Consider the following 115,343-nt stretch of genomic DNA (forward strand, 5'->3'; position numbering starts at 1 on the left):
CCCCCCTCCTCCTGCTCGTCGCCCTCGTCGTGGGCGCGCTGGCCGGCTGGTTCGCAGGTTCCGCCCGGGCCGGCGAACGCGCAGCGCGTGAGCGTGCCGCCCTCGTCGAGCGCGCCGCCACGGCCGAGACGGCCCGCGACACCCTCTCCGCCCAGCTCGAGCAGCAGCGTTCGCTGCAGCGGGAGCTGAGCTTGCAGGCGCGCACGGAGCAGGCCATGCGCGACGAGCGGGAGCGACGGGAGCAGTCGGTGCTGCGCGCCCTCGCGCCCGTGCAGGAGTCGCTGTCCTCGATGCAGCAGAAGGTGGAGGAGCTCGAGCGCGACCGCCAGCTGCAGTACGGGTCGCTCGCCGAACAGCTCCGCCGCGCGCAGGAGTCCGACGAGGCGCTGCGCTCCACCACGGAGTCCCTCGCCGGGGCGCTGCGCTCCAACGCCACGCGCGGGGTGTGGGGCGAGACCCAGCTGCGGCGCATCGTGGAGTCGGCCGGTCTGACGCGCTACGTCGACTTCGACCTGCAGGCGTCGATCTCCTCGGATGCCGGGGCGGGCCGCCCCGACATGATCATCCGCCTTCCTGGTGGCAAGGCGCTGGCGCTGGACGCGAAGGTGCCGCTGGACGCGTACCTCGAAGCCAGCGCCATCCCCGAGACGGCGCAGGGCGAGGAGGGCGCGCGCCGCAGCGCGCTGCTGGACCGGCACGTCAAGGCGGTGCGCGCGCACGTCGATGCGCTCGCCAAGAAGGCGTACTGGGCAGGACTGGACGCCAGTCCCGAATTCGTCATCTGCTTCGTGCCCAGCGAGTCGCTGCTGTCCGCCGCGCTCGCGCAGGACCCGTCGCTGCTCGACCATGCGTTCGGCAAGCGCGTGGCCATGGCATCGCCGGTGAACCTCTGGGCGGTGCTGAAGACCGTCGCCTACACCTGGACCCAGCAGGATGTGTCCCAGGAGGCGCGAGAGCTGCTTGCCCTCGGCACGCAGCTCTACGAGCGCCTCGGGTCGCTCACCGGCCACACCGACGATTTGCGCCGCGCGATCGAGCGCACCGTCGACACCTACAACAAGCTCGTCGGGTCGCTCGAGAGCCGGGTGCTGGTCACCGCCCGCCGCTTCCCCGGCGTCGACGAGACCAAACTCGACTCGGTCGCGGCCCCCGCGGCGATCACGAGTGCACCGCGGCGCCTCACCGCGGCCGAGTTCGTCGCCGACGACGCAACGCTCACCGCCGACCTGGGTGCGGTGCGAGAGCGCGTCGCGACGGACGGCGACGCCTGACCGACTCGCCGACGGACAGCGCGGACGCGGTCAGGGGCGCAACGCGGCCGCCACAAGACAGCCCCGCTCGGGTCAGTACCCGCCAGGCACCAGCGTCATCAGGCCGATGATGCCGACGGAGACGCCGAGGAACGCGCCGATCATCCACCACGCGCTGACCTGATGGCCATCGGGCGTGCGACGGCGGAACAGGACATCGGGGCGTCGCGCCGGATCAGTCGATACGACGACCGGCTGTGTGGCCGGACGGCCGTGTGCCTGAGTGCTCATACGGGGATCCCCCTCGGGACTCGGAACGATGGTGCGCATCGTCTTCGACACCGAGACCCATTCTGCCAGAGCGGATGCTGGGAGATGGGTCACAGAGCGATCACAGGCGCGTCCGCGCCCCAAGACCCCCGATCAGAGCCACTTCGAGGTCAGGTGCTCCGAGTTGATGCGACGCAACGTGCCGGACGCGCCGCGGATGACGACCGACTCGCTGTAGACGAAGCCGCCCTCGCGGCGCACGCCCGCGACGAGCTCGCCGTTGGTGACCCCGGTCGCGACGAAGATCGTGTTCTTGCCGCGCACCAGATCATCGGCTTCGTACACCTCGCCGTCGACCTTGAGCCCGGCATCCAGGCCCTTCTGCTTCTCATCGTCGTCGCGCGGCCACAGCCGCCCCTGGATGTGACCGCCGAGGGCCTTGATGGCGCATGCGGTGACGATGCCCTCCGGACTGCCGCCGATGCCGACGCACATATCGGTGCGGGCGTTGTGGCGGGCGGCGTTGATGCCGCCGGCGACGTCGCCGTCGCTCATCAGCCGCGTCCCGGCGCCGGCCGCGCGGATCTGATCGATCAGGTCGTCATGACGGGGACGGTGAAGCACCGACACGACCATCTCGTCGACGGGCTTGCCGAGCGCCTTCGCGAGCAGCCGGATGTTCTCACCGATCGGCAGGCGGATGTCGACGACGCCGACGCCGGCGGGACCGGTGACCAGCTTGTCCATGTAGAACACGCTCGACGCGTCGAGCATGGTGCCGTGGTCGGAGACGGCCAGCACCGACAGCGCGTTGTTGCGACCGGCGGCCGTCAACGACGTGCCGTCGATGGGGTCCACGGCGACATCGCACTGCGGGCCGCGGCCGGTGCCGACGTGCTCACCGTTGAAGAGCATGGGGGCGTTGTCTTTCTCCCCTTCGCCGATGACGATCACGCCGTCGAAGTTGACGGTGGTGAGGAACGCGCGCATCGCATCGACGGCGGCGCCGTCGGCCAGTTCCTTCTGGCCTCGACCGATGAAGGGCACGGAGCGGATCGCGGCCGCCTCGGTCGCACGCACCAACTCCAGCGCCAGGTTGCGGTCGGGGTGCAAGGGGCTCATATCCGCGGTCAGACTCACCATGCAGGTCAGCCTACGTCCGGCGCCGTCCTCGCACAGGGGAAAGCGGGACCGCGGCAAGCGAAGGAATCGCAGTTCTTTCACCAGGGGTATATGCATCGGCGTGGCGAATTCGCACGGCTCTCCCCGGGACCCGGCGGAACCCCCTTCGCTAGAGTGAACGTGAACGCCCGCCGACTTTTAGGAGCTGACATGCCCGTCGCAACCCCCGACCAGTACGCCGAGATGCTGGACCGCGCGAAGTCCGGCGGCTTCGCGTACCCGGCCATCAACGCCGCCAGCTCGCAGTCGATCAACGCCGTGCTGCAGGGCCTGACCGAAGCCGGCTCCGACGGCATCATCCAGGTGACCACCGGTGGCGCCGACTACTTCGCCGGCCACACCGTCAAGGGCCGCGCCACCGGCGCGATCGCCATGGCGAAGTTCGTCACCGAGGTGGCGAAGAACTACCCCATCACGGTGGCGCTGCACACCGACCACTGCCCCAAGCCCGCGCTCGACGACTTCCTGCTGCCGCTCATCGCCGCATCCGAAGAAGAGGTCAAGGCCGGCCGCAACCCGATCTTCCAGTCGCACATGTGGGACGGCTCGGCCGTGCCGCTGGCGGAGAACATCGAGATCGCCCAGCAGCTGCTGCCGCGCATGAAGAACATCAACGCGATCCTCGAGGTCGAGATCGGCGTCGTCGGCGGCGAAGAGGACGGCGTCAAGCACGAGGGCACCAACGACGCCCTCTACACCACCACCGGTGACGTCGCCCAGGTCGTCGAGGCCCTCGGTCTCGGTGAAGCCGGCCGCTGGATCGCCGCGCTCACCTTCGGCAACGTGCACGGCGTGTACAAGCCCGGCAACGTGAAGCTCAAGCCCGAACTGCTCGGCGAGATCCAGGAGGGCATCGCCGCCCGCTTCGGCACCGGCCCGAAGCCGCTGGACCTCGTCTTCCACGGCGGCAGCGGTTCGACCCCCGAGGAGATCGCCCTCGCGGTCGCCAACGGCGTGGTGAAGATGAACATCGACACCGACACGCAGTACGCGTTCACGCGTTCGGTCGCCGGCTTCATGTTCCAGAACTACGACGGCGTCCTGAAGATCGACGGCGAGGTGGGCAACAAGAAGGCCTACGACCCGCGCGCCTGGGGCAAGGTCGCCGAGTCGGCGATGGCCGCCCGCGTCGTCGAGGCGACGCAGCAGCTCGGCTCGGCCGGTCAGTCGCTCGCAGCCTGACCCACCCGTACGCACGATGCCCCGGCCCCGATGGGTCGGGGCATCCGTGCATTGAGCGGATGCGCGGGCGACCGAGCCGTTCCGGTGTCGCTTCCGCACAGTCTCGCGTCGCAACACCCGCCATTAGTGACACCGGAGCAGCGCGGGGCGGCGCGGCGCGGGCGCGGAACAGCGCGGGGCGGCGGCGCGCCGGAGCAGCGCGGGCGCGGCGCGGCGCGGGCGCGGCGCGCGGGCGGGCTCAGCCGGTGAGGGTGCGCTGCACGGTCTCCCACGCGGCGGAGTCGCTCATGATCGGCACGAGCATGAGCGCGCCCGAGACGAGGTTGCACACGATGCCGCCGACCAGCGGAATCCACCAGGTCACCCGGCGCGCACGCAGCCCCCGCCACGACAGCCACGCCGTCAGCAGCCAGCCGATCGCCAGCACCGCCGCCCCGGCGATGCCCCAGCCCCGCGCGGAGGCCGGGTCGGACAGCTGGGCGTCGACGCCGAGGGTCTGGAAGAGCGTCTGCGCGAACGCGCCCACGTCGATCATCTGCGGCGCCGACACGAGCACCGTCAGCAGACCGTAGGCGAGCAGCACGAGGGTGATGATCCGGTCGGCGGTGCGCGACGGACGCGCGGCCGAGGTCGTCGCCGGGGCGACGGGACCCCCGTACTGCGGCGGCGCCACGACCTCGGGGGCGACACCTGCCGACAGCGCGTCGGTCGCATGGGGCTGCGCGATGCGCGCCCGCTGCTCCTCGGGCGTCGCGTACTCGCCGTACTGCGGCCTGGGTCGCGGGTCGAGGTCGCTCATGGGCGGTTCCGTCCGCCCAGCGCACGGTCGTCGCGCTTGCCGGAGGAATCCTGGCGCAGTTCCTTGGGCAGCGAGAAGATGAGGTCCTCCTCGGCCGTGCGCACTTCCTCGACGTCGCGGTATCCGGCGCCGGCGAGGTCGTCCAGCACTTCCTGCACGAGCACCTCCGGCACCGAGGCGCCGCTGGTGACCCCCACCGTCTCGACGCCGTCGAGCCACTCCTGCTGCACCTCGTGGGCGTAGTCCACGCGGTAGGCCGCCTTGGCGCCGTACTCGAGGGCGACTTCGACCAGGCGCACGCTGTTGGACGAGTTCGCCGAGCCCACGACGATCACGAGGTCGGCGTTGGCGGCGACCTTCTTGATCGCCACCTGGCGGTTCTGGGTGGCATAGCAGATGTCGTCCGACGGCGGATCCTGCAGCTCGGGGAACCGCTCGCGCAGCCGCCGCACCGTCTCCATCGTCTCGTCGACCGAGAGCGTGGTCTGCGAGAGCCACACGACCTTCGACGGGTCGCGCACCTCCACCAGGTCCGCGTCGGCGGGCGAGTTGACGACCGTCACGTGGTCGGGTGCCTCACCGGCGGTTCCCTCGACCTCTTCGTGACCGTCGTGACCGATCAGCAGGATCTCGAAGTCGTCGCGGGCGAAGCGCACCGCCTCGCGATGCACCTTGGTCACGAGCGGGCAGGTCGCATCGATCGCCTGCAGACCGCGATCGGATGCCGCCGACACCACGGCAGGAGACACACCGTGCGCGCTGAAGACCACGTGAGACCCCGGCGGCACCTCGTCGACCTCTTCGACGAAGATCGCGCCCTGCGCTTCGAGTTCGGTCACGACGTGGATGTTGTGCACGATCTGCTTGCGCACGTACACGGGCGCGCCGAAGCGCTGCAGCGCCTTCTCCACAGCGATGACGGCACGGTCCACTCCGGCGCAGTAGCCGCGCGGGGAGGCCAGCAGGACCCGCTTGTGTCCGGTCACCGGCCTATCCTGGAGAAGGCCACGCCGCCCCGGGATGCGGGGCATGGGCAGTCGAACGGCTGAGGTGCTCACCCCTTGATTCTAGGAGCCGGCGCCTGAGCATCGGCCGGTCACCGCGAGGGAAGAGGCATATGACCACGTTCGAACCCGCGCCGGGGCAGACGCCGCCGGCCGATGCCGTGCATCCCGGGTCGTCGACACCCGAGGCTCCGACGTCGGTTTCGCGCCTGAACGAGACCATCCGCGACTTCGTGCAGAAGTGGGGCGCGGTGTGGGTCGAGGGCGAGATCACGTCCTGGAACGTGCGCGGCGGCAACGTGTTCGGCCGGTTGAAGGACCTCTCCTCCGATGCGTCGCTGTCGTTCCGGCTGTGGTCCACCACGCGCCAGCGCATCCCCGTCGATCTGAAGTCCGGCGACCATGTCGTCGCGTGCGTCAAGAGCGAGTTCTACGTCAAGACCGGCGACTTCAGCTTCATCGTCTCCGGCATGAAGCACGTCGGCCTCGGCGAACAGCTCGCCCAGCTCGAACGCCTGCGCGTCAAGCTGCGTGCGGAGGGACTGTTCGACGCGTCCCGCAAGCGACCGCTGCCGTTCCTGCCGCACCGCATCGGCCTCATCACCGGTGAGCGCAGCGACGCCGAGAAGGACGTGCACCGCAACGCCGAGCTGCGCTGGCCGGCGGTCAGCTTCCGCACCGTGCACGTCGCCGTGCAAGGCGAACGGTGCGTCCCCGAGACCATCGCCGCGCTGCAGAGCCTCGACGCCGACCCCGATGTCGACGTCATCGTCATCGCCCGCGGTGGCGGCGACCCGCAGACGCTCCTCGGCTTCAGCGACGAGAAGCTGCTGCGGGCCGTGGCCGCGGCATCCACCCCCGTCGTCAGCGCCATCGGGCACGAGAACGACCATCCGCTGCTGGACGACGTGGCCGACCTCCGCGCCTCCACCCCCACCGACGCCGCCAAGCGCATCGTCCCCGACGTGGCCGAGCAGCGCGCCCTCGTGCGCCAGCTGCGCTCGCGCGCCGGCTCCCGCCTCACCCAGCGGGTCGGACACGACATCGCCCAGCTGCAGCAGCTGCGTTCGCGCCCCGTGCTGCGCGACCCCGAGACCATGCTCACCAGCCGGGCTCAGGAGGTCTGGTTCCACGCCTCCCGCGGCCGGGACATCGTCGACCGGCGGGTGGATGCCGCGATGCGCACGACCGCCGAGTTGCGCGCGTCGCTGCGCGCCCTCTCCCCCGCAGCGACCCTGTCCCGCGGCTACGCCATCGCGCACCTCACCGACGGCGTCATCGTGCGTGACGCGGCCCAGGCACCCGCCGGCGCCGGCGTGACCGTAACGGTCGGCCGCGGCTCGTTCGCAGCCGAGTCGCAGGGCGAGATCGCGGAGTCCGCCGCGGCAGGGCTGCCGGATGGGGCGAACTAAGATGGAGGGCATGACTGCCAGCGACGACGCCACCCCCGACGTCGCCGCCCTCTCGTTCGAGCAGGCCCGCGATGAGCTCGTGCGCGTCGTGGCGGAACTCGAGCAGGGTGCGCCGACCCTCGAGCAATCGCTGGCCCTCTGGGTGCGCGGCGAGGCGCTCGCGGCCCACTGCGAGCAGTGGCTGCTCGGCGCCAAGCGACGTCTGGACGCCGCCCGTGCCGACGCCCAGTCGCCCGAGGCATCGTGATGGCATCCTCCCCCCGCATCGTCGCCGAGCTCGGGCGCCCGGAGACCCCCGAGGAGACGGCGGCCCGCAAGGCCGAGTCCTCGCGCATCCACCGCAACAGCCGCACGATCCGCAACGGCATCGCCGCGCTCCTGGTGACACTGGCCGTCGTGCTGGTCATCGTCTTCGCTGTGCCCCGCGGCGCCATGCCGCCCGCCGAGCCCATCGACGTCGCAGCCGAGGCCGCCGAGGTGCAGGCATCGCTGGAACGCACCGTCATCGTGCCCGATGCACCCGACGACTGGACGATCAACCGCGCCACGGTCGAAGGCGACGGGGCCACCCGCGCCTGGACGGTCGTCTACGCGCCGGACCGCGGCTTCATCAACGTCGCCCAGGGCTTCGACGCCGACGCCGCATGGCCCTCGCGCCTGCTGTCGGGCCGATCCGCCACCGGCACCACCACGATCGACGGCCTCGAGTGGACCGTGTACGAGATCTCCGAACCGTCGTCGACCGCGAACATCTCGTACGCGCTGAGCACCCCCGCCGGTGCCGACACGGTCATGATCTACGGCCGCACCGATGCCGACACCGCCGCCGAGGTCGCCGCGAGCGTCGCGGACGACGTCCGCGCCCTACGCGAGGAGACCCCGTGACCGAGACGAGGCAGCGCCCCACCCCGCAGCAGGCCTGGGACGAGATGCAGCTGGGTAATGCCCGCTTCGTGGCGGGCGAGCCGCGGCATCCGCGCCAGAACGTCGAGCGCCGTCACGAGACCGCCGGCTCGCAGTTCCCCCGCGCCGCGCTGTTCGGCTGCTCCGACTCGCGTCTGGCCGCCGAGATCATCTTCGACGAGGGCCTGGGCGACCTGTTCGTCATCCGCAACGCCGGCCAGGTCATCTCCGAGTCCGTCGTCGGAAGCCTCGAGTACGCCGTCGCGGTGCTCGAAGTGCCGCTGATCGTCGTGCTCGGGCATGACGCCTGCGGCGCGGTGCGCGCCGCGATCGACTCCACCTCGATGGATGCCCCCACCCTCCCCGTGCACGTGTGGCGCCAGATCGCGCCGATCGTGCCGGCCGTGCGTAGGGTGCTGCGCGACGGCAAGGAGGCCGGCGTGACGCCCGAGACCGTCGACGCCGACCACGTCGGCCGGGAGCACCTGCGCGAGACCATCGCCGCGCTCCTGCAGTCGTCGGAGCTCATCAGCGAGGCCATCGCCGAAGGACGCGTCGCGATCGTCGGCGCCAACTACCGCCTGTCCGAAGGCACGGCCGTCCCCGATGTGATCGTGGGCGCGGTCGTCGCCGACGCCTGAAAACCAGAACTTCGAGCAAAAGGAAACGAGGACGTGACCGCCATGGCTGAGACCGAATACCGGATCGAACACGACACGATGGGCGAGGTGCGGGTGCCCAAGCACGCGCTGTACGCCGCCCAGACACAGCGTGCCGTGGAGAACTTCCCGATCTCGGGCAGCGGACTGGAGTCCACGCAGATCGCCGCGCTCGCGCGCATCAAGAAGGCGGCGGCGCTGGCCAACAAGGAGCTCGGCACCCTCGACGGCGCGATCGCCGACGCGATCGCGGCGGCCGCCGACGACGTCATCACCGGCCAGTATGACGAGCACTTCCCGGTGGACACGTACCAGACCGGCAGCGGCACGTCGTCGAACATGAACATGAACGAGGTGCTCGCGAACCTCGCGACCACCAAGCTCGGTGCCACCGTGCACCCCAACGACCACGTCAACGCGTCGCAGTCGTCCAACGACGTCTTCCCCACCTCCGTCCACATCGCCGTCACGCAGGCGCTCATCGACGACCTCATCCCGGCGCTTGACCACCTCGCGGTCGCGCTCGAGGCGAAGGCCGAGCTGTGGAAGGACGCCGTGAAGTCCGGGCGCACCCACCTGATGGATGCCACGCCCGTGACCCTCGGCCAGGAGTTCGGCGGCTACGCGCGCCAGATCCGCCTCGGCATCGACCGGGTGCAGGCCGTGCTCGCCCGCGTCGGGGAGGTGCCGCTGGGCGGCACCGCCGTCGGCACCGGCATCAACACCCCGCTCGGGTTCCCGCAGAAGGTCATCGCGCTGCTGGCATCCGAGACGGAGCTGCCGATCACCGAAGCCAAGGACCACTTCGAAGCGCAGGCCAACCGCGACGCGCTGGTCGAGGCCTCCGGAGCGTTGCGCACCATCGCGGTGTCGCTGACGAAGATCAACAACGACCTGCGCTGGATGGGCTCCGGCCCGAACACCGGTCTCGGGGAGCTCCACATCCCCGACCTGCAGCCGGGTTCGTCGATCATGCCGGGCAAGGTCAACCCCGTCGTCCCCGAGGCCACCCTCATGGTGTGCGCCCGGGTGATCGGCAACGACGCCACCGTCGCGTGGGCAGGAGCCTCGGGCTCGTTCGAGCTCAACGTGGCCATCCCGGTGATGGGGACGGCCCTGCTGGAATCGATCCGCCTGCTCTCCAACGCGATGCGTGTGCTCGCCGACAAGACCATCGACGGGCTCCAGGCCAACCTCGAGCGGGCGGCCGCCTTCGCGGGCATGTCGCCCTCGATCGTCACGCCGCTGAACAAGCTCATCGGCTACGAAGCGGCGGCGAAAATCGCCAAGCACGCCGTGGCCCGTGGCATCACGGTGCGCGAAGCCGTCATCGAACTCGGGTACGTCGAACGCGGCGAGCTCACCGAGGCGCAGCTCGACGAGAAACTCGACCTGCTCTCGATGACCCGCCCGGGTTGATAATCGGAGAGTGAACCGCACGCCACGGCACAGCCGCGCGCAGCGCCGCATCCTGGGGATCGTCCTCGGGGTGGCCGGGGCCGGCTTCACGATGGCCGGCGCCGCCACCGTGCTCGTCTTCACCATCGGCGGCGAGGTCCAGCCCGCGCGGCTGGTCCTCGCGATCGGCGCATTCGCGACGACGGCGCTCGTCGGCCTCGCCGCGGTGGGAGTCGCCTACTGGCTGGCCGTGCAGCCCGCGGCCGACACACCGGCCGTCGAGGGCGACGCGGCCGAGCAGTGGGAGGCGTCGTTCGACGCGCAGCGGCGCCTGCTCGACGATGTGCGCCACGAGCTGAAGACCCCGATCACGATCGTGCGCGGTCACCTGGAGACGATGAACCCCGACGATCCCGCCGATGTCGCCGCCGTCCGCGACATCGGCATCGCGGAGCTGGACCGCATGACCAGGCTCGTGAACGACATCGACCTGCTCGCCGCCGTCGACGGGGATTCGTACTCGTTCTCCATCATCGACATCGCCGCGCTCACCCAGCGCGTCGGCGAGCTGGTGTCGGTCATCCCCGGGCACACGTGGACCGTGGAGCACCGTGCCGTCGGTCGCATCCGCGGTGACCGTGACCGCCTGCTGCAGGCCTGGCTGCAGCTGGCCGACAACGCGGCCAAATACACCCCCGACGGCTCGTCGGTCGAGATCGGCAGCGCCCTGCACGCCGATGGCGCGCAGCTGTGGGTGCGGGACCACGGTCCCGGCATCCCGCCGGCGTCACGGCACCGCATCTTCCGCCGCTTCGACCGCGCCGCCGGCAAACGCAGTGTCGGCGGGTCGGGCCTCGGGCTCGCGATCGTGGACACGATCGCCCGCGCGCACGGCGGTCACTGTACTGTTGCGGACACACCCGGGGGCGGGGCGACCTTCACGATCGCCGTGCCACTGGGTACGGGAGCCGCCGCACCCGCGCCGGTGCGGGCCGGCGATGTCGTGTTGCAGAGAGAGGCAAGCGCATGACGCGCATTCTGGTCGTCGACGACGAGCCTCACATCGCCGCGCTGGTCGGCCGTGCACTGACGGCCGAGGGGCACGAGGTGGTGGTCGCCGAGACCGGACCCGATGCGCTGACCCGCGCCGTCGAGCCGGACATCGACCTGGTCGTGCTCGACGTGGGCCTTCCCGGCATGGACGGCATCGAGGTGCTGCGCCGCCTTCGCGCACACGGGTCGACCGTGCCCGTCATCATCCTCACCGCCCGCTCGGGCACCCGCGACACCGTCGACGGGTTGGATGCCGGTGCGAACGACTACGTCTCGAAGCCGTTCGTCGTGGCCGAACTCCTCGCCCGCGTGCGTTCGCGACTGCGCGAGAGCGCCGCCGCCACCGGCGTGATCACCCGCGGCGACGTCACGCTCGACGTGCTCGCGCGTCGCGCGACGATCAACGATCGCGAGGTGGACCTGTCGGCGCGGGAGTTCGCCCTCGCCGAGCAGTTCCTGCGCAACGCCGGTGAAGTGCTCAGCCGCGAGACCCTGCTCAGCCGCGTCTGGGGGCTCGACTTCGATCCCGGATCCAACGTCGTCGACGTGTACGTGCGCTATCTGCGTTCGAAGTTCGGACCCGAGCGCATCAGCACCGTGCGCGGTGCCGGCTACCGCTGGGAATGAGCGGCCGCGCGGCCCTCGCCACGGTCTCCAATGCCGAGAACCCCCGGGCCTGTGGCGCCGGGGGTTCTCGTGGGGCGAAGCTGGGGGTCTTCGCGCTTCCGCTTCTGCGGTACCCCTATGGTCACGCATGTGGGCGGCAGATGGGAGCCCTAAGCCATGAGATTGTTCTCATTCTGCTCAGTCCCCGTCAGCTGAGTTCACCGGCCTCCAGCAGGTCCGTCACGAGCGCCGCGATGGCCGAGCGCTCCGAGCGGGTCAGCGTGACGTGCCCGAACAGGTCATGCCCCTTGAGCGTCTCGATCACCGAGGCCACGCCGTCGTGTCGACCGACCCGCAGGTTGTCGCGCTGACCGACGTCGTGGGTGAGGACGACGCGGGAGTTTTGCCCCACCCGGCTCAGCACCGTCAGCAGCACGTTCCGCTCCAGCGACTGCGCCTCGTCCACGATGACGAACGCGTCGTGCAGCGAACGTCCGCGGATGTGGGTGAGCGGGAGCACCTCGAGGATGCCGCGGGCGATGACCTCTTCGACGACGTTGGCCGAGACGATCGACCCGAGGGTGTCGAACACCGCCTGCCCCCAGGGGCCCATCTTCTCCTGCTGGTCGCCCGGCAGGTAGCCGAGCTCCTGCCCGCCCACGGCGAACAGCGGCCGGAAGACGATGATGCGCTTCTGCTGCTGCCGCTCCAGCACCGCTTCGAGGCCGGCGCACAGCGCGAGCGCGGATTTGCCGGTTCCGGCACGTCCGCCGAGGGAGACGATCCCCACGTCGGGGTCCAGCAGCAGATCGATCGCGATGCGCTGCTCGGCGGAGCGGCCGTGCAGACCGAACACCTCGCGGTCGCCGCGCACCAGCCGGTAGCCGCCGTCGCCGGTCACCCGCCCGAGCGCGGAACCGCGTTCGGAGTGGATGATGAGCCCGGTGTTCACCGGCAACCCGGTGACGGCGTCGCTGCTGGCCACCTCGGTCTCGTACAGGTCACTCAGGTCGTCGCCGGAGACATCGAGGGCGGCGATGCCCGTCCACCCCGAGTCCACGGCCTGCTCGGCGAGATATTCCTCCGCCGGAATGCCCAGCGACGCGGCCTTGACGCGCATCGGCAGGTCCTTGGACACGACGGTGACTTCCTGCCCTTCCTGCGCGATGTGCATCGCGACGGCGAGGATGCGGGTGTCGTTGTCGCCCAGGCGCATGCCGGCGGGCAGCACGGTGGGGTCGGTGTTGGTCAGCTCCACGCGCAGCGTCCCGCCGGTGCCGACCGGCACCGGGAAGTCGAGGCGGCCGTGCTCGACCCGCAGCTCATCGAGGTGGCGCAGCGCCTGCCTCGCGAAGTAGCCGATCTCCGGGTCGTGGCGTTTGCCCTCGAGCTCGGTGATGACGACGACCGGGATGACGACGGAATGCTCGGCGAAGCGGAAGAACGCCCGCGGATCACTCAACAGCACCGACGTGTCGAGCACGTAGGTACGAAGATCCTGGTCGTCCGAGATGCCGGCGTGTGTGCTCCGGCCCTGCTGCATGTGTGGTGCTCGTGTGGTCACAACCCACTCCCGACCCGGGTGCGTTCCCGGCAGTCACGAGTCGACCAGGGGCCACGAGTCGCAGTCCTTCAGGCCGACCCGACGGGCGCCTTGCCCGTTGGCAACAACGTACGTCCCGTCGGTCACACCGCGGTTACCGACACGCCCGGGGTACGTGACGCTCAGATGACGTTCCGGTCAGATCCGTCGGGAGCCGGCGAACTCGGCCAGCGCGTCGGTGAGCATCCGCAGCGACTCCGCGCCGTTGCCGGCGTGGGCGCCGATGCGCACGAGCCCCGAGCGCAGCGATGCCGCCACCCCGTGATTGGCCATCGCCGCGGCCAGCGGCGCGGTGTCCTCGGGTTCGGGTGAGAGCGAGACGATGCCGGCGTGGTGCTGCGGGTCACGCGGGGTGACCACCGGGAGGCCGTACTGCTCGGCGACCGCCACGATGTCGCTCGCGCGGCCGCGGACGATCTCCGCGATGCGCGCCACCCCGGCGTCGCGGACGTCGCGCACCCCGGTCGCCAGCCGCGCCGCAGCGAGGTGGTCGGGCGCGGTCACCGCGAACGCCTGCGCACCCTCCACCGGCGGGGCCACCGGGAACGAGCCGAGCACGCCGCCGGCGGCGGCGAAGCCGGACAGTACCGGGGAGATGCGCTCCACGGCACGGTCGGAGAAGGACGCGAAGCCCGTGCCGCGCCCGGCGCGCAGCCACTTGTAGCCGTTGGCGCAGACCACGTCTGCGGCACTGTAATCGGCATCCACGACGCCGAAACCCTGCATGGCGTCGACGATCAGCAGGCGGTCGCCGATGACATCGCGCAGCGCGCTCAGGTCGGCGAGGAACCCGGTGCGGTAGTCGACGAGGCTGACGGCCACGGCGGTGATGTCGTCGGTGAGCGCGTCGCGCACTGCCTCCGGTGTCACGAACCCGTCGGTGGGGTCGAACCAGTACGGTTCGGCGCCACCGAGCGCGCTCGCCCGCTGGGCGGTCACGGTGAGGCTCGGGAACTCCCGCGACGAGATGAGGATGCCACCGGAGAGTCCATAGATCGCCTGCTGCAGCCCGTGCGAGGTCGACGGCTGCAGGGTGACGTGCTCGTCGGTGGTGCCCAGCAGCTCGGCCAGGAGCGCGCGGGCCTCGTCGGCGCGCGCGAACACGAGGTCTATGCCGCTCGTGCGTCCTGCACCCAGCAGTTCGGCATCGGCCTGTGCCTCGGCACGCACCGATGGGGAAAGCGGCCCGAACGCGGCCCAGTCGAGATACCCCGGCTCCGCGTCGAACGAATCAAGATACGACTCCAGCCCGGTCACATCCCCATTGTCTCACGGCGCGCCGAACGGTTGCATGCCCGCTCAGCTGCCGAAGCGCCGATCCCGGGTCGCGTAGTCGCGGATGGCGCGCAGGAAGTCGACCTCGCGCAGGTCCGGGCCGAGGGCCTCGACGAAGTAGAACTCGCTGTGGGCCGACTGCCACAGCAGGAAGTCGCTCAGCCGCTGCTCCCCCGACGTGCGGATGACGAGGTCGGGGTCGGGCTGTCCCCCGGTGTACAGGTGCTCGCCGATCTGCTCGGGGGTGAGACTGGCCGCGAGCTCCTCGAGCGACCCGCCGTTCTCGTCATGCTGGGCGATGATGCTCCGCACGGCATCCACGATCTCGCTGCGCCCGCCGTAGCCGACCGCCAGATTCACATGCAGTCCGGTGTTGTCGCGGGTGCGCTCGTCGACGTCGGCCAGCACGCGGGCCAGCTCCGGCGGCAGCAGATCGGTGCGCCCGACCGGACGCACCCGCCAGCCGGGCTCGTGGGAGAGCTCCTCCGCCAGCTCGGCGATGATCTCGATGAGATCGGCCAGCTCCTGGGAATCGCGTTTGCGCAGATTGTCGGTGGACAGCAGGTAGAGCGAGACCACGGGAATGCCGAGGTCGTCGCACCATCGCAGGAACTCGTGCATCTTCGCCGCCCCCGCGCGATGACCCTGCGCGGCGCTGGCGTAGCCCAGCTGACGCGCCCATCGGCGATTGCCGTCGATCATCATCGCGACGTGGTGCGGCACGGTGGCCCCGGCGAGCTGACGGCGCAGGCGGGAGATGTACAACCGGTAGAGGGGGCCGCGCCCCTCGTTCGCCCCGCGCATGCTCACCCCCTAACGCTATCGCTCCGACGCCGAGGCACGTGCGAAACCGCAACGGCATACGTCGGCGGTTAGGCTGGACACGTGTCCCGACGCATCAGATCAGAGGGCGCTCACATGCCCGAACTGCCGCTCATCGACGCCGGCGCCGTCAGTGCGCACGCCGATCTCAAACCCACGTGGCGCGGCTGGATCCATGCCGCGACGTTCCCCGTGGCGATCGTCGCGGGGATCGTGCTGATCAGCCTCGCGCAGGGCGAGCCCGCCAAGTGGGCATCGGCGGTCTTCATGGTCACGTCGCTGCTGCTCTTCGGCAACTCCGCGCTGTACCACCGCTTCAACTGGCAGCCGCGCACGCTCGCGGTGCTCAAGCGCATCGACCACGCCAACATCCTGCTGCTGATCGCCGGCACGTACACCCCCATCGCGGTGCTGGCCCTGCCCACCCCGAAGACCGTGCTCCTGCTGTCGCTGGTCTGGGGCGGCGCGATCCTCGGCATCCTGTTCCGGGTCTTCTGGATCGACGCACCGCGCTGGCTCTACGTCGCGCTGTACCTCGTGCTCGGCTGGGCCGCGGTGATGTACCTCGGCGACCTGCTGCAGGCCAACGTCGCCATGATGGTGCTCGTGGTCATCGGCGGCCTGCTGTACACCGGCGGCGCCGTGGTCTACGCGATGAAGAGGCCGAACCCATGGCCGGGGCACTTCGGGTTCCACGAGATCTTCCACGTGTGCACCGTGCTGGCGTTCCTCTGCCACTGGACGGCGTGCCTGCTCATCGCACTGCACCCCGCCTACCACGCGGGCTGATCAGGAGCGGGGCGCTCCGGTGTCGTCCGAGCCGTCGGTCTTCTCCGCGCTCTCCTGCGCGAGCTGCTGGGCGTCGAGGTCCTCGCGCACCTCGTCGCGGTAGCGGCCACGGCGCACCCGGCGGAGCATGTCCCACACGAGCATGATGACGGCGAGGGCGATGAACGCGATGGCGGCGAAACCCCAGGGGCCGGGAGTGACCAGTTCGGGGTCGACGGTGGACTGGGGAGTCGGCACCGACGCCGCGATCACAGCGAGGATGTCGATCGCAGCATGCATGGGAGAAACCTCGTTCCGCGCCGGAGCGCCTAACCTTGAAGCAAGCCTAATCTCACGGAGACACACATGACGACGCATCAGGCGCTGCTGGACGAGCGGTACGGTCGGCGCACCTCGCGCCGCGCGACGCGCGCCTGGTGGATCGTCGTGGGCGTCGTCGCCGTGGCCGCCACGGTGGCACTGGGCTGGTCGACGGTCGCCACGAGCATGGCCTCGGTCGATGCGGATGCCACCGGGTACGCCGTCGTCGACGATCGCACCGTCACGGTCACCTTCCAGGTCGTCGCTCCGGCCGACGGCACCGTCGCCTGCGCCCTGGAGGCGCAGGACGAGGAACACGGAGTGGTGGGCTGGCGCGTCGTGGAGCACGAGGTCGAAGGCGGCAAGGCCGTCGCCTTCACCGAGACCGTGCCCACGCTCGCGGAGGCGACGACGGGTTTGCTTCACTCCTGCTGGGTCGCGTAGCATTTCCACCACGTATCACGCCCCGGCTGTCGCCGGGGCGTTTGGCTTAGGCCCGTGCACCACCACCCGCCCTTGAAGGAGACCGCTGTGTCCACCGACGCCCCCGAGACCTTCCTCACGCAGGATGCCTACGACCGCCTCGTCGCCGAGCTCGAGCACCTGTCGACCACGGGCCGCGAGGAGATCGCCAAGCGCATCGAGGCCGCCCGCGAAGAGGGCGACCTCAAGGAGAACGGCGGCTACCACGCGGCCAAGGACGAGCAGGGCAAGCAGGAGGCGCGCATCCGCACGCTCCAGCACCTCCTCAAGAACGCCAAGGTCGGCGTCGCCCCCGAATCCACCGGTGTCGTCGAGCCCGGCACCGTCGTCACGGCGATCGTCGCCGGCGGCGAAGAGGTGTTCCTCCTCGGCAACCGCGAGATCGCGGCCAACTCCGAGTTGGACGTCTACAGCGAGGCCTCGCCGCTCGGCACCGCCATCCTCGGCCTCAAGGAGGGCGACTCGACGTCGTACACCGCCCCGAACGGGCGTGCGATCCCCGTCGAGATCGTCAAGGTCGAGACCTACACCGGCCAGTGACCGTGGCCTGCCCGGCTCAGTCGGGCAGGATCGTCGCGGTGTAGCCGGCATCCTCCAGCGTCTTGATGACGAGGGCGCGGTGCTCCGTGCCGCGCGTCTCGACGCTCAGCTGCAGGATCACCTCACTGATCTGCAGTCCCTGGCCGTGCCGGGTGTGCAGCACCTCGATGACGTTCGCCCCCGCGATGGACAGCAGCTCCGACACCCGCGCGAGCTGACCGGGACGGTCGGGCAGCGGGATCTGCAGCGTCATGTAGCGACCGGATGCCGCGAGGCCGTGCGAGACGACCCGCTGCAGCAGCAGCGGGTCGATGTTGCCGCCGGAGAGCACCACCACGGTCGTGCCCGACGCCTGCACCTTGCCGGCGAGGATCGCCGCGACCCCGGCGGCGCCCGCCGGTTCGACGACCTGCTTGGCCCGCTCGAGCAGCAGCAGCAGCGCGCGGGCGATGTCGTCGTCGGTCACCGTGACCACATCGTCGACGAGTTCGCGGATGATCTCGAACGGCACATCTCCGGGACGAGCGACCGCGATGCCGTCGGCGATCGTGGGGGTCGTCGCGACGGCGAGGGGGTGCCCCGCCTGCAGCGACGACGGGTAGGCGGCGGAATTGGCCGCCTGCACGCCGATGACGCGCACGGTGCGGCCCTCCGCGGCCGCGCGGGCCTTGACGGCGGCGGCGACGCCGGCGGCCAGTCCCCCGCCGCCGATGCCGAGGATCACGGTGTCGAGGTCGGGCACGTCGTCCCAGAGCTCCAGACCGAGCGTCCCCTGCCCGACGATGACGTCTGCGTGGTCGAACGGGTGGATGAGCACCGCGCCGGTGCGCTCGGCGAACTCCGCCGCCAGGCGCAGCGGGGTCTCGACCGTGTCGCCTTCGAGGATGACGTCCGCGCCGTAGCCGCGGGTCGCCATGAGCTTGGGCACGGGCACGCCCAGCGGCATGAAGATGGTGGCGGCGATGCCGAGCTTCTGCGCCGCCAGGGCGACGCCCTGCGCGTGGTTGCCGGCGGAGGCGGCCACGACGCCCCGGGCGCGCTCCTCGGGCGTCAGCCGGGACAGCCGGTAGGTCGCGCCGCGGATCTTGAACGAGCCGGTGCGCTGCAGGTTCTCGAGCTTGAGCTGCACGGGCACCCCCAGCAGTTCGCTGAGGTGGTCCGACTCTTCCAGCGGGGTGCGCACGATCACGCCGCGCAGCGCCTCGGCGGCATCCTCGATCTCCGCCAGGGTGGGGGTGGTCACGCGGGGTTCCTCCAGTCGCGGGGCACGGTGCTCCAGATGAGATCGTCGGGGCGCGGTGGTGCGCCGGTCTCCCAGCCTCGTCGGGACAGGTAGATCCAGACGACGTTGACGAACGCTGCCAGCGGCACCGCGAAGAGGGCGCCGGGGATGCCGCCGACCATCGCGCCGCCGGCGACGACGAGCACGACGGCGAGCGGATGCACCTTCACGGCCGAGCCCATGAGCAGCGGCTGCAGCACGTGGCCTTCCAGCTGCTGCACGCCCAGCACCACCACGAGCATCCAGAACGCGATCCACGGCCCGTTGTAGACCAGTGCCAGGAACACCGCGACGGCGCCGGTGAGCACCGCGCCGACGAACGGCACGAAGGCGCCGAGGAACACCAGCACGGCCACCGGGATCGCCAGCGGCACGCCGAGCAGGAACGCGCCCAGGCCGATGCCGATGGCATCGATCGTCGCGACGAGGAGCTGGGTGCGCGCGTAGTTGATGACGGTGACCCAGCCGGCGCGGCCGGCGCCGTCGACGGCGGGTCGCGCGCGCTGCGGGAAGAGCCGCACGGTCCAGCGCCAGATGCCACCGCCGTCGGCGAGGATGCACAGCAGGATGAAAATGGTCAGGAGCGTCCCGGTGGCGACGTGACCCACCGTGCTGCCGATCGCGAGGGCTCCCGACCACAGCAGCTCGGCCTGCTGCTCCAGCAGCTGGACTCCCTGCTCGAGCAGGTTGTCGATCTGCTCGGCGGTCAGGTGCAGCGGGCCGGCGATGAGGTACTCGCGCAGCTGGTCGATCGCTTCGACGGTGCGACCCTGCACCGACGACAACTGGCGGGAGACCTGCCAGACGGCGAGCCACAGCAGGCCCGTGACGACGGCGAGCGTGCCGACGACCGAGATGACGATCGCGAGCCACCGGGGCAGGCGGCGGCGCAGCATGAAGCTGAACACCGGCCAGATGAGCGCGGTGACGAGGATCGCCACGAGCAGCGGGATCACCAGCAGCTTCAGCTGGATGACGAGCCAGATGGCCACGCCGATGGCGGCAGCGATCACGAGGAACCGCCACGCGTACGCCGTCGCGACCCGCAGCCCGTGGGGCAGGCCCGCGGCGATGTCGCTGGTCGTGTTCTTGCGCCGCACGGCGTCGAAGAAGACGTTGCGCGGCTTTTCCTCGGAGCCGGTCACCTCGTCATTCTAGGGTCGCCGGCTCGGCGCCCGATGCGCGCCTGCCGGCGTCGGAAGGCGTCGCTAGGCTTTCGGCCGTGTCCCCCACCCTCGCCCCGAAGCGCTCCGCCACCCTGAGCGGGGCGGAGGCGCGGCGCATCGCCCTCGCTGCGCAGGGCTTCGCCCGGCCGCGCCCGGCGGTGGCCGGGACGCGGCAGCTCAACCTCGCGCTCGCGCGCATGGCGACACTGCAGATCGATTCGGTGAACGTCTTCGCGCGTTCGCACTACCTGCCGCTGTTCTCCCGGTTGGGCGCGTACGACACCGCCCTCCTCGACCGGCTCCTGTTCGCCCGCCGCGCCCCGTACACCGAGTACTGGGCGCACGTGGCGTCGTTCATCCCGACCGGCGACTGGGGGCTGTTCGCCTTCCGGCACGACGATCTGCGCGCCCGCTACGGCCAGCGCGCCGAGCGGTGGTTCCACGAGCACCGGGGCGTGGTCGAGGACGTGCGGGCGCAACTGGCCGCGCGCGGGCCGCTCCGCCCCGCCCAGATCGACCATGAGTCCAAGACGGGGCAGCGCGGACCCTGGTGGGACTGGGACGTCGTCAAGCGGTCGCTGGAGTACCTGTGGCTCTTCGGCGAAGTGGCCGTCGCCGGCCGGCGCGGTTTCGAGCGCACGTACGCCCTCGCCGAGGATGTGATCCCGGATGCCGCCAGGGTTCCCGTCCCCCGGGCGGCTGCCATCCGCGAGCTCGTGGGGCGCGCGGCGGCCGCGTACGGCGTCGCCACGGCATCCGACCTCGCCGACTACTGGCGCATCGCCGACCGTGCCGCTGTGCTGCGGGCCGTGAACGACCTCGTCGATGCGGGCACGCTGGAGCCGGTCACCGTGGCCGGCTGGGAGACGGCCGGGCGGCCGGCCGTCGCCTGGCGGCATCGCGACGCGGCGCTCCCCCGCCGGGTCGACGCGACGGCCCTGCTCACCCCGTTCGACCCTGTGGTGTGGTTCCGCGATCGTGCCGAGCGGCTGTTCGGCTTCGAGTACCGCATCGAGATCTACACCCCCGCCCACAAGCGCCGCTACGGGTATTACTCGCTGCCCTTGCTGGTGGGTGACGACGTCGTGGGCCGGGTGGATCTCAAGTCCGACCGCCCCCGATCCACGCTGCTGGTGCAGTCGGCGTGGTGGGAGCACGGGCGCCCCGCCCACGCGGCCGAGCACCTGTCGCAGGAACTGCTGCTGGCCGCCCGCTGGCAGGGTCTGGAGCGCGTGTCGGTGGGCCGGTGGGGCGACGCAGTCGACGACATCGCCGACGCGCTCAGCGGCGCCGTACGTCACGAGCGGGCGGCCGCCGAACCCGCACCCCCGACCACCGGCGATACGGTGGAGGGGTGAAGCGCGGCCCCCTCATCGCCCTCGCCGCGACCGGAGCGGCCGTCGTGATCGCCGCGGGTGTCACGGTCTGGGCCCTCACCCGTCCCGAATCGGCAGACGCCGTCGCCGAGCGCTACCTGCAGGCGCTGGAGACCGGCGACGCCGATGCGGTCGCCGAGCTCATGGCCGAACCCGACGAGGCGGTGCTCGCGGCCTTCGCCGGCGCCGACGCCTACCTCGCCGACCCGGTCGTGACCGATGCCGTCGCGGGCGAAGCGGGAACCGAGTTCCACGCCGAGGTCGCCCTCGACGGCGCCCCCGCGACGGTGCGGTTCACCCTGACCGACGCATCGGGCACCTGGATGCTGAGCGACCATCTCGCCACGGTCGACGTCGCGACCACGCTCGGCGACGCCGTGAGCGTCGGCGACGCGGTGCTGCCGCTCGGGGAGGAGGGCGTCGTGTCGCTGCTTCCGGCGGTGTATTCGCTGCAGGCGGCTCCCACCGATTTCCTCGACGGCGCCACCACTGTCGCCGCCACCAATGCGCAGCCGCTCTCGGCGGCCATCGACGCCACCCTCTCCCCCGATGCCGCCGCGCGCGCACAGCCGCAACTCGACGCCTACGCCGACGCCTGCGTGGCACCGGCCGAGACCCTCCCCGACCGCTGCGGACTGCAGGTGCCGTGGCCGGCCGATCTCACGGCGCTCGACACGCTCCAGACCCGCATCGACGCCTACCCGGTGCTGGCGATCGACGCCGCCTCCCTCACCTTCACCGCGACGGGCGGTGCCGTGGTGGTCACCGCCGCGGGCACCAATCGCGAGGGCACCGCAGACGCCGTGACCTACCGCACCGACGACTGGACGCTGCGCGGTGTGGTGTCCTTCGCCGGGGACGAGCTGGTGCTGACGGTCTTCTGAGCCCGGTCACGCCAGTGCCTGCACCTCCAGCCCGAGCCACGCCGCGAGGTCACCGATCTCGCGCTGCACCGCCTCCCGAGCGGTGTCGTCGAACCCGTCCTCCTCGTGCACCGCGTGCACACGGAGCACTCCCGCCTTGCGGTCCGCTTTCGCGTCGAGCTTCCCGATGAACCGGTCGCCGTGGAGGATCGGGAGGGCGAAGTAGCCCCAGCGACGCTGGGATGCCGGCTTGTACATCTCCAGCACGTACTCGTACCCGAACAGCTCCTGCAGGCGCGCCCGGTCGGCGACGACGCGATCGTGCGGCGAGACCAGCACGGTGCGTCCGGCGAAGGTGGCCTCGAGCGCCGCGGCATCCACCCGCCACTTCTCCCTCCCTCCCGCCACCCGCGCCGGCACGCCCACGTCTTCGCCCACCGTCTTCGGCTGCGCGATGCCGAGGGCCGCGAGCCGGCGCTCGCTGCGTTCTCGGCGGGCTGCCGCCTCGGGCACGTCGGGGAGGTCTGCGGGGTAGACGCGCTCGGCCACATCGAACAGTCGCCCCTTCGCGTCGCGCCCCCACACCGCGGCCTCCCCCGTGCCCACCAGGATCTCGAGCATCTGCTGCGCGTTGCGGCTGTGCGTCCAGCCGCTCGATCGCCACGAGACCTGCGCCGTGTCGGGCACCTCGGCCGCGTGAAGCGGCCCTTCCGCCCGCAGCCGCGCGAGCACGTCACGGCGGAAGTCGTCGTTGGCGTGCAGCCACTGCCGCGTTCCCTCGTCGCGCGGCCGGCGCGCCATGTCGTGGCGGTACAGCGGCAGGTCCGACATGAGCCGGTAGAACCCGTCCAGCTCGAACAGGTCCCGCTCCACCTCCACCGCCTGGCGCAGATCGGCGGGCTGGTAGGGCCACCCGAGCCGGCTCCAGAGGATGTGGTCGGCGCTGGGCATGATCGCGGCCGTCGGCTCGATGTTCACCGCACCGAGCGCGTAGACCGTCTCGACGATGCCGGCGGGACGCGCCGCCGTGAGCAGCTGGGCGCGCACCGCGAGCCGGCGCGCCTCGCGCGGCGACAGCTCGAGCGTCGCGGTCACGCTAGAACTCGCCGCCGATCGTGTGCAGCCGCTCGATGCGCGCAGCGATCGGCGGGTGGGTGTCGAACAGCCGCGCGATCCCGCCCGGGCGCAGCGGGTCGGCGAACCACAGGTGGGCCATGGCGGTGTTGACCTTGCGCAGCGGCTGCGCGTTCGCGTCGAGCTTGGCCAGTGCCGATGCCAGCGCGTCGGGGTCCCGAGTCGTGAGGGCGCTCGTGGCATCCGCGAGATACTCCCGCTGACGCGAGATGGATGCCTGGACGACCCCGGCCAGCAGCGGCGCGACGATCGCGGCCACCACCCCGAACAGCATGAACACGAGCTGCGACTGGCCGTTGCCGCCGCGGCGCCCGCCGCCGAAGAAGGCGACCCGCAGCGCGATGTCGGCGAGCATGCCGACCGCGACGACGAGACCGAAGACGATGAGGGAGACACGGATGTCGTAGTTGCGGATGTGGGCGAGTTCGTGCCCGAGCACGCCTTCCAGTTCGCGGTCGGTCATGAGCTCGAACAGCCCCGTCGTGACCGTGATCGCCGCCTCCTCGGGCTTGCGCCCGGTGGCGAAGGCGTTGGGCGCCGGATCATCGACGACGTACAGGCGCGGCATCGGGGTGCCCGTCGCGATGCACAGGTTCTCGACGATGCGGTGGTAGCGCGGCGCGTCGGCCTGGGTCACCGCCACCGCGCCGGACAGCGCCAGCGCCTCACGGTCGGCGAAGAAGTACTGCACCGCCGCGTAGCCGCCCGCGAAGACGAGCACGAATGCCGTGATCCACCAGTTGTTGCCGGCGAGCCAGCCCGCAGCGAGACCGAGGAGACCGAGCACCAGCACGAACCCGATCAGGATCAACCAGGTGTTGCGCTTGTTGCGCGCGATCGCGGAGTACACCGAGGGCTCCGATCAGCCGGGGATCGCCCCGGCTCGGATCAAAACTGCACGCGGGGCGGTTCGGAGATGGCGGCGCCGTCGACGACCTCGAAGAACTCGCGCTCGTGGAATCCGAGGTTGCGGGCGAAGAGGTTGTTCGGGAAGACGCGGATCTTCGTGTTCAGCTCGCGCACGCCGCCGTTGTAGAACCGGCGCGACGCCTGGATCTTGTCCTCGGTGTCGACGATGGACTGCTGCAGCTGCAGGAAGTTCTGGCTCGCCTGCAGCTGAGGGTAGGCCTCGGCGACGGCGAACAGCGACTTCAGCGCCTGCTGCATGTGGCCCTCGGCGACGCCCGCGTCGGCGGGACCGCCCGCGGCGAGGGTCTCGGCTCGAGCGCGCGTGACGTTCTCGAACACGGCCTTCTCGTGCGCCGCATACCCCTTCACCGCTTCGATGAGGTTGGGCAACAGGTCGGCGCGGCGTTTGAGCTGCACCGTGATGTCGCTCCACGCCTCGTCGACGCGCACATTCAGCGCGACGAGGGAGTTATAGGTCGCCCACAGGTAGACGCCGACAGCGACCACCAGTGCGACGACGATCAGTACCGGGATCAGCCATTCCCACATGTGTCCGTAACCCCCTCCGAGTTTCACCCATCCTATGTCGCACGCACGCCGTCTATGCGCCGCGACGGGCACTCCCAGTCGTTACCCATCGAGAACCCGGTCCAGGTACGGGTTGCGGAACATCCGCGACGGGTCGAGGCGGTCGCGCAGCGCCCGGAAGTCGTCGAACCGCGGGTAGCGCTCCCGCAGCTGCGCGGCATCCAGGGTGTGCATCTTGCCCCAGTGCGGTCGTCCGCCGTGGCGGAGCATGATCTCCTCGACCGCCGCGAAGTACTCCGTCGGGTCCTCGCGCCAGTAGCGGTGCACGGCGATGTAGCCGGTCGCCCGACCCGTCGCGGTCGACAGCCACAGGTCGTCGGCGGCCGCGACGCGCACCTCCACGGGGAAGGAGATGCGCCAGCCCCGCTCGGCGACGAGGGCGCGCAGCTCGTCGAACGCGGCGGCGAGGTGCTCCACCGGGACGGCGTACTCCATCTCGCGGAACCGCACTCCCCGATGCTGGGTGAACACCGCGGCGCTCAGGTCGCTGTACTCGCGGTCGCCGGTGAGGCGCGTGGCGAGCCGGTTGATGCCCGGCACGACCGAAGGCGCGATGGCGCCGGCGGCGCACGTCGCACGGAACAGGCCGTTGGCCAGCAGCGTTTCATCCACCCACTTCCCCACCGCGAGGAGGCGCTGGCGCGGTGCGCTCTCGGGCAGGCGCGTGTCGGTCTTGGTGAGGGCGACGTCGGTGTGCGGGAACCAGTAGAACTCGAAGTGATCGGCGGCGGCGGCACGGTCGCCGAGGCCGGCGACGACGGCATCCACCGGCTCCGGATGTTCCACGGCGTGCAGGACGAACTGCGGCACGCACTGCAGGGTCACCTCCACCAGCACGCCGAGAGCGCCGAGAGCGAGGGCGACGGCGGGCAGCAGTTCGGTGTTCTGCGTCTCGTCGACCGTGAGCAGCTCCCCGTCGGCGGTCACGAGCGTCGCGGCCACCACCTGCGTCGCGATCCCCCCGAAGCGCGCCCCCGTGCCGTGCGTGCCGGTCGAGACGGCACCCGAGATCGACTGCCGGTCGATGTCGCCGAGGTTCTCCATCGCGAGGCCGTAGGGGGCGAGCAATGCCGGGATGCGGTGCAGCTTCGTACCCGCCAGCAGCGTCGCGCGCCCACGCTCCCGGTCCACCGACACGAGGCCGGTGAGATCGGTGAGATCCAGCAGCACGCCCGGAGCCACGGCGATGCCGGAGAAGCTGTGTCCCGACCCGACCGCCTTCACCTGCAGCCCGCGCGCGGCGGCGGACTGCACGCTGCGGCGCACGGCCGCGACGGTCGACGGGTACTCGATCCGCTGCGGGCGCACTCGTTCGCTGCGCCCCCAGTTCTGCCACCGCCCGCCGGGACGGGTCACAGGAAGCTCCGCCCCTCGCCGCGGTAGGTCGGGATCTCCCCCACGACCGCACCGTGTTCGACGAGGTGGTACCGATCGACGCGCTCCGCCAGCTCGCCGCTCTTGGCATGGCGGAACCAGACGCGGTCGCCCACCTTCAGCGCGCGCGCCGCCGCGCCGCGCAGCGGCGTCTGCACCTCCCCCGCACCCTCGCGGGCGAACGTCGTCAGCCCCGCGGGCCACACCGGCACGGGCTGCCGGGAGGGCAGCGGCGGACCGGAGGCGATCCAGCCGCCGCCGAGCACCGTGACGATGTCGGGCTCGGGCTTGCGCACGACCTCGAGCGCGAACGCCGCAGCCGGTGCCGGCGAGAACGCGCGGTAGCCGTCGAAGAGGTGCCCGGCGAGCAGTCCGCTGCCGGCGGTGAGCTCGGTGACCGAAGGATCGGCGGCGGTGTATTCGAGGGACCCGGTGCCGCCGCTGTTGACGAATTCGAGAGGGGTGATCTCCCGCACCGCCGCGACGATCCCGGCACGGCGCTCCCGCAACTCCCGACCCGAGCGCTGCTGCATCCACCGGATGACGCCGTCTCCGCGGCCGGTGTCGTCGGGCTGTCCGGCGATCTGGGCCTCGTACATCATGAGGCCCACGAGGCGGTAGCCGGCGCGCACCGACACCGCCCTGGCGAGCCGGACGGCGTCGGTCGGGTTGTGCAGCGGCGAGCGGCGCACGCCGATGTGGCCGAGGCCGGGCGCGCGCCAGGACGCATCCACGTCGATCGCGACCCTCAGCGCGGGGCGCCCGGCGGGCGGCGCCACGGTGTCGATGAGGTCCAGCTGCGCGAGGTCATCGATCATGAGCGTCACACGGGTCGCCGCCTGCTCGTCGCGGACGAGCGCGGCCAGGGCGGCACGGTCGACGGTCGGGTAGCCCAGGACGACGTCGTCGTGGGACTCGGCGAGCCAGAGGGCTTCGGGGAGCGTGAAGGCGAGGATGCCGTGGTACCCCGGGACGGCGAGGGTCGCGTCGAGCACCTCGCGCACCCGGATGGACTTGCTCGCCACCCGGATCGGAACCCCGCCCGCGCGGACGACGAGGTCCAGCGCGTTGTAGCGGAGCGCGGACAGGTCGATCGCGGCGATCGGGCCCGACAGGTGCGCGACGGCATCCGTCATCGCCTCCCAGTGGGTCGCCGCGGGCGGGGATGCGGTGTCGGCGTCGGCGCCGAGAAGATCGAGCACAGCGCCAGCCTAGGACAGCACCGCGCGGCATCCGCCGCCGGGGGACGGATGCCACGGCCACAACGCACGAAGACCCGCGTGTTCACGCGGGTCTTCGTGCTGGGGGCGGTACCCCCGGTGGGACTCGAACCCACACTGAAGCGATTTTAAGTCGCCTGCCTCTGCCGTTGGGCTACGGGGGCGCAGCGCATCACCGCCGCGCTGCTCACCCTAGCGCCGCTGTCAGTTCGCGGGCGCGCTGGTCGACGCCGGAGCCTTGCCGACCTTCTCCGCCTCGACCGTCTTCGGGTCGATGGCGGGCTCGGCGGGGGCGGCCGCGGGCTGCGCGGGACGCGGACGGGCGGCGAACTCCTCGAACACGTAGCGGGGGTTCTGCACGGCCTGCAGCGAGACGTTGTCGCGGCTGAGCCAGAAGTTGTGCCACCAGTCGCCGATGACGCGCCACTTGCGCTCCCACGACGGCATGGCCATGCCGTGGTAGCCGCGGTGCGCGAGCCACGCGATGAAGCCCTTGAGGGCGAAGTTGCCCGACTGGAACACCCCGTCGTAGAGGCCGAGACCGGCGACGGCGCCGAGGTTGTGGTGGATGTACTCGCTGGGCAGTTCGCCGCGCAGCACCGCAGTGAGGTTCTTCGCGAGCAGCTTGGCCTGACGCACGGCGTGCTGCGCGTTGGGCACGCAGTAGCCGCCGACGCCCTTGCCGGTGAGGTCGGGGACGGCGGAGATGTCGCCGGCAGCCCAGGCGCCTTCGACGATCTCCTCGTCGGTGCCGACGCGCAGGTCGGGGCGGGTGCGGATGCGACCGCGCTCCTCGACCGGCAGGTCGCTGCCGCGGACGACGGTGGGGTTGGCCATGACGCCGGCGGTCCACACGATCAGGTCGGTGGGGATGACCTCGCCCGTGGAGAGCTCGACGTTGCCGTCGACGGCGCCCTTGACCTGTGTGTCGAGGTGCACGTTGGCGCCCCGCTTGGCGAGGTCCTTCAGCACCCACTCGCTCGTCTTCAGCGACACCTCGGGCATGATTCGCCCCATCGCCTCGATGAGGTGGAAGTGGGTCTCTTCGAAGGTGAGCTGCGGGTAGTCCTTCAGCAGGGACGACGCCAGGGCGCGCATCTCCGCGAACACCTCGATGCCGGCGAAGCCGCCACCGACGACGACGACGGTGAGCAGGCGCTCGCGCTCCGGCCCGGGGGGCAGGTTGGCGGCGCGGTCGAAGTTGGTGAGGATGCGGTCGCGGATCGCGACGGCCTCTTCGATCGTCTTCAGCCCGATCGCGTTCTCGGCGATGCCGGGGATCGGGAAGGTGCGGGAGACCGCTCCGGCGGTGACGACGATCTGGTCGTACTCCTCCTGCCACGGCGCGCCGACGGCGGGCGTGATGGTGGCGACCTTGTTGGCGTGGTCGATGCCGGTGACCTTCGCCGTGACGACGCGGGTCTTCTTCAGGTGGCGGCGCAGGCCGACGATCACGTGGCGCGCTTCGATCTCACCCGCAGCGACCTCCGGCAGGAACGGCTGGTAGGTCATGTAGGGCAGCGGGTCGACGATCGTGACCTCCGCTTCGCCCTTGCGAAGGTGCTTTTCGAGCTTCCACGCGGTGTAGAAGCCTGCATAGCCACCGCCGACGATGAGAATCCTGGGCACGGTGCTGGTCACGGGGAAAGAACTCCTAGATATAGCGGCTCGGCTGGCGGAGTGCGCGAGCCGATCGGATGCGCCGGGCAGCAGCGGTGACACCGAGCGCTACCAGTATACCGGCCACGGTGACCACCGTCAGCGGAAGCGTGCCGTACAACAGCGTGCTCTCCGACGGCAGCAGCGGCGACGTCGCGCGAGAGGCCGCTTCGGGTGCCGGCAGGGGCGGCACCTCGACGGGGGCGACCGAGGGTTCCGGCTGGGGCGCGGCATCCGCCCGCCGGAACACCCGGATCCACTCGCGGAGATCGCCCATGGGGTTCTGCGCGACGGCGGCGACCGGCGCCGACACGGCTGCGGCGGCGTCGATGAGGCCGGAGCCGTACAGCAGCGGGTTCACTCCCCCGCCGGGCGCCGGCTTGGCGGTCTTCACGATGCGGTTGATGACGTTGGCCGCGTCGAGGTCGGGGTGGGCGGCGCGCACGAGGGCAGCGACGCCGGCGACGATGGGCGCGGCGCCACTCGTGCCGTTCCACAGCACGACCTGTCCGTCGGGAGAGACGCCCAGCAGGTCCTCGCTCGGGGCGGACACGCCGATCGTGATGCCCTGCGTCGAGGCTTCGACGCTCGCCGCCCCCGAGCGGTCGACCCCGCCGACGGTGAGCACGCCGGGGATCGTGGCCGGCGCGCCGACGCGGTCCGTGCCGCTGCCGCGGTTGCCCGCCGCCACGACGACCACGACGTCGTGCTCGAGGGCGTAGAGGAAGGCCTCGTCCCAGCGCTCCGGCCAGTCGAGGGTGTTCGTGGTGAAGGAGAGGTTGATGACATCGGCGCCGTGGTCCACGGCCCAGCGCATCGCATCGGCGACCTGATCGACGAAGGGGGATGCCGCAGCCGCACCGAAGGCCAGCGACAGCGAGAGCACTTCGGCGGCGGGGGCGACGCCGATGACACCGGTGTCGGGGCCGGTCCCCCGTCCGGCGGCGAGCGAGGCGACGAGGCTGCCGTGGGCGGAATCGACCGCGCCGACCGGCGTGCGGCCGTCGGGCGAGCCGAGACCCGAGAAGTCGGCGCCGTCGACGACACCGCTCAGTTCTGCAGGCCCTCGGGCGACGCCGGTGTCGATCACCGCGATGCGGGTGCCCTCACCGCGGGTCGTCTGCCAGGCGTCACGGATGCCGTAGTCGTCGAGCCAGTACTGCGCCGCTCGCACCGGGTCGACCTCCGCCGCGGGCACGGGCGAGGGCACGGGTGCGGCGCCCACCATCCCGGTGATGGCCAGCACGATCCCGGCTGCGGCGAGCCGGCGCTTCATATCGTGCGACCGCCGGGGTGGGCGCACGTGCACCGCTCGGGCGACCACGACGAGAGTTCGAGCGCACGGTCGCCGATCGGATTGACACCGGGACCGGCCGCGAGGGCGTGGCCAGCGAGGGCATGCAGGCACTTCACGCGCGTCGGCATCCCCCCTGCGGAGATCCCCTCGATCTCGGGGACGTCCCCGTAGGGCGCACGGTCGGCGAGGTAGGCCTCGTGGGCGCGCGCGTACGCGGCGGCGAGCTCCTCGTCGGCTTCGAGCTCGTCGGAGAGCTCGCGCATCACCTGCTCGGCCTCGAGCGTGGACATCGCGGCGGTCGCGCCGGGGTGGGTGAGGTAGTAGAACGTGGGGAACGGCGTGCCGTCGGGCAGACGCGGCGAGGTGGCCACGACCGTCGGGTTGCCGCAGACGCAGCGGGCGGCGATCCCCAGCACGCCGCGGGCGGGGCGGCCGAGTTGCTCGCGGAGTACCTCGAGGTCGGCGTCGTCGGCAGGGTCGAACGGCGGGGTGCTCACCGCACCAGGCTACCGTGACGCTGCTGGGCGGATGCCGATCACGGCGCGGGGGCCTCGTCGGGCGCGTCGGGCGCGTCGGGAACGCCGATCTGGTAGGTGACGGTCTCCGCGACGCCGGCGGCGGTCACCGACCGCACCAGGCGGCTCATCCAGTCGCTCTCGGTCTCTTCGACGTCGGCGCTGACGGGAGCGCGTTCCTGCGGCACCTCGACGGCGGGAAGGTCGTCCACGACGAGGTAGACCACCTCGCCGACATGCTTGTAGTACAGCCGTTCCCGCGCCTGCGTCGTGATGTAGGCGGGGTCGCTCCACTGCTGCCGTGCGGCCTCGAGGTCGGCGACCTCTTCCTCGCCGAGCTGCACCGACCGCTCCAGCGCCGCGATCTGCTGCCGCTGGTCGAGGTACGTGCCCATCGTCGGGACCAGCACGAAGGCGGCGAGCACCACCAGGCCCAGCATGATCATCATGAAGCCCGACAGGCGGATGCCGCCGAGCCACTGCCGCACGTCGACGCGGCGCGCACGAGAAGAGGGAGCCGTCGATGCTGCCACGGCTCCCCCTCTCATTCGGTCTTCAGTCAGCGCTTATCCCTTGAACCGGGGGAAGGCGGCGCGGCCGATGAAGGTCGCGGCGTCGCCGAGTTCCTCCTCGATGCGCAGAAGCTGATTGTATTTCGCCACGCGCTCGCTGCGGGCGGGCGCGCCGCTCTTGATCTGACCCGAGTTCACCGCGACGACGAGGTCGGCGATGGTGGTGTCCTCGGTCTCGCCGGAGCGGTGGGAGAACATCGTGGTGTACCCGGCGCGGTGCGCCATGTCGACGGCATCCAGCGTCTCGGACAGCGTGCCGATCTGGTTGACCTTCACCAGCAGCGAGTTGGCGACACCGCGGGCGATGCCGTCGGCCAGACGCGTGGGGTTGGTGACGAACAGGTCGTCGCCGACCAGCTGCGTCTTCGTGCCCAGCTTCTCGGTGAGGTGCTTCCAGGCATCCCAGTCGTCCTCGGCGAGGGCGTCCTCGATCGTCACGATCGGGAACGAGTCCACCAGGTCGATGTAGTAGTCCGTCAGCGCCTCGGCCGACCAGTCCTTGTTCTCGAAGCGGTAGACGCCGTTGTTGAAGAACTCGGTGGCGGCGACGTCGAGACCGAGCGCGATGTCGGTGCCCGGGGTGAAGCCGGCCTTCTCGATGGCCTTGACGAGGAAGTCCAGACCCTCGCGGTTGCTGGGCAGGTCGGGGGCGAAGCCACCCTCGTCGCCGAGGCCGGTCGCGTAGCCGGCGGCCTTGAGCTCGCTGTGCAGCACGTGGTACGTCTCCGCACCCCAGCGCAGCGCCTCGGCGAAGCTCGACGCGCCGATGGGCGCGAGGAAGAACTCCTGGCAGTCGATGCCGTTGTCGGCGTGCGAGCCGCCGTTGATGACGTTGAACAGCGGGACGGGCAGCACGTGCGCGTTCGGGCCGCCCAGGTAGCGGAACAGCGGCAGGTCGGCGCTGTCGGCGGCCGCCTTGGCCACCGCCAGGCTGACGCCCAGGATCGCGTTCGCGCCGGAGCGCGACTTGTTCTCCGTGCCGTCGACCTCGATGAGGATCTCGTCGACGATGCGCTGTTCGCTCGCCTCGATACCCTCCACGGCCGGGCCGAGTTCGTCGATGACGGCGGCGACGGCCTTGAGCACGCCCTTGCCGCCGTACCGGCTCTTGTCGCCGTCGCGCAGCTCGGTCGCTTCGAACGCGCCGGTGGATGCGCCGGACGGAACGGCCGCCCGCTGGACGATGCCGTCGTCGAGCAGAACCTCGACCTCGACGGTCGGGTTGCCGCGCGAATCCAGGATTTCTCGTGCGCCTACAGCCTCGATAAGTGCCACGGATGACTCCTTGCTTTTAGAGGGTGGATCTCGGGAGCTTCATCGGTCCGCTGGGTCCACTCTAGTGACGCCACTATCGCCGCCACAGGCCCCGCGCCGTGCAATAGCCGCTCAGACCACGATGGCGATCGCGACGCCGTCCCAGCCCTTGGCATCCAGGGTCTGGATCGCGGTGGCGTCGAACCGGGGGTCCTGGCCGAGCATCTCGAGTCCCCGCTGGGTGCCGATCACCTGCGGGTCGGTCGTGTCGGCATCCGCGACACGACCGCCTCGCCCGACGTTGTCGACCACGACCACGGTGCCGGGGCGACCCAGCCGCGCGGCCCAGTCGAGGTAGATCGTGTTCGACTCCTTGTCGGCGTCGATGAAGACGAGGTCGAACGGCTCCTGCCCCTCGAGGGTGGGGAGCACATCAGCGGCTCGCCCGAGGAGGATCTCGACCTTGCCGCCCACACCGGCACGGTCGAGGTTGGCCCGCGCGACGGCGGCGTTGCCGGGCTCGGCCTCGATCGTGACGACGTCGCCGTCGTCCGGGATGCCGCGCGCCAGCCAGATGGTGGAGTACGCCCCCAGGGTGCCGATCTCCAGCACGCGGCGCGCGCCGCTCATCCGTGCCAGCAGGTTGAGCAGCTTGCCGTTGACGGGGGCGACCTCGATCGGGGGCAGGCCGGCGGAGTTCTGGTCGGCGACGGCGGCTTCGAGTGCAGGGTCGTGCCCGACGAGCGTGTCGGTGAGGTAGGCGTCGACGCGTTGCCAGGATCCTTCGGTGGGTTCGATCACTCCCCCAGCATCCCGGCGGCATCGGGTCGCGTCAACGCTCGCGCGGTAGCGGCGCGGGCAGCTCGCCACCCGCCCACAATCGCCACAACTTCGGAGATCGTCGGTTTTTCGGATGCCCGTGGCCGAATGCCTCCGAAGAAGTGGCGATTTCCGAAGAACCGGCGAAGTCGTATCCCGGCTGCGAATACTCACTCGCGGGCACGAATACTCACTCGCGGGCACGAATACTCACTCGCGGGCACGGGGGGAGGGGATTGTGGATCGGCTACAGCGGATTTCCGGCAGGGGTGGCTGATGACGCCACACTGTGATCCATGCGCATCACACCCCGACGCCTGTCCATCGGCATGAGCCTGTGGGCGCCGAACCTGTTCAGCGGCATCCGCGTGCGCCGCTTCGCGCCGGACTGGACCAGTGCCACGGTCGAGTTGCACGTGAACGTGTTCACCCGCAACTACGTGAAGACGGCCTTCGGCGGGTCGCTTTCGGCGATGACCGACCCGTACTTCTTCATGCTGGTCATGCACCAGCTCGGTCGCGATCACGTCGTCTGGGACACCCGGGGCGAGATCGAGTTCCTCAAGCCCGGGCGCGGTGTGCTGACGGCGCACTTCGAGGTCCCGAAGGAGAAGGCGCAAGAGCTGCGCGAGCGCGCCCGGGGCGGGGCGAAGGTACTCGAGTGGTTCGAGACCGAGATCAGGGATGCCTCGGGCGATGTCGTCGCACGCGTGCGCCGCGAGGTCTACGTGCGCGAGAAGCGGCGGGTGACCGCGTCAGCTGGCGCCTGACCGATCACGGCGACTCCGGCGGGATGCCCCGGTCGCGCACGAGGTAGAGCCAGGGGAAGGCCCGGCATCCGATCTCCCAGCCGTCGCGCTCCTCGGCCGCGAGCGAGGAACGCCAGAAGAGGCGGCGGTGCTCCCACTGCGTGTCGGTGCGACGCATGCGGTGCGAGAGCATGCCCACCTCGACGGTGCGCCAGCCCATCCGCCCGGCGGCGTCGAGCTCGGCCATCTCATCGAACGCGGTGACGGGACCGAGCCACCGTTCCGTGTCGGAGGCGGGTGCTGCCGCACTGGCCTCGACCACGGCGCCGAAACGCTGCTGCGCAGCCTGGCGCGACATCCCCAGCTCAGCGCCGATCGCCGCCCAGCTCGCTCCCCCGGCGCGGGCCGCGGCGACCGACCGCTGCAGGATCGCCCGGGCCTCGCCCTCCGCCCGCGCGGCGGCGCCGATGAGGGCGAGGTGCTCCGGCACCCCGATGGCGGACGTGTCGTCGACCTGCGCGGCCGCGAGCACCGCCCGGCCGACGGCGTCGGCCAGCTCGCTCACGCCCGGTCGTCCCGGCTGGGCAGCCAGGCCGCCTGCGGCACGGCGCGGCCGATGCCATCGCCCAAGCCCCAGAAGTATGCGCCCACGGCGATCATGCCGATGCCGCCGCCCTGCGCCGCCCCACCCCAGAATCCGCGCCACTCCAGCGCGATGGCGACGAGCAGCAGCACCGCCCCCGCGAGCATGCCTGCGATGGCGACCCATTTGACCCGTGCGATGGCGGCGGACGCTCGATTGCTGATCTGCTTCATGGCGTCGAGGTATCCTTGACACTGTGCGTGTGTCAACCGTTTCTTGACACGGCCCGCGTATCCCGGATCAGCCGAGCGACTTGACCTCGACCTCGCCCGGGGCGGCACCGGCCGACACGGTCGCGAAGGCGGTGTAGCCGTCGTTCGCCGCGCGCTCGAGCAGTCCCTTGAGGTTTTTGGTCCGCTGCTCCAGGCGCACCCGCGTGCCGGATGCCACGAAGGCCGCCTTGTGCGCGAGCAGCTCGGCAACGGGCACATCGCGGTCATGCACGAGCACGACGCTCGCCGCGTCCGCGGCGACGGATGCCGACACCAGGTCGACGATGCGCTCGAACCCGATGGAGAAGCCGACGGCGGGCACGTCCTGGCCGAGGAAACGGCCGATCATGCCGTCATAACGGCCACCGCCACCGAGCGAATACGTGACGCTCGGGTGGGCGAGCTCGAAGATCGTGCCGGTGTAGTACCCCATCCCCCGCACCAGGAACGGGTCGAACACGAGCGGGATGTCCGCCGCGTCGCCGCGGGCGGCGGCGACCGTCTCGCCCAGCGCCACCAGGTGCGCCACGACCTCGTCGGCGATGCCCTCCGGCAGCGCCTTGCGGATCTGACGCTCACCGTACGGGTTGTACTCGCGGGTCTGCGGGCGGCGCAGGAACTGCTCGAACGCATCGACGGCGTCGGGCGTCGCGCCGCGCTCGCGCAGCTCGGCGGCCACCCCGTCGGGACCGATCTTGTCGAGCTTGTCGATCGTGATGAGCACACCGGGCCGCTCGTCGGCGGCGAAGCCGAAGACGTCGAGCATCCCATCCAGGGCGCGCCGGTCGTTGATGCGGATCGAGCCGCCCTCGAGCCCGAGCGCGTCGAGGGTGTCCAGGCTCGCGACGATGAGCTCCGCTTCGGCGCGCGGGGTCGCGTCGCCGATGATGTCGATGTCGCACTGCATGAACTGGCGGTAGCGCCCCTTCTGCGGGCGCTCCGCGCGCCACACCGGCGCGATCTGGATGGAGCGGAACACGCTCGGCAGCTGTGCGCGGTGGGTCGCGTAGAACCGGGCCAGCGGCACCGTGAGGTCGTAGCGCAGCCCCAGGTCGGCGAGCGCGGCGACGTCGAGGGTCGGCTCGTCGGCCGCGGCGCGGACGGCGTCGGCATCCAGCCCGCGCTTGAGGATGTTGAAGGCGAGCTTCTCGTTGTCGCCGCCGATGCCGGCGTGCAGACGCGAGTACTCCTCCATCACCGGGGTCTCGATCTCGTCGAACCCGTGCGCACGGTAGCGCTCACGGATCACGGCGAGCACGCGCTCGCGACGGGTCTTGTCTGCGGGGAGGAAGTCGCGCATGCCGCGCGGCGGATTGACGGATGCCACGAATCGATTCTCTCAGGTCGCCGGCGGGTGCTCGGTCTCGCGGATCTCGACCTCCAGCATCCGCAGGCGTTCCCGCAGGGCGCGCTCGGCGTCCCACCCCTGAGCGCGGGCGGTGGCGACCAGCGCCAGCAGCGCGTCACCGAGTGCGGCTTCATCCGCCGGCGCCACGGCCGCGGCCGGGGCTGAGGGCGCAGCGACCCCCACGGTGGCGGCCTTGCCGAGCAGCTTCTGCGCGAGGGCGAGGGAGGGCATGTGGTGCGACACCCCGTCGAGCACGCTCGTGCGCGCGTGCTTCTCGGCCGCCTTGGCGGCGTTCCAGTGCACGAGCACCTCTTCGGGCGTGGTCGCGACGGCACCCGCGAACACATGCGGATGCCGGCGCACCATCTTGTCGGTGAGATCCCGCGCCACGTCGTCGATGTCGAACGGGTCCTCGACGTCGCGGGAGGCGATCTCGGCGTGGAACAGCACCTGCCACAGCAGATCGCCGAGCTCTTCGCGCAGGTCCGCGCGGGATCCGGCCTCCACGGCATCCACCAGCTCCGCCGCTTCCTCCACGAGGTAGGGCACGAGCGCGCGGTGGTCGATCTGCTGCGTCCACACGCACCGGTCGCGCACCGCGCGCATGGTGTCGGCCGCCGCGCGCAGGGCGTCGTCGCGGTCGGCGTCGGCGGATCCGGTGTCGAAGGAGGTCACCGCACCATTGTGCCGGTCAGTTCAGCTGACCGCCGGTGGAGGTCGGCGGATGCGGCACCTGCTCGCGCTCAGCGGCCGAGGTGGCCAGCCGCCGGTAGTGGCGGGCACGCTGAGACACCAGCACCGCGGCGACGATGAGTGAGACGCCCGATCCGGCGAGGACACCCAGCGTCGCCTCGTCACGCGCGAAGGGCGCCCCGGCGAACGCCAGCTCGGCCAGCAGCAGCGACACCGTGAAGCCGATGCCGCCGAGGGCCCCGGCCGTGAGCAGATCGGCGAGCGACAGGTGCGGCGTGGCGCCCCGGTTGCCGATGCGCAGCGACACCCACCCGAACACCGTGATGCCGATGACCTTGCCCACCGGCAGGGCGACGGCGACACCCCAGAACGCCGGCGACAGCTCGGCGGGCGACACCTGCGGGATCACCACGAGGGCCGCGGAGAACGCGAACAGGGGCAGCACGATGCCGTTGACCCACGGTTCGAGGGCATGCCGGGCGCGCAGCGCCGGGCGCTGTGCCATCGCCAGTCCCAGCGCCACTCCGGCGAGCGTCGCGTGCACACCGGAGAGGTACACCAGCACCCAGGTGGCGATGCCGAGCACGACGAGCACGACCGCGATCGGCACGCGGGCCCGCGTGTCCAGCATGCGACTGAGCACCCCGAACACGACGACGGCGAGCGCGGCGAGCGCCAGCAGGCCGATGTTGACGTCGCTCGTGAACAGGACGGCGATGAAGACGATGCCCACGATGTCGTCGAGGATCGCCAGCGCCAAGAGGAAGATCCGGATGCCGGAGGGCAGCCCCTTGCCGAACACCGCCAGCACACCCAAGGCGAACGCGATGTCGGTGGCCGTCGGAATCGGCCACCCGGCGGTGGTGTCGGTGCCCGCGGCGAAGAGCAGGAAGATGACGATGGGGACGATCACGCCGCCCGCGGCGGCGATCGCCGGCTGCAGCGCCTTGCGGGCGGACTTCAGCTCGCCGCTGGTCAGCTCGAACTGCAGTTCGACCGCGACGGTGAAGAAGAACAGTGCCAGCAGGCCGTCCTGCACCCAGTGCCCGACCGACAGCTCGAACACACCCGGGATCCCGACGTGGGCATCCTTGATCGCGAGCACGTCCCCGCCGAGCGGGGTGTTGGCGATGAGGAGCGCGGCGAGCGCCGCGACAAGCAGGACGACGGCGGGAAAACGCGCCGAGCGGAACAGGGACATCGGACCTCCAGGGTACGGGCGACGAATCTCCGCCCCCGGCATCCGAGCGCGAGCCGACCAGACTTCCCGGCACACCTTCGTCCCATCGTAGCGAGCGGACACGCGGCGCAGCGGCACCCTCTCATCGCGTTAGCGTTGACGGCATGCGTGAAGTCACCCCCACCGAGGCCATCGATCTCGTCGGCCGTTTCGAAGCCGGCCAGGAGCTCCCCGAACAGATGCGTGCCGACGTGCGTCTGCTGGGTGGGCTGCTGGGCGACGTGCTGCGCGAGAGCGGCACGCCCGGCCTGTACGACGACGTCGAGCGGCTCCGTACCGCGACCATCCAGGCCTACACCGACGAGACGGATGCCGCGTACGAGCGTGCCGCGGCGATCGCCGACGGGTTCCCCCTCGCCCGCGCCGAGGAGGTCGCCCGCGCCTTCACGTGCTACTTCCACCTCGTGAACCTGGCCGAGGAGCACCAGCGGGTGCGCATCCTCCGCGAACGCGACGCGAGCCCCGGGCGTGAGTCCGACGTCGACTCCGTCGCGAGCGCGTTCGGCCGGCTGGCCGAGGAGGTCGGCGACGACACGGCGCTGCGCCGTCTGCAGGCGCTGCGGTTCCACCCGGTGTTCACCGCGCACCCGACCGAGGCGCGCCGCCGCGCGGTGTCCACCGGCATCCGCCGCCTCGCCGAACTGCTCGCCGAGCACGACACGACGCTGCCCGAAGGCACCGACCGTCGCCGGGTGGAGCGCCGGATGCTGGAGGAGATCGACACACTGTGGCGCACCGCTCCGCTGCGGCCCGAGAAGCCCTCTCCCACCGACGAGGTGCGCGCGGTCATGGCCGTGTTCGACGACACCCTGTTCACCGCCGTGCCGCAGGTGTACCGCCGCGTCGACGACGCGCTGCAGGGGCCGCTCGCGGGCGGTCGTCCGCCCGTGGTGGCGCCCTTCGTGCGACTGGGCACCTGGGTCGGCGGCGATCGTGACGGCAACCCGTTCGTGACGGCCTCGGTCACCCGCAAGGCCGCCGCGATCGCCAGCGAGCACGTGCTGCTGGGGCTCGAGCGCGCCGCCAACCGCATCGGCCGCGCACTCACACTGGATGCCGAGACCACGCCTCCCAGCGACGAGCTGATCTCGCTGTGGCACCGCCTGCGCGCCGCCGACGAGGATGCCGCCGAGGAGATCGCCAAGCGCTCCCCCGACGAGCCGCACCGCCGCGTGCTGCTGCTGATCGCCCGGCGCATCGCCGCGACCGGCGCCCGCAACGCCGACCTCGCCTACTCCGACCCCGAGCAGCTGCTTGCAGAGCTGCGGGTGCTGCAGGACTCGCTCGTGCAGGGCCACGCCGCGCGGCAGGCCTACGGCGCGCTGCAGCAGCTCATCTGGCAGGTCGAGACGTACGGCTTCCACCTCGCCGAACTCGAGGTGCGTCAGCACTCCGACGTGCACAAGCGCGTGCTGGCCGAGCTGGAGCGGGGCGAGCGCAGCGACATCGGCGACGAGGTGCTCGACACCATCCGCGCGGTCGCGTTCGTGCAGGAGCGGTTCGGCCCCCGAGCCGCGGGCCGCTACATCGTGTCGTTCACCCGCACCGCCGACGACCTCGCCGCCGTGCACCGCCTCGCCCGTCACGCCGTCGGCCCCGGCGGCACCCCGCCGGTGCTCGACGTCGTGCCGCTGTTCGAGACGTTCGCCGACCTTCAGGCCGCCCCCGGCATCCTCGCCGAGATCGTCGAGCACCCCGAGTTCCGCTCCCGCCTCGAGGCCACCGGCCGTCGGCTGGAGGTCATGCTCGGCTACTCCGACTCCTCGAAGGACGTCGGGCCGGTGGCGGCGAACCTCGCCCTCTACGAGGCGCAGGCCAAGATCGCCGCGTGGGCGCAGGACAACGACATCCAGCTGACCCTGTTCCACGGTCGTGGCGGCGCGCTCGGGCGCGGCGGCGGACCGGCGAACTCCGCCATCCTCGCCCAGCCGCCGCACTCCGTCGACGGCCGGTTCAAGCTCACCGAGCAGGGCGAGGTCATCTTCGCCCGCTACGGCGATCCCGCCATCGCGATGCGCCACATCGACCAGGTGGCCGCCGCCGTGCTGCTGGCATCCGCCCCCTCGATCGAGCAGCGCAACAGCGCCGCCGCGGCGGAGTACGCCGAGGTCGCCGCGACGATGGATGCCGCCTCGCGCGAGCGCTTCTTCTCCCTCGTGAAAGCCGACGGCTTCGCCGCCTGGTTCGCCACGGTCACCCCGATGGAGGAGGTCGGCCTGCTCGCCCTCGGGTCCCGGCCCGCCCGCCGCGGCCTGTCGGTGGAGTCGCTGGAGGACCTCCGCGCCATCCCGTGGGTCTTCGCGTGGACGCAGGCGCGCATCAACCTGGCCGGCTGGTTCGGACTGGGTTCGGCGCTCGAGGCCGTCGGCGACGAACAGCTGCTGCGCGGCGCCTACGAGCGCTGGCCGCTGCTGCGCACCCTCGTGGACAACGTCGCGATGAGTCTCGCCAAGGCCGACCCGCGCATCGCCCGCGAGTACCTGGAACTCGGCGACCGCCCGGACCTCGCCGCGCTCGTGCTGGAGGAGATGACGCTCACCCGCGAGTGGGTGCAACGCCTGACCGGCGGCGGGCTGCTCGGCAACAAGCCGGTGCTGCAGCGTGCGGTGAAGATGCGCAGCCCCTACGTCGACGCCCTGTCGCTGCTGCAGTTGCGGGCCCTGCGGGCGCTGCGCGACAACGGGATGACCGAGACGGATGCCGCCGACACCCGGCACCTGCTGCTGCTGTCGGTGTCGGGAGTGGCCGCCGGCCTGCAGAACACCGGGTGAGGCGGGTCACTCCAGGCGGCGGTCGTCCTCGTGGCGGGCCAGCGAGCGGGCGTAGCGCTCGGTGAGCTGCGCCATGAGGTCGGGCGTCTCCCTGTCGAGCCCGAACACGTAGCCCGGGAAGTCGAGTTCCTGCTGCGTCGCCCAGATCTCCTCGTGCCGCTCGGCGGGGAGGATGAGGACGGGATCGCCCACCGCGACCCAGCCGATCGGCACGACCGAGCGCTCCGGCAGCACGGTGCGCAGGTGCACGACGGCGTTGATGCGCACTTCGCTCTGCGCACCGATCCGGGCGCCGTTGAACACGCGCGTGCCGGTCGCCAGGAACACCTCGTCGCCGATCGTGGCGCCCGAGATGCTCGCCATCGGGCCGACGAGGGTGTGGTCGCCGATGTGCACCGCGTGCGTCGCGGTCGCGCGGACGAGCGCGTTCTCCATCACGATGACGTGCTCTCCGAGGATCAGCGGCCCGCCCTCGGAGGTGAGCACCGCCCCGTGGAGGATCTGGCAGTCCGCGCCGATCCGCACGTCCCCGCTGATGACCGCGGTGGGTGCGATCACGGCGTCGGGATGGATGCGGGGCTGGGCCCCGAGATGCTCGAATCGCACGGTCGCCTCCCGTCGGCGTCGCCCGGTGCGCGCCCATCGCCAGCGTAGGGGGCGGGCGTCATACGCGTCGAGCGGACAGGAACCGCGGATAGGGTGGAGCGGGTCGTCCCGAAACGGCCAGCCTCCCCTCGTTCGCCAGAAAGTTCCTCCGTGCTCGAAACCCTCGCCGCCCTTCCTGCCTCCGTCCGCGACGTGTTCGACACCGTCGTCACGCGCAATCCCCACGAACCTGAATTCCAGCAGGCCGTGCACGAGGTGCTCCACTCCATCGCTCCCGTGCTCGACAAGCACCCCCAGTTCGTCGACGGCGGCATCCTGGAGCGCATCGTCGAACCCGAGCGACAGATCATGTTCCGCGTGCCGTGGGTCGACGACGCCGGTCGCCTGCAGGTCAACCGCGGCTTCCGCGTGCAGTTCTCCTCCGTGCTCGGCCCCTACAAGGGCGGGCTGCGGTTCCACCCGTCGGTGAACCTCTCGATCATCAAGTTCCTCGGCTTCGAGCAGGTGTTCAAGAACGCCCTCACCGGTCAGGGCATCGGCGGCGCCAAGGGCGGCAGCGACTTCGACCCGCACGGCCGGTCGGATGCCGAGATCATGCGGTTCTGCCAGTCGTTCATGAGCGAGCTGTACCGCCACCTCGGCGAGCACACCGACGTCCCCGCCGGGGACATCGGCGTGGGCGCGCGCGAGATCGGCTACCTGTTCGGCCAGTACCGCAAGATCACCAACCGCCACGAGTCGGGCATGTTCACCGGCAAGGGCGTGCAGTGGGGCGGCGCCGAGGTGCGCACCGAGGCGACCGGCTACGGCGCGGTGTTCTTCGCGCAGGAGATGCTGGGCGTGAAGGGAGACTCGCTCGAAGGCAAGCGCGTCGCCGTCTCCGGCTCCGGCAACGTCGCCATCTACGCGATCGACAAGGCCTACCAGCTGGGCGCGACGCCCGTCACCGCGTCCGACTCGTCGGGCTACATCGTCGACGACGCCGGCATCGACCTCGGCCTTCTCCGCCAGGTGAAGGAGATCGACCGCGAGCGCATCCACGCCTACACCGCCGGGCGCCCGAACGCCCGGTTCGTCGCCGGACGGCGGCCGTGGGAGGTTCCCGTCGACATCGCGATCCCCTCGGCGACGCAGAACGAGCTCGACGAGGCCGACGCCCACGCCCTCATCGGCGGCGGCGTGCGTGCCGTCGCGGAAGGCGCCAACATGCCCTCCACACCGGGCGCCGTGGCCGCGTTCCAGAACGCCGGTGTGCTCTTCGGGCCTGGCAAGGCGGCCAACGCCGGTGGCGTCGCGACGTCGGCGCTGGAGATGAGCCAGAACGCCTCCCGCCAGCGCTGGAGCTTCGCCGACAGCGAGCGCAAGCTCCACGCGATCATGAAGGGCGTGCACGACTCCGCGTTCGAGGCCGCGAAGCGGTACGGACACGAGGGCGACTACGTCGTCGGCGCGAACTCGGCCGGCTTCGAGCGCGTGGCCCACGCGATGCTCGCGCAGGGCGTGATCTAACCCTCACCACCGCGGGCGCCGTCGCGCGCGGCGCCCGTCGCGCGCGGCACCCGTCGCGCGCGGCACCCGTCGCGTTGCTTCGGTCGTCGCATACGCCCCTGGATCCTGCCCGAACGGGGGCATTCGCGACGACCCAACATCGCGACCCCGCGCTCGGTCGGCGCAAGCGTCCCGCAAACGCGCATCGGCGGGGCGGAATGCGACGACCGAACCGGGGGATGTCGCCCGCGCGGCATCCGTCGCGCGCGGCACCCGTCGCGTTGCTTCGGTCGTCGCATACGGCCCTGGATCCTGCCCGAACGGGGGCATTCGCGACGACCCAGCATCGCGACCCCGCGCTCGGTCGGCGCAAGCGTCCCCGAAGACGAGCATCGGCGGGGCGGAATGCGACGACCGAACCGGGGGATGCCGCCCGCGCGGCATCCGTCGCGCGCGGCACCCGTCGCTTTGCTTCGGTCGTCGCATACGCCCCTGGCCCCTGCCCGAACGGGGGCATTCGCGACGACCCAGCATCGCGACCCCGCGCTCGGTCGGCGCAACCGTCCCGCTAACGCGCATCGGCGGGGCGGAATGCGACGACCGAACAGAAGGATGCCGCGGATGCCGCGGGCAGCGGCATCCGTCAGTCGACGTGTGTGATCTCGCAGTCCGCGCCCGGCGCGAGGATCCCCTCGTGCCCGTCGTCGAACGCGACCGTCAGCAGCGGCGACGCGTCGCTGCCGGTCACCTCCGTGACGACGCCGAGGCGCTCGGGAGCGCCGACCGTTCGACCGTGGATGCGGATGCGGTCCCCCACTGCGGCTTTCATCGTCGGCCACCTCCTGCCGCCACGGTACGACGCGACGGCGGCGAGCGCGAGGGGGTGCCCGCTCAGGCCGACTGCGGCTCGCGGTCCGCCGGCGCCGGCAGCGGGAAGAACTGGTTCAGCAGCTCCCCCACCCACGCGACGAGGTCGGCGTCGGCGAGCGGCTCGCCGCCCGCGGTGGGCATGGGGACGACCATGGCATCCCCGCCCGCCAGCAGCTTGCCCTTGGGGTACAGCCGCTGCAGCCGCACGCGCAGCGAATCGGGCAGGTGCGCCGGGGCGACCCGCAGGTTCGGGCCCATCGCCACGACGTCGGTGAGTCCCGATTGCGCGGCGCGGCGCCGCAGCCGGGCCACCGCGAACAGTCCCTCGGTCTCGGGCGGCAGCTCGCCGTAGCGGTCGGTGAGCTCTTCGATCACGAGGTCGATCGCGTCGTCCTTGGCCGTGGCGGATGCCGCGGCAGAGAGCTTCTGGTAGGCCTCCAGGCGCAGACGCTCGCTGTCGATGTAGGACTCCGGGATGCGCGCCTGCACGGGCAGCTCGAGTCGCAGCTCGGCCGTGGTCTCCACGTCGTCGCCGCGGAAGGCCGACACCGCCTCGCCGATCATGCGCAGGTACAGGTCGAACCCGACCCCGGCGATGTGGCCGGCCTGCTCGGCGCCGAGCAGGTTGCCCGCGCCGCGCAGCTCGAGGTCCTTCAGCGCCACCTGCATGCCCGAGCCGAGGTCGTTGTTCACCGCGATCGTCTCGAGCCGGTCGGCGGCGGTCTCGCTCAGCGGCTTCATGTCGTCGTAGAGGAAGTAGGCGTACGCCCGCTCGCGCCCGCGCCCCACGCGACCGCGCAGCTGATGCAGCTGGCTGAGGCCGTACTTGTCGGCGCGGTCGATGATGATCGTGTTGGCGTTGGAGATGTCCAGGCCCGTCTCGATGATCGTGGTGCACACGAGCACGTCGGCCCGCCGCTCCCAGAAGTCGTCGACGACCTGCTCCAGGGCGTGCTCGCCCATCTGACCGTGGGCGACCGCGACGCGCGCCTCGGGCACGATCTCCGCCAGGTGCGCGGCGACCCGCTGGATCGACGACACCCGGTTGTGCACGTAGAAGACCTGGCCCTCGCGCAGCAGCTCGCGGCGGATCGCGGCGGCGATCTGCTTGTCACTGCGCGCGCCCACGTAGGTGAGGATCGGGTGCCGGTCCTCCGGCGGGGTCTGCAGAGTCGACATCTCGCGGATGCCGGTGACCGCCATCTCGAGTGTGCGCGGAATGGGCGTCGCGCTCATCGCGAGCAGATCGACGTTGGTCTTGAGCTTCTTCAGCTTGTCCTTGTGCTCGACACCGAACCGCTGCTCCTCGTCGATGATCAGCAGGCCCAGGTCCTTGAAGATGACGCCCTCGGTGAGGATGCGGTGCGTGCCGATCACCATGTCGACGGTGCCGTCCAGGAGACCGGCGACGACGTCGCGCGCCTCCTTGTCGGTCTGGAAGCGCGACAGCGCCTTCACCTTCACCGGGAAGCCGGCGAAGCGCTCGGTGAACGTCTCGATGTGCTGCTTGACCAGCAGGGTCGTCGGCACCAGCATCGCGACCTGCTTGCCATCCTGAATGGCCTTGAACGCCGCGCGCACCGCGACCTCGGTCTTGCCGAACCCGACGTCTCCCGACAGCAGCCGGTCCATCGGGATCGGCTTCTCCATGTCGGCTTTGATCTCGTCGATCGTCTGCAGCTGGTCGGGGGTCTCCGCGAACGGGAACGCCTCCTCGAGCTCCCGCTGCCACGGGGTGTCGGGACCGAACGCGTGGCCCTTTGCAGCCATGCGAGCGGAGTACAGCTTCACGAGGTCGATCGCGATGTCGCGCACGGCCTTGCGGGCCTTGCTCTTGGCCTGCGACCAGTCGCTGCCGCCCATCTTCGACAGCGCGGGCGCCTCGCCGCCGACGTACTTCGACAACAGGTCGAGCTGATCGGTGGGGACGAACAGTTTGTCGCCGGGGAACCCGCGCTTGGACGGGGCGTACTCCAGCACGAGGTACTCGCGCTGGGTCTTCACCGCGTTGCGCCCGCCGCTGGAGACCTCACGCTGCACCAGTTCGACGAACTTGCCGATGCCGTGGGTGGCGTGCACGACGTAGTCGCCGGCCTTCAGCTGCAGCGGGTCGACGACGTTGCGCCGACGGGAGGCGAGCTTCTTCACGACCCGGCCGTCGCTGCCGATCGTACGACCGTAGAACTCCGACTCGGTGAGGACCGCGAGCTTCGCGTCGGGGATCTCGAAGCCGCTCTCCAGCCGCGAGACGACCGTGAGCGCCAGCCCGGGCTCCGGGATGGCGTGCACGTCCGCCACCTCCCGGGCGGCCATGCCGCGCTCGGCGAGCACATCGCGGGCGCGCTCGACGAGCCCGACCCCGGAGGCGGCCACGACGACCCGCCAGCCATCGGCGAGAAGCTCCCCGATGTGGGCCGTCGCGCCGTCGACGTTGCCGTGGAAGGAGGGCACCGACCGGGCCGCGACCCGAACGACCGCGGCCTGCTCCAGCGCCACGTCGATGTCGACGAGGCCTTCGGCCGCGGCATCCGCTGCCCCGGAGTCGAAGGCGCTGAGCTCCCACCACACCCCACGACGCTCACGCGTGACGTCCTGCAACTGGCGAAGGGTCAGGAAGTCGCCCGCGCCGAGGTCGACCGGGCTGTCGGCGCCGGCGGTGGCGGCACTCCATGCGGCTTCGAGGAACTCGCGGTTGGTGTCGCCGAGGGTCATCGCGCGGGTGACCGCGCGCTCCGGGTCGACCAGGGCGGCGGCGGTGCCCTCCGGCAGATAGTCCACGAGCGTGACGATGTCGTCGACGAGGGCGGGAAGCAGCGACTCCATCCCCTCGGCGGGGATGCCCTCGGCCATCTTCTCCAGCATGCCGGCAAGGCCCGGGAACTGACCGGTGAGCCCGCGCGCACGCTCGCGCACGGCATCCGTCAGCAGCAGTTCGCGGCCGGGGATGAGGGTGACCTCCCGCACCTCGCCGGGGAGCGAGCGCTGGTCGGCGACCGAGAACGCGCGGATCTCGTCGACTTCGTCGCCGAAGAACTCCACGCGGTACGGGTGGTAGGCCACCGGCGGGAAGACGTCGAGGATGCCACCGCGCACCGCGAACTCGCCGCGGCGGGAGACCATGTCGACGCGATGGTAGGCCAGCTCCACGAGACGCCGCGAGACGGCGTCGAGGTCGTGGCCGCGGCCGCCCTTGACCAGGTGCACCGGCTCGACGTCGGCGAGGCCCCCGGCGATGGGCTGCACGGCGCTGCGGACGGAGGCGGTGACGATGAGCGGCACGGTGCCGTCCCACGCGGCGACGGCGCGCAGCACCGCGAGACGCTGGCCGACGGTTTCGGTGCTGGGGCTCAGCCGCTCGTGGGGCAGGGTCTCCCACGCCGGGAAGTGGTGCACCAGGGCGCCGGGCAGCAGCTCGCCGAGCGCCGTCCCGAGGGATTCGGCGCGACGTCCGGTGGGGGCGATCGCCAGCAGCGCGGCGGGTTTGCCCGCCTCGCGACGGCGTTCGACCAGCGCCGCGAGCAGGGGGGCGCCGAGCCCTTCCACGATCGAGAAGTCGGTGTCGACCGATGCCGATTCCACCGCCTCCCGGAAGGAGTCTGCCTGCATCAGGGCGCGCACGATCCCGGGAACTGTCACCCTTGAAGTCTACGTGCGGGCACCGACACGGCGGCTCCCTAGGATGGGGCGGTGAGCGACCAGCAGCCCCCCGCCCCCGCGCCGTTCCCCACCTACCCGCAGACGCGCCCCGCCGCACCCCCGCCGTACGCGGTGCCCGGCGGGATGTTCGCCGCCCCGTACCAGGGCCCCGTGCCGCCGCCGATGTCGAGCGGGCCGATGCCGGCACGCTCCGCCGTGCTCGGGATCGTCGCCCTCGCCCTGGCGCTGACGGCCACCGTCCTGGCACCGATCATCGCCGCCGTCGCGGCCCTGCAGATCGGTGAGGTGACGGGGGCGGCGGTCGCGGCCGGCGCATCGGCCGGTGGCATCCCCTGGGCGAGCCTCGCGCCGGTGCGCGGCGCCGTACTGGTGGGCGAGGTGACCTTCTGGGTCGGGACCGTGCTCGGAGTGTGGGCGCTGGCGCAGGCGATCGTCGCGATCGTGCAACGCCGCGGCCGGGGTGCCGGCATCGCCGCCGCCATCATCGCCGCGCTCGGGCCCGCCGTCTTCGCCGTAGCGGTGCTGACGTCCCTGGCCATCGCCGCCGCCTGACCCCGAGTACTCACTCGCGGGCACGAATGCTCACTCGCGGGCAGGCAGCGCGGGTCAGGCGCGGGGGGCGTGGTGGCGCTGCTGCGCGGCGACGAGACCCTCGTCGATGAGCTGCTCGACGGCGTCGGCGGCATCGCCCACGAGGATCGGCAGCGTCTTGCGCTCGGTGGGCCCGAAGGGGTCGAGCACCCAGTCGGCGGCATCCTGACGCCCGGGCGGCCGGCCGATGCCGACCCGCACACGGGGGAAGTCCGCCGTGCCGAGCGCCTTGGCGACGTCGCGGACGCCGTTGTGACCGCCGTGGCCTCCGCCGACCTTCAACTTGATCGTGTCGAACGGGATGTCGAGCTCATCGTGCACGACGACCACCCGCTCGGCCGGCACGCCGTAGAACGACGCGAGCGCGGCGACGGGCCCGCCCGAGACGTTCATGAAGCTGTTGGGCTTGGCCAGGATGAGCTTGTCCGCCCCCGGACGCAGCCACGTCTCGGCCGCGCGGGCGTTCGCCTTGTGCGAGCGGAACGTCTCCGACCGGCGCGCGGCGAGCTCGTCCACGACGAGCTGACCGATGTTGTGCCGCGTCATCTCGTAGCGCGGACCCGGGTTGCCGAGCCCGACCACCAACCAGGTCTGTGCCATGTCTTCCATCCTGCCTGAGCGCTGCGGACATGCGACGAGGGGGCGCGGAATCCGCGCCCCCTCGTCGTGTGGAGAGTCTTACTCGGCCTGCGCCTCGGACTGCTCCTCGGCGACGGCCTCGTCGGCAGCCTCGATCTCCTCGCTGGCGGCGAGGGTGGACGCGGGCACCGAGATGGCGACGATCAGCGTCTCGGGGTCGGCGACCAGCGTGGCGCCCTTGGGCAGCTTCAGGTCACCGGCGGTGATGTGGGTGCCCTCTTCGAGGCCCTCGACATCGACCTCGATGTGCTGCGGGATGTGCGTGGCCTCGACCTGCAGCAGGATGCTGACGGCGTCGAGGTTCGCGATCGTGCCGGCGAAGGGCTCGCCGTGCAGGGTGACGGGCACGTCGACCTCGATCTTCTCGCCCTTCTTCACCACGAGCAGGTCGATGTGCTCGATGATCTGGTGCACGGGGTCCTTCTGGACGTCCTTGACCAGCGTCAGCTGCTGCGTGCCGTCGACGTCGAGCTCGAGCACGGTGTTGGCGCGACGGATCAGCAGCGCCATCTGGTGGCCGGGCAGCGCCACGTGCACGGGCTCGGTGCCGTGGCCGTAGATGACGGCGGGGATCTGGCCGGACGCGCGCAGGCGACGGGCGAAGCCCTTGCCGAAGTTCTCGCGCTTGGTGGCAACGACCTTGGTGTCGGTCTCAGTCGACATGGTTTTCTCCTTGCGGGCTGGTTCAGCCCAGATCTGGGTCTGTGGTTCGACTCGAACGCATGCGCGTGAGGAAAGCCGCAAGGCCTGCATCACCGCGTCGATCACGGAGGCACACGCGCGTTGCGCGGCATCCCTCGCCGAAGTTCGGTGTCGAGTCTACCAGCGGCGCCGGTACGATGATCACTCACCCCCACGCCGACGGAGGACCACATGGAATACGGCTTCATCTCGCACGCTCTGCTGTGGCTCGTCGGGCTGATGGCGCTCGGCACGACCGTCGCCGCCGTCGGCGCGCTGTTCTCGATGGGGCGCCAGGCCTACCGCAAGGGCTGACGCAGACTCTCCGCCACCGCGGCCACGAGCGCTCCGACCGCGGCTGCGACGTCCGCGACGAGGCCCGCCTCGTCGTCTTCGAGCGGCTCGAGGGTCGCCAGCTGCGACACCAGCAGCGCGGGCGGCATGAAGTGATCGGTGCGCGCTCCAGCCCGCGCGGCCAGCAGCTCGGGCGTGCCGGTCAGGTGCACGAACACCACACCGGGCGCCGCCTCACGGATGCGGTCGCGGTACGCGCGCCGCAACGCGCTGCACGCCACCACGAGACCACTGTCACGCTCGTCGCGCAACCGTGCGCCGACGGCATCCAGCCATGGCCACCTGTCGTCATCGGTCAGCGGGATGCCGGCGGCCATCTTCGCCCGGTTGGCGTCGGAGTGCAGGTCGTCGGCGTCGACGAACGGCACGCCGAGGGTGAGCGCGAGGGCGGTGCCGACGGTGGACTTGCCCGCCGCCGACACACCCATCACGCACACCAGGGGCGCTCTTGTCATCACCAGTCGTGCACCGTTCCGTCGGAGAGTCGGTTGTACGGCAGGTACGCCTGCTCGTACGGGTACTTGCCAGCCTCGTCCACATCGAGCGAAACACCCAATCCGGGCTCGTCGCCGGGGTGCAGGTAGCCGTCGCTCCAGGTGAAGCTCTGCTGGAAGACCGAGTCCGTCTTGGCGGAGTGCTGCATGTACTCCTGGATGCCGAAGTTGTGGATCGACAGCCCCAGGTGCATCGCCGCCGCCATGCCGACCGGCGAGATGTCGGTCGGACCGTGCATGCCCGACTTGATCTGGTACATCGCTGCGTAGTCGAGGGTCTTCTTCAGGGCCGAGATGCCGCCCATGTGGGTGACCGCGCCGCGCACGTAGTCGATGAGCTGGTCGCGGATCAGGTCCTTGAAGTCCCACGCGGTGTTGAAGATCTCACCGATCGCCAGCGGCGTCGTGGTGTGCTGGCGGACCAGCCGCAGGGCCTCCTGGTTCTCGGCCGGCGTGCAGTCCTCGAGCCAGAACAGGTCGTAGGGCTCGAGGCTCTTGCCGAGCTTGGCCGCCTGGATGGGCGTCATGCGGTGATGTCCGTCGTGCAGCAGCGGAAGGTCGGGTCCGAACTCGTTGCGCACCGCTTCGAAGACGCCAGGGAGGTGCGTGAGGTAGGCGCGGGTGTCCCAGTCCTCCTCGGTGGGCTTGGCACCGCGTCGGGCCGGCTCGTGGTCGTAGCGCATCTCGGCGTCGGCCATGCCTTCGGCCTGCGAGGCGATGCCGTAGATGGCCTTCAGCCCGGGCACGCCGGTCTGCACGCGGATCGAGCGGTAGCCCTGCTCCAGGTGTGCGCGGATCGAGTCGAACAGTTCGCTGTTGGTCTTGCCCGACGCGTGCCCGTAGGCCATGAGGCCTGCGCGGCTGGCACCGCCCAGCAGCTGGTACACCGGCATTCCGGCCGCCTTGCCCTTGATGTCCCACAGCGCCATGTCGACGGAGGCGATCGCCGCCATGGTCACCGGTCCCCGCCGCCAGTAGGCGCTCCGGTACAGGAACTGCCACGTGTCCTCGATGCGGCTCGCGTCGCTTCCGATGAGGAGCGGGACCACGTGCTCCTTCAGATAGGCCACGACCGCCAGTTCGCGGCCGTTGAGTGTCGCGTCACCGATGCCGACGAGGCCGTCGTCGGTCGTGAGCCGCAGGGTGACGAAGTTGCGACCGGGGCTGGTGACGATGACTTCGGCTTTGTCGATCCGCATGGGGTTCCTCCGTTGGTGTGCGCCGTCGGCGAGTCGGTTTCAGTAGAGCACGCGCCCGATCGGTGAGGCAATCGGTTGCCATTTGTTGGCGCTCGAGCGGTGCGGCGGGGCCGCAGGGCGGTCAGCGCGTCGAGAACTCCGCAGCAGCGCGGCTCACCGCGAGCACCACGGCGGGGTCCGCGACGAGCTGCGGATCGATGAGCTCGAGCAGCGCGATCACACTCCGCTCGCCCCCCTGTCCCGCCGCCTGCGGCAGCGCCGAGCCGATGCGATCCGCCGGCAGTCGGCCGGCCAGGGCGAGGGCCACCCAGGCCCCCAGCGCCCGCGTGCCGGCATCCGCATCACGGCCGGCGGCGCGTTCGGCGAGGATGATCGGCGCGATGCGCACCCGGAGTTTGGTGGTGCCGTCCTGCCCGATCTGCGCGAGGAGGTGCTGGATGCGGCCGTTGTCGAACCTCTCCAGCAGAGCCGCGCGGTAGGCGTCGAGTGCGAGGTGCTCCCCCGGCAGGTGATGCACCGCCTCCGACCACAGCTGCTCGACCCACGACCGCACCGTGGGATCGGCGATCGCCGCGGCGACCGTCTCGTGACCGCGCGCGGCACCGGCGTAGGCCAGCAGCGAGTGCGCACCGTTGAGCAGCCACAGCTTGCGCCGCTCGAACGGTTCGATGTCGTCGACCAGGCGCGCCCCGGCACGCTCCCATGCGGGCCTGCCGGCGGGGAACTCCCCGCTGAGCACCCAGTCGTGGAAAGGCTCGGTGACCACCGCCGCGCGATCGACCCACCCGGTCAGCGCCCGCACCGCGTCGAGGTCCGCATCCGTCGTCTTCGGCGTGATGCGGTCGATCGACGATGTGACGAATGAGACGTGGTCGTGGAGGTACGCCAGCGTCTCGTCGGTTCCGGCCAGCTCGGCGAGCGCGACCACCCCGCTGCGGGCGACCTCGCCGTTGGCGGGCAGATTGTCGCAGGAGACCACGGCGATCGGGCCCGACCCGGCACGACGGCGCGCTTCCAAAGCGGCGAGAAGTCTGGCTGGAGCCGTGCGCGGCGGTGCCGACAGATCGAGGCGGGATGCCGGGAGGTTCGCCCGCAGCCACGCGAGGTCGGCAGCGACGGACGTCTGGGAGACGTCAGGCCGACGCTGCGCATCCAGCGCGTAACCGGCCTCGGTGATGGTGAGCGTCACGATCGCCGTCGTCGGGGCGGCGACCGTCTCCACAAGCCGGTCGACCCGCGCGCCGTCGACCGCGTCGACGATCGAGTCGACGAGGATCACGGCATCGCCGTCGACGGAGCGTTCGATGAGTGAGAACAGCCCGTCCTGCGCAGACAGCTCCTCCGCCGCCCGGGGGCTGCGACCTGTGAAGGCGCGGATCCCCCACTCGTTGCGATCATCCGACGCGTCGGTGTACCAGGCTTGGTGGGCGCGATGGAAGGCACCCAGCCCCAGGTGCGCCATGCGCACCGGCGCGGGATCGAACGAACGGCCTGTGCGCGCGGCTGCGGCCGCGCGCACGAGCAGGCCGCGGTCGCCGGCGGCGACGCTCACAGCTTGAACGCCTTGCGCGGCACGCTGTCGACGAGGTCCACCGCGATCTGCTCCGCGCGCGCACGCGGGAGGCGACCCTCGCGGACGAGCCTCGCCAGGAACGCCGAGTCCAGCCGGCGCGCCATGTCGTGGCGGGCCGGAATGGACAGGAATGCCCGGGTGTCGTCGATGAACCCGGACCCGCGGTAGAAGCCCGCCGTCTCGGTGACGGCCGCGCGGAAGCGCAGCACGGCATCCGGGGCGTCGAGGAACCACCACGGCGCGCCGATGAAGATGCTCGGGTAGAAGCCCGCGAGAGGGGCGATCTCTCGTGAGTAAACCGTCTCGTCGACCGTGAACAGCACGATCTGCAACCCGGATGCCAGGCCGTGGCGTTCCAGCAGCGGACGCAGGTTCTCGGTGTAGGTGGTCGTCAGGGGGATGTCGTGCCCGGTGTCGGCGCCCAGCCGCCCGAATGTCGCGCTGGAGTGGTTGCGGTACACGCCGGGGTGGATCGTCATCACGAGCCCGTCTCGCGCGCTCATCCCTGCCATGCGCAGCAGCATGTTGCCGCGGAAGGCCCGTGCGCCCGCGGCATCCAGGTCGCCGGAGACGGCGCGGGCGTACAGTGCCGCGGCCTCTCCATCGGTGAGGTCCACCGTGTACGGCTCGCGCACCCCGTGGTCGGCCGATACCGCCCCGTGGGCGATGAAATGCGCACGACGCGCCTCGAGCGCCTCGAGATACCCGGCGAAGTCGTCGGCCGCGGCTGCCTGCGTGGCCGTCAGCTTCTCGACGCGCGCCACGAAGTCGGGCGCTTCGGGGTCGAGGTAGGGGTCGGGGCGGAAGGTCGGGAGCACCCGGCCGCGGAACGACGGGTCGGCGGCCAATGCGGCATGGCCGGCGAGGTCGTCGAGCGGGTCATCGGTCGTCGCGAGCACCTCGATGCCGAATCGATCGAACAGCGCGCGGGGGCGGTAGCCCGGGCGCCCGAGCCGTGCGGCGATCGAGTCGTAGATGAGGTCGGCCGTCTCTGCCGACGGCTCCAGGTCTATGTCGAACAGGGTGACGAAGGCGTGTGTGAGCCAGTAGCCCGACGCCGTGCCGGCGAACAGGTGCCAGTGCTCACAGAACAGGCGCCACACCGTGCGCGGGTCCGCAGCCGCTGCGCGTCCCGCTCCGAGCGCGGCGAGATCGACGCCCGCGGCGTGGAGCAGCCGCGTGACGTAGTGATCGCGGGTGATGAACAGCTCCGCCGGGTCGGGGAAAGCCTCGTCACCGAGCAGCAGCGCGGGGTCGACGTGCCCGTGCGGGGAGATGATCGGCAATGCCGCGACCGACTCGTAGAGGTCCCGCGCGAGGGAGCGCGTGGCCGGATCTGCGGGGAGGAGCCGGTCGGGGTCGAGTTGGAGCGTCGTTGGCATCGTTCCATGATGGAAGCGGCCCCGAGGGGCGTCAACCGGTTGCCATATGTGGCCGTGGAAGCGATCCCGCGCGGTACCGGAGGCCTGCTCAGTGCGCGTCGAGGTCGACGCCCACGCCGGCGAATCCCGCCGCGCGCACGGCACGAACCACCTCGCCGCGCAGGGGGTCGCACGCGATCGCCGCGACATCACTTGCCGGCGCCGTGAGCCACGCCACCCCGGCGCGGTGGTGCACACGCACGTCGGACAGGCCGAGCCGGCCGAGTTCCGCCTCGGCCATCTCGGCCTCGATGACCATCTCGTCTGGTTCCATGAACGACCCACCCCCGCTTGTCAGTCAGTGACCACACTGCCGCCTCGCCCCGGCGAACCCCACCGGTTGCCGAATATTGCCTATCCTGGCCGAGCGCTTCCCCCGCCCGGCGATGGCATCCGATTGCCGCGTCACTCGTCCGTCGCCTACCATCGCGACATGACCGAGCGCCCGAAATCCGCGAAATTCGGCGAAGCCCGGCCGACCATCTACGACGTCGCCGCAGCGTGCGGCGTCGCCCCCTCCACGGTGTCCCGCGCCTTCTCGCGCCCGGGGCGCGTCAACGCCGAGACGGCGGAGCGCATCCGCCAGGCCGCCGCCGAGATGGGCTACCGCACCAATCCGCTCGCGCGGGCGCTGCCGACGGGGCGCACGTCACTGCTCGCGATCATCGTCGCCGATGTCACGAATCCCTTCTTCTTCGAGATCCTGCGCGGCGCGGAGGAGGTCGCGACCGAGGCCGGATACACCCTCCTGGTCGCCGACGTGCAGGAGTCAGTGGACGCCGAGCGCCAGGCGCTGGACCGGACGATCCCGATGGTCGAAGGCGTCGTCCTGGCCACCTCGCGCATGTCGGACTCCTCCATCCGCGTCGCGGCGAAACAGCGCCCCACCGTGGTCCTCAACCGCTCCATGAGCGACATCGCGAGCGTGGCCACCGACAATTCGCGCGGAACCCGGCGTGCGGTGGAGCACCTCGCCGAACTCGGACACACCACGATCACCTACCTCGCCGGACCCGACGCGTCCTGGGCGAACGGCGTGCGATGGCAGGCCCTGCGCGAAGCCGCGCACGAGCTCGGCCTGCGCGTGAGACGACTGGGACCGTTCGCCCCGACGCAGGCCGGAGGCCTGTCGGCGGCCGGAGCACTGGCCAACGCCCCCAGCACCGCGGTGTTGGCGTACAACGACCTCATGGCGATCGGGCTGATGCGGGGGCTCGTCACCCTCGGCATCCGCGTTCCGGAGGACGTGTCCGTCGTCGGCTTCGACAACATCTTCGGCGCCGATTTCTGCACCCCTCAGCTGACGACCGTCGCCGCTCCCCTGCGTCAGCTCGGTGCCGTCGCGGTGCAGACGCTGCTCAACGAGCTGCGCGGCCCGGCAGAGCGCTCCCCTGCCCGACGGGGCCCGTTGAAGACGGCGCTCCTGCCCGCCCGTCTCGTCATCCGCTCGTCCACCGGGACCGCGAACCCGCTCAACCACTGGGCCAACGGCGGGCAGCCCGCGCGCACCGCAGAACTCGACGCCGCCGGATGACGCACCCGCACCCCACACCGACTCGGCCGTGAGCGCCTCCGCGACAACCGATGGCAACGGGTTGCCATCCGACGGGCCGAATTGCGTGAATGTAGAGCGGGACCCGAAGTCACAGCACTGCGGATCCGCAGAGGACCCTCGCACCGCGGAAGACAGCACCGGAGCAGAAGGCCGTCCGTACGTCGCCCGTCGACCTCGGCCGCCCCCGCGTCGGGGCCCGTCACCGACTTGTACCCACTCGAAGGAGAGAGAAATGCGAAAGACATCCCGACTCGCATTCGTCATGACCACCGCGCTCGCCGCCGTCACCCTCGCCGCGTGCAGCGGCGGCACGGCAGGAGGGGCGGATGCCGGCAGCGATGGCGGCGACGTCGCCCCCACGACGATGAAGCTCGCGCTCAACCAGACGCAGACCCACCCCTCGTTCATCGCGCTCGAGGCGTTCGGTGAGCGCCTCACCGAAGCCACCGACGGCCGGTGGAACATCGAAGTCTTCCCCGACTCACAGCTGGGCGACCAGGCCGAGTACCTGCAGTCCGTGGGCGACGGCGTCATCGACCTCGCCATCGTCTCGGCCCCCCAGCTCGAGAACCTCAACGACGATTTCGTGATCTTCAGCCTTCCGACCGTGTTCGACTCGATCGAGCACCAGATGTCGGTGCTGAGCGACCCGGCTGTGGTCGGCGATGTGTACGCCTCGCTCGAGGACTCCAACAGCATCACCGTCGTCGGCGGCCTCACCCAGGGCGCGCGCAGCGTCTACACCAAGGACGGCATCGCCCAGACCCCCGAGGACCTTGCCGGCGGCAAGATCCGGGTGCAGGAGAGCCCGGTGTTCATCGGGATGATCAACGCCCTCGGCGCCTCCCCCACGCCCATGGCGTACAGCGAGGTCTACACCGCGCTGCAGAGCGGCGTCATCGACGGTGCGGAGAACAACGAGATCTCCTACTCGACCCAGAAGCACTACGAGGTCGCGCCGTTCTACTCCTACACGCGCCACCTGATCGGCGCCGATTTCCTCATCAGCAACACCGACACCCTCGCCAGCATGTCGGAGGAGGACCGTGCCGCGTTCGACGAGGCCTGGACGGCCACGTGGGAGCACCACACCGAGCTGTGGATGGCGGACACCGAGAAGGCGATCGCCGACGCGACCGCCGGTGGCGCGACGTTCGAAGAGGTCGACAGCGACTCCTTCCTCGACGCCCTCACCCCGCTGCTGAAGGAGTTCATCACCACCGACTCCCAGCAGACGCTCTTCGACGCCATCAAGGCCACCGCGGAGTAATCCCCCACGAGGCGAGGATGCCGGCCGGTGATCCCCGGCATCCTCGCCTCTCCCCGCCGCACGCGTGCGGCACCCATGGCAACGCGCTCGGCGCGCCAGCGAAGGACGAACGTGAACACGATCCCCCCGGATCCCGGCGCGAACCCGCCGGGAGACCAACTGCCCGGCGACGCCGGGCGCCCCGGCCCCACCGGCCCCGTCCGCTGGACCGGACTCGTGACGGTGCTGGGTCGCATCCGACTCTTGCTGGAGCGGACTCTCGCCGCGGTGTGCATCGTCACCTTCGTCGCCCTCGTGGCGATCGTGAGCTGGCAGGTCTTCACCCGCCAGGTGCTGGGCAACTCCGCCCCCTGGACTCAGGAGGCGGCGAACTACACCTTCGTCATCCTGGCGGTCTTCGCCGGCGCCTACGTCTTCTCGGAGCGCGGGCACATCGCCGTGGCGATGCTGGTCGAGAAGCTGCCGCTGGGCGGGCAGAAGATCATGGGCCTCGTCACCGAACTGATCGTCATCTTCTTCATCGTCTTCGTCTTCATCATCGGCGGCTCGCGTGTGGCCGAGAACGCGTGGGGTCAGGACCTCTCCACGCTGCCGTTCACCGTCGGCCAGCTCTACCTGGTGCTGCCGATCGCCGGCGTCATGATCGTCTTCTTCTCCCTGGTCCACATCATCGGGATCCTCGCCGGCGCTGAGAAGCCCGTCCCCGAATTCGACGAGAACGCAGAGGCGATCTAGGCCATGGACACCATCACCATCATCGCCGTCGTCGTCTTGATCGGTGGCATCGCGGTCGGCATCGCGATGGGCCTTCCCGTCGCCGTCGCCATGGGGCTCCCGTCCGTGCTGGCCATCATGATCCTCCTCACCTGGGATGGCGCCGCCCTCACCGGGGCACAGCGCATCTTCGCCGCCAGCAACTCGTTCGCCCTGCTGGCGATACCGTTCTTCGTCCTCGCCGGCGGCTTGATGAACACCGGCGGCATCGCCTCGCGGCTCATCGATCTCGCCCTCGTGATCGCCGGCCGGCTGCCGGCCTCGCTCGCGCAGACCACGGTCGTGGCCAACGCCATGTTCGGCGCGGTCTCGGGCGCATCGGTGGCTTCGGCCGCCGCCGTCGGCACCGTGCTCTCGCCCCGCATGCGCAAGGAGGGCTACGACCCGGCCTTCTCGGCAGCCGTCAACGCGGCCGCCTCCCCCGCAGGCATGCTGATCCCGCCGAGCAACACGTTCATCGTCTACTCGCTGGTGTCGGGCACCTCGATCGCCGCGCTGTTCATGGCCGGCGTCGGACCGGGCCTGCTGTGGGCGATCATCTGCATCATCGTTGTGGCCCTGTACGCCCGCAAGCGCCCGGAGCTCCGCTCCGTCGCGGTGCGGCCGACCTTCCCGCAGGCGCTCCTGGTCTTCCTCAAGGCCCTGCCGGCGCTCCTCATGATCGTCGTCGTGATCGGCGGCATCCTGGTCGGCGTCTTCACCGCCACCGAGTCGGCCGTCATCGCCGTGCTCTACTCCTTCGTGCTGGGCCTCATCCAGCGGACGCTGCCGATGAAGGCCCTCCCGGGCATCATCCTCGAAGCGTCGAAGGTCACCGGCATCGTGATGCTGCTGATCGGCGTCTCCGGCATCCTCGGCTACGTCCTGGCATTCGCGCGGATCCCCCAGATGGTCACCGAAGGGCTGCTCGGCTTCACCGACAACGTCGTGATCATCCTGATCATCATCATGATCATCCTGCTGCTGGCCGGGACCGTCATGGACCCGACCCCGGCCATCCTGATCTTCACGCCGATCTTCCTGCCGGTCGTGACCGCGCTCGGGGTCGATCCGATCCACTTCGGCGCGATGATGGTCTTCAACATGTGCCTCGGCAACATCTCCCCGCCGATCGGCAACAACCTGTTCGTCGCTGCCCGCGTGGGCGGCGTGCGGCTGGAGCCGGTCATCGGGCGCATCTGGCCCTTCTTCTGGGCGCTGTGCGCGGGCCTGTTCGTTGTGACGTTCGTTCCGGCGCTTTCGGTCTGGCTGCCCACTATTCTGGGTCTCATGCCCTGATCCGCCCGCCGGCGGTCGCGCAGCGGGCGAAGCACGCCCGGTCAGTGCACACATCCACCTCGTAGCAAGGAGAAGGCGTGTCTTCGAACGCCCCCGCCGGTTCGGCGAACGACATCTCGACCGACAAGGACCAGGGTCCGGCCTCGGCCGACGTGCACGAAGGCGCGCCCAGCGCCGAGGACGTCGCCCGCCCGGCGGCCACCCCCACCGGCCCCGATGCCGATCGCGAGCCGGTCGCCAACATCGGCGTCGTCGGACTCGCCGTCATGGGATCGAACCTCGCCCGCAACCTCGCTTCCCGCGAGGGCAACACCGTCGCGGTGTTCAACCGCTCGCGCTCCAAGACCGACGAGCTCGTGGCCACCCATCCCGAGGCCGGCTTCGTGCCCGCGTTCTCGTACGACGAGTTCGCCGCCTCGCTGCAGCGCCCGCGCACGGCGATCATCATGGTCAAGGCCGGCGCGCCCACGGATGCCGTCATCGACTCCTTGACGGCCGTGTTCGAGCCCGGCGACATCATCGTCGACGGCGGCAATGCCCTGTTCACCGACACGATCCGTCGCGAGAAGGCGGTGCGCGAGACCGGCATCAACTTCGTCGGCGCCGGCATCTCCGGCGGCGAGGAGGGTGCGCTGACCGGCCCGTCGATCATGCCCGGCGGCTCCGACGAGTCGTGGGTGACCCTCGGCCCGATCCTCCGCTCCATCGCCGCGGTCGCCGAGGGCGAGCCGTGCGTCACGCACGTCGGCCACGACGGCGCCGGTCACTTCGTGAAGATGGTGCACAACGGCATCGAGTACGCCGACATGCAGCTGATCGCGGAGGCCTACGACCTCATCCGCCGCGGCACCGGCAAGACCCCGGCCGAGATCGCCGACGTGTTCGCCGAATGGAACCGCGGCGAGCTGGAGTCGTACCTGATCGAGATCACCGCCGAGGTGCTGCGCCAGGTGGATGCCACGACCGGCCGCCCGCTCGTGGACGTCATCCTGGACCAGGCCGGCGCCAAGGGCACCGGCGCCTGGACCGTGCAGACGGCGCTGAACCTCGGCACCCCGGTGTCAGGCATCGCGGAGGCCGTGTTCGCGCGGTCGCTGTCGAGCCACCCCGAGCAGCGCGACGTGTCGCACGACCTGCCGGGCGCCACCGAAGAGCTCAGTGTCGAGGACACCGACGCGTTCATCGAGGACGTGCGCCTGGCGCTCTACGCCTCGAAGATCGTCGCCTACAGCCAGGGCTTCGACGAGATCCGCGCCGGCGCCGCCGAGTACGACTGGGCGATCGACCTGGGCGCGATCGCGAAGATCTGGCGCGGCGGGTGCATCATCCGCGCCCAGTTCCTCAACCGCATCTCCGACGCCTACGTCGCGACCCCGGACCTGCCGGTGCTGCTGACGGCGCCCTACTTCGTCGACGCGCTCGGCCGCGCACAGGACGCGTGGCGCCGCATCGTCGCGACGGCAGCGACCTCGGGCATCCCCGCGCCGGCGTTCTCGTCGTCGCTGGCGTACTACGACGGGCTGCGCGCCGAGCGCCTCCCCGCCGCACTCATCCAGGGCCAGCGCGACTTCTTCGGCGCACACACCTACAAGCGCATCGACAAGCCGGGCACCTTCCACACGCTGTGGTCGGGCGACCGCACCGAGATCGAGGCCGAGGACACCCACTGACACACGCACGGCTGCCGATCCGGGGCCGCCGCGGGCGCTGGGCGCTTGCGGCGGCCTCGGTCGTCTACCTGGCGTGGGTCGCCTCGCTCACCCTCGGGCCGCAGCCCGAGGGAGCCGGCGGTGGCCTGCGCGACCTCGCGTCGTGGTTCGACGGTTGGGCGCCGACCGCGTGGCTGACCTATCCCGTGCTGGAGTTCGTCGCCAATGTGGTGCTGTTCGCACCGCTCGGGGTGCTGTGGGTGCTGTGGGCGGGCATTCGCCGGTGGTGGTTCGCCGCCGGCTCAGGGCTGCTGTTCAGCGCCGCGATCGAACTCACGCAGGCGCTCGCGCTGCCCGAGCGCTACCCGGACGTGCGCGATCTGGTCGCCAACACCCTCGGCGCGGCTGTGGGTGCGGCGGTCGTCGCCGCGATCGCCGCCGCGTCGCACCGCGCGGGTGGCCCGCGCCGCGCCGCGAGCCACTGAGGCACCGTCGCAGGCGCGCCACAGACGGGCGCGGGAAGGTCGGGGCGCGGCGGGCGCGGCGATTCCAGGCGTCAGGCGGGCAGGACGTTGTGGTTGCGGCGGAAGAGATTGCCCGGGTCCCACTGCCGCTTCACCTCTCTGAGGCGCGCGAGCGTGGCGGGCGGGTACATCCGGGTGACGTAACGGTCGTCGGCGGCGATCGTGAAGTTCCCGTACACCGCGATGCCGATCGCCTCGATCGCCTCCCAGTCCCGGGCCAGCCGCGCCCGTTCGGCGTCGTCGACCACGCCGGGGATGTCGAACCCGCCGGCCATGGCGAACCAGGTGGCGTCGCGGGCGGCCCAGGCCGTGGCATCCTCCGGCACATCGCCGTACGCCCCGCCGAGCGATCGCAGCAGGAGCACCGACGCGTCGCTGGACGCGCGGAACGCCGTGAGACGTTCGATCGCCTCGTCGGTGAGGGCGGGCAGCAGCGCGTTGCCGCCGACGAACCCCGGCATCGGCATGTCGGGGTCGGCGGGCGGGGTCTCGAGCAGGATGTCGGGGTAGGCCGCAGGGCCGAGCACCCGCTCGGTGACGCCCTCGATCGCGGCGACCGGCGCGAGCAGTCGTCGGAGCTCCCCGGGATCGTCGCCGAGCCACACCGCCTCCAGGCTCGCCCCGGCCGGGGCGCTCGGGTCCATCGACGGCACGTCGCTGTAGGTGACCGTCAGTTCCCGTGGGGCGTGCGCGAGCACCTCGCGCAACGCCCGCAGCACAGCGGTGCGGTCGGCATCGATGCCGTAGCCGGCGCGCACGAGGGCCGGGAGCGCGTGGGCACGGAAGTCGAAGCGCGTGATCACCCCGAAGTTGCCGCCGCCGCCGCGCAGCGCCCAGAGCAGGTCGGGGTGGGAGTCGTCGGTCGCCTCGACGACGTCGCCGGCGGCGGTGACGACCTGCACTCCGATGAGCTGGTCGGCGGCGAGCCCCCACGCCCGCACCATCCAGCCGATGCCGCCCCCGAGGGTGAGACCGCCCACACCCACCGACGCGGTGTCGCCCGAGCTGATCCCCACGCCGCGTGCGGCGAGTGCGCGGGCCACCTCGCCCCAGACCGCTCCCCCGCCGATCCGCACGACGGCACCGTCGGCGGCGGGCTCGACGGTCACCTCGGTCACTCCCCCCAGATCGATCACGACACCGCCCGGCGGTGCGCTCCACACGCTGTGCCCGCCGCCGCGGACGACGACCGGAACATCGTGTGCGGCAGCCCAGACCACCGCGGCCCGGACGTCGGCCACGGTGCCCGGACGCACGACCACATCGGGCGCGCCGACGCCGGAGTGGTAGCGCCGCGCGTCCTCCCACGCGGCGTCGTCGGGAGCGGTCACCGGTCCCGTGTGCGCTCCCCGCAGCAGGTCGATCTGCTCGCTCGTCACCGTCATGCCGACACGATAGGACCGGCCTCCGACACGCGCACCCCCTCCCTCCGACGGTGCGCCCGGGCAGCCGCCCCAGGCGGACGTCCGGCCGATGGCATCCGGCTCACAGCCTGCGCATAGACGGCTCCATAGGAATCTCATACCGCGAGGGTCACAATGGGGGTCATGACCGAGAGCACGACCCACCCCGCACTCCGCCGCCCCGACGGCTCTGCCGTCCGGGTGCTCGTCGTGGACGACGAGCAGATGCTCACCGACCTGCTGTCGATGGCCCTGCGCATGGAGGGCTGGGAGGTGCGCACCGCGGCATCCGGATACGACGCCCTGCAGGTCGCGCGCGAGTTCGAACCCGACGCGCTGGTCCTGGACATCATGATGCCCGACCTCGATGGCATGGCCGTGCTGCAGCGCCTGCGTCACGCCGGCAACGATGTGCCGGTGCTGTTCCTGACCGCCAAGGATGCCGTCGGCGACCGCGTCGCGGGGCTCACCGCGGGCGGCGACGACTATGTGACGAAGCCCTTCAGCCTGGAAGAGGTCGTCGCGCGGCTGCGCGGCCTGATGCGCCGCGCCGGCACCGCCGCGATCGCCGGCAACGAGCCCATCCTGCGGGTGGGTGACCTCACCCTCAACGAGGACTCGCACGAGGTCGACCGCGGCGGCCGGGCGATCGAGCTGACGGCGACGGAGTTCGAGCTGCTGCGCTATCTCATGCGCAACCAGCGACGGGTCGTGTCGAAGGCGCAGATCCTCGACCGTGTCTGGAACTACGACTTCGGGGGTCGCTCGAGCGTCGTGGAGCTGTACATCTCGTACCTGCGCAAGAAGATCGACCAGGGTCACGAACCCCTCATCCACACCGTCCGCGGCGTCGGCTACATGATCAAAGCCCCGCAGTGAGCGCCGTCGACGACTCCACCGAGCCGACGCCGCGCCGCCGGCGGTGGAGTCTGCAGACCCGGCTGATCGTCGCCGTCGTGTCGATGGTGTCGCTCATCCTCATCGCGGTGGGCCTCGCGACGGGGACCATCCTCGGCACGATCCTGCGGGAGAACCTCGACGCGCAGGTGCAGGCGGCGACCGCCGAGATCCGCACGAACCCCGACCAGACCGCGGCCGACGTGCTGGAGGCGAGCCGGCAGGGCGCGGGGACGCTGCTGGTGATGCGGACGGTCGGCGAGACGACCGGCGCGTACATCGACGACGACCACGGGGTGGTTTCGCTCGGCACCGATGAGCTGGTCAAGATCGTCAACGCGATCGACTACCAGGGGTTCAGCACCATCATGGTGCCAGGGATGGGCGAGTACCGCGTGTTCGTGCGCGCCGAGCCCTCGGGCGTGTTCGCCGTGCTGGGGCTTCCCACCACCGAGGTCTCCGCCACGATCGCACGCATCCTGACGACTGTGACCCTCGTCACGGCGGGCGGTCTGCTGCTGCTGGCGGCCGCGATCGCCGTGATCATCCGCTCGTCGCTGCGGCCGCTGCGCGCCGTCGCCGACACCGCCACCCGGGTGGCATCCCTCCCCATGGCCCACGGCGACGTGTCGATCGGTGAACGCGTGCCCGAGTCGGAGGCCGACCCCGACACCGAGATCGGGCGCGTGGGCGCGGCACTGAACACGCTGCTGGATCACGTCGGCGAATCGCTCACCGCGCGGCAGCGCAACGAGGAGCGCATGCGGGCGTTCGTCGCCGACGCGAGTCACGAGCTGCGCACGCCCCTGGCATCCATCCGCGGCTACTCCGAGCTGTCGCTGCGGGCACTGCGGGTGGCCCCGACCGCGCCGGAGACGGCGGACAACACCGAGCAGGCGCTGGAGCGGATCCAGGCCCAGTCGCTGCGGATGACCTCGCTCGTGGAGGACCTGCTGCTGCTGGCGCGACTGGATGAGGGCCAGGAGCTGGTGTACGGCTCGGTGGACCTGTCGCAGCTGGCCATCGAGGCCGTGGGCGACGCCCGCGTCGCGGGGCCGGAGCACCTGTGGCGCCTGGACGTGGGCGAGGAACCCGTCGTGATCGCCGGGGACGCCGCACGGCTGCACCAGGTGGCGGCGAATCTGCTGGCCAACGCCCGCATCCACACCCCCGCCGGCACCACCGTGACCACCACGGTGGCGCGAGAGGACGGCAGCGCGGTGCTGCGCGTGCACGACGACGGGCCGGGCGTGGACCCCGGCATCGTCGACGAGCTGTTCGAGCGGTTCTCCCGCGCCGACCGCTCCCGTACCCGTCAGACCGGCGGCACGGGGCTCGGGCTGTCGATCGCGGATGCCATCGTCAAGGCGCACCACGGCGAGCTGACCGTAGACAGCCGCCCCGGCGACACGACGTTCGAGATGCGCCTGCCCATCGCCACCGAGGAGACCGAGAGCCCCGAGGCATCCTGAGGCCGGCGCGCGCTTCGCTTCGCGGCGCCGGCCCGCGCCGACTGGGTTCGGTCGTCGCGATTGTGCCGCTGCCGCGACGTCCGCGTGCGCCCGTTCGGGCTCCGGTCGCCGGCGTTCGGTCGTTGCGAATGCCCCGTTGCCGCGCTGGAAGCGGACGGATGCGACGACCCGACCTCCGCGCGCGGCGCGGGTGCCCGCTCGGTCGTCACAAACGCCCCCGAACGGCGTCGACACGGGACGGATGCGACGACCCAACCCCGCGCGCCGCGCGGCCGGGCCCGGCTCGGCCGCCCCGCCCAGTGGTCGCGAAAGCCCCGCATCTGCGCCCGCAACACCCGGATGCGACGACCCAACCTCCCGGCACGGCACCTGAACCCGCTCCGTCGTCACGAAAGCCCCGGAACCCCTCCCGCAAGGGACGGATGCGACGACCCAACTTCCGGGCAGGACACCTGGCCCCGCTCGGTCGTCACGAACGTCCCGGGAGGGGCGCCGCAGGGGGCGGATGCGACGACCCAGCTTCTGGGCACGGCACCTGGCCCCGCTCGGTCGTCAACGTCCCGGGAGCGGCGCCGCAGGGGGCGGATGCGACGACGCAACCCCGTGCGATAGGGGGGCGAACGGGGCCCGTTGGGTCGTCACGAACGTCCCGAAAACCACCCCGCCAGGGGCGGATGCGACGACCCAACTTCCGGGCAGGACGCCTGGCCCCGCTCGGTCGTCACGAACGTCCCAGCAACCACACCGCAAGGGGCGGATGCGACGACGCAACCCCGTGCGATACGGCACGGGGCGGACGGGCCCGTTGGGTCGTCACGAACGTCCCGAGAATGACGACTACAGGGACGGATGCGACGGCCCAACCCCGCTCGGCGCGGCGCGGCGGCGCGGGCGCGGCCACGGCGCGCCCCGCGGCCCGGCGACGCCCGCCGGCGGCCACGGCGCCGCAGCGCGCTCAGTACCCCGAGAACGCGTCCGTCGTGATCGAGCGCGCCTTCTCGAGCGCGGGCGCGAGTTCGGCGATCAGCCGCGGCGGCCCCGAGATGTAGGCGTGGCGGGCGGCGATGTCGGGGACGACGCGCAGCAGCCCGTCGGCGTCGAGCCGCACGCCCCGCGCCCACTGCCAGTGCGGCGGCAGGTCGGCGGGCTGGTCGCGCGTGAAGACGATGACCGGCACCCCCGCAGCTGTGAGCTCGTCACGGAATGCCAGCTCCGACGCCTCGGACGCGACGTAGACGAGCACGATGTCGCGCTCCTGGCCCGTCAGCCGCAGTTGCGTGAGCTGCGACACGAAGGGCGTCACGCCGATGCCGGCGGCGACCATGAGCACGGGGCTCGTCTCGCGGCGCGGCAGGACGAAGTCTCCCCACACACCGGTGACCGCGAGCGGGTCACCGGGCTGCACCGCAGCAAGGGCCTTCTTGTAGCTGGACTGGGAGCCGGTGCCCTCGCGGAAGGCGATGCGCAGCGCCGGCAGTTCGGCGGGGGCCGACACGATGCTGAACTCGCGCCGCGTACCGCGGGCGTCGGGGTGGTGGTGCGGCACTTCGAGCTCCAGGAACTGTCCCGGCACGAACGACAGCCGCCGCTTGGTGCGGAAGCTCAGCTGCCGCACGGTGGGGGTCAGCTCGGCGCGGTCGGTGAGGGTGAGGCTCACCGATGCGCGCCACGCGAAGAAGAACGCCACGAGGTTGCCCACCAGCAGTGCGCGCTCCTGGCCGAGGGTCATGATGCCGATGTCGATGGGCCAGCCGGCGAGCACGCCCACGACGGCGGCGACGGTGAGCTGCTGCCAGCGACGCGGGGGCATCGTGAGCGGCTCGGACAGCATGAAGGCACCGAGGAAGAGGAATGGCGACTGGGTGACGACCTGCCACAGCAATTCGCCCCCGACGATGGGGAGCCCGGCCTGCTGGTACTGCGCCGATGTCCGCACGAACGCGACCGCGACGGCGATGAGCCAGAACACCGCGATGATGCGCACCTTCTCGGTGCGCAGCAGGACGAGGCCGCCCAGCAGCAGCACCGGGAGCGCGAGGGCGGGTGAGCCCACCCACCACGCCGACGTGCCGATGCCGGTGAGCGTGACGACGGTCGCACCCACCGCGGCCGGGTTGAAGATGTGCCGGCCGCGCCAGGCGAGGAGGTACTTCGACAGCGACGCCACCGCGCCTCCCGCGGCGATGCCCGCCAGCGGCAGCAGCTCGACCGAGGGGCGCAGCACGAACAGCAGGATGTGCGCCGTGATGAGCGAGGATTCCACCCGCCACGGCAGCTTCAGCAGGCGCTGCGCCGCGGCATCCACCAGGCTGCAGGCGGCGGCCAGCACGACGAGGGTCGCGACCAGTTCCAGCGGGGTGGGACCGACCAGCCCGAACAGGGACAGCACGAAGGCGGTGACCGCGAGCCCGGCGAGGGCCAGCAGCACCAGGCGGTACATCGACATGCGCCCGAGCACGGCGAACACGCGGCTCCACAGCGCGGTGAGCGACATCAGACGGCCTGCCGCGGCTGGACGGCACCATCGGGCACCGTGACGACGACGGGATCGCCGGGGCGGAAGACGCCGCCCACCGTGAGGACGGACATGACGCCCGCGAGCCGCACGAAGCGGCCCTCGCCATCGCGGTGCACGAGCTCTTTCATGAGGCCTTTCCGGTAGCCGTCGATCTGTCTGCAGGGGTTGCCGAGCCCCGCGCCGAGCCGGATGCTCTCGCGCACCGGCTGGGTGAAACCGCGCGCATCGTCGCGCGCGACCGCGACGACGTGGGCGCGCGGTTCGGTCATGGCATCCACGCTAGCGCGACCCGGTGAACACCTCGGCCGGGCAGCCGGGCGACCAGTCGACGGTGCCGTCGGTGCCCATGCGCACCCACGCCACCTGCCACGCGGCGGCGAGCTGCTCGCCGCCGCGGAAGAACAGCGCCGTCGCGATCGCGTCGGCGCGCATCGCGGTCGAAGCGACCGCCCACGTGGCCGCGATCGTGCGCACGGGCTCACCGGTGCGCGCGTCGAGCACGTGATGCAGCCTCTCGCCCCACGCACGGCGGTTGACCGCCGAGGCGCACAGCGCGGCATCCGTCACCTCCCACACCCCGACGGCGCGGGAGGGATCGTAGGGATGCTCCAGGCCGATGCGCTGCGCCGGGCCCCGCACCGCGAGGTCGCCGCCGGCGTCGACGACCAGGTCGCCACCCGCCCACGGCTCGAGCGCCGCGCACACGAGGTCGACGAGGCGGCCCTTGCCCAGCGCCCCCACGTCGATGGTGGCGGGACCCGCCAGGCGCAGGACGCCCTCGTCCCAGGTCAGGCGCGACCGCCAGTCACCCGGCGCTGCGAGGGCGCCGCGGTCGACGAGCGTGTACGTCGCGTCGTAGCCGCGGTGCGCGAGCGCGTCGCCGACGAGCGGGTCGACCGCTCCCCCGGTGGCATCGGTGAGCGCCGCGTACGCCGTCAGCATGTCGGCGGCGTCGGCCGGAGCGGGCACGCTGCCGCCGTCGCGCGCGAGGCGGGCGATCAGCGAGTCGTCGCGAAAGCGCGACCACTCCCGGTCGAAGCGGTCGATGACGGCGGATGCCGCGGCGCGCGCTGCGGGATCGAGGGGCTCGGCCGTCTCGATCTCCCAGCGCGTGCCGATCGCCTCGAAGCGCCACACCGCGCGCCCCCGGCCCGTCACTGCGCCGCGTCGGCCTTGATCTGCTCGATCGCGTCGTTGAACCCGCCGCTGGTGAGTGAGGAGCCCGCCACGCGGCTCACCGAGATCTCGTCGATGTCTTTGCCGACGACGACATCGGAGATGCCGCCGATGAACTCGCCCTGGTAGCGCTCCGACTCCGGGCGGGTCGGGTCACCCACGACCTCCACGGCGGTGATGACGTCGTCGGAGAGTTCGACGGTCACCTGGATCTGCTCGACGGACTCGGGGGTGGCGTAGGAGCCGGATGCCTCGTAGGTGCCGTCGGCGTAGGTGGCTTCGCCGCTGGACGACCCGCTGCCGGTGTCACCGCCGGTGCCGGACCCGGTGTCGGCGGTCGTGTCCGTCTCCCCCGACGCGCAGCCGGCGAGCAGCACGATGCCGGCGACGCCGGCGAAAGCGGCGGTGCGGCGGACGGAGCGGGGGACGTCGGTGATGCGTGCCATGGGGGGCCTCCTCTTGCCGGGGATGGTCCCCTTCACGCTACCCATGCAGCGCCGCAGAACCCTCCGAAATCCCTATGCATGTGCATGCACGGAGCGTCGGCGCAGGGCTTTGAGCGCTTCGACGGCGAGGAAGATCGCGATCGACAGCACGACCGGCAGCACCCACGAGCCGACCGAGAGGGGACGAGAGCCGAACAGGTCGTTCATGAACGGGGCGTAGGTGTACACCAGCTGCAGCGCGATGAGGGCGGCAGCCGACCACCAGATGATGCGGTTGCCGCGGAAGACGTCGAGCGTCAGGCTCGAGCGGGTCATGAAGCGGCAGTTGAACAGGTAGGCCAGCTGCCCGAGCGCGAGCATCGCGACCGCCTCGGTGCGGGCGTAGTCGATGTCGACGCCGGTCGCGGCGACGCTGTAGAAGAGTCCGATGGTGGCGCCGCCGATGAGCAGCGACACGACGGCGACGAAGCCCAGCTCGCTGCCGCTGACGAGCGACCCGCCGGGCTTGCGGGGAGGCCGGGTCATGATGCCGCGCTCGGCGGGCTCGTAGGCCAGCGCGAGGGACAGCGTGATGGCGGTGACCATGTTGATCCACAGCACCTGGACGGGGGTCAGCGGCAGCGCGAGACCGAACACGATCGCCACCAGGATCACGAGCGACTGCGCGCCGTTGGTGGGAAGGAGGAACACGACCGACTTGCGCAGGTTGTCGTAGATGCGCCGGCCTTCGCGGATGGCGCTGCGGATCGTGGCGAAGTTGTCGTCGGCCAAGACGATCTCGGCCGCTTCCTTCGTGGCCTCGGTCCCCTTGATGCCCATGGCGATGCCGACGTCGGCGCGTGTGAGGGCGGGCGCGTCGTTGACGCCGTCGCCGGTCATGGCGACCACTTCGCCGTGGGACTGCAGCGCCCGCACGATGCGGATCTTGTGCTCGGGGCTGGTGCGCGCGTACACGTCGACGTCCTGCACGACGCGCGCGAGCTGGTCCTGACTCATCGCCTCGAGCTCGGTGCCGGTGAGCACCCGCACCTCGTCGCCCGCGGCCAGGCCCATCTCGCGGCTGATCGCGAGGGCGGTGCCGGCGTGGTCGCCGGTGATCATCTTCACGCGGATGCCGGCGGTGTGGCAGTCGGCGATGGCTTCGATCGCCTCGGGGCGCGGCGGGTCGAGGATGCCCCACAGGCCCAGGAACTCGAGTTCGTGGAGATCGTCGATCTGCAGCTCGCCGTCGGCGGGGGCGGGCTTGCGGGCGGCGGCAAGCACGCGCAGCCCCTGCGCGCTGAGGTCGTCGATGGCGCCCTCCCAGAACGGGATGTCCAGGGCCACCGGTCCCGCGTCGCCCCGCTGTGTGCGCGAGCGCTCCAGCAGCCGGTCGGGCGCGCCCTTGACGAGGATGGCCCGCGAGCCGTCGGATGCCTCGTTGAGGGTGGCCATGAACTTGTTCGCCGAGTCGAAGGGCACCACCCCGACGCGGCGCGCGCCATCGGAGGAGACACCGCCCTTCATCGCCACGACCTTCAGCGCGCCCTCGGTGGGCTCGCCGACGAGCGTCCATCTGCCGGGCCCGTCGCCCTGGCCCACCGAGGGGTCGGGCACGATGTGCGCGTCGTTGCAGAGGGTCGCCACCGCCAGCAGCGGCGCGAGGTCGCGGCGCTGCTCCGGCGATGGATCCGCGTCGGGCTGCGCGGCCGGGCTGATCCGGCCCGCCGGGTCGTACCCGAGCCCGGTGGTGACATAGGCGCCATGGGCGGTGACGAGGCGGCGCACCGTCATCTCGTTCTTGGTGAGCGTGCCCGTCTTGTCGCTGCACACGGTGGTGACCGCCCCCAGCGTCTCGACGGAGGCGAGCTTGCGGGTGATGGCGTTGCGCTTCGCCATCTGCTGCACGCCGATGGCGAGGGTGATCGTCACGAGCGCCGGCAGGCCCTCCGGGATCGCCGCGACCGCGAAGCCGATCGTCGCCGAGATGAGGTCGCCGAACGGCATGTCGTGCAGGAACCGGCCGATGAGCAGCATGACCGCGGCCATGCCGAGGATCACGATCGTCAGCACCCGGCCGAACGAGTCGAGCTGCTTGGTCAGCGGGGTCGTGATCGACCCCGCCTCGCCCACGAGCGCCTGGATCGTGCCGATCTCGGTCTGCCCGCCCGTGGCGGTGACGATGCCCCGCCCCTGCCCGGCCGACACGATCGTGCCGGAGAACGCCATCGAGCGGCGGTCGCCGACACCGGCATCCGCCGACACCGGCTCGATGTCCTTCGACGACGGCACCGATTCGCCGGTGAGCGCCGCCTCGTCGATGCGCAGCTGGAACGACTGGAACAGACGCAGGTCGGCCGGTACCTTGTCGCCGGGCATGAGCCGCACGACGTCGCCCGGGACGAGCTCGGCGGCGGGGACCGTGGCCCACGCCCCGTCGCGGCGCACGCTGGCGTCGCTGGAGAGCATGCCACGGATGCCGGCCAGCGCCTTCTCCGCGCGTCCTTCCTGCACGAAGCCGATGATCGCGTTGATGATCGCGACCGCCATGATCACCCAGAAATCCAGCCAGTCGGCCATGATCGCCTTGATGACCGCGGCGCCCAGCAGGATGTAGATGAGCGTGTCGTTGAAGTGCGCGAGGAACCTCAGGATCGCCGGCTGGCGCGGCGGCTCCGGCAGCTCGTTGCGCCCCACGATCTCGAGTCGCTCGGCCGCCTCGGCGGAACTGAGCCCGCTGCGTTGCGAGCCCAGTTCACGCTCGACCTCCGCGACATCCAGGGCGAACGGCCGGGTGACCGTCGGGGGGACCTGCGTGTCGCGCGGGGTCATGATTCTCCTATGCGGCTCCGTCGAACATGCTCGTGACCGACCCGTCCTCGAAGACCTCCTGGATCCCGCGTGCCAGCAGCGGCGCGATGGGGAGGACCGTGAGACTCGGGAACCTCTTGTGCTCCGGCACCGGGACGGTGTCGGTGACGACGACTTCGTCGATCGCCTCGCTCTGCAGGCGCTCGCTGGCCGGGTCGCTGAAGATCGCGTGGGTGGCGGCGACGATCACGCGCTGCGCACCGTTCTTCTTCAGCGCTTCGGCGGCCTTCACGATCGTCCCGCCGGTGTCGATCATGTCGTCCACCAGCAGGCACACCCGGCCCGAGACGTCACCGACGATCTCGTTGACGGTGACCTGGTTGGCCACGTTCGGGTCACGGCGCTTGTGGATGATCGCCAGCGGGGCGCCCAGGCTGTCGGACCAGGTGTCGGCCACGCGCACGCGGCCGGTGTCGGGCGAGACGACGGTGAGGGCGGCGCGGTCGGCCTCCGACAGCGTGTTGCGGAAGTACTCCAGCAGCACCGGCTTGGCGAAGAGGTGGTCCACGGGCCCGTCGAAGAACCCCTGGATCTGCGCGGCGTGCAGGTCGACGCTCATGACGCGGTCGGCGCCGGCGGTCTTGAGCAGGTCGGCCACGAGGCGGGCCGAGATCGGCTCGCGACCGCGACCCTTCTTGTCCTGACGCGAGTACGGGAAGTAGGGCGCCACGACGGTGATGCGCTTGGCGGACGCGCGCTTGGCGGCATCCAGCATGATGAGCAGCTCCATGAGCCACTCGTTCACGGGCGGGCCGAACGACTGGATGAGGAACACGTCGCAACCGCGGATGGAGACCTCGAACCGCGTGAGGATCTCCCCCGATGCGAACGTGCGGTACTCGGTCGGCACGAGTTCGGTGCCGATCTGCTCGACGACCTCTCGTGCCAGTGCGAGGTGTGACCGACCCGAGGCGACGACCAGCCGCTTCTTCGTCTTCGCGACGACGCCGGGAGCGATGTCCCGGCTTCTGTCGAGGTCTACCGTCTTGTTCTTACGCGCCATCGTCCGCTTCCTGTGCGGACCGAGCCCGGGCCGCGAGATCGGCGGCCCTGGTTCCCGGTCGGTTCGTCTCGACCCACCCCTCGACGTTGCGCTGGGGGGCGACGCTCAAAGCCAGTGCGCCGGCGGGGACATCCTTGCGGATGACGGCGCCTGCACCTGTTTTCGCGCCATCTCCGATCCTAACCGGCGCGACGAAGACGTTGTGCGACCCGGTGTGCACTTCATCACCGATCTCGGTGCGATGTTTGGCGATGTCGTCATAATTCGCCGTGATCGCCCCGGCTCCGAGGTTCACTCCGGTGCCGATCGTGGTGTCGCCGATGTACGACAGGTGCGGCACCTTGCTGCCGGCGCCGATCGTGGAGTTCTTCGTCTCGACGAACGTGCCGATCTTGCCGGCGTCGCCGAGGTAGGTGCCCGGGCGCAGGTAGGCGAAGGGGCCGACCGTGGCCTTCGCGCCGATGACGGCGAGGGTCGCGTCGGTGCGGGTGACCGTGGCATCCTCCCCCACCTCGCAGTCGACCAGGCTCGTGTCGGGTCCGATGACGGCCCCGGATGCCACGGTCGTCGCGCGCAGCACGTGGGAGCCGGGCAGCACCGTGACGTCGGGGGCGAGCGTGGCGGTGACATCGATCCAGGTGGAGGCGGGGTCGAGGATCGTGACGCCCTCGAGCTGCCAGCGCCGCACGACGCGGGCGTTGAGGGTGCGGGCCGCCTCGGACAGCTGCACACGGTCGTTGACGCCGAGCGCGGAGGCGGCGTCGGGTGCGGTGACGGCGGCGACGGTCGCGCCGTCGGCGCGCAGCAGCCCGATGACGTCGGTGAGGTACTTCTCGCCCTGCGCGTTGGTGGTGCCCACGCGCGGCAGCTGGGCGCGCAGCGCGTCGGCACGGAAGACGTAGACGCCGGCATTGATCTCGGTGACGGCGGCCTCGGCCTCGTCGGCATCCTTCTGCTCGACGATGCGGGCCACGGCTCCGGTGGAGTCGCGGATGACGCGGCCGTAGCCGGTGGCGTCGTCGAGCACCGCGGTCAGCAGCGTCGCGGCGGCGTGCGAGGCGCGGTGCACCTCGACGAGGCGGGCGAGGGTCGCGGCCTCCAGCAGCGGCACGTCGGCGGAGAGCACGAGCACATCGCCGGTGAAGCCGTCCAGGCGCCCCATGGCCACCTCCACGGCGCGGCCGGTGCCGGGGATGTCGTCCTGGTCGACGATGTGCACCTCCGGCGCCACCCCTGCGACGGCGTCGGCGACGAGGTCGCGCTCGTGCCGCACGACGACGAGGACCTGCTCGGGACCGAGGTCGCGGGCGATGTCGAGGACGTGGCCCACCAGCGGCCGCCCGCCGATGCGGTGCAGCACCTTGGGGAGCGCGGATTTCATGCGCGTGCCCTGGCCGGCAGCGAGGACGATGACCGCGAGTGCGTTGTGTGTCATGCTCCGCCGCCAGGACTCGAACCTGGACCTAACAGCTCCAAAGGCTGTCGTGCTGCCATTACACCACGGCGGACCGGCGGCCCCTCGGGCAGCCTCGTCAAGTCTGCCAGAGGGGCGCTCGCGCGGTGACCGCATAATGGGGGCATGGTTCAGGGGACGGATGAGGTCGACCGCATCGTCGGCGCGTGGCAGAAGCAGCGACCCGATCTGGACTTCTCCCCGCTCGAGGTGCTCTCGCGCGTGGACCGTCTGTCGCGTCACCTCGACCGTGCCCGCCGCGACGCGTTCCGCCGCAGTGACCTGGAGCCGTGGGAGTGGGACGTGCTCTCGGCGCTGCGCCGCGCGGGCGACCCCTTCCAGCTCAGCCCCAAGCAGCTGCTGCAGCAGACGCTCGTCTCCAGCGGCACGATGACCAACCGCATCGACCGTCTCGTCGCGCGTCGGCTCGTGCGCCGCGAGGGTGACCCCGCCGATGGCCGGAGCGTGCTGGTGACCCTCGCCGGCGACGGCAAGACGCGGGTGGATGCCGCGATCACGCGTCTCGTGGATGCCGAGGCGACCCTGCTGTCGGGACTGTCGAAATCGGACCGCGACCGGCTGGCGGCGCTGCTGCGCAAGCTCAGCCTCGGCTTCGACGTCTGACAGCGACGCCACTCGACGTCTCAGGGCAGCACGAGCTCGCCGTCGACGCGACGCGGGATGCGCAGCGGGTTGGCCTCCTTGAGGGCGTCGGGCAGCAGGGCGTCGGGGAGGTTCTGGTACGCGACCGGGCGCAGGAACCGCGAGATCGCGGCCATCCCGACCGACGTCGTGCCGACCGCCGTGGTGGCGGGGTACGGTCCGCCGTGCTGCTGCGCCCACGTGACCGAGACGCCGGTGGGCCACTGGTTCCACAGCACCCGGCCCGCCTTCTCGGCCAGCACCGGCACGAGGGCCGCCGCGATCTCGTCGTCGGGCTCGGCGAAGACGGTCGCGGTGAGCTGACCCTCCAGCCGGCGCGCGATGTCCACGAGGTCGGCTTCGTCCTCGTAGGCGACGACGAGGGCGGCCGGGCCGAACATCTCGGCCATGAGCGTGTCCATCTCGGCGGCGAGGCGCTCGGCGGTCGTGGCGAACACGACCGGGGCGGATTCGTCCTCCGACACCGTGCCGGCGATCGTGCGGACGCCGTCGACGGCCGCGGTGCGGGCCACTGCCGCCCGGTAGCCCTGCTCGATGCCGTCGTTGAGCAGCGGGGTGGCGGCGGGCAACTGCTGGCCGCCGAGGGCCGCGAGCAGCTCGGAACCGGCGGGCACCAGGATCACGCCGGGCTTCGTGCACAGCTGGCCGGCGCTGCCGGTGACCGATGCGAGATAGTCGGCGGCGAGTGCGGCGGGGTCGCGGTCGGCGGCGCGCCGCGTGACGAAGGCCGGGTTGGTGCTGCCGAGCTCGCCGAAGAACGGGATCGGCTCGGGGCGGGCCTGGGCGATGTCGAACAGCGCCCGCCCGCCCGTGACCGATCCGGTGAACGCGGCCGCCTTCACGGCGGGTGCCTGCAGCGCGCGCACGCCGGCATCCGTGCCGTAGATGATCGCGAAGACGCCGTCGGGCGCCCCGGCTCCGCGCAGGGCGCCCTCGACGACGGCGGCGGTGGCCGCCGACAGCTCGGGGTGGCCGTGGTGGGCCTTCAGCACGACGGCGTTGCCGGCCGCCAGGGCGCTGGCGGTATCGCCGCCGGCGACCGAGAAGGCGAACGGGAAGTTGCTGGCGGCGAAGACGAGGACGGGGCCGATGGGCTCCAACACGCGCCGCAGGTCGGGGCGCGGGGCTCCCATGGGCCACTGCGGGTCGGCGTGGTCGATGCGGGCATCGAACCACGCGCCGTCCTCGAGCATCTCGCCGAACATGCGCAGTTGAAAGGTGGTGCGCCGGAGCTCCCCGCGCAGGCGCGCCTCGGCCAGGTGCGTCTCACGCTGGGCGATCGGCACGAGGTCGTCGGCGGCGGCATCCAGGCCGTCGGCGACGGCGCCCAGCGCAGCGACGCGCGCGGCGACGCTCGCGCGCTTCCACTCGGCGCCCGCGGCTGCGGCAGCGCGCACGATGTCGTCCACGGCGGCCGGTGAGGTGGGTGCGATGGTCACGGTGCTCCTTGCTGTCGAGGGCGTTCCCCCGACCCTGCCATATCCCACCCCCCGAGTGAGAAATCCTTTTCTGGATGAGACGCCACGCAGTGCGGCGCGTCTCATCCGAGAAGTGGTTTCCGAGCGGTGTGGGCGCAGCCGCGCAGCAGCGCCCAGGTGGGGCACCTACGCTGGAGGGAACATGGCGCATCTTCTCGGGGCCGAAGCCCTGCATCTCGAATACCCCACCCGTGTCGTCTTCGACGGCGTCTCGATCGGCGTCGACGAAGGCGACCGCATCGGCATCGTCGGCCGCAACGGCGACGGCAAGTCCAGCCTCATGGCGATGCTCGCCGGCCGCGTCACGCCCGACTCCGGGCGCGTGACGGTGCGCGGCGGCGTCACCGTGGGGGTGCTCGATCAGGCCGACACCCTCCCCGACGACATCACCGTCGGCGAGGCGATCGTCGGCGATCAGGCGGAGCACGAGTGGGCGGGCGATGCCCGCACGCGCGATGTCGTGGCCGGGCTTGCGGCCGATCTGCCGTGGGATGCCACCCTCGGCACCCTCTCCGGAGGCCAGCGGCGCCGCGTCGCCATCGCGCGCCTGCTCACCGGCGACTGGGACGTGCTCATGCTCGACGAGCCGACCAACCACCTCGACGTCGAGGGCATCGCGTGGCTGGCCGAGCACCTCAAGCGCCGCTGGTCGGCGAATTCCGGTGCCCTGCTCGTCGTCACCCACGACCGCTGGTTCCTCGACGAGGTGTGCACGCGCACCTGGGAGGTGCACGACCGCCTGGTCGAGCCCTTCGAGGGCGGCTACGCCGCCTACGTGCTGCAGCGCGTCGAGCGCGACCGTCAGTCCGCGGTGATCGAGCAGCGTCGGCAGAACCTCGCCCGCAAGGAACTCGCGTGGCTGCGCCGTGGCGCCCCCGCCCGCACCTCCAAGCCGAAGTTCCGCATCGACGCCGCCAACGAGCTCATCGCCGACGTGCCCGAGATCCGCGACCCCGTGACCCTGCAGTCCCTCGCCGTCGCGCGGCTCGGCAAGGACGTCGTCGACCTCCTCGACGTCTCGGTGTCCTACCCCGCCACCGACGGCCGCGGCGTGCGCGATGTGCTGCGCACCGTCGAGTGGCGCATCGCACCCGGCGAGCGCACCGGCATCCTGGGCGTCAACGGCGCCGGCAAGTCGACGCTGCTCGGGCTCATCGCCGGCACCGTCGAGCCCACCGCGGGGCGGGTCAAGCGCGGCAAGACCGTCAAGGTCGCCACCCTCACCCAGCGGATGGACGAGCTGGACCCGCACCTGAACGACCCGGTGCGCGTCGTCATCTCGGGTCTGCGCACCAGTTACACCCTCGGCACCGGTTCCAAGGCGCAGGATCTCACCCCCGGCCAGCTGCTGGAGCGCATGGGGTTCTCCAGCGCCCAGCTCTCCACCCCCGTCAAGGACCTCTCGGGCGGGCAGAAGCGGCGCCTGCAGCTGCTGCTGATCCTGCTGGAGCAGCCGAACGTGCTGATCCTCGACGAGCCCACCAACGATCTCGACACCGACATGCTCGCCGCAATCGAGGACCTGCTGGACTCGTGGGCGGGCACCCTCCTCGTCGTCTCGCACGACCGCTACTTCCTCGAGCGCGTCACCGACCAGCAGTACGCGATCCTCGACGGACATCTCAGGCACCTCCCCGGCGGCATCGACGAATACCTGCGTCTGCGCCAAGCCCAGCAGCGTGCCGCCGCCGCGGGCCCCGGTGCCGCGGCCGCTGCGACCCCGGCGCCCGCCTCGACCCTGTCCGGCGCGGAGCGCCGCACCGCAGAGAAGGAACTGTCGGCGCTGGACCGCAAGATCGAGAAGCTGCAGAAGGGCCTCGACGAACTCGATGTGAAGATCGCCGATTCCGCCGGCTCGACCGCCTACGACGACGTCGCCGACCTCTACCAGCGTCGCGACGCCCAGGCCGCCGAAATCGCAGCCCTCGAGGAACGCTGGCTGGAGCTGGGCGAAGAGCTCGGCTGACCCGCCGCTCGACAAAGCCGGGCACGCTGGTGCACGGTGGCCTCAGGCGGCCGGGGCTCCCCCGCGCACGCGAGAGTGCACCCTGACCGAGGAGACGCCGTGACGGCCCAGCCCTTCCCTCCGCCCGCTGCGGCATCCGCCGCCGAGACGACCACGCCGACCGTGCGGGCATCGGGACTGTCCAAACGCTTCGGCGAGCGCGACGTCGTCTCGGACCTGTCCTTCAGCGTGGCCCCCGGCCACGCCTTCGGACTGCTGGGGCCCAACGGCTCGGGCAAGACCACCACCGTGCGCCTGCTCACCGGGCTCCTCACCCCCGACCGGGGCGAGGTCACGCTGTTCGGCGAGCCGGTCACGCGCACCGGCGCGGACGAGCTGCGCCGGCGCATCGGCGTGCAGACCGACACGAACCTGTACGAGACGCTGAGCGCGCGGGAGAACCTGCGTACGTGGGGCGCCCTGTACGGCATCCCCCGGCCCGAGCTCGACGACCGCATCGACGCGGTGCTCACGGTGCTGGGCCTCCAGGAGCGGGCGGGCTCGCTCGTGGGCGAATTCAGCAAGGGCATGCGCCAGAAGCTCTCGGTCGGCCGTGCCGTCATGCACGAACCCGACCTGCTCTTCCTCGACGAGCCCACCGCAGGTCTGGACCCCGAGGCGGCGGCCGACCTCATCGACTACCTCAAGCGCATGATCCGCTCGCTCCACACGACCGTCATCATCTGCACGCATCAGCTGCACGGCCTCGAATCCCTGTGCGACGACATCGGCATCATCCGCCACGGGCGTCTGCTCACCGCCGGTCCCGTCGCCGACCTGCTGGCCCGCCGGTGGCCGGAGCGCCGGCAGCAGCTCACCGTCGGGGGCGACACCGCCCGCGCGCGGGAGGTCGTGGCATCCGCCACCGGGCGCCCACCCACCGTCGACGACGCGGGGCGGCTCGGCTTCGCCGCGGGTGAGGAGGGCGTCGCCGCGGTCGTGGCGGCCCTCGTGCGAGCGGGGATCCCGGTGCACGCGGTCGTCCCCGAGACGCCGACGATCGAGCAGCTCTACTTCGCCACGCTCGAGGAAGGAACGGGCGCATGATCGATCGACGCCGGGTCTGGGCGGTGGTCCGCAAGGACTGGCTGGAGATCTCACGCGACAAGCAGGTGATCGCGCCTCTCGTCGTCGTCCCGCTGATGTTCGCCGCGTTCATCCCCGCCGTCGTGCTGCTGCTCGGCCGCACCGGCATCCCCGCCTCCAGCATCAGCGGGTTGCAGAGCTTCCTCGACAACCTCCCCGGCGGCATCGTGCCCGGTGGCTTCTCACCGGAGCAGACCGTCGTCTACGCGGTCGTGGTGTACTTCATGGCGCCGTTCTTCCTGCTCATCCCGCTCATGGCCGCCAGCATCACCGCCAGTTCCAGCCTCGTCGGTGAGAAGGAGCGACGCACGATCGAGGGCCTGCTGTACTCGCCGCTGAGCAACCGCGAACTGGTGCTCGCGAAGGTGCTCGGCTCGGTGATCCCGGCGGTCGCGATCACCTGGATCGCGTTCGTCGTGTACGCCCTCATCGTCAACACGCTCGGCGGGCCACTGCTGGGCGGGATCTTCTTCCCCACCTGGACCTGGGTGGTCGTCGTCGTGGCGCTCGCCCCGCTCGTGGGCTTTCTCGCCACGAGCCTCATCGTCGCGGTCTCGGCCCGCTCCACCACGATGCAGGGCGCGCAGGGGACGGCGATGTTCGTCGTCTTCCCGGTGCTCGCGATCATCATCGGGCAGTCCACGGGACTCATGCTCTTCGACGCGACGGTCGCCCTCGCCACCGCCGCCGTGCTGCTGGTCGTCGACGTGGTGGCCTTCGTGCTCATCGTCGCCCGCTTCGACCGCGAGCGCATCATCACCCGCCTGTAGCGACGACGATGCCGCCGGGGTCGCGCTCCCCGGCGGCATCGTCGTGTGGATCAGCGGGTCAGAGCAGACCGTTCTCCTCGAGCCACGCCGACGCGATGTCGGCCGGGGACATCTCGTCCTCGGTGCTCTGCACGTTCAGTGCCACGAGGCCCTCGGGCGTCAGCGCGGCACTGATCGGGTCGAGCACCTCGGCCAGCTCGCCGGCGAGGTCGGCGCTCACGACCGGCACGACGTTGGATGCCAGGAACAGCCCTTCCGGGTCGTCGAGCACGACGAGGTCCTCGGTCTGGATGCGCGGGTCGGCGGTGAACACGTTCGCGATGTTCACCTCACCGGCCACGAGTGACTCGACCGTCGTGTCGCCTGTCGCCTCGAAGGCCACGTCGACGCCGTACACGTCGGCGAGGCCGGTGGGCCCGTAGGGGCGCTCGGCGAGCTCGGGCGGGCCACCCAGGGTGAGCGGCACGGTGAGGCCCGCGAGATCGGCGATGGTGGTCACGCCGTTGTCCTCGGCGAACGCCGCGGTGACGGTGTAGGAGTCCTGGTCGGTCGCGGTGGACTGCTCGAGCACCGTGATGCCCTCCGGCAGCGCGTCCACGAGCGCCGCGTAGACGTCGTCGGCGGTGCGCGCCTCGGTGTCGGGCTCGAAGTACTGCAGCAGGTTGCCGGTGTACTCCGGGAACACCGTGATGGCGCCGCTCTCGATCTCGGGCATGTACGCGTCGCGCTGGCCGATGTTGAACGAGCGCTCCACGGTGTAGCCGGCGTTCTCCAGCGCCTGCGCGTAGATCTCGGCGATGATCTCGTTCGAGTAGTACGCCTGCGAGCCGACGACGATGGTCTCGGTGTCCGCCCCGGCATCGCCGGTGTCGGTGGAGAGCGGGTCGGACGAAGCGCAGCCGGCGAGCACCGCGGTCGCGAGGGCGAGGGCTGCGGCGCCGCCGAGCAGGCGGCGCGGAATGCGTGCGATAGGCATGGTGATTTCTCCTCGGTACGTCAGGACGGGACGGGGGTGCGGTCGGTGGGGCGGGGTGCGGCGGTGGTCGCGCGGCGGGTGTCGCGGGCGGCGCGTCCTGCGCGCAGGCCCCGGGGCACCGCGGCGCGCTGCAGCAGGGCGAACGCCAGGTCCAGCAGCAGGGCCAGTGCGATGATCAGCAGCGCGCCGCCGAGCACCATGTCGTAGCGGCGCAGCGGGATGCCGGCGATGATGTACTGCCCGAGACCGCCGAGGGCGACATACGCGGCGATCGTCACGGTCGCCACCACCTGCAGGGTCGCCGAGCGCAGCCCCGCCACCAGCAGCGGCATGCCCAGCGGCACCTCGATGCGCCACAGCACCTGCCACTCGGTCATGCCCATGGCACGGCCGGAGTCGAGCACCGCGCGGTCGATGGCCTCGACGCCGGCGTAGGCGCCGGCGAGGATCGAGGGGATGGCCAGCAGCACGAAGGTGACGACCCCCGCTTCGGGGCGGTTGAGCACGCCGAGCAGCAGCACCAGCAGGATCAGCAGCCCGAAGGAGGGCACGGCCCGCGCGGCGCCGGAGATGACCACCGCGATCTCACGCCCCCGGCCGGTGTGGCCGATGAGCCAGCCCAGCGGCACCGCGATGAGCGCGGCGATGACGACCGAGACGGCGGTGTAGGCCAGGTGCACCCCCACGGCGGTGCCGATGGATGCCGCTCCCGACCACTGCTCGGGGGCGAAGATCCAGGCCAGCGCCTCGAGGAAGAGGTTCACACCGTCACCTCCGCGGTCGTGGCGGCCCTGCGCACCCGCGACGTCCCGCGGGAAGTCGCCCGGCTCCACGGCAGCAGCAGGCAGCCGCCGAGCACCAGCAGCAGGTCGATCACGACGGCGATGAGCATGACGGCGACGATGCCGGCGAGCACTTCGGGCACGATGCGCCGCTGCAGCCCGTTGGTGAACAGGTAGCCGAGGTTGGTGACGCCGATGAGCACGCCGACGGTGGCGAGGGACACCGTGCTCACGGCGGCGACCCGCAGTCCCGCCAGGATGACCGGCCCCGCCAGCGGCAGGTCCACGCCCCAGAACCGGCGCACCGGGCCGTAGCCCATCGCGATCGCGGCGAGGCGGGCGTCGGGGTCGACGGCGTCGAAGCCGTCGGCGACCGAGCGGGTGAGCAGCGCGATGGCGTACAGCGTCAGCGCGACGAGCAGGTTGATCTCGCTGAGGAAGCTCACCCCCAGGATGCCGGGCAGCAGCGCCAGCAGCGCGAGTGAGGGGATCGTGTACAGCAGCCCGCTGATGGTCAGCAGCGGCCCGCGCACCAGGCGATACCGCCACGCGACCCATCCCAGCGGCACGGCGCACACGAGCCCCAGCACCACCGGGATCACGCTCTGGCGGATGTGCTCGAGCGAGAGTTCGGCGATGAGGCCGAGGTTGGCCAGGACCCAGCTCACGGTGCGCGTCGCTCCCGTGCGCCGACGAAGGCCGCGACGAACTGCGAGGCCGGGCTCTCGCGGATCTCGTCGGGCGTGCCCTGCTGCGCGATGCGGGCGCCGCGCTCCAGGATGATCACCTGGTCGCCGAGGAAGAACGCCTCGTCGATGTCGTGGGTGACGAAGACGATCGTCTTGCCGATCTCGCGCTGCAGACGGGTGAGCTCGTCCTGCAGCTCGGCGCGCACGATCGGGTCGACGGCACCGAACGGCTCGTCCATGAGCAGGATGTTCGGGTCGGCCGCAAGCGCCCGGGCGACGCCCACGCGCTGCTGCTGTCCGCCGGAGAGCTGACTCGGGTAGCGGTCGGCCATCGCGGCATCCAGTCCCACCGTCGCCATGAGTTCGAGGGCGCGCTCGCGGGCAGGCCCCCGCGCGACGCCGTTCAGGCGCGGCACCGTGGCGATGTTCGCAGCCACGGTGAGGTGCGGCAGCAGCCCCGAGTTCTGCATGACGTACCCGATGCTGCGCCGCAGCGCCACGGCCGGGCGGGTCGCGATGTCGACGCCGTCGATCGTGATGGCGCCGGAGGTGGGCTCGACCATGCGGTTGATCATGCGCAGCAGTGTGGTCTTGCCGCATCCGGAGGAGCCGACGAACACCGTCGTGCGGTGCGGCGGGATCTGCAGCGAGAAGTCCTCGACCGCACGCGTGCCGTCGGGGAACGACTTCGAGACACCGCGGAATTCGATCACGCTCAGTCGCCGACCTGCACGTCCTGCCAGAACGCGACGTAGCCGGAGAAGTCCCGGCCCACTCGGTCGATCGCGCTGGGCAGGGGGTCGGGATAGGCGAACGCGTTGTCGGCGTGCCCGTCGACCGTGTAGTACTGGCACCGGCCCTTCCACGGGCAGGTGTAGGGCGTCGGGCTCTCGGTGAGCAGATCCCACGCGACGCTGTCGGGCGGGAAGTACCAGTTGCCCTCGATGCTGATGAGGTCCCCCTCGTCGGCCTCGGCGATCACGGTGTCACCCAGTCGTGCTCTCATCGCGGATCCTTCCGTCGCGTGAGCGTCAAGGGTAACCGCCCCCTCCGACACGCGCACCGTGTTGCGCAAGGGATCGCGCTGGACTATCGCCGTCAGTACCAGACGCTCAGTCGCGGCGGGACGTGCCAGCCGAACGTGCGCGCGGCGGCGTCGGCGTCGGTCGCCTGCACCAGGCCCGCCTGTGCGAGCGTGGCGAGCAAGACACCGCCGAGGTACGCCGCAGACAGCTCGCGCACATCCAGCGCGACCTCGACCGCCCCGGTCGGCCGGTCGTCGTCGGCGAGCCGCGTCACCGACGCGGTGCCGTCGGCGGCAGCGTCCAGCAGGAACCGGCCGCCGGCGATGCCGAGCAGGTCGGTCACATCGAGCACGAAGCGCCCGGGAGCGCCGTAGGAGCGGGCCTCGAGCGCCGCGGGCACGTCGAGGATGCGCAGGTACTGATGGTCGCGGAGTGTGATGGTCGCCGCCCGCTGGTCGTCGATCATCCACCACAGCGGCTCGTCGACCGACTGCTCGGACGCCTTCACGGTGCCGACGAGGTCGAGTTCGAGCAGGAACCGCCAGAGCCCCGCGTACGCGTCGTCGGTCGCGGTGAGCAGATACCCGACGGTGACGGTCGCCTTGGTGAAGTCGTCGTCGTTGCCCTCGACGGTGTAGACGGCCAGGCCCGTGACCTGTCCCCCGGCATCGGCGTACTGCACCGCGCGCAGCTTGTCGGTGTCCTTCGCGTCGCGGCGGGTGCCGGCGATGTTGTCCCAATGCCCCGCGGGCACCTCGATCTCGCCCGGTGCGCCGCGCCGGGCGCGGTCGTGCAACTCGGGCGCGAGTTCGCGCAGTCGCGCCCGCGGGATGAAGTCCACCCGCCCGTCGGGCTGCGGACCGACCCAGCGGGCACGCTTGGTCTCGATCGTCCACGACGCGGAGGCGGCGGCAGGCGCGAAGCCGTAGCGCCCGTACAGCGTCGACTCGCTGACGGTGAGCATGGCCATCGGCAGCCCCGCGCCGGCGGCGGCGCGCAGCTCCCCCTCCAGCATCGCCCGCGCGATGCCGCGGCGCCGGTGGGTGGGGGCGACGGTCACCGAGGTGATTGCGCACGACGGGATGGCGCGGCCCCCGGGGGCGCTGACCTCGGCGATCCACGAGGCGATGGTCGCCACCGGGGTGTCGGCCATGGGCGCCGCGGCGTCGTACACGCCGGTCAACCGGCGGTAGGCGGTCAGTTCACGGTTGACGGCGATGTGCTCGTCGTTGCGCTCACCGTCTTGAAAGCCGCGGGCGACGGCCTGCAGCCAGCCGGCGAACGCCGGTGGGTCGTCGTGGGAGACCGTGCGGTACTCCAGCCCCCGCGTGGTCAGCGCCTGCCGCGAGGCGGCGTCGACGGGGGCGGCCTTCCAGGCCTCGTTCGTCACGGAGTCGGTCATCGCCCCATTGTGCCCTCAACCGACGACACGCGCCCCCGGCACCGGTCCGTGGACCGTCAGCGCATCGAACCCGGCGGCGGCGAGGGTGACCCGCAGATCCAGCGCGGCGGTGGCATCGGCGGCGAGGAAGGCCACCGTGGGACCCGAGCCCGACACGAGACCCGCCAGCGCACCGTTGTCGCAGCCGAGGTCGCGCAGCGCCGCCAATTCGGGGCGCAGCGAGAAGGCGGCATCCTGCAGATCGTTGCGCAGGGCCGCGGCGACCGCGGTCGCGTCGCCGGTACGGAGGGCCTGCAGGACGGCGGGGTCGGCGTCGGGAACGCCGCGCGCCGGGGCGATGTCGGGAGCGCTGCGTTCGCGGAGGCGGTCGAGTTCGCGATACACGTCGGGGGTCGACAGCCCCACCGAGGTCGTCGCGATCACCCAGTCCAGCCGTCCGCGCGCGAGCGCGGGGCTGAGCTGGTCGCCGCGCCCGGTGCCGACGGCGGTGCCGCCCATGAGCGCGAACGGCACGTCGGCGCCCAGGCGCGTGGCCAGCTGCTGCAGGCGTGCGGGGGTCACCCCGCCGTCCCAGAGCGCGTCGCACGCGACCAGCGCCGCCGCGGCATCCGCCGAGCCGCCGCCCATGCCGCCGGCCACCGGGACCGCCTTGTGGATCTCGAGGTGCACCCCACCGGGGTAGCCGATCTCCTGGGCGAGCAGCCGCGCGGCGCGGATGGCGAGGTTGCGGTCGTCGACGGGCACGCCCGAGACGTCCACGACGCCGTCGACGGAGATGGTGAACCCGTCGGCGTGCGTGGCGTAGACGTCTTCGTACGCGGACACGGCCTGGTAGACCGATGCCACGTCGTGATAGCCGTCCTCCTGCACGTCGCCGACCTCGAAGAAGACGTTGATCTTCCCCGGTGCGCGCACGTGCACCCGGTCGGGCGAGGCGGCCAGCGTCACGAGGTCGTCGACTCCCAGAGTCCGACCTCGATGCCGTCGGACAGGGCGTCGATGCGCTCCAGCTCCTCGGTGTCGAAGGCGGGTCCGCTGACGGCGGCGAGGTTCTCGTCGAGCTGCTCCGGCCGGGACGCGCCGACGAGCGCCGAGGCCACCACGCCGTCGCGCAGCACCCACTGCAGCGCCATCTGGGCGAGGGTCTGGCCGCGTTCCTTCGCGATCGCGTCGAGGCCCAGGAGGCGCCCGCGGGCCTTCTCCGACACGGTGTCGCGCGGCAGCGACCAGCGGTCGAGGGAGCGCTCGGCCTTGCGGTCGCCGAGGTACTTGTCGGTGAGCACGCCCTGCCCGAGCGGCGAGAACGCGATCGCGCCCAAGCCCTCCTGCGTGAGCGCACCGGTGAGGCCGTCTTCGATCCAGCGGTTGACGATGGAGTACGAAGGCTGGTGGATCACCAGCGGCGTGCCGAGGCTGCGCGCGATGGCGGTGGCTTCGATGGTGCGCGCGGCGCTGTAGGAGGAGATGCCGACGTACAGGGCCTTGCCCTGGCGCACGAGCGTGTCCAGCGCCCCGATGGTCTCCTCCAGCGGCACCGACGGGTCGTCGCGGTGGGAGTAGAAGATGTCGACGTAGTCGATGCTCATCCGCTGCAGCGACTGCTCGGCGCTGGCGAGCACGTACTTGCGGGACCCGCCCTCACCGTAGGGACCGCGCCACATGTCGTAGCCGGCCTTGGACGAGATGATCAGCTCGCCCCGGTAGCGGCCGAAGTCCTCGCGCATCATGCGGCCGAAGTTGGTCTCGGCGGCGCCGTAGGGCGGCCCGTAGTTGTTCGCGAGATCGAAGTGCGTGATGCCGATGTCGAACGCGTGACGCAGCACCTCGCGCTGGCGGTCGAACGGCACATTGTCACCGAAGTTCCACCACAGGCCCAGCGAAATGGGCGGCAGGCGCAGGCCCGATGTGCCCACTTGGCGGTAGTCGACGGAGCCGTAGCGTTCATCGGCGGCGGTGTACGGCCGGTGGAGGTCGGCGACGGTGGGCTTGGAGCGCGGGGAATCTGTCACCCACCCACGCTACTGCGAGAGGGGGGCTGCGCGCGCGATGCGCAGGAACTCCTCGACCTGCAGCTCCTCGCCGCGAGCGGTGGGGGCGACCCCCGCCGCCTCGAGCACGGCGGACGCTTCGGCGGCCGTGCCGCCCAGCACACCCGCCAGCGCCTGGCGCAGCATCTTGCGGCGCTGTCCGAACGCGGCATCCACGATCTCGAAGGTGCGCCGGCGCTCCTCCTCGGTGCCGCGGGGCTCCGGATCGCGGCGGAAGCCGACCAGCACGCTGTCGACGTTGGGGACGGGCCAGAAGACCTGGCGCGACACGGTGCCCGCCAGCCGCCACGGGCCGTACCAGGCGGCCTTGACGCTCGGCCCGCCGTACGCCTTCGTGCGGGGGGATGCCGCCAGGCGCTCCCCCACTTCGGCCTGCACCATCACGACGCCCCGCTCGAGGTGGTCGAAGGTCTCGAGGAAGTGCAGCAGCACGGGCACGCTGACGTTGTACGGCAGGTTCGCCACGAGCACCTGGGGATCGCCGGGAAGCTCGGTCACGCGCAGCGCGTCCGCGTCGAGGACCGTCAGCGCGCCGTCGGGCACGCCGTGGGCGGCGGCGGTGGCGGGCAGGCGCGCGGCGAGGCGGTGGTCGATCTCGACGGCGGTGACCGTCGCGCCGGTCTCCAGGATCGCCAGGGTGAGCGACCCGAGGCCGGGACCCACTTCGACGACGCGGTCGCCCGGCTGGACGCCGGCGACCTGCACGATCTTGCGGACCGTGTTGGCGTCGACCACGAAGTTCTGACCCAGCTTCTTCGTGGGGGTGACGTCGAGTTCGGCTGCGAGCGCGCGGATCTCTGCCGCGCCGAGGAGGGTCACCGGCATACCTCAACAGTACCGAGTCGGCATCCAGCCACTCGTCACACAGCGTTCACACGAAGGGAACACGCCTGTCGTGCCGGGCGCGCATCATGGACAACACGTTGCGGTCCCTGGGGGGATACGCCGCAACGCCAGGGGAAGGATCCATGCGCGCCGACGGCGCTGCGGATGGGTGCACCGCCAGTCCATCGGGGGGAACCGAATGGCACGCATCGCATCACCACGTCCACGCAGCACCACCGCAGAGCGGCTGGAGCCGAGAACCGGCGGAGAGCCGACACCGGTCATGATCCTGCTCGTCGTCGTCGCGACGATCGGGGTGCTGGCCTACGCGGCGTTCCTGCTGGCGCCGGACAGCCGCGGGGACCTGCTGCCCTACCTCATGGTCATCGTCGCGGAGTCCATCCTGGTGCTGCATGCGCTGCTGTCGATGTGGACGATCCTCTCCAGCGGGCGCAACCCCCGTGACTATGCGGCGCACGACGCCGCCGCGCGCCTGCTGCCACGCCTGGCGCGCGGCGACGACACCGTGCACCTGCGCGGAGCGCCCGTGCAGATCGATGTGTTCGTCACGGTCTACGGCGAGGATCCGGCGACGGTCCGCCGCACCGTCGCGGCGGCGGTCGCGCTGCAGGGCGCGCATCGCACCTGGGTGCTGGACGACGGAAAGTCCGACGACATCAGGGCGATGGCGGCGGAGGTCGGCGCGTGGTACGTGCGCCGGCTGAGCTCCCACGGCGCGAAGGCGGGCAACATCAACCACGCGCTGACCCTGGCCAAGGGACAGTTCTTCGCCATCTTCGACGCGGACTTCGTCCCCTCGCCCCGGTTCCTGCTGGAGACCATGCCCATCTTCGTGCACGACGACGTCGCGTTCGTGCAGACGCCGCAGGTCTACGGCAATCTCGACACCGTCGTCGCCCGCGGGGCGGCGTACATGCAGACGGTGTTCTACCGATTCATCCAACCCGGCCGCAACCGCTTCAACGCGGCCTTCTGCGTCGGCACGAACGTCGTGTTCCGCCGCCGCGCGATCGACGAGATCGGCGGCATCTACACGGATTCGAAGTCGGAGGACGTCTGGACCGCGCTGCTGCTGCACGAACGCGGGTGGCGCTCGGTGTTCCTGCCCGACGCGCTCGCCGTCGGTGAGGCGCCCGAGACGATCGAGGCGTACAGCCAGCAGCAGCTGCGCTGGGCGACGGGCGGATTCGAGATCCTGCTGCACCACAACCCGCTGAGCCCGCGGCGCACCCTCACCACCGACCAGCGCATCCAGTACCTCGTGACGGCGAGCTTCTACCTCGCCGGCATCTGTCCACTGCTGCTGCTGCTGGTGCCGCCGTTGGAGATCTACTTCGACCTGCGGCCGATGACGCTCGAGACCACCGTGCTCACGTGGGCGCTGTACTACGCGGGCTTCTACGTCATGCAGATCCTGCTCGCCTGGTTCGCCGTCGGGTCGTTCCGGTGGGAGACGCTCACCCTCGCCACGGTGTCGTTCCCGATCTACGCGAAAGCGCTGTGGAACGCCCTCACCGGAAAGGACGTCGGCTGGCACGTCACCGGCTCCGCCACGCGGCGGTCGCCCTTCAACTTCATCATCCCGCAGACGCTCTTCTTCCTCTTCCTGGCGCTGACGACGGTCGTTGCGATCTGGCGCGACGCCGACAACGGCGTGTTCACCCTGGCCACCGCGTGGAACGCCACCAACACCGTGATCCTCGGCGCGTTCGTCGTGACCGCGCTGCGCGAAGCGCATGTCCTCGCGCATCCGAAGGCCCGCGTCGTGCCGGCGGGGGTCCCGACGCTCGCCGCGCCCGTCACCGTCGTCGCACGGCCGCCGGCGGTCGCGGAGCCGGTCGCCGCACCGGTCGCCACCGCGCCGGAACTCGTCCCCGCCGGAGGTGCGCGATGACCTGGACCAATCGGCTGAAGCTCGCCGGCGGCATCCTGCTGGTGCTGGTCGTGGTGGCCGCGTGCACCGTCGTGTTCAACCAGCGCCAGCACCGGGTGCTGTCCACGAGCGCGATGATCGTCGCGCAGAATTACCCCGTCGGCACCGACTACGGCGGCATCGTCACCCGGCAGTACATCGACGTCGGCGACGAAGTGGCGGTCGGCCAACCGCTCTTCGAGGTGCGCAGCCTGCAGCTGCAACGAGACATCGCCTCGGGCCAGGTCTCCGACGCGGAGGTCGCGGCGAGCGTCGCGGCGGACGGCACCTCCACGATCGTCGCCACCGTCGACGGCACCGTCCGCGACGTGGCCGTGCCGCAGGGGGGATTCGCCCAGGCCGGGAGCGTGCTGGCGACGGTCGATCAGGACGCGTCGCTGTTCGTCGAGGCGGAGTTCCTGCTCTCGCCGCGCGATTATGCCCGCATCGCCGAGGGCAGCGACGTGGAACTGCTGCTGCCCAACCAGTCGGTGCTGCGCGGCGACGTCGACGGGATCGACGTCGAGACCGCCGAGGGCCAGGCGATGTCCACCCTGCGGATCACGAGCGGCGACCTGTCGCGGCGCGCCGCCACCGGTCTGTTCCAGGCGGGCACCCCGGTGCAGGTCACCCTGCAGCTTCGTGACGACGGGCCGCTCGCCGGCGTCGGCGATGCGCTGCGGGATCTCGTGCAGAAGGTGGGCCTGTGAACGCCCGGCGCCTCGTCACGGGGCTGCTGGTGGGTGCGGCGCTCGTGGTGACCGGCTGCACGGCCGGTCCGGTCGACGATGCCGTGCCCGGTCAGTGGGCGCCGCAGGCGGTGTCGGCGGCCACGGTCTCGGGCCTGCCGGTGGAGCGCGTCGCAGAGGTGGGTGCGCCGCGGATCGCGGACGGCGTCATCCCGCCGACCAACCGCTGGTACTCGGGGCTCGTCTTCGGCGCGGAGCCGCAGCCGGTCTACCCGTTCCCGCTCGCGTTCGCGGCGGCATCCGACGCCTTCACGCTGGACCTGCCGGCGGTCTCGGCGACGGCGCAGACCATTGCGGCCTCGTTCGCCGGCGGCCTGCAGGTCGGGTTGACCGCGGACCGCTTCGGGGCCGTGCGGGCGGATGCCGTCTCGGTCACGCTGCGCTGGTGGGACGGCGGCGACGCCGTCGGCGACGTGACGATCGCGGAGGGCTCCCCCGTGGTCGGCTTCACGGCGGCGCGGGAGTCCGCCCTGGTTCCCGGCGCTGCGCTCGAGCCCGCGGGCGACGGGGTGTGGACGGCGACCGCCGACGACACGACGTTCGGTGTCGTGGCCCCCGGGTCCCGGTGGTCCGAGGGCACCCTGACGGTTCCGGCCGACGGGCACGCGCAGTGGTTCGCGCTGCCGGACGATGCCGACATCGCCGACTGGGCGGCCGCACTGGATGCCCCGATCAGCGGGGTGGAGATCGACTCCGGCCAGGACGCGGAGGCCTCGTCGACCCGGCTGACGTACACCGGCACCGCGGCGACCGTCCTCGTGCCGTTCCCCGGCCACGAGACGGATGCCGCGTGCGGGCTGGGCACCTTCCGCACCGCTTACGGCGACGCGGTCGCGTGCGCGGGCACCGAGCTGGAATGGTCGGTGCCCGTCCAGCCCGCCCGGGCGTCGTTCGATCTCGACGGCGCCGACGACGCGGTCCGCAGCGACATCGCGGCGCAGATCGCGGCGGATCTGGATGCCACGCCGCCGCTTCCCACCGACACCTACTACGGCGGCAAGGCGCTCGCCCGCCTGGGCGCGCTCCTCACCCTCGCCGGCGAACTGGGAGAGGCCGACCTCGCCGCCCGCGTCGCCGAGCGCCTGTGGACGGAACTGTCGCCGTGGGCGGAGCCCGGCGGCTGCGCCGAGCGCGACACCCGCTGCTTCGTCTACGACGATGCGCTGCGCCTGGTGGTGGGCAAGGCCCCCTCGTTCGGGTCGGAGGAGGGCAACGACCACCACTTCCACTACGGCTACTTCCTCAGCGCTGCGGCGGCGCTCGTCGCCGCAGCGCCCGAGCGTGCCGAGCCCCTGCGGGAGGTGATGGACGCGCTGGCCGCGGACATCGCCGGCGGTGCGGCCGCGGACGCCCTCCCGCAGCTGCGCGTGTTCGACCCGTACCGCGGCCACTCCTGGGCATCGGGCCTGTCGCCTTTCGCCGACGGCAACAACCAGGAATCGAGCTCCGAGGCGGTCGCCGCCTGGAACGGCCTGGCGCTGTGGGCCGAGGCACGCGGCGACGACGCGCTGACGTCGACGGCGACCTGGCTGCTGTCGGCCGAGGTCGCCGCCGCCCGCGCGCTCTGGCTGGAACCGGACCCGCAGACCCTCGCCGAAGGCTTCGCCCACCCGATCGTGTCGCTCACCTGGGGCGGCAAACGTGATTATGCGACGTGGTTCTCGCCGGAGCCGTCCGCGTTCCTCGGCATCCAGCTGCTGCCGTTGAGTCCGGTGGCGCTGGACTACCTCGGCGCGAACCCTGCGCGCGTGGCGGCGAACGTCGCCGATGCCGGGCCCACCGCGTTCACCGGGCCCCTTGGGGAGTACGTGCGGATGTACTCGGCGCTGGCCGGCGAGGCCGAGCGCGCGGCCGCGGCGGCCGCGCTGGCGACACTGCCGGCGGTCGACGACGGCAACTCGAAGGCCGTCATGCTCGCGTGGCTGACCGCCGCCGCGGGGGCATCGTCGTCGGCGTCGGCGGGTCAGTCGGCGAAGGATCCGTAGACGGCGAGGGTGTTGGCGGCCAGCTGCGCACACAGCGCGTCGAGGTCGGTGCCGAGCTCCTCCGCCAGGAAGCGCACGGTCGCCGGGATCAGATACGGCGCGTTCGGTCGGCCACGGTAGGGCACGGGGGTGAGGAAGGGCGCGTCGGTCTCGACGAGGATGCGCTCGTGGGGGGTCACCGCGAGCGCGTCGCGCAGGTTCTGCGCGTTCTTGAAGGTCACGTTGCCGGCGAACGAGAGGTAGTAGCCGGCGTCGGCGGCGATGCGCGCCATGTCGGCATCGCCCGAGAAGCAGTGGAAGACCGTACGGTCGGGCGCCCCGACGCGGCGGAGGGTCGCCAGCACCTCGTCGTGCGCGTCACGGTCGTGGATCTGCATCGCGATGCCGTGGCGCTTGGCGAGCGCGATGTGCGCCTCGAAGCTCTCGTACTGGGCGGGCAGGCCTTCGGGTCCGGTGCGGAAGAAGTCCAGCCCCGTCTCCCCGATCGCCCGCACCCGCGGCTGGGCGGCGAGCTCGTCGATCGCGGCGATGGCCTCGGCGAGCATGCCCCGCTCGGCATATGCCGGTGCTTCGTTGGGATGGATCGCCACGGCGGCGAGCACCTGGGAGTGTGATTGCGCCGCCCACGCCGACCAGCGGCTCGAGTCGATGTCACCACCGGCCTGCACGACCCCGACGACTCCGACGGCCGTCGCACGGGCCAGCTGCTCGTCGAGGCTCAGCCCCACCTCGCCGTCCTCGATCTCGAGGTGGGCGTGGTTGTCGTACACCGGCACCGCGAGCGGCTCGGGGGCGGGCGGGTAACTCACGTCCCGCGCGCCCTTCTCCCGCTGCCGGACGTACTGGCTCGGATCGGTCATGCGCTCTGTTCGACGCGGGGGAAAAGCGGCGCGAGCCCGCTGACCGACGCCCCGGCGGGCAGCTGCCCCCAGGTGCCGGCGTCGCGAATGGGCTGGTCCTGCAGCGCGCCGAGGGTCGCGGCGGCACCGAGGGCGTCCCACAGGATGCCGGTGGCGTGCGGCATGACCGGCGACAGCAGCACCGCGAGGGCGCGCAGGCCCTCGGCGGCGGTGTACAGCACCGTGCCGAGCCGCTCGCGCTGCGCGTCGTCCTTGGCGAGCGCCCACGGCTCGTTCTCGGTGATGTACAGGTTCAGCGCGTCGACGATCGTCCAGATGGCGGTGATCGCCTCATCCGGGCGGAACCGCTCCATGGCGGCATCCGCGGCGGCGGCGGCATCGGCCACCGTCTGCTGCACGCGCAGGTCGGCGTCGGTGTACGCACCTGCGGGCGGCACGACGGCTTCGAAGTAGCGCTCGACCATCGCGATCGTGCGGGAGGCGAGGTTGCCGAACCCGTTGGCCAGCTCCGCCTGGTAGCGGGCGGAGAGGTCCTCCCACGAGAACGAGCCGTCCTGGCCGAAGGCGATGGCGGAGAGGAAGTAGAACCTGTACGCGTCGGAGCCGAACACGTCCGTGATCTCCGACGGCGCGATGCCGGTGAGCTTGGACTTCGACATCTTCTCGCCGCCGACCAGCAGCCAGCCGTGCGCGAAGACGCCGCGGGGAACCTCGACGCCGGCGGCCATGAGCATCGCGGGCCAGATGACGGCGTGGAAGCGCAGGATGTCCTTGCCGACGACGTGGTAGGCCGGCCAGCGACGCTCGAACTGCTCGGGGTCACTCCCGTAGCCGACGGCGGTGGCGTAGTTCAGCAGCGCGTCGACCCACACGTAGATGACGTGCGACTCGTCCCACGGCACACCGATGCCCCAGTCGAACGTCGACCGCGAGATGGAGAGGTCCTTCAGGCCGTTCTTGACGAACGAGATGACCTCGTTGCGGGCGGAATCCGGGCGCACGAAGTCGGGGACATCCTTGTAGAGCTCGAGCAGCTTGTCCTGGAACTCGCTGAGCTTGAAGAAGTAGTTCTTCTCCTGCAGCAGCTCGAGCGGCTTGGAGTGGATGGCGCAGACCTTGAGGCCTTCGAAGGCACCGGTGCCGTCGACGATCTCGGATTCGGGCTTGAACTCCTCGCAGCCCACGCAGTACAGCGCCTCGTACTCCCCGGCGTAGATGTAGCCGCGGTCGTAGAGTGTCTGGAAGAAGGCCTGCACGTTGCGCTCGTGGCGCTCCTGCGTCGTGCGGATGAAGTCGTCGTTGGCGACGTCGAGGGTCTCCAGCAGCGGGAACCACGACTCGGTGACGAGCTTGTCCACCCACTGCTGCGGCGTGACGCCGTTGGCCGCAGCGGCGCGCAGCATCTTCTGGCCGTGCTCGTCGGTGCCCGTGAGCATCCACGTGTCATCGCCCGCCTGGCGGTGCCAGCGCGCGAGGGTGTCCACCGCCACGGTGGTGTAGCCGTGGCCGATGTGGGGCACGTCGCTGGGATAGTAGATCGGCGTCGTGATGTAGAAAGAGCGGCCTGAAGTCACCCGTCGATTCTAGGTGGGGCGGGCTGCGCGCTCGCTCCGGGTTACGGCAGCGGCATGTGTTCCACCACCGGGAACACCGGATAGAGCCCCGCTTCGGGGTCGCTCGCCTCGGGCGGGAGGCTCTGATGGCCGCGGCGTCCGCGCGCCGGCGCGCGCCCCGGACCCTTGCGCGGCACCGGTCGGCCGTCGAATCCGGGCCCGGCCAGCGGATCCCTCTTGGCCCGCAGATCGCTGTCCCAGCCGATGCCGCCGGACATCTTCCGCCGCAGCCGTCGGACGGCCGCCTCCAGCGAGCCGAGGCCGTCGCGCGTCAGGTAGTACCAGCGCCACTGGAAGTCGCCGCGCACCTCGACGAACCCGGCGTCACGCAGGATCCGGAGGTGCTTGGAGATCGCCGTGCGGCTGATGCGGAACTCGCCACCGACGACGGCGGCGAGTTGCCCCGCGGTGTGCTCGCCGTCGGCCAGCACCTCGACGAGGCGCCGGCGCACCGGTTCGGCCATGGCCTCGAACGGGTCGATCGTGCGCGCGTAGCGATCCATGGCCGCACGCTACGCGCCCCCTCCGACACGCCCGCCGTACCCGCCTCCCCTCGCCCCGCCCCGCCCCGCCACGCCCGCCTCGCCCCGCCCCGCGCCACCCGCGCCGCCCCGCACGTTGCCCGCGCGGAGCCCTCCGGGACCGCAGACACTTTCTTTTTCGCATGTGAGTTCCCGCTCACGCACTCCCCCGCCCCGACAGCGGCGGCTGCGGCGAGCACGACGCGACCTCCGGCCGCCCGTCGCGCTCTCCCCACCCGCCCCCCTCGAACACGCATGTGACTTCCCGCTCACACAGCTCCAGGCTCAGTGACAGGTGTGTGAACGGGAACTCACGTGCGGATCCGAGGTGTCTCCGGACCGCGGGCGGTGCGCCGGCCGGGACGGTGTTCGACGCAGCGGGTGCGCCGAGAGGGCCTTCGGCGGACTGATGCCCCGCGTGTGTGCGCAGGAACTCACATGCGGGATCGAGAGAACGCGTGCGGAGTGGCCTCGGCTCCGGCGGCAGCGGCGGGTGTGCGCAGGAACTCACATGCGGAATCGAGAGAACGTGTGCGAAATGGCCGCGGCTCCGGTGGGAGCGGGGGGCGGGCAGGGGGCCCGGCGCGCACGGCCGGAACCGCCGCCGGTCGGGGCGGGACTCAGGCGCTGTCGCGCACGATGAGGGTCGTCGGCAGCACGACGTCCTCACGGGGGACGCCGTTGATGACGTCGATCAGGATCTCCACCATCGCACTGCTGATCTGGCTCCACGGCTGGCGCATCGTCGTCAGCGGCGGGTCGTGCGTCTCGGCCAGACCCGAGTCGTCGAAGCCGGCGACGGCGAGATCCTCGGGCACGCGCCGGCCGGCACGGCGGGCGGCGGCGATCGCCCCGACAGCCATGACATCGGATGCCGCGAACACGGCGTCGATATCGGGCGCGCGCTCCAGCAGCCGCGTCATTGCTGCCGCACCCGCCTCGCTCGAGTACACGTCCTGCTCGACGAGGTCGGGGTCGAACCGGTCGCCCATCTCCTCACGGAAGCCGACCAATCGGTAACGGCCACCCGACGTGTCGTCGGGGCCGGTGATGACGCCGATCTTCCGGTAGCCGCGATCGATGAGGTGACGGGTCATGACGCGGGCCGACTCCGTCTCGTCCACCGAGACGGTCGGGACGTACGCGCGGTGCCCCAGCGGCACACCGGTGCACACGGTCGGCACGCCCGCCTCGATGAGCGAGGCCAGCAGCGGGTCGGATTCGTGCGAGGAGATCAGCAGCACACCGTCGACGTGGCCGGCGCGCACATAGTGCTCGACGTTCGCCCGCTCCGCAGCGGTGTCCGCCACCAGCAGCACGAGGGTCATCGACCGCTGCGCGAGCGCCTCGGTCGCCCCGCGCAGCAGCAGCGCGAACGTCGGGTCGGCGAACAGCAGCTGCTGCGGCTCGGTCAGGAGGAAGGCAAGCGAGTTCGAGCGGCCGGTGGCCAGGCTCCGCGCGGCGTGGTTGGCCGTGTAGCCGGTGCGCGCGATGGCCTCCTCGACCGCTTCGCGCGCGTCGGGCGACACCCAGTGACCACCGTTGATGACGCGCGACACGGTGCCCCGTGACACGCCTGCGGCCGCCGCGACGTCACGGATCGTCGGGCGGCGGCGACCATCGTTGAGATCCCCCACGTCGAGTGACTTTACCCCCACCGAGCCCGTCCCGTGACCGGTCACAGTTCGATAACACGAGATGCGGGACCCGTGAGGACCACGTAGGCTGTCTGCATCACCTGGGACCGGTCACAGCAGACGAGCGGTCCCCCGAATCCGAGGATGAGTTCGATGACCTCGACCCCCCGCTGGCCCGACGTAGACGGCATCGCCTACGGCGGTGACTACACCCCCGAGCAGTGGTCGCGTGAGACCTGGCGCGAAGACGTCGCCCTCATGCGCGAGGCCGGGGTGAATCTCGTCAGCATCGGCATCTTCGCGTGGGCGCTGCTGGAGACGGCCGAGGGCGAGTTCGACTTCACCTGGCTCGACGAGGTCGTCGAGTTGCTGCACGAGAACGGCATCCGGGTGGACATGGGCACCCCGACCGCCTCTCCCCCTGCCTGGTTCTTCGCCGCGCACCCCGACGCCCGCGTGATCACCCGCGACGGCGTCACCCTCGGCTTCGGTGCACGCGGCATGGCGTCGCACTCCGCACCTGCCTACCGCGAGGCAGCCGTGCGCATCGCCACCGAGCTCGCCCAGCGCTACGGCAACCACCCCGCCGTCGTGCTCTGGCACGTGCACAACGAGTACGGCGTCCCCGTCGGCGAGGACTACTCGCCCCACGCCGTGCGCGAATGGCGCCTGTGGCTGCAGGAGCGCTACGGCTCCCTCGACGCGCTCAACGCCGCGTGGGGCACCGCCTTCTGGGGTCAGCACTACACCGACTGGGAGCACGTCGGCGCCCCCGCCGCCGCCCCCTCGACGGTCAACCCCGCCCAGCGCCTGGACTACGCCCGGTTCACCGACCACCAGCTGCGCGCGTGCTTCATCGCCGAACGCGACGCGATCCGCGCGCACAGCGATCGGCCCATCACCACCAACTTCATGGCGAACCAGCACAACGGCTGCGACCTGTGGGCGTGGGCACGCGAGGTCGACATCGTCTCGGACGACCACTACCTGTGGGCGGCCGACGAAGAGGGCGAGATCGGTCTGGCCATCGCCGCCGACCTCACCCGCTCGGTCGGCGGCGGTGCGCCGTGGATCCTCATGGAGCACTCCACCTCCGCCGTCAACTGGCAGCCGCGCAACATCGCCAAGCGCCCCGGTGAGATGGCGCGCAACTCGCTCTCGCATCTCGGCCGCGGCGCCGACGGCATCCTCTTCTTCCAGTGGCGCGCCTCGCGCTCGGGCGCCGAGAAGTTCCACTCCGCGATGCTCCCCCACGCCGGCACCGACTCCCGCGTGTGGCGCGAGGTCGTCGACCTCGGCGCCAGGCTCGACCGCCTCGAGGAGGTGCGCGGCTCCCGAGTGCACGCCGACGTCGCCATCCTCTGGGACTTCGAGTCGTTCTGGGCGCAGGATCTGGAATGGCGCCCGTCGGAGGACGTCGGCCACGACGAGCGCATCCGCGCCTACTACGAGCGACTGTGGCGCGACGGCATCACCGTCGACTTCGCCCTGCCCGGCCAGGACCTCTCCGGCTACAAGCTCGTGATCGCCCCGGCCCAGTACATGCTGAGCCTCGCCGACGCCGACAACCTCAACCGCTACGTCGAAGGCGGCGGCACGCTCCTGGTGTCGTTCTTCTCGGCCGTCGTCGATGAGCACGACGCGGTGCACGCCGGCGGCTTCGGCGCACCGCTCGAGCCCGCCCTGGGTGTGCGCGTCGAGGAGCACCTGCCGCTGCGGGAAGGCGCCACCGGCGACATCGACTGGAACGGACAGACCCTCCGCGCCGACGTCTGGCAGGAGGACCTGGTGCTCGCCGGTGCCGAGGTGCGGGCGACGTACCTCGGCGGCCCGGCAGCCGGCGAGCCGGCGATCACCCGCAACCACCACGGCGCGGGTGTGGGCTGGTACGTGAGCACCCGTCCGGATGCCGCGGGGCTGGCCGCGATCATGACCGCGGTCTACGCCGACGCGGGCGTCGCCCCCGCCGACGTGCCCGCCGGCGTCGAGATCGTCCGCCGCCGACGCGACGACGCGGAGTTCGTCGTCGCCATCAACCACACGACCGAGGCGGTACAGCTTCCGGTCGAGGGGATCAACCTGCTGACGCGGACCGAGATCACGGGCATGCTGAGTCTTGCCGGTGGCGACGTCGCCGTCATCCGCTCGCCGCGCACTGCTGCACGGGAGCAGGTCTGACAGATGTATCCGTTGCGGCCTCCCGGCCCAACATCCACCACCGGTCGTAAGGGCGCGACCTCAGACGAGGCCCGCAGGATCGACCACCCCACGGAAGGAAAATCCATGCGCAAGATGGGAATCGGCATCGTCGCGATCGCGTCGACTGCCGTCCTGCTCGCCGGTTGCGCCGGCGGCAGCACCGAGGAAGCGGACAGCACCGAGGGTTCGGGCGCCGTCCTGACCGTCTGGACGGACGAGAACCGCGAGCCCGCGATCGAGGCCGCTGCGGCCGCGTTCGAGGAGGAGACCGGCGCGAAGATCGAGCTGGTGCAGAAGAACTTCGAGGACATCCGCGCCGACTTCATCTCGCAGGTCCCGACCGGTGAAGGCCCCGACATCACGATCGGCGCGCACGACTGGCTGGGCGCCCTCGTGGCCGCCGGCGTCGTGGACACCGTGGACCTCGGCGAGAAGGCCGACTCGTTCGAGCAGGTCGCGGTCGACGCCATGACCTACGACGGTCAGCTCTACGCGCTGCCGTACTCGCTCGAGACGATCGCACTCGTCCAGAACACCGACCTGGTCGGCGAAGAGGCACCCGCGACGTGGGACGACATGATCGCCGCCGCACAGGGCGCGGGCGCTGAGCGTCCGATCGTCATCAACACCGCCGGGCAGACCGGTGACGCCTACACGATGTACGGCTTCCAGACGTCGTTCGGCGCTCCGGTCTTCCAGCAGGACGACACCGGCTCGTACACGACCGAGGTCGGCATGGGCGGCGCGCCCGGCGAGGCGTTCGCCACGTGGCTCGGCGCCAACGGCACCAACGGCACCGGCTACATCTCCACCACGATCGACTACGACACCAACAACGAGCTGTTCGCGTCCGGTCAGGCCGCCTACACCGTGCAGGGCCCGTGGGCGATCGAGGCACTGACCGCCGACGGCGTGAACGTCGCGGTGAACCCGATCCCGTCGGCCGGCGGCGAGACCGCGGCTCCCTTCGTGGGCGTGCAGGGCTTCTACCTGAGCTCGCAGAGCGAGAACGCGCTGCTGGCCCAGGAGTTCCTCGTGAACTACCTCGCCACCCCCGAGGCGCAGAAGGCGCTCTACGAAGCCGACCCGCGCATCCCCGCGTGGAGCGAGCTGGCTGAAGAGGTCTCCAGCGACCCGATCATCGGCGGCTTCGTCGCCTCGTCGCAGAACGGTGTGCCCATGCCCTCCATCCCCGAGATGGGTGCGGTCTGGGACCTGTGGAACGCCGCGCAGGTGCAGATCATCGGTGGCGCCGACCCCGTGTCGACGTGGAACCAGATGGTCACCGACGTCGAAGCAGCCATCGGCTGACACCCCCGCGGGGCGGGAGGTCACCCTCCCGCCCCGCACCCTCTCGCACACGCGAGTCCCTGATGCAGGAGGAGCCCATGTCGGTCCCGAAGGAAGACGTCGCCGCGAAGGCGCCGCAGACCCTCAGCCCGAAGTCCGAGTCACATGCCCGCAACTGGCGCGGCATCGGCTGGGGATTCGTCGTCAAACTGCTGCTGATGGCAGTCGTCAACGCCTTCGGCATCATGGCGGCCATCAGCGCCGTGCGCGCCGAGTCGTGGCTGATCCTGTCGGTGTCGATCCTGCTGCTGGTGATCGCCAACGTGGTGTACTTCACCAAGAAGGCGCTGCCGCTGAAGTACCTGCTGCCGGGGCTCATCTTCCTGCTGCTGTTCCAGGTGTTCATCTTCGTGTACACCGCCTACATCGCCTTCACCAACTACGGCAGCGGCCACATCGGCACGCAGGAGCAGGCGGTCAACGCCGCGCTGATCCAGGGTGAGCGTCGCGTCGACGACTCCCCCACCTACCCGCTCACGATCGTCGAACGCGGCGGCGAGTACGGCTTCGCCATCGTCGACGACGGCGAGGTCTTCGTCGGTGACGCCGACGAGCCGCTCGTCGAGTCCGAGGACGCCGTCATCGGCCAGGCGGGGGCTGCCACCGAGGTGCCGGGCTGGAACGTCGTGCCCCGCGCGGACCTCCTCACCGACCCGACCCTCCAGCAGACGGTGCAGAGCCTGCGCGTCCCGGTCTCCGACGACCCGAACGACGGCTCCATCCGCACCCGCGAGGGGACGACGGGCGCCGTCTATGAATCGACGCTGGTGTGGGACGAGAGCGCCCAGACCATCACCGACACCACCAACGGCACCGTGTACACCGCGAACGATCTCGGCAGCTTCGTCGCCGAGGACGGCACCGCCCTCACCACCGGCTGGTACGTCAACGTCGGCTTCGACAACTTCGTCCGGCTGTTCACCGAGCCGCGCCTCGTGCAGCCCCTGCTCATGGTCGCCGGCTGGACCTTCGCCTTCGCGATCCTCTCGGTCGCGCTGAGCTTCGGTGTCGGCCTGCTGTTCGCCCTCATCTTCAACGACCCACGGGTGCGCGCTCGCAAGTGGCTGCGGACGCTGTTCATCCTCCCGTACGCCTTCCCCGCCTTCATGTCGGCGCTGCTGTTCCGCGGCATGTTCAACGCCGAGTTCGGCGTGATCAACGACCTGTTCTTCTTCGGCGCCGAGATCAACTGGCTCGGCGACCCGTGGCTCGCCCGCATCGCGGTGCTGTGGGTGAACCTGTGGCTCAGCTACCCGTACTGGTTCCTGGTGTGCACCGGTGCCCTGCAGGCGCTGCCGGCGGACACGCTGGAGGCGGCATCCCTGGACGGCGCGGGACGGTTCCGCCAGTTCCGCTCGATCATCCTGCCGCTGCTGCTGGTGTCGACCGCGCCGCTGCTGATCTCGTCCTTCGCGTTCAGCTTCAACAACTTCACGATCATCTACATGTTCAACAACGGCGGTCCCGCCATACCCGGGGCGCCGTACGCGCTCGGTGCGACCGACATCCTCATCTCGGCGATCTACGACATCGCCGGCATCTCGGGCGGCGTCGCCGACTACGGCCTGGCCAGCGCCCTGTCGATCATCATCTTCATCATCGTCGGTGCGATCTCCGCCGTCGCCTTCCGACAGACCCGCAAGCTCGAGGAGTACCAGTGATGTCCACCACGACCGAGCAGGCTGTTCCCTCCACCACCCGCGTCGCCGGTGAGCGTCGCCCGGGTCACCGTCGGCGCTGGTTCGTCGAGGTCGGGTGGAAGTACCTCGTCGCCCTCGCGATCATCTTCTACGCGTGCTTCCCGCTGGTGTACGTGCTGTCGGCGTCGCTCAACCCGCGGGGCACCCTCTCGGCGGCCAACGCGCTGTTCAGCGCCTTCGACCTGTCGAACTACCTGGCACTGGCCGACACCAAATACTGGGCGTGGGCGGGCAACACCCTGATCGTCGCCGGCGTCTCGTCCGTCGGTGCCGTGCTCATGGGCGCGGCGGCGGCGTACGCGTTCTCCCGCTTCCGCTTCTCCGGCCGCCGGGTGGGCCTGACGACCCTCCTCATCGTGCAGATGTTCCCGCAGGCGCTCGCGTTCGTCGCGATCTTCCTCATGCTGCTGACGCTCGGCGAGGTCATCCCCGCGCTGGGACTGAACTCCAAGATCGCGCTCATCTGCGTCTACCTCGGCGGCGCCCTGGGAACGAACACGTTCCTCATGTACGGGTTCTTCAACACGATCCCCATGGAGATCGACGAGTCGGCGAAGATCGACGGCGCCACCCACGCTCAGATCTTCTGGCGCCTCATCATCCCGCTGGTGACCCCGATCCTCGCGGTCGTGGCGCTGCTGGCCTTCATCTCGGCCTTCGCGGACTTCATCATCGCCAAGATCGTGCTGGTCTCCGAGGATCAGTGGACCCTCGCCGTCGGCATGTACCAGTGGGTCTCGAACCAGCTGTCGTCGAACTGGGGATTGTTCGCCGCCGGCGCCGTGCTCGCCTCGATCCCGGTGCTGGTGCTGTTCCTGTCGCTGCAGCGCTACATCGTCGGCGGTCTCACCGCCGGCGCCGTCAAGGGGTGACGCCGCCGCTCCGGCGCGCCTGGAGCGCCGCAGCGTAGAGGTCGCGCGAAGCGAGACCGGATGCCGCGGCCACCTGGCCCGCGGCATCCTTCAGCCGCACGCCGTCCGCCACGAGCTCCAGCACGCGCGACAGCGCGTCCTCGGGGTCGGCGGCACGCGCCGGCGCCCCGCCCACCACGACGACGATCTCCCCGCGCACGCCGCCCGCCGCCCATGTGGCGAGGGCGGCGAGCTCGTCGCGGACGACCTCTTCGTGCAGCTTCGTCAGCTCGCGGCACACCGCAGCGGGACGGTCCGCCCCGAAGGCCTCGGCCATCGCGGCGAGGGTGGTCGCCAGCCGGGACGGCGCCTCGAAGAACACCATCGTGCGCGGCTCGGCAGCCAGCGCACCGAAGAACGACCGCCGCTCCCCCGCCTTCCGCGGCGCGAAGCCCTCGAACGTGAAGCGGTCGGTGGGGAGCCCCGACACCGCCAGCGCGGTCAGCACGGCGCTGGGACCGGGGATCGCGGTGACCGTCACGCCCAGTGCGACCGCGGCCGACACGAGGCCGAACCCGGGGTCGCTGACGGTGGGCATGCCGGCGTCGCTGAGCACCAGCAGGTCCTGCTCGCGGGCGAGCTCGGCCAGTTCCCCGGCTCGCGCCTTCTCGTTGTGGTCGTGCAGCGCGATCAGGCGAGGCCGGTTGGCGACGCCGAGCGCGGCGAGCAGGCGCTGGGTCGTGCGGGTGTCCTCCGCAGCGATCACCGTGGCCGTTTCGAGCGCTTCGACCAGGCGCCGCGAAGCGTCACCCAGATTGCCGATCGGGGTCGCCGCGAGGATGATCATCGAGCCAGCATAAGGTGGTGTGCGTGACCGCCGAGCCACTGCTTCCCACGGTGCCGACGTGGTACGACCGGGTGTCGACCCGCATCGCCGGCGACGATCGGCTGCGGCGCCGGCTCGGGTGGATCGTGCCGCTGGTGATCACGTTCGTCGCCGGCATCCTGCGCCTGTGGAACCTCGGCCACCCCCACGAGATCGTCTTCGACGAGACGTACTACGTCAAGGACGGCTGGAGCCAGTGGAACCTCGGCTACCCCGCCACCTGGCCGGAGGATGCCGACGCCGCCTTCGCCGCGGGAGACACCGACGCGTTCACGGGCGTGGGCAGCTACGTGATCCATCCGCCGCTGGGGAAGTGGATCATCGGCGCCGGGATGGCGCTGCTGGGACCCGACTCGTCGGTCGGCTGGCGCATCGGGGTGGCCCTGGCGGGCACCGCCGCCGTGCTCGTCCTCTACTTCGTGGCGCGCGCGCTCACCGACTCGCTCGTGTTCGCCGCGATCGCCTCGGGCCTCATGGCCGTCGATGGTCTCGCGATCTCGATGAGCCGGGTGGCGCTGCTGGACACGCCCCTGATGCTCTTCGTGCTGCTGGCGTTCTGGTTCGCGCTGCTCGACCGCCGGGGGCACCTGGACCGCCTGGCGGCCGTGGTCGCCGACCGCGGCGACCACGGCCCGCTCACGTGGGGTCCGGTGCTGTGGAATCGGCCCTGGCTGGTCGCTGCGGGCACCGCCGCCGGCGCCGCAGCGGCGGTGAAGTGGTCGGGTGCGTGGGTGCTGGCCGCGATCGGCATCTACGCCGTCGTGACCGACGCGCTGGCGCGGCGGCGCCTGGGCGTCTGGCAATGGCCGATGGATGCCGTCCGCCAGGGGGCCGCGGCGTTCCTGCTCCTGGTGCCCGCGGGCGCGGCGGTGTACCTCGCGTCGTGGACGGGCTGGCTCGTCACCGACGGCGGCTACGGTCGCCACGCCGTGGACGCCACGCCGGCGACCGGGGTGTGGGCGTGGGTCCCGCTGCCGCTGCAGAACCTGTGGCGCTACCACGAGGGCATGTACGCCTCGGCCGCCGGGATGGAATCCGCCCACGGCTATGCCAGCCCCGCCTGGCAGTGGCCGCTGCTGCTGCGGCCGACGTCGATGTTCGCCGAACGCACCGCCGACGGCGAGGCCGGATGCGCCGCAGCGAACGGCTGCATGGCGGTGGTCTACAGCATGCCGAACCCCCTGGTGTGGTGGGCGGGCGTGGCCGCGGTGCTCTTCCTCGTGTACCGCTTCATCGTGGCCCGCTCGTGGCAGGCGGCGTTCATCCTCACGGCCATCGCGGCGACGTACGCACCGTGGCTGTTCTACCCCGAGCGCACGATCTTCCAGTTCTACACGATCGTCATACTGCCGTTCCTGCTGCTGGCCCTCGCCCTCGCGCTGCAGGCCATCGCCGCGCCACACGAGCCCGATCCGACCCGGAGACTCGCCGCCCGGCGCGTGGTCGCGGTGTTCCTCGTCGCCGCCGTGCTGATGTCGGCGTTCTGGTACCCGAGCGTGACGGCGATGAGCGTGCCCTACGACTTCTGGCGCCTGCACAACTGGATGCCGGGGTGGATCTGACGGGTCCGGTCCGTGCCCCCGTAGGGTGGGTTGCGTGTTCACCTACAACGTCCCGTCCGAGACGGATGCGGCGGGCTTCGCGATGGTCGCCGACCGCTTCCTGCTCGTGCTCGCCGGTGAGGTCGGTGACCGGTTCGCCCTGGAGCTGTGGACGATCCTCTCCGGCGGCGACGCGGCCCTCGAGGATGTCCTGGCGGCGCTGGCCGGTCGCGGCATCGAGCACCTCCCCGACTTCGCACTGGTCGAACTGGTCGACGCACGCACGAGCTCGGTGAGCGTCGCCGTGCGGGGCGCGGCCACCGCGCGGGTGCACGGTCCGGAGACGAGCACCCTCGACGGCGCCGGCGTGGGCACGTGGGTGGAGGGCTCAGCGCAGCATGTGTCGAGCATCGCCCTGACCCTCAGCGGTGCGGCCGGCGGGGCGCTGCTCCCGCTCGGCCGGGGCGTCGTGCGCGCCGACCGGCTGCAGTGGGGGTCCCCTCCCGCCGACTCCCGTCCCGAGCGCACGCCGGCGGCACCGGAAGCCGACGTGCCCGCGTGGGCAGCCGGCCTCGACGACGACCCCCTGACGACGACGGCGATGGACCGCGCCGCGCTGGCCGAGATGGTCGCCGGCATCGCCGATGACCGCACGCAGCTCGGCACGGTGCGACGCCGCGGACCTCAGCAGCCCACGCGCCGATTCGTGCTGACCCTCGACAGCGGGCGGGTGCTGGAGCTGGATCTCCCCGTCGTGCTCGGACGGGCGCCGCAGCCCGCCGCGCATCCGGGGGCACGACTGGCCGCACTGGTGTCCCCGCGACGCGAGGTGTCGGGCACCCACGTGGAACTGCGCCTCGACGGCGACCAGCTGCTGGTGCGCGACCTCGAATCCACCAACGGCACGGTGGTGCGACACGCCGACGGCTCGGCCATGCTGCTGCGCGGTGGGGCGACGGCCCGGCTGACCGAGGGGGCGACCCTGGATATCGGGGACGGAAATGTAGCACGATTCCACGCCGTACAGTGAGGCCGGATCGTGATTTCCGAGGCTTCCGAGGCTGTGTTAGAAACTTCTAAGGCTGCTGGTATCCGGGGGGACCAGCGTCGATGCCCCCTCCCCCATCGACTTCCACGTAGGTGAGGTGAGCGGATGGCCAACAGGCTCCCCTCTGCCCCGCCCGTGCTCGCCGGTTTCACCTATGTGAGGCCGCTCGGAACCGGTGGTTTCGCCGACGTCTTCCTGTTCGAGCAGAACCTGCCCCGTCGCCCCGTCGCGGTGAAGGTGCTCCTCGAGGACATCGTCGATGAGGGCCTCTTGCGCATGTTCAACGCGGAAGCCGACGTGATGGCCCGGTTGAGCTCGCATCCGTCGATCCTCACCATCTACGAGGCGAGCATCTCCGCCGACGGCAGGCCGTACCTCGTCATGGAGTACTGCCCCACCTCGCTGACCAACCGCTACCGGCGCGAGGTGATGCCGGTGGCCGAAGTGCTGCAGGTGGCGGTCAAGATCGCCTCGGCACTGGAGACCGCGCACCGCTCCGGGCTGCTGCACCGCGACATCAAGCCCTCCAACATCCTCGTCACCGCCTTCGGCTCGCCCGTGCTCAGCGACTTCGGCATCGCCGCAGCCGTGAACGGGCGCGCCGGCACCGATGAGGTCTTCGCGATGAGCGTGCCGTGGAGCGCGCCGGAGATCGTCGACGAACGGGTGTCCGGCTCGATCCCCGCGGAGATCTGGGGCCTCGGGGCGACGGTGTACTCCCTGCTGGCAGGGCGCAGCCCGTTCGAACGCGCCGGCAGCGGGCAGAACTCGCGCGACCAGCTGAAGGCGCGCATCCGCAAGGCCGCCTACACGCCGATCGGCCGCCCCGACGTCCCCGCCCGTCTCGAGTCCGCCCTCGCGCGATCGATGAGCAAGGATCCGGACGCGCGGTACGCCACGGCCGCCGAGTTCGCCCACGAGCTGCAGCTCGTGCAGCACGATCTGGGCCTGCCCCACACGGCGCTGGACGTCGCGGTGGACGAGTGGGCGATGGCGGGCACCGCGATCGACTTCCAGGACGACCGCGCCCGCGGGCCGGTGCGGCCGAGCGTCGAGCGCGTGTCGCGCCGACCTCCCCGGGCGACGCCGCAGCGTCGCGCCCGCGATGAGGGCACGGTGCTGGCCGGTTCCCGTCCGCGACGGCGCACCGGAATCTCCGCGCGCATCGTCTTGCTCTCCTCCGCCGCCGCCGTGCTCGTCGCGGGCGGCGCGGTGACCACCGTCCTGCTGCTGACCGGCGGGCGCTGACATGTCCACTCCCACACCTCGCCGCGCGCGTCGAGGCAACTGGCTCGGCGCGGCGGCCGTGAGTGCCGTCGTCGCCGTCGTCGCCACGCTCGCCGTGGTGTGGCCCGGCTACGACGCCCAGCAGACGCCGCTGGACGACGCCACGGTGTGGGCGATGCAGAACGGGGCGGGCAACGGCTACGCGCGGGTGAACCTGGAACTGGCGGAGCTGGACACCGTCAAGCAGGTCGAGAACGGCAGCGCCCTCGCCCAGACCGACAGCCGGCTCTTCGTCTTCAGCGACGGCGGCACGCAGTTCGCCGACGTCGACATGGCCACCCCGCCCGACCTCACCGCCGATGACGACGACGCGTTCGCGGCGACGCCCGCCGGCACCGCCGAGGTCGTGGCCGCCGGCGACTTCCTCGCCTACCGCACCGAAGCCGGCGCCGTGTACGGCGCGACCCTCTCCAACGCGGGCCGCACCGCGAGCGTCGACCCCTACGCGGAGGTCAGCGTCGAGGAGGGGCAGGAGCGCCCCCGCTTCGTCGCGACGGCGGTCACGGTCGACGCCGACGGCATCCTCTATGCGTACTCCGCCGCCGAGGGACGCGTCCTGCGCGCCGAGGCCGCGACGGGGCGCATCCTCGGCGAGGACGCGACCGCCCGCGCTCCCGCCGACGCGCAGCTCACCGCCGTCGGCGGCACATGGGCGCTGCTGGACGAGTCGACCGGTGGCCTGCAGGTGCGAGACCGCGCCGAGGAGGCGGCCACCGGCACCGGCGCCGGCGCGGTGCTGCAGCAGGCCGCCACCGGCGGCACCGGTGTCTACATCGCCGATGCGCAGGGCCTGGTGCAGGTCTCGCTCGACACGCTGACCGCGGCGCGCGTGCACAGCGACACCGGGCTGGGCACGGCCGTCGCACCGGCGGTGCTCGGGGACACGGTGTTCGCCGCGTGGCTGCCCGAAGGCAGTGCCGGCGGCACGCTGTGGTCCAGCGCCTCGGGAGAAGCCGTCGACCTGGACTACGCCGGCACGGACATCGGCGAAGGCCTGGATCCGGTCTTCGTGGGCAACGGCTCACGCCTCGCCCTCAACGAGCGCCGCTCCGGGTGGGTGTGGACCGTTCCCGACGGGCAGCTGGTCCCCTCCTCGCAGGCGTGGGACCTCGAGGAGCCGACCGAGGTCGAGCAGCAGAACGAGGTGGAAGCGGAGCGCGTGCTGGATCCGAAGCCGCCTGTCGCGGTCGACGACGCGTTCGGCGTGCGCGCCGGGTCGGTCGCGGTGCTCCCGGTGCTGCTGAACGACCACGACCCCAACGAAGACGTCCTGAGCATCGACCCCGCCTCGCTGGAGGGTCTGGATCCCGCCTTCGGCACGGTCTCGCTCGCGGGCGCGCAGCAGCAGCTGGTGCTGCAGGTGGCCGACGACGCGAGCGGTTCGGCGACCCTGCGTTACCGCGCGACCGACGGCACCACGACCGGCGGGCTGCTGTCGGATGCCGCCACCGTCACCATCACCGCCGTCCCCGACACGCAGAACACCGCTCCGGTGTGGTGCGGGGTCGACGGATGCCTGGCCACCTGGCCGTCCCCGACCGTCGCACCCGGTGGCACCGTGAGCGTGGACGTGCTCGACGGGTGGGTCGATCCGGAGGGAGACCCGATCTACCTCGCCGGCGCGGTCAACGACCCGGCCACGGGAGGTGCCGTCACGGCAGCCCCGAACGGCACCGTCACCTACCAGCATCCGGATCCGAACGCCGCCGAGGCCGTCACCGTGACGCTCGGGATCACCGTCTCCGACGCGCGCGGCGCCACGGCCGAACGCCCGCTGAGCATCGCCGTCACCCCCACTCCCGACCTCGTGGCGGAGTCGTTCGCCATCGTCGGCGTGGTCGGCGAACCGGTCGCGGTGGACATCGCCCCGTACGTCACCGGGTCGACCGGGGTCCTCACCCTCAGCAAGGCCGTCGTCCTGGACGAGGCACGCTCCACCGTGACCGCCAACGCGACGGGGCTGAACATGGTGTTCAGCGCGAACGAACCCGGGTCCTACCTCGTGCAGTACACCGTGCGCGATGACCGCGGCGAAGTGAGCGGCACCGTGCGGGTGACGATGACGTCCCCCGACGCGGCGACGATCTCGACGCCGCCGCTGACGGCCTTCGTGCGGCCCAACGAGGATGCCACGGTCGACGTCTTCCCCGCCGTCACCAACCCGGCAGGTCTCGTGCTGCTGGTCAGCGACATCCGCCCGCAGAGCGACGCGCTCGCCTCGCTCAGCGTCGATCTGGTCGGCCAGAGCATGCTGCGCGTCAGCGGCTCGACCGACGACGGGCAGCCCGGCCGGCTCGGAGTGGTGCGCTACACCGTGTCGGACGGCACGGGCTCGGCCCGCACCAGCGCGCAGGGCGAACTGACGGTCATCCTGCTCCCGTCCCCCAGCGCCGACCCGCCGATCGCCGTCGACGACGCCGTCACGGTGCGCGCCGGGGCGCAGATCGACATCCCCGTGCTCGCCAACGACAGCGCCCCCGCCGGCGCGCTGATCGCGGTGGACCCCTCCCGCGTCGTCAACGAGAGCGGTGCGGGGCTCGCGTTCGCCTCGAGCCGGGTGCTGCGCTACCTCGCGCCCCGTGAACCGGGCGTCTACGGCCTCGGGTACACCATCTTCCGTCTCGGTTTCCCCGACGTCGTCGACTCCGCCCGGGTGGTGGTCACCGTCGTCGGCGACGACACCAACCAGGCGCCGGTCCCGCGCACCCTGGAGGGTCGCGTGCTCAGCGGTGCGACGGTGCGCATCCCGTTCTCCTCGTTCGAGGTCGATCCCGACGGCGATGCCGTCCTGCTGGACAGCATCACCACGCAGCCCGAGCAGGGCTCGGCGACGATCTCCGCCGAGGGCGACGCGATCGTCTACACCAGCCCCGCGGCCTTCAGCGGCCAGGTGCGCTTCGGCTACCAGGTGCGCGATGCGCAGGGGGCCACCGGTGTCGCCGAAGTGCGCGTCGGCGTGCTCGACACCCAGTCCGACCCGAGCCCGGTCACCTACAGCGACTACATCCAGATCCAGGCGGGCGAGACCGCCGAGGCCGTCGTGCGCCCGGGCGACAACGACGTGGACCCCGGCGGCGGTGAACTGGAGTTGGTGTCGGTGGAGCCCAACGCCCCGCGCGACTCGGACGAGTTCGCCGCGCTGCAGTCCCGGCTCGGCCCCATCGACGACGACCAGGTCACCGTGCGCGCCGGCAGCGAGCTGGGGACGTACTCGTACACGTACACGGTGCGCAACGACGCCGGCGACACCGCGATGGGCCTCATCGTGGTGAAGGTGGTGCGGGCACCGGTGCCCGATTACCCGATCGTGCGCGACACCGCCCTGACGATCGAGACGCGCGAGGCGTTCCCCCGCGGCGTGGACGTGCTCAGCGGCAAGGTCTCGTGGAACGCCGGCGACGTCTCGGGTCTGAAACTGTCGCTGTGGGGGTCGCACCCCGGCATCGAGGTCGACGGCTGGGAGATCTCCGGGGCGATCCCCGACGAGACGCTGCTCATCCCGTTCGAGGTCTCCGGCACCGCGTTCGACGGCACCGAGGTGAGCTCCTACGGGTTCCTCCGCGTCCCGGGCGACCGCGATGTGCGGCTGAGCCTGCGCAGCTCGATGTCGTCGCTGGACGTGCGCGAGAAGGAGCAGGTCGAACTGGACCTGGCCCAGGCCGTCGCCGTGCCCGCCGGCCAGCAGCTCGTCGTGGGCAGCGCCGTGCGCGCCGGCGGCGCCCGCGCAGAGGCATCCTGCACCCTCACCTCCGGCACCACGATCCGCTACTCCGCCGGCACCGGCGCCCCCTGGACCGACACCTGCGTCGTGCCGGTGAAGCTCGAGATCCAGGACGAGTACACCTTCCTCACGGTGCGCATCGATGTGGAGGCGGAGATCCCGCAGCCGGTGCTGCGCAGCGCCTCGATCGGGGTGAGCCCGGGAGCCACCGTCGAGTACGACCTGCGCGACATGGTCGGCTGGACGGGCAAAGAGGACTGGGATGCGGTGCAGTACGCCGCGGCCTACCGGGGCGACCAGTTCGTCGTGACGCAGGAGGGCTCGCGCGTCTCGATCGCTGCGAACGACACCGCGCGCCCCGGTCGCGAGGAATCCGTCACCGTGACCCTGCCGAGCCACCGCGATACGCCGGCGGCCAGCCTCATCCTCACCGTGGGCCCGGCGCCCTCGACGCTGCCCAAGGGCGGCAGCGCCGTGCAGCGCTGCTCGCAGACCGGCGGCGCCACCTCGTGCACGATCCCCGTCATCGGCGCGGCGGGCGAGGTCAACCCGCTGCCGCGGACGCCGCTGACGCTCGTCTCGGCGACGGGCCCGGGCAACTGCGCCGGAGTGAGCTTCACCCGCGCCGGCGACACCGCGGTGCGCGCCACGTGGGCGGCCGATGCCGCCGGCGCGGCTGACTGCACGGGTTCGTTCGTCGTGCAGGACGCGCAGGGACGTCAGTCCAGCGGCGACCGCAACGGCCAGGTGATCCTCGATCTGCAGGGCCTGCCCGCCAATCCCGCACGGCTGAACTGGACCGGCTTCACCGCGACGAGCGTGACCCTGCGCGTCATCTCGGATGCCGCGTCCTACCCCGCCGTCGAGGGCTACCGCATCACGACCGGCGGCCGCGTGGTCGCGACGTGCTCGGCGTCGGGCGAGTGCCCCGCGATCGAGGCGCCCACGGGCGAGCACATCGCCTACGAGGCGCGCGCGTTCAACGCCGTCGGCGAATCCCGCGGCGCAGTGGGCACCACGGCCTGGGCGTACCGCTCCCCCGCCGCTCCCACCGGCGCCACGTTCACGCCGACCCCCAACGGCACCGACGGCGGTGTCGCCACGATCACGGTGACCGGCATCGACGGGTCGGCCGGCTCCGTCCGCCTCACCGGCGGCACGGGGGGCGAGGTCACCGCCCCGGTGCTCGGCGGCACCGCGACGTTCCGCGACTACGTCATCGGCTCCAACGCCCCCACCACACTCACCGCGACACCTCTCACCCGCTTCGAGCTGCCGTCGATCCCCGGTGGTTCGCAGACCGGCGGCTCGTACTCGTTCCAGGCGTACGGCATCGGCTCACCGGGGCTGGACCTGACGGTCGTCGGGTCCACCGACGGCGAGCGCACCGTGACCGCGTCCGCGCGACTCACCGCCAACGGTGTCGGCAGCGACATCCTCGTGGGGTTCACCACGGGCGGCCGCTGCACTCCCACGCAGGGGGTCGGCGCCGGTGGCGGCACGGCGACGCAGGTCTTCGAGCGCCAGGACCTGTGGCGTCCCGTCACCGTGACCGCCTGCGCCGTCACCGTGCGCGACGGGGTGCGATTCGGTGGCACCGAGGCGACCGGGGTGGCCACGCCGATCTCCGGCATCTCGGCGCCGACAGGGCGCACGCAGTACTCGATCGCCGCGGCGCCCACCGTCAGCGGGAGCACCTACACGTGGGACCGGTTCACGAGCGTTCCCGACCTCACGGTCGACCGGGCGTTCGAACTCCGCTATCGCGCAGGCTCCACCGACACCACGGACTTCCGCGCGCTGTTCACGCTGGGGAGCAACCCAGGGCCCATCCAGGCATTCGCCTGCATCGGACTCTTCGGCTGCAGCGCGCCCGGCGTCGACATCACGCCCACGGGCGCCGCGTACACGGCGCGGGCGAGCTTCCCCACGACGTGCCTCAGCGGCGAGCCCGCGCCGGGCGCGACGGTCGAAGCGTCGGGCACGGGAGACTACGTCGTGACCGTGACGACGACGACGGATGCCGCCGACGTCGACACCCACACGTACGCCCTGACGTGGCGCGGCGCGCTCACCGGGCTGGACGGCGCCACCCACACACTCACCTGTGATCCGCCTCCCGCGCCGCCGGCGCCCGCCCCGGTGCCGCCTCCGCCGCCGCCGGGCGAGACCACCCCCTGACCGGCGCCCGACGCTCCCCACCCCCTCGAGAGGACCCCATGACCATCACCGCCGAGCAGACCGCCTGGTTCCAGGAGACGTTCGCCCAGCTCGTCGACAACGTCGAGCAGGTCGTGCTGGGCAAGCGTCACGTGATCGAGCTGGCGTTCACCGCGATGATCTCCGAAGGGCATCTCCTGCTGGAGGACTTCCCCGGCACCGGCAAGACCTCGCTCGCCCGCGCCATGGGGCAGAGCGTGCAGGGCACGAGCACGCGCATCCAGTTCACCCCCGACCTGCTCCCCGGCGACGTCACCGGCATCACCGTCTACGACCAGCGGCGGGGGGAGTTCGAGTTCCACCAGGGCCCGGTCTTCGCCAACATCCTGCTCGCGGACGAGATCAACCGCGCGTCCCCCAAGACGCAGTCGGCGCTGCTGGAGGTCATGGAAGAGGGACACGTCACCGTCGACGGCGTCACCCGCCCCGTCGGCGTGC

The 115,343-nt window shown here is 71.2% G+C and carries 102 protein-coding genes and 2 tRNA genes (2 of these 104 cut by a window edge); 43 read left to right on the plus strand and 61 right to left on the minus strand.

The window, feature by feature from the left end; all coding sequences use genetic code 11:
- Positions 1 to 1,271 carry the 3' portion of a DNA recombination protein RmuC gene (gene rmuC / locus ACFVR6_RS05945; protein ID WP_386959780.1) on the plus strand. Its footprint begins 13 nt before the window's first position, so only the last 1,271 of its 1,284 coding nucleotides appear in the window; its start codon lies beyond the left edge, outside the window; the stop codon is at positions 1,269 to 1,271.
- A gap of 72 nt (positions 1,272 to 1,343) precedes the next feature.
- On the opposite strand, the gene ACFVR6_RS05950 is transcribed toward rmuC, so the two are convergent.
- Together ACFVR6_RS05950 and glpX are read right to left on the minus strand one after the other, a co-directional pair.
- Positions 1,344 to 1,541 (minus strand): UDP-N-acetylmuramyl pentapeptide phosphotransferase, encoded by a 198-nt coding sequence (locus tag ACFVR6_RS05950; RefSeq protein ID WP_386959783.1) that lies wholly within the window; start codon positions 1,539 to 1,541, stop codon positions 1,344 to 1,346.
- Positions 1,542 to 1,673: 132 nt separating this feature from the next.
- On the minus strand, positions 1,674 to 2,663 hold the full coding sequence (gene glpX / locus ACFVR6_RS05955; RefSeq protein ID WP_386959786.1) for a class II fructose-bisphosphatase: 990 nt from the start codon (positions 2,661 to 2,663) through the stop codon (positions 1,674 to 1,676).
- Between the two features lie 189 nt (positions 2,664 to 2,852).
- Between glpX and fbaA the strand changes: the two genes are divergently transcribed.
- The gene (gene fbaA / locus ACFVR6_RS05960) at positions 2,853 to 3,884 is read left to right on the plus strand and encodes a class II fructose-bisphosphate aldolase (protein WP_386959788.1); all 1,032 of its coding nucleotides are present in this window, start codon (positions 2,853 to 2,855) and stop codon (positions 3,882 to 3,884) included.
- Positions 3,885 to 4,122: 238 nt separating this feature from the next.
- On the opposite strand, the gene ACFVR6_RS05965 is transcribed toward fbaA, so the two are convergent.
- Both ACFVR6_RS05965 and ACFVR6_RS05970 read right to left on the minus strand, forming a co-directional pair.
- A complete protein-coding gene (locus ACFVR6_RS05965; protein ID WP_386959791.1) occupies positions 4,123 to 4,683 on the minus strand; it encodes a DUF6264 family protein in 561 nt (186 codons plus the stop codon).
- The gene (locus tag ACFVR6_RS05970; RefSeq protein WP_386960284.1) at positions 4,680 to 5,714 is read right to left on the minus strand and encodes a 4-hydroxy-3-methylbut-2-enyl diphosphate reductase; all 1,035 of its coding nucleotides are present in this window, start codon (positions 5,712 to 5,714) and stop codon (positions 4,680 to 4,682) included. Before ACFVR6_RS05970 ends, ACFVR6_RS05965 begins: the two co-directional genes overlap by 4 nt.
- Positions 5,715 to 5,800: 86 nt before the next feature.
- Between ACFVR6_RS05970 and xseA the strand changes: the two genes are divergently transcribed.
- The 7 genes from xseA to ACFVR6_RS06005 are packed head-to-tail and all read left to right on the plus strand — an operon-like array spanning position 5,801 to position 11,739.
- Positions 5,801 to 7,099: an exodeoxyribonuclease VII large subunit gene (xseA, locus tag ACFVR6_RS05975; protein WP_386959794.1), complete on the plus strand. Its 1,299-nt coding sequence runs from the start codon at positions 5,801 to 5,803 to the stop codon at positions 7,097 to 7,099.
- A gap of 10 nt (positions 7,100 to 7,109) precedes the next feature.
- Positions 7,110 to 7,346: an exodeoxyribonuclease VII small subunit gene (locus ACFVR6_RS05980; RefSeq protein WP_386959797.1), complete on the plus strand. Its 237-nt coding sequence runs from the start codon at positions 7,110 to 7,112 to the stop codon at positions 7,344 to 7,346.
- The gene (locus ACFVR6_RS05985) at positions 7,346 to 7,984 is read left to right on the plus strand and encodes a DUF4245 family protein (protein WP_386959800.1); all 639 of its coding nucleotides are present in this window, start codon (positions 7,346 to 7,348) and stop codon (positions 7,982 to 7,984) included. Before ACFVR6_RS05980 ends, ACFVR6_RS05985 begins: the two co-directional genes overlap by 1 nt.
- Before the next feature lie 44 nt (positions 7,985 to 8,028).
- Positions 8,029 to 8,643 carry a carbonic anhydrase gene (locus ACFVR6_RS05990; protein WP_386960287.1) on the plus strand — a complete coding sequence of 205 codons (615 nt, stop codon included), beginning with the start codon at positions 8,029 to 8,031 and terminating at the stop codon, positions 8,641 to 8,643.
- 42 nt (positions 8,644 to 8,685) lie between these two features.
- On the plus strand, positions 8,686 to 10,080 hold the full coding sequence (locus ACFVR6_RS05995) for a class II fumarate hydratase (RefSeq protein ID WP_386959803.1): 1,395 nt from the start codon (positions 8,686 to 8,688) through the stop codon (positions 10,078 to 10,080).
- Between the two features lie 10 nt (positions 10,081 to 10,090).
- Positions 10,091 to 11,089: a sensor histidine kinase gene (locus tag ACFVR6_RS06000; RefSeq protein WP_386959806.1), complete on the plus strand. Its 999-nt coding sequence runs from the start codon at positions 10,091 to 10,093 to the stop codon at positions 11,087 to 11,089.
- On the plus strand, positions 11,086 to 11,739 hold the full coding sequence (locus ACFVR6_RS06005) for a response regulator transcription factor (protein WP_386959808.1): 654 nt from the start codon (positions 11,086 to 11,088) through the stop codon (positions 11,737 to 11,739). Before ACFVR6_RS06000 ends, ACFVR6_RS06005 begins: the two co-directional genes overlap by 4 nt.
- 187 nt (positions 11,740 to 11,926) lie before the next feature.
- On the opposite strand, the gene ACFVR6_RS06010 is transcribed toward ACFVR6_RS06005, so the two are convergent.
- From ACFVR6_RS06010 to ACFVR6_RS06020, 3 genes are all read right to left on the minus strand, one after another.
- On the minus strand, positions 11,927 to 13,261 hold the full coding sequence (locus ACFVR6_RS06010; protein ID WP_386959811.1) for a PhoH family protein: 1,335 nt from the start codon (positions 13,259 to 13,261) through the stop codon (positions 11,927 to 11,929).
- Positions 13,262 to 13,459: 198 nt separating this feature from the next.
- On the minus strand, positions 13,460 to 14,578 hold the full coding sequence (locus ACFVR6_RS06015) for an aminotransferase class V-fold PLP-dependent enzyme (RefSeq protein WP_386959814.1): 1,119 nt from the start codon (positions 14,576 to 14,578) through the stop codon (positions 13,460 to 13,462).
- Between the two features lie 42 nt (positions 14,579 to 14,620).
- Positions 14,621 to 15,400 carry an isoprenyl transferase gene (locus ACFVR6_RS06020; RefSeq protein ID WP_386960290.1) on the minus strand — a complete coding sequence of 260 codons (780 nt, stop codon included), beginning with the start codon at positions 15,398 to 15,400 and terminating at the stop codon, positions 14,621 to 14,623.
- A gap of 114 nt (positions 15,401 to 15,514) precedes the next feature.
- Between ACFVR6_RS06020 and ACFVR6_RS06025 the strand changes: the two genes are divergently transcribed.
- A complete protein-coding gene (locus ACFVR6_RS06025) occupies positions 15,515 to 16,207 on the plus strand; it encodes a PAQR family membrane homeostasis protein TrhA (protein WP_386959817.1) in 693 nt (230 codons plus the stop codon).
- Here the strand turns inward: ACFVR6_RS06025 and ACFVR6_RS06030 are convergent, their stop codons facing one another.
- Positions 16,208 to 16,486 carry a hypothetical protein gene (locus ACFVR6_RS06030; protein WP_386959819.1) on the minus strand — a complete coding sequence of 93 codons (279 nt, stop codon included), beginning with the start codon at positions 16,484 to 16,486 and terminating at the stop codon, positions 16,208 to 16,210.
- Positions 16,487 to 16,552: 66 nt separating this feature from the next.
- Between ACFVR6_RS06030 and ACFVR6_RS06035 the strand changes: the two genes are divergently transcribed.
- Both ACFVR6_RS06035 and greA read left to right on the plus strand, forming a co-directional pair.
- The gene (locus ACFVR6_RS06035; protein ID WP_386959822.1) at positions 16,553 to 16,951 is read left to right on the plus strand and encodes a DUF4307 domain-containing protein; all 399 of its coding nucleotides are present in this window, start codon (positions 16,553 to 16,555) and stop codon (positions 16,949 to 16,951) included.
- Between the two features lie 87 nt (positions 16,952 to 17,038).
- Complete coding sequence (gene greA, locus ACFVR6_RS06040; RefSeq protein ID WP_386959825.1) at positions 17,039 to 17,530, plus strand: transcription elongation factor GreA; 492 nt, start codon at positions 17,039 to 17,041, stop codon at positions 17,528 to 17,530.
- A gap of 16 nt (positions 17,531 to 17,546) precedes the next feature.
- Here greA and ilvA read toward each other — a convergent pair whose 3' ends face one another.
- The gene (gene ilvA, locus ACFVR6_RS06045; RefSeq protein ID WP_386959828.1) at positions 17,547 to 18,773 is read right to left on the minus strand and encodes a threonine ammonia-lyase; all 1,227 of its coding nucleotides are present in this window, start codon (positions 18,771 to 18,773) and stop codon (positions 17,547 to 17,549) included.
- A complete protein-coding gene (locus tag ACFVR6_RS06050) occupies positions 18,770 to 19,957 on the minus strand; it encodes an AI-2E family transporter (protein ID WP_386959831.1) in 1,188 nt (395 codons plus the stop codon). Before ACFVR6_RS06050 ends, ilvA begins: the two co-directional genes overlap by 4 nt.
- 77 nt (positions 19,958 to 20,034) lie before the next feature.
- Between ACFVR6_RS06050 and ACFVR6_RS06055 the strand changes: the two genes are divergently transcribed.
- Together ACFVR6_RS06055 and ACFVR6_RS06060 are read left to right on the plus strand one after the other, a co-directional pair.
- Complete coding sequence (locus ACFVR6_RS06055; protein WP_386959834.1) at positions 20,035 to 21,336, plus strand: winged helix-turn-helix domain-containing protein; 1,302 nt, start codon at positions 20,035 to 20,037, stop codon at positions 21,334 to 21,336.
- Positions 21,333 to 22,238: a hypothetical protein gene (locus ACFVR6_RS06060; RefSeq protein WP_386959836.1), complete on the plus strand. Its 906-nt coding sequence runs from the start codon at positions 21,333 to 21,335 to the stop codon at positions 22,236 to 22,238. Before ACFVR6_RS06055 ends, ACFVR6_RS06060 begins: the two co-directional genes overlap by 4 nt.
- A 6-nt stretch (positions 22,239 to 22,244) precedes the next feature.
- Here ACFVR6_RS06060 and ACFVR6_RS06065 read toward each other — a convergent pair whose 3' ends face one another.
- The 12 genes from ACFVR6_RS06065 to ACFVR6_RS06120 all read right to left on the minus strand — a co-directional run bounded on the left by ACFVR6_RS06065 (position 22,245) and on the right by ACFVR6_RS06120 (position 33,537).
- A complete protein-coding gene (locus ACFVR6_RS06065; RefSeq protein ID WP_386959839.1) occupies positions 22,245 to 23,312 on the minus strand; it encodes a DNA glycosylase AlkZ-like family protein in 1,068 nt (355 codons plus the stop codon).
- 1 nt (position 23,313) lies between these two features.
- Entirely contained in the window at positions 23,314 to 24,201 is an 888-nt protein-coding gene (locus ACFVR6_RS06070) for a M48 family metallopeptidase (RefSeq protein WP_386959842.1), read from the minus strand.
- A 38-nt stretch (positions 24,202 to 24,239) separates the two neighbouring features.
- Entirely contained in the window at positions 24,240 to 24,809 is a 570-nt protein-coding gene (locus ACFVR6_RS06075; RefSeq protein ID WP_386959844.1) for a LemA family protein, read from the minus strand.
- An 81-nt stretch (positions 24,810 to 24,890) separates the two neighbouring features.
- A complete protein-coding gene (locus ACFVR6_RS06080; RefSeq protein ID WP_386959847.1) occupies positions 24,891 to 26,204 on the minus strand; it encodes a D-arabinono-1,4-lactone oxidase in 1,314 nt (437 codons plus the stop codon).
- Entirely contained in the window at positions 26,201 to 27,424 is a 1,224-nt protein-coding gene (locus tag ACFVR6_RS06085) for an alanine racemase (RefSeq protein WP_386959849.1), read from the minus strand. The genes ACFVR6_RS06080 and ACFVR6_RS06085 overlap by 4 nt, the downstream gene beginning before the upstream one ends.
- Positions 27,425 to 27,533: 109 nt before the next feature.
- A tRNA-Leu gene (locus ACFVR6_RS06090) sits at positions 27,534 to 27,606 on the minus strand.
- A gap of 40 nt (positions 27,607 to 27,646) precedes the next feature.
- A complete protein-coding gene (locus ACFVR6_RS06095) occupies positions 27,647 to 29,071 on the minus strand; it encodes an NAD(P)/FAD-dependent oxidoreductase (RefSeq protein WP_386960293.1) in 1,425 nt (474 codons plus the stop codon).
- Positions 29,072 to 29,096: 25 nt separating this feature from the next.
- Entirely contained in the window at positions 29,097 to 30,377 is a 1,281-nt protein-coding gene (locus tag ACFVR6_RS06100; protein WP_386959851.1) for a S8 family serine peptidase, read from the minus strand.
- Positions 30,374 to 30,895 carry a DUF501 domain-containing protein gene (locus ACFVR6_RS06105; protein WP_386959853.1) on the minus strand — a complete coding sequence of 174 codons (522 nt, stop codon included), beginning with the start codon at positions 30,893 to 30,895 and terminating at the stop codon, positions 30,374 to 30,376. The genes ACFVR6_RS06100 and ACFVR6_RS06105 overlap by 4 nt, the downstream gene beginning before the upstream one ends.
- A gap of 38 nt (positions 30,896 to 30,933) precedes the next feature.
- Positions 30,934 to 31,446, minus strand: coding sequence for an FtsB family cell division protein (locus ACFVR6_RS06110; protein ID WP_386959856.1), 513 nt, complete (start codon positions 31,444 to 31,446; stop codon positions 30,934 to 30,936).
- A 33-nt stretch (positions 31,447 to 31,479) separates the two neighbouring features.
- Complete coding sequence (gene eno, locus ACFVR6_RS06115) at positions 31,480 to 32,760, minus strand: phosphopyruvate hydratase (RefSeq protein WP_386959859.1); 1,281 nt, start codon at positions 32,758 to 32,760, stop codon at positions 31,480 to 31,482.
- Between the two features lie 111 nt (positions 32,761 to 32,871).
- Complete coding sequence (locus ACFVR6_RS06120) at positions 32,872 to 33,537, minus strand: O-methyltransferase (RefSeq protein WP_386960296.1); 666 nt, start codon at positions 33,535 to 33,537, stop codon at positions 32,872 to 32,874.
- A 317-nt stretch (positions 33,538 to 33,854) separates the two neighbouring features.
- On the opposite strand from ACFVR6_RS06120, the gene ACFVR6_RS06125 reads away from it, so the two are divergent.
- Positions 33,855 to 34,328, plus strand: coding sequence for a DUF4442 domain-containing protein (locus ACFVR6_RS06125; protein ID WP_386959862.1), 474 nt, complete (start codon positions 33,855 to 33,857; stop codon positions 34,326 to 34,328).
- A 4-nt stretch (positions 34,329 to 34,332) separates the two neighbouring features.
- Here ACFVR6_RS06125 and ACFVR6_RS06130 read toward each other — a convergent pair whose 3' ends face one another.
- From ACFVR6_RS06130 to ACFVR6_RS06150, 5 genes are all read right to left on the minus strand, one after another.
- Positions 34,333 to 34,872: a hypothetical protein gene (locus tag ACFVR6_RS06130; RefSeq protein WP_386959865.1), complete on the minus strand. Its 540-nt coding sequence runs from the start codon at positions 34,870 to 34,872 to the stop codon at positions 34,333 to 34,335.
- A complete protein-coding gene (locus ACFVR6_RS06135; protein ID WP_386959867.1) occupies positions 34,869 to 35,123 on the minus strand; it encodes a hypothetical protein in 255 nt (84 codons plus the stop codon). The genes ACFVR6_RS06130 and ACFVR6_RS06135 overlap by 4 nt, the downstream gene beginning before the upstream one ends.
- Before the next feature lie 67 nt (positions 35,124 to 35,190).
- A complete protein-coding gene (hisS, locus tag ACFVR6_RS06140) occupies positions 35,191 to 36,462 on the minus strand; it encodes a histidine--tRNA ligase (RefSeq protein WP_386960299.1) in 1,272 nt (423 codons plus the stop codon).
- Positions 36,463 to 36,501: 39 nt separating this feature from the next.
- Positions 36,502 to 37,116 carry a MazG family protein gene (locus tag ACFVR6_RS06145; RefSeq protein WP_386960302.1) on the minus strand — a complete coding sequence of 205 codons (615 nt, stop codon included), beginning with the start codon at positions 37,114 to 37,116 and terminating at the stop codon, positions 36,502 to 36,504.
- Between the two features lie 85 nt (positions 37,117 to 37,201).
- Positions 37,202 to 38,404 carry a Na+/H+ antiporter NhaA gene (locus ACFVR6_RS06150; RefSeq protein WP_386959870.1) on the minus strand — a complete coding sequence of 401 codons (1,203 nt, stop codon included), beginning with the start codon at positions 38,402 to 38,404 and terminating at the stop codon, positions 37,202 to 37,204.
- Positions 38,405 to 38,547: 143 nt separating this feature from the next.
- On the opposite strand from ACFVR6_RS06150, the gene ACFVR6_RS06155 reads away from it, so the two are divergent.
- Positions 38,548 to 41,214: a phosphoenolpyruvate carboxylase gene (locus ACFVR6_RS06155; RefSeq protein WP_386959873.1), complete on the plus strand. Its 2,667-nt coding sequence runs from the start codon at positions 38,548 to 38,550 to the stop codon at positions 41,212 to 41,214.
- A gap of 6 nt (positions 41,215 to 41,220) precedes the next feature.
- On the opposite strand, the gene ACFVR6_RS06160 is transcribed toward ACFVR6_RS06155, so the two are convergent.
- Entirely contained in the window at positions 41,221 to 41,820 is a 600-nt protein-coding gene (locus ACFVR6_RS06160) for a gamma carbonic anhydrase family protein (RefSeq protein WP_386959876.1), read from the minus strand.
- A 150-nt stretch (positions 41,821 to 41,970) separates the two neighbouring features.
- On the opposite strand from ACFVR6_RS06160, the gene gdhA reads away from it, so the two are divergent.
- On the plus strand, positions 41,971 to 43,329 hold the full coding sequence (gdhA, locus tag ACFVR6_RS06165; protein WP_386959879.1) for an NADP-specific glutamate dehydrogenase: 1,359 nt from the start codon (positions 41,971 to 41,973) through the stop codon (positions 43,327 to 43,329).
- A 622-nt stretch (positions 43,330 to 43,951) separates the two neighbouring features.
- Here gdhA and ACFVR6_RS06170 read toward each other — a convergent pair.
- Positions 43,952 to 44,137, minus strand: coding sequence for a DUF1918 domain-containing protein (locus ACFVR6_RS06170; protein WP_386959882.1), 186 nt, complete (start codon positions 44,135 to 44,137; stop codon positions 43,952 to 43,954).
- 62 nt (positions 44,138 to 44,199) lie between these two features.
- Positions 44,200 to 47,784: a transcription-repair coupling factor gene (mfd, locus tag ACFVR6_RS06175; protein ID WP_386960304.1), complete on the minus strand. Its 3,585-nt coding sequence runs from the start codon at positions 47,782 to 47,784 to the stop codon at positions 44,200 to 44,202.
- A gap of 81 nt (positions 47,785 to 47,865) precedes the next feature.
- Between mfd and ACFVR6_RS06180 the strand changes: the two genes are divergently transcribed.
- A complete protein-coding gene (locus tag ACFVR6_RS06180) occupies positions 47,866 to 48,387 on the plus strand; it encodes a hypothetical protein (RefSeq protein ID WP_386959884.1) in 522 nt (173 codons plus the stop codon).
- 54 nt (positions 48,388 to 48,441) lie between these two features.
- On the opposite strand, the gene pth is transcribed toward ACFVR6_RS06180, so the two are convergent.
- Together pth and ACFVR6_RS06190 are read right to left on the minus strand one after the other, a co-directional pair.
- Positions 48,442 to 49,026 (minus strand): aminoacyl-tRNA hydrolase, encoded by a 585-nt coding sequence (gene pth, locus ACFVR6_RS06185; RefSeq protein WP_386959887.1) that lies wholly within the window; start codon positions 49,024 to 49,026, stop codon positions 48,442 to 48,444.
- A gap of 78 nt (positions 49,027 to 49,104) precedes the next feature.
- Complete coding sequence (locus ACFVR6_RS06190) at positions 49,105 to 49,728, minus strand: 50S ribosomal protein L25/general stress protein Ctc (RefSeq protein WP_386959890.1); 624 nt, start codon at positions 49,726 to 49,728, stop codon at positions 49,105 to 49,107.
- A 210-nt stretch (positions 49,729 to 49,938) separates the two neighbouring features.
- Here ACFVR6_RS06190 and ACFVR6_RS06195 point away from each other — a divergent pair, with 210 nt between their 5' ends.
- Positions 49,939 to 50,061 carry a hypothetical protein gene (locus ACFVR6_RS06195; RefSeq protein WP_386959893.1) on the plus strand — a complete coding sequence of 41 codons (123 nt, stop codon included), beginning with the start codon at positions 49,939 to 49,941 and terminating at the stop codon, positions 50,059 to 50,061.
- Here the strand turns inward: ACFVR6_RS06195 and ACFVR6_RS06200 are convergent.
- The 5 genes from ACFVR6_RS06200 to ACFVR6_RS06220 all read right to left on the minus strand — a co-directional run bounded on the left by ACFVR6_RS06200 (position 50,046) and on the right by ACFVR6_RS06220 (position 55,061).
- Positions 50,046 to 50,555, minus strand: coding sequence for a gluconokinase (locus ACFVR6_RS06200; protein ID WP_386959896.1), 510 nt, complete (start codon positions 50,553 to 50,555; stop codon positions 50,046 to 50,048). The two genes, ACFVR6_RS06195 and ACFVR6_RS06200, sit on opposite strands and share 16 nt — an antisense overlap.
- Positions 50,555 to 51,793, minus strand: a complete 1,239-nt coding sequence (gene manD / locus ACFVR6_RS06205; protein ID WP_386959899.1) for a D-mannonate dehydratase ManD — start codon at positions 51,791 to 51,793, stop codon at positions 50,555 to 50,557. The genes ACFVR6_RS06200 and manD overlap by 1 nt, the downstream gene beginning before the upstream one ends.
- A gap of 121 nt (positions 51,794 to 51,914) precedes the next feature.
- On the minus strand, positions 51,915 to 53,345 hold the full coding sequence (locus tag ACFVR6_RS06210) for a mannitol dehydrogenase family protein (RefSeq protein ID WP_386959902.1): 1,431 nt from the start codon (positions 53,343 to 53,345) through the stop codon (positions 51,915 to 51,917).
- Positions 53,342 to 54,748, minus strand: coding sequence for a glucuronate isomerase (uxaC, locus tag ACFVR6_RS06215; RefSeq protein WP_386959905.1), 1,407 nt, complete (start codon positions 54,746 to 54,748; stop codon positions 53,342 to 53,344). The genes ACFVR6_RS06210 and uxaC overlap by 4 nt, the downstream gene beginning before the upstream one ends.
- A gap of 88 nt (positions 54,749 to 54,836) precedes the next feature.
- Positions 54,837 to 55,061 carry a hypothetical protein gene (locus ACFVR6_RS06220; RefSeq protein WP_386959908.1) on the minus strand — a complete coding sequence of 75 codons (225 nt, stop codon included), beginning with the start codon at positions 55,059 to 55,061 and terminating at the stop codon, positions 54,837 to 54,839.
- Positions 55,062 to 55,220: 159 nt separating this feature from the next.
- Between ACFVR6_RS06220 and ACFVR6_RS06225 the strand changes: the two genes are divergently transcribed.
- From ACFVR6_RS06225 to ACFVR6_RS06250, 6 genes are all read left to right on the plus strand, one after another.
- Entirely contained in the window at positions 55,221 to 56,321 is a 1,101-nt protein-coding gene (locus ACFVR6_RS06225) for a LacI family DNA-binding transcriptional regulator (protein WP_386959910.1), read from the plus strand.
- 253 nt (positions 56,322 to 56,574) lie between these two features.
- Positions 56,575 to 57,612: a TRAP transporter substrate-binding protein gene (locus ACFVR6_RS06230; RefSeq protein ID WP_386959913.1), complete on the plus strand. Its 1,038-nt coding sequence runs from the start codon at positions 56,575 to 56,577 to the stop codon at positions 57,610 to 57,612.
- Positions 57,613 to 57,723: 111 nt separating this feature from the next.
- Positions 57,724 to 58,347 carry a TRAP transporter small permease gene (locus ACFVR6_RS06235; RefSeq protein WP_386959916.1) on the plus strand — a complete coding sequence of 208 codons (624 nt, stop codon included), beginning with the start codon at positions 57,724 to 57,726 and terminating at the stop codon, positions 58,345 to 58,347.
- 3 nt (positions 58,348 to 58,350) lie between these two features.
- Positions 58,351 to 59,664, plus strand: coding sequence for a TRAP transporter large permease (locus tag ACFVR6_RS06240; protein WP_386959919.1), 1,314 nt, complete (start codon positions 58,351 to 58,353; stop codon positions 59,662 to 59,664).
- A gap of 242 nt (positions 59,665 to 59,906) precedes the next feature.
- Complete coding sequence (gndA, locus tag ACFVR6_RS06245) at positions 59,907 to 61,334, plus strand: NADP-dependent phosphogluconate dehydrogenase (protein WP_386960307.1); 1,428 nt, start codon at positions 59,907 to 59,909, stop codon at positions 61,332 to 61,334.
- Positions 61,289 to 61,798, plus strand: a complete 510-nt coding sequence (locus ACFVR6_RS06250) for a VanZ family protein (protein ID WP_386959922.1) — start codon at positions 61,289 to 61,291, stop codon at positions 61,796 to 61,798. Before gndA ends, ACFVR6_RS06250 begins: the two co-directional genes overlap by 46 nt.
- A 71-nt stretch (positions 61,799 to 61,869) precedes the next feature.
- On the opposite strand, the gene ACFVR6_RS06255 is transcribed toward ACFVR6_RS06250, so the two are convergent.
- Entirely contained in the window at positions 61,870 to 63,222 is a 1,353-nt protein-coding gene (locus tag ACFVR6_RS06255) for an FAD-binding oxidoreductase (RefSeq protein WP_386959924.1), read from the minus strand.
- Positions 63,223 to 63,384: 162 nt separating this feature from the next.
- On the opposite strand from ACFVR6_RS06255, the gene ACFVR6_RS06260 reads away from it, so the two are divergent.
- Positions 63,385 to 64,119, plus strand: a complete 735-nt coding sequence (locus ACFVR6_RS06260; protein ID WP_386959927.1) for a response regulator transcription factor — start codon at positions 63,385 to 63,387, stop codon at positions 64,117 to 64,119.
- Complete coding sequence (locus ACFVR6_RS06265) at positions 64,116 to 65,609, plus strand: sensor histidine kinase (RefSeq protein WP_386959928.1); 1,494 nt, start codon at positions 64,116 to 64,118, stop codon at positions 65,607 to 65,609. Before ACFVR6_RS06260 ends, ACFVR6_RS06265 begins: the two co-directional genes overlap by 4 nt.
- A 955-nt stretch (positions 65,610 to 66,564) precedes the next feature.
- On the opposite strand, the gene ACFVR6_RS06270 is transcribed toward ACFVR6_RS06265, so the two are convergent.
- From ACFVR6_RS06270 to ACFVR6_RS06305, 8 genes are all read right to left on the minus strand, one after another.
- Entirely contained in the window at positions 66,565 to 68,103 is a 1,539-nt protein-coding gene (locus ACFVR6_RS06270) for an FAD-dependent oxidoreductase (protein ID WP_386959930.1), read from the minus strand.
- Positions 68,103 to 68,396, minus strand: coding sequence for a hypothetical protein (locus ACFVR6_RS06275; RefSeq protein ID WP_386959932.1), 294 nt, complete (start codon positions 68,394 to 68,396; stop codon positions 68,103 to 68,105). Before ACFVR6_RS06275 ends, ACFVR6_RS06270 begins: the two co-directional genes overlap by 1 nt.
- 10 nt (positions 68,397 to 68,406) lie before the next feature.
- The gene (locus ACFVR6_RS06280; protein ID WP_386959935.1) at positions 68,407 to 69,285 is read right to left on the minus strand and encodes an FAD:protein FMN transferase; all 879 of its coding nucleotides are present in this window, start codon (positions 69,283 to 69,285) and stop codon (positions 68,407 to 68,409) included.
- Complete coding sequence (locus tag ACFVR6_RS06285; protein ID WP_386959938.1) at positions 69,282 to 69,749, minus strand: FMN-binding protein; 468 nt, start codon at positions 69,747 to 69,749, stop codon at positions 69,282 to 69,284. The genes ACFVR6_RS06280 and ACFVR6_RS06285 overlap by 4 nt, the downstream gene beginning before the upstream one ends.
- A 72-nt stretch (positions 69,750 to 69,821) precedes the next feature.
- Positions 69,822 to 72,560, minus strand: coding sequence for a cation-transporting P-type ATPase (locus ACFVR6_RS06290; protein WP_386959941.1), 2,739 nt, complete (start codon positions 72,558 to 72,560; stop codon positions 69,822 to 69,824).
- Positions 72,561 to 72,567: 7 nt separating this feature from the next.
- The gene (locus tag ACFVR6_RS06295) at positions 72,568 to 73,602 is read right to left on the minus strand and encodes a ribose-phosphate diphosphokinase (RefSeq protein ID WP_386959943.1); all 1,035 of its coding nucleotides are present in this window, start codon (positions 73,600 to 73,602) and stop codon (positions 72,568 to 72,570) included.
- Positions 73,592 to 75,037 carry a bifunctional UDP-N-acetylglucosamine diphosphorylase/glucosamine-1-phosphate N-acetyltransferase GlmU gene (glmU, locus tag ACFVR6_RS06300; RefSeq protein WP_386959946.1) on the minus strand — a complete coding sequence of 482 codons (1,446 nt, stop codon included), beginning with the start codon at positions 75,035 to 75,037 and terminating at the stop codon, positions 73,592 to 73,594. The genes ACFVR6_RS06295 and glmU overlap by 11 nt, the downstream gene beginning before the upstream one ends.
- A gap of 1 nt (position 75,038) precedes the next feature.
- A tRNA-Gln gene (locus ACFVR6_RS06305) sits at positions 75,039 to 75,110 on the minus strand.
- 71 nt (positions 75,111 to 75,181) lie between these two features.
- On the opposite strand from ACFVR6_RS06305, the gene ACFVR6_RS06310 reads away from it, so the two are divergent.
- Positions 75,182 to 75,679 carry a MarR family winged helix-turn-helix transcriptional regulator gene (locus ACFVR6_RS06310; RefSeq protein ID WP_386959949.1) on the plus strand — a complete coding sequence of 166 codons (498 nt, stop codon included), beginning with the start codon at positions 75,182 to 75,184 and terminating at the stop codon, positions 75,677 to 75,679.
- Between the two features lie 20 nt (positions 75,680 to 75,699).
- On the opposite strand, the gene ACFVR6_RS06315 is transcribed toward ACFVR6_RS06310, so the two are convergent.
- Positions 75,700 to 77,205 (minus strand): aldehyde dehydrogenase (NADP(+)), encoded by a 1,506-nt coding sequence (locus ACFVR6_RS06315; protein WP_386959952.1) that lies wholly within the window; start codon positions 77,203 to 77,205, stop codon positions 75,700 to 75,702.
- 133 nt (positions 77,206 to 77,338) lie between these two features.
- On the opposite strand from ACFVR6_RS06315, the gene ACFVR6_RS06320 reads away from it, so the two are divergent.
- From ACFVR6_RS06320 to ACFVR6_RS06330, 3 genes are all read left to right on the plus strand, one after another.
- A complete protein-coding gene (locus tag ACFVR6_RS06320) occupies positions 77,339 to 79,162 on the plus strand; it encodes an ABC-F family ATP-binding cassette domain-containing protein (protein ID WP_386959954.1) in 1,824 nt (607 codons plus the stop codon).
- A 99-nt stretch (positions 79,163 to 79,261) separates the two neighbouring features.
- A complete protein-coding gene (locus ACFVR6_RS06325) occupies positions 79,262 to 80,248 on the plus strand; it encodes an ABC transporter ATP-binding protein (RefSeq protein WP_386959957.1) in 987 nt (328 codons plus the stop codon).
- Positions 80,245 to 81,057 (plus strand): ABC transporter permease subunit, encoded by an 813-nt coding sequence (locus ACFVR6_RS06330; RefSeq protein WP_386959960.1) that lies wholly within the window; start codon positions 80,245 to 80,247, stop codon positions 81,055 to 81,057. The genes ACFVR6_RS06325 and ACFVR6_RS06330 overlap by 4 nt, the downstream gene beginning before the upstream one ends.
- 58 nt (positions 81,058 to 81,115) lie before the next feature.
- Here ACFVR6_RS06330 and ACFVR6_RS06335 read toward each other — a convergent pair whose 3' ends face one another.
- From ACFVR6_RS06335 to rsmA, 9 genes are all read right to left on the minus strand, one after another.
- Complete coding sequence (locus ACFVR6_RS06335; RefSeq protein ID WP_386959963.1) at positions 81,116 to 82,033, minus strand: ABC transporter substrate-binding protein; 918 nt, start codon at positions 82,031 to 82,033, stop codon at positions 81,116 to 81,118.
- Between the two features lie 20 nt (positions 82,034 to 82,053).
- Positions 82,054 to 82,797: an ABC transporter permease gene (locus ACFVR6_RS06340; protein WP_386959966.1), complete on the minus strand. Its 744-nt coding sequence runs from the start codon at positions 82,795 to 82,797 to the stop codon at positions 82,054 to 82,056.
- Complete coding sequence (locus ACFVR6_RS06345) at positions 82,794 to 83,483, minus strand: ABC transporter permease (protein ID WP_386959969.1); 690 nt, start codon at positions 83,481 to 83,483, stop codon at positions 82,794 to 82,796. The genes ACFVR6_RS06340 and ACFVR6_RS06345 overlap by 4 nt, the downstream gene beginning before the upstream one ends.
- Positions 83,480 to 84,217, minus strand: a complete 738-nt coding sequence (locus ACFVR6_RS06350; protein ID WP_386959972.1) for an ABC transporter ATP-binding protein — start codon at positions 84,215 to 84,217, stop codon at positions 83,480 to 83,482. Before ACFVR6_RS06350 ends, ACFVR6_RS06345 begins: the two co-directional genes overlap by 4 nt.
- A gap of 2 nt (positions 84,218 to 84,219) precedes the next feature.
- Positions 84,220 to 84,510 (minus strand): DUF427 domain-containing protein, encoded by a 291-nt coding sequence (locus ACFVR6_RS06355; protein ID WP_386959975.1) that lies wholly within the window; start codon positions 84,508 to 84,510, stop codon positions 84,220 to 84,222.
- Between the two features lie 92 nt (positions 84,511 to 84,602).
- The gene (locus tag ACFVR6_RS06360; protein WP_386959978.1) at positions 84,603 to 85,931 is read right to left on the minus strand and encodes a GNAT family N-acetyltransferase; all 1,329 of its coding nucleotides are present in this window, start codon (positions 85,929 to 85,931) and stop codon (positions 84,603 to 84,605) included.
- A 15-nt stretch (positions 85,932 to 85,946) separates the two neighbouring features.
- Entirely contained in the window at positions 85,947 to 86,879 is a 933-nt protein-coding gene (locus ACFVR6_RS06365) for a 4-(cytidine 5'-diphospho)-2-C-methyl-D-erythritol kinase (RefSeq protein ID WP_386959981.1), read from the minus strand.
- Entirely contained in the window at positions 86,876 to 87,940 is a 1,065-nt protein-coding gene (locus ACFVR6_RS06370) for an aldo/keto reductase (protein WP_386959983.1), read from the minus strand. Before ACFVR6_RS06370 ends, ACFVR6_RS06365 begins: the two co-directional genes overlap by 4 nt.
- Positions 87,941 to 87,949: 9 nt before the next feature.
- Complete coding sequence (gene rsmA, locus ACFVR6_RS06375; RefSeq protein WP_386959986.1) at positions 87,950 to 88,804, minus strand: 16S rRNA (adenine(1518)-N(6)/adenine(1519)-N(6))-dimethyltransferase RsmA; 855 nt, start codon at positions 88,802 to 88,804, stop codon at positions 87,950 to 87,952.
- A 283-nt stretch (positions 88,805 to 89,087) separates the two neighbouring features.
- Between rsmA and ACFVR6_RS06380 the strand changes: the two genes are divergently transcribed.
- The 3 genes from ACFVR6_RS06380 to ACFVR6_RS06390 are packed head-to-tail and all read left to right on the plus strand — an operon-like array spanning position 89,088 to position 93,471.
- A complete protein-coding gene (locus ACFVR6_RS06380) occupies positions 89,088 to 90,719 on the plus strand; it encodes a glycosyltransferase (RefSeq protein WP_386959989.1) in 1,632 nt (543 codons plus the stop codon).
- Positions 90,716 to 91,447: an HlyD family efflux transporter periplasmic adaptor subunit gene (locus ACFVR6_RS06385; protein WP_386959991.1), complete on the plus strand. Its 732-nt coding sequence runs from the start codon at positions 90,716 to 90,718 to the stop codon at positions 91,445 to 91,447. The genes ACFVR6_RS06380 and ACFVR6_RS06385 overlap by 4 nt, the downstream gene beginning before the upstream one ends.
- Complete coding sequence (locus ACFVR6_RS06390; protein ID WP_386959994.1) at positions 91,444 to 93,471, plus strand: glycosyl hydrolase; 2,028 nt, start codon at positions 91,444 to 91,446, stop codon at positions 93,469 to 93,471. The genes ACFVR6_RS06385 and ACFVR6_RS06390 overlap by 4 nt, the downstream gene beginning before the upstream one ends.
- On the opposite strand, the gene ACFVR6_RS06395 is transcribed toward ACFVR6_RS06390, so the two are convergent.
- The 4 genes from ACFVR6_RS06395 to ACFVR6_RS06410 all read right to left on the minus strand — a co-directional run bounded on the left by ACFVR6_RS06395 (position 93,450) and on the right by ACFVR6_RS06410 (position 98,102).
- Positions 93,450 to 94,331 (minus strand): TatD family hydrolase, encoded by an 882-nt coding sequence (locus ACFVR6_RS06395; protein ID WP_386959997.1) that lies wholly within the window; start codon positions 94,329 to 94,331, stop codon positions 93,450 to 93,452. The genes ACFVR6_RS06390 and ACFVR6_RS06395 overlap by 22 nt on opposite strands.
- Entirely contained in the window at positions 94,328 to 95,905 is a 1,578-nt protein-coding gene (gene metG / locus ACFVR6_RS06400; protein ID WP_386960000.1) for a methionine--tRNA ligase, read from the minus strand. Before metG ends, ACFVR6_RS06395 begins: the two co-directional genes overlap by 4 nt.
- Positions 95,906 to 95,946: 41 nt before the next feature.
- Positions 95,947 to 96,447, minus strand: coding sequence for an ArsR/SmtB family transcription factor (locus tag ACFVR6_RS06405; RefSeq protein ID WP_386960003.1), 501 nt, complete (start codon positions 96,445 to 96,447; stop codon positions 95,947 to 95,949).
- 638 nt (positions 96,448 to 97,085) lie between these two features.
- A complete protein-coding gene (locus tag ACFVR6_RS06410) occupies positions 97,086 to 98,102 on the minus strand; it encodes a LacI family DNA-binding transcriptional regulator (RefSeq protein ID WP_386960006.1) in 1,017 nt (338 codons plus the stop codon).
- Between the two features lie 153 nt (positions 98,103 to 98,255).
- Here ACFVR6_RS06410 and ACFVR6_RS06415 point away from each other — a divergent pair, with 153 nt between their 5' ends.
- From ACFVR6_RS06415 to ACFVR6_RS06430, 4 genes are all read left to right on the plus strand, one after another.
- On the plus strand, positions 98,256 to 100,280 hold the full coding sequence (locus tag ACFVR6_RS06415; protein ID WP_386960008.1) for a beta-galactosidase: 2,025 nt from the start codon (positions 98,256 to 98,258) through the stop codon (positions 100,278 to 100,280).
- 105 nt (positions 100,281 to 100,385) lie between these two features.
- Positions 100,386 to 101,612 carry a sugar ABC transporter substrate-binding protein gene (locus ACFVR6_RS06420; protein ID WP_386960010.1) on the plus strand — a complete coding sequence of 409 codons (1,227 nt, stop codon included), beginning with the start codon at positions 100,386 to 100,388 and terminating at the stop codon, positions 101,610 to 101,612.
- Positions 101,613 to 101,689: 77 nt separating this feature from the next.
- Positions 101,690 to 103,312 (plus strand): ABC transporter permease subunit, encoded by a 1,623-nt coding sequence (locus tag ACFVR6_RS06425; protein ID WP_386960013.1) that lies wholly within the window; start codon positions 101,690 to 101,692, stop codon positions 103,310 to 103,312.
- Complete coding sequence (locus ACFVR6_RS06430; RefSeq protein ID WP_386960016.1) at positions 103,312 to 104,223, plus strand: sugar ABC transporter permease; 912 nt, start codon at positions 103,312 to 103,314, stop codon at positions 104,221 to 104,223. The genes ACFVR6_RS06425 and ACFVR6_RS06430 overlap by 1 nt, the downstream gene beginning before the upstream one ends.
- Here the strand turns inward: ACFVR6_RS06430 and rsmI are convergent.
- Positions 104,213 to 105,049, minus strand: coding sequence for a 16S rRNA (cytidine(1402)-2'-O)-methyltransferase (gene rsmI, locus ACFVR6_RS06435; protein WP_386960019.1), 837 nt, complete (start codon positions 105,047 to 105,049; stop codon positions 104,213 to 104,215). The genes ACFVR6_RS06430 and rsmI overlap by 11 nt on opposite strands.
- Positions 105,050 to 105,072: 23 nt before the next feature.
- On the opposite strand from rsmI, the gene ACFVR6_RS06440 reads away from it, so the two are divergent.
- The 5 genes from ACFVR6_RS06440 to ACFVR6_RS06460 all read left to right on the plus strand — a co-directional run.
- Positions 105,073 to 106,650 (plus strand): dolichyl-phosphate-mannose--protein mannosyltransferase, encoded by a 1,578-nt coding sequence (locus ACFVR6_RS06440; RefSeq protein ID WP_386960021.1) that lies wholly within the window; start codon positions 105,073 to 105,075, stop codon positions 106,648 to 106,650.
- Between the two features lie 34 nt (positions 106,651 to 106,684).
- Positions 106,685 to 107,659 (plus strand): FHA domain-containing protein, encoded by a 975-nt coding sequence (locus tag ACFVR6_RS06445; RefSeq protein WP_386960024.1) that lies wholly within the window; start codon positions 106,685 to 106,687, stop codon positions 107,657 to 107,659.
- A gap of 123 nt (positions 107,660 to 107,782) precedes the next feature.
- On the plus strand, positions 107,783 to 108,925 hold the full coding sequence (locus tag ACFVR6_RS06450; protein WP_386960028.1) for a serine/threonine-protein kinase: 1,143 nt from the start codon (positions 107,783 to 107,785) through the stop codon (positions 108,923 to 108,925).
- A gap of 1 nt (position 108,926) precedes the next feature.
- A complete protein-coding gene (locus tag ACFVR6_RS06455) occupies positions 108,927 to 114,866 on the plus strand; it encodes an Ig-like domain-containing protein (RefSeq protein ID WP_386960031.1) in 5,940 nt (1,979 codons plus the stop codon).
- 38 nt (positions 114,867 to 114,904) lie between these two features.
- On the plus strand, positions 114,905 to 115,343 hold the beginning of the coding sequence (locus ACFVR6_RS06460) for an AAA family ATPase (protein ID WP_386960034.1). 527 nt of this gene lie beyond the right edge of the window; only the first 439 of its 966 coding nucleotides appear in the window; its start codon is at positions 114,905 to 114,907; its stop codon lies beyond the right edge, outside the window.

The sequence above is a fragment of the Microbacterium sp. NPDC058021 genome (assembly GCF_042885955.1).
GTDB lineage: Bacteria > Actinomycetota > Actinomycetes > Actinomycetales > Microbacteriaceae > Microbacterium.

Coding starts and splice junctions, on each gene's coding strand:
- ACFVR6_RS06255 (WP_386959924.1), bottom strand. CDS start 63,222: ATGACGGTGACGAGCGAGCAGATCGACCTGCTGCGGGGAGCGCACACG.
- ACFVR6_RS06005 (WP_386959808.1), top strand. CDS start 11,086: ATGACGCGCATTCTGGTCGTCGACGACGAGCCTCACATCGCCGCGCTG.
- ACFVR6_RS06450 (WP_386960028.1), top strand. CDS start 107,783: ATGGCCAACAGGCTCCCCTCTGCCCCGCCCGTGCTCGCCGGTTTCACC.
- uxaC (WP_386959905.1), bottom strand. CDS start 54,748: ATGCCAACGACGCTCCAACTCGACCCCGACCGGCTCCTCCCCGCAGAT.
- ACFVR6_RS05990 (WP_386960287.1), top strand. CDS start 8,029: ATGCAGCTGGGTAATGCCCGCTTCGTGGCGGGCGAGCCGCGGCATCCG.
- ACFVR6_RS06395 (WP_386959997.1), bottom strand. CDS start 94,331: ATGACCGATCCGAGCCAGTACGTCCGGCAGCGGGAGAAGGGCGCGCGG.
- ACFVR6_RS06030 (WP_386959819.1), bottom strand. CDS start 16,486: ATGCATGCTGCGATCGACATCCTCGCTGTGATCGCGGCGTCGGTGCCG.
- ACFVR6_RS06295 (WP_386959943.1), bottom strand. CDS start 73,602: ATGGCGCGTAAGAACAAGACGGTAGACCTCGACAGAAGCCGGGACATC.
- ACFVR6_RS06270 (WP_386959930.1), bottom strand. CDS start 68,103: ATGTCGCTCACCGCGCTGTGGAGCCGCGTGTTCGCCGTGCTCGGGCGC.
- ACFVR6_RS06100 (WP_386959851.1), bottom strand. CDS start 30,377: ATGAAGCGCCGGCTCGCCGCAGCCGGGATCGTGCTGGCCATCACCGGG.
- ACFVR6_RS06355 (WP_386959975.1), bottom strand. CDS start 84,510: ATGAGAGCACGACTGGGTGACACCGTGATCGCCGAGGCCGACGAGGGG.
- ACFVR6_RS05995 (WP_386959803.1), top strand. CDS start 8,686: ATGGCTGAGACCGAATACCGGATCGAACACGACACGATGGGCGAGGTG.
- ACFVR6_RS06380 (WP_386959989.1), top strand. CDS start 89,088: ATGATCCTGCTCGTCGTCGTCGCGACGATCGGGGTGCTGGCCTACGCG.
- ACFVR6_RS06385 (WP_386959991.1), top strand. CDS start 90,716: ATGACCTGGACCAATCGGCTGAAGCTCGCCGGCGGCATCCTGCTGGTG.
- ACFVR6_RS06405 (WP_386960003.1), bottom strand. CDS start 96,447: ATGGATCGCTACGCGCGCACGATCGACCCGTTCGAGGCCATGGCCGAA.
- ACFVR6_RS06330 (WP_386959960.1), top strand. CDS start 80,245: ATGATCGATCGACGCCGGGTCTGGGCGGTGGTCCGCAAGGACTGGCTG.
- ACFVR6_RS05965 (WP_386959791.1), bottom strand. CDS start 4,683: ATGAGCGACCTCGACCCGCGACCCAGGCCGCAGTACGGCGAGTACGCG.
- ACFVR6_RS05980 (WP_386959797.1), top strand. CDS start 7,110: ATGACTGCCAGCGACGACGCCACCCCCGACGTCGCCGCCCTCTCGTTC.
- ACFVR6_RS06430 (WP_386960016.1), top strand. CDS start 103,312: ATGTCCACCACGACCGAGCAGGCTGTTCCCTCCACCACCCGCGTCGCC.
- ACFVR6_RS06195 (WP_386959893.1), top strand. CDS start 49,939: ATGGAATACGGCTTCATCTCGCACGCTCTGCTGTGGCTCGTCGGGCTG.
- ACFVR6_RS06125 (WP_386959862.1), top strand. CDS start 33,855: ATGCGCATCACACCCCGACGCCTGTCCATCGGCATGAGCCTGTGGGCG.
- ACFVR6_RS05970 (WP_386960284.1), bottom strand. CDS start 5,714: ATGCCCCGCATCCCGGGGCGGCGTGGCCTTCTCCAGGATAGGCCGGTG.
- rsmA (WP_386959986.1), bottom strand. CDS start 88,804: ATGCCGGTGACCCTCCTCGGCGCGGCAGAGATCCGCGCGCTCGCAGCC.
- ACFVR6_RS06220 (WP_386959908.1), bottom strand. CDS start 55,061: ATGGAACCAGACGAGATGGTCATCGAGGCCGAGATGGCCGAGGCGGAA.
- fbaA (WP_386959788.1), top strand. CDS start 2,853: ATGCCCGTCGCAACCCCCGACCAGTACGCCGAGATGCTGGACCGCGCG.
- ACFVR6_RS06275 (WP_386959932.1), bottom strand. CDS start 68,396: ATGACCGAACCGCGCGCCCACGTCGTCGCGGTCGCGCGCGACGATGCG.
- ACFVR6_RS06420 (WP_386960010.1), top strand. CDS start 100,386: ATGCGCAAGATGGGAATCGGCATCGTCGCGATCGCGTCGACTGCCGTC.
- ACFVR6_RS06285 (WP_386959938.1), bottom strand. CDS start 69,749: ATGGCACGCATCACCGACGTCCCCCGCTCCGTCCGCCGCACCGCCGCT.
- ACFVR6_RS06025 (WP_386959817.1), top strand. CDS start 15,515: ATGCCCGAACTGCCGCTCATCGACGCCGGCGCCGTCAGTGCGCACGCC.
- ACFVR6_RS06225 (WP_386959910.1), top strand. CDS start 55,221: ATGACCGAGCGCCCGAAATCCGCGAAATTCGGCGAAGCCCGGCCGACC.
- ACFVR6_RS06135 (WP_386959867.1), bottom strand. CDS start 35,123: ATGAAGCAGATCAGCAATCGAGCGTCCGCCGCCATCGCACGGGTCAAA.
- ACFVR6_RS06415 (WP_386960008.1), top strand. CDS start 98,256: ATGACCTCGACCCCCCGCTGGCCCGACGTAGACGGCATCGCCTACGGC.
- ACFVR6_RS06075 (WP_386959844.1), bottom strand. CDS start 24,809: ATGTGGGAATGGCTGATCCCGGTACTGATCGTCGTCGCACTGGTGGTC.
- rsmI (WP_386960019.1), bottom strand. CDS start 105,049: ATGATCATCCTCGCGGCGACCCCGATCGGCAATCTGGGTGACGCTTCG.
- ACFVR6_RS06360 (WP_386959978.1), bottom strand. CDS start 85,931: ATGACCGACTCCGTGACGAACGAGGCCTGGAAGGCCGCCCCCGTCGAC.
- pth (WP_386959887.1), bottom strand. CDS start 49,026: ATGGCACAGACCTGGTTGGTGGTCGGGCTCGGCAACCCGGGTCCGCGC.
- ACFVR6_RS06155 (WP_386959873.1), top strand. CDS start 38,548: ATGCGTGAAGTCACCCCCACCGAGGCCATCGATCTCGTCGGCCGTTTC.
- ACFVR6_RS06150 (WP_386959870.1), bottom strand. CDS start 38,404: ATGTCCCTGTTCCGCTCGGCGCGTTTTCCCGCCGTCGTCCTGCTTGTC.
- ACFVR6_RS06335 (WP_386959963.1), bottom strand. CDS start 82,033: ATGCCTATCGCACGCATTCCGCGCCGCCTGCTCGGCGGCGCCGCAGCC.
- ACFVR6_RS06425 (WP_386960013.1), top strand. CDS start 101,690: ATGTCGGTCCCGAAGGAAGACGTCGCCGCGAAGGCGCCGCAGACCCTC.
- ACFVR6_RS06240 (WP_386959919.1), top strand. CDS start 58,351: ATGGACACCATCACCATCATCGCCGTCGTCGTCTTGATCGGTGGCATC.
- ACFVR6_RS06260 (WP_386959927.1), top strand. CDS start 63,385: ATGACCGAGAGCACGACCCACCCCGCACTCCGCCGCCCCGACGGCTCT.
- glpX (WP_386959786.1), bottom strand. CDS start 2,663: ATGGTGAGTCTGACCGCGGATATGAGCCCCTTGCACCCCGACCGCAAC.
- xseA (WP_386959794.1), top strand. CDS start 5,801: ATGACCACGTTCGAACCCGCGCCGGGGCAGACGCCGCCGGCCGATGCC.
- ACFVR6_RS06010 (WP_386959811.1), bottom strand. CDS start 13,261: ATGCAGCAGGGCCGGAGCACACACGCCGGCATCTCGGACGACCAGGAT.
- ACFVR6_RS06310 (WP_386959949.1), top strand. CDS start 75,182: ATGGTTCAGGGGACGGATGAGGTCGACCGCATCGTCGGCGCGTGGCAG.
- ACFVR6_RS06320 (WP_386959954.1), top strand. CDS start 77,339: ATGGCGCATCTTCTCGGGGCCGAAGCCCTGCATCTCGAATACCCCACC.
- mfd (WP_386960304.1), bottom strand. CDS start 47,784: ATGCAGGCAGACTCCTTCCGGGAGGCGGTGGAATCGGCATCGGTCGAC.
- ACFVR6_RS05950 (WP_386959783.1), bottom strand. CDS start 1,541: ATGAGCACTCAGGCACACGGCCGTCCGGCCACACAGCCGGTCGTCGTA.
- manD (WP_386959899.1), bottom strand. CDS start 51,793: ATGCGGATCGACAAAGCCGAAGTCATCGTCACCAGCCCCGGTCGCAAC.
- ACFVR6_RS06035 (WP_386959822.1), top strand. CDS start 16,553: ATGACGACGCATCAGGCGCTGCTGGACGAGCGGTACGGTCGGCGCACC.
- ACFVR6_RS06145 (WP_386960302.1), bottom strand. CDS start 37,116: ATGCGCGCGGTGCGCGACCGGTGCGTGTGGACGCAGCAGATCGACCAC.
- ACFVR6_RS05985 (WP_386959800.1), top strand. CDS start 7,346: ATGGCATCCTCCCCCCGCATCGTCGCCGAGCTCGGGCGCCCGGAGACC.
- glmU (WP_386959946.1), bottom strand. CDS start 75,037: ATGACACACAACGCACTCGCGGTCATCGTCCTCGCTGCCGGCCAGGGC.
- ACFVR6_RS06290 (WP_386959941.1), bottom strand. CDS start 72,560: ATGACCCCGCGCGACACGCAGGTCCCCCCGACGGTCACCCGGCCGTTC.
- ACFVR6_RS06170 (WP_386959882.1), bottom strand. CDS start 44,137: ATGAAAGCCGCAGTGGGGGACCGCATCCGCATCCACGGTCGAACGGTC.
- ACFVR6_RS06455 (WP_386960031.1), top strand. CDS start 108,927: ATGTCCACTCCCACACCTCGCCGCGCGCGTCGAGGCAACTGGCTCGGC.
- ACFVR6_RS06020 (WP_386960290.1), bottom strand. CDS start 15,400: ATGCGCGGGGCGAACGAGGGGCGCGGCCCCCTCTACCGGTTGTACATC.
- ACFVR6_RS06200 (WP_386959896.1), bottom strand. CDS start 50,555: ATGACAAGAGCGCCCCTGGTGTGCGTGATGGGTGTGTCGGCGGCGGGC.
- hisS (WP_386960299.1), bottom strand. CDS start 36,462: ATGCGCGACTTCCTCCCCGCAGACAAGACCCGTCGCGAGCGCGTGCTC.
- ACFVR6_RS06230 (WP_386959913.1), top strand. CDS start 56,575: ATGCGAAAGACATCCCGACTCGCATTCGTCATGACCACCGCGCTCGCC.
- ACFVR6_RS06190 (WP_386959890.1), bottom strand. CDS start 49,728: ATGTCGACTGAGACCGACACCAAGGTCGTTGCCACCAAGCGCGAGAAC.